Origin of the sequence: Methylomonas sp. AM2-LC, assembly GCF_039904985.1 — a bacterium.
In the GTDB taxonomy this organism is placed as follows: Bacteria; Pseudomonadota; Gammaproteobacteria; order Methylococcales; family Methylomonadaceae; genus Methylomonas.
Window position 1 is genome coordinate 1 of record NZ_CP157007.1, and the last position, 115,343, is coordinate 115,343.

General features: G+C 43.6%; 101 protein-coding genes and 8 pseudogenes. 45 read left to right on the forward strand and 64 right to left on the reverse strand.

Annotated elements, in window-relative coordinates:
- The 3 genes from ABH008_RS23920 to ABH008_RS23930 form a co-directional block, all read left to right on the forward strand.
- Positions 1–1,173, forward strand: a 1,173-nt coding sequence (locus ABH008_RS23920) for a ParB/RepB/Spo0J family partition protein (protein WP_347990320.1), incomplete at its 5' end; no start/stop codon positions are given.
- A gap of 4 nt (positions 1,174–1,177) precedes the next feature.
- On the forward strand, positions 1,178–1,528 hold the full coding sequence (locus ABH008_RS23925) for a KfrB domain-containing protein (protein ID WP_347990321.1): 351 nt from the start codon (positions 1,178–1,180) through the stop codon (positions 1,526–1,528).
- Between the two features lie 156 nt (positions 1,529–1,684).
- The gene (locus tag ABH008_RS23930) at positions 1,685–3,157 is read left to right on the forward strand and encodes an IncP plasmid survival protein KfrC family protein (RefSeq protein WP_347990322.1); all 1,473 of its coding nucleotides are present in this window, start codon (positions 1,685–1,687) and stop codon (positions 3,155–3,157) included.
- A gap of 154 nt (positions 3,158–3,311) precedes the next feature.
- Here the strand turns inward: ABH008_RS23930 and ABH008_RS23935 are convergent, their stop codons facing one another.
- From ABH008_RS23935 to ABH008_RS23945, 3 genes are read right to left on the reverse strand one after another with little or no spacing between them, the layout of a single operon-like run.
- Positions 3,312–3,752, reverse strand: a complete 441-nt coding sequence (locus ABH008_RS23935; protein WP_347990323.1) for a conjugal transfer protein TraM — start codon at positions 3,750–3,752, stop codon at positions 3,312–3,314.
- A 3-nt stretch (positions 3,753–3,755) separates the two neighbouring features.
- Positions 3,756–4,478: a conjugal transfer protein TraL gene (locus ABH008_RS23940; protein ID WP_347990324.1), complete on the reverse strand. Its 723-nt coding sequence runs from the start codon at positions 4,476–4,478 to the stop codon at positions 3,756–3,758.
- Positions 4,478–4,843, reverse strand: a complete 366-nt coding sequence (locus ABH008_RS23945; protein ID WP_347990325.1) for a TraK family protein — start codon at positions 4,841–4,843, stop codon at positions 4,478–4,480. The genes ABH008_RS23940 and ABH008_RS23945 overlap by 1 nt, the downstream gene beginning before the upstream one ends.
- A 321-nt stretch (positions 4,844–5,164) precedes the next feature.
- Here ABH008_RS23945 and traJ point away from each other — a divergent pair, with 321 nt between their 5' ends.
- The 14 genes from traJ (at position 5,165) to ABH008_RS24015 (ending at position 25,969) form a co-directional block, all read left to right on the forward strand.
- Positions 5,165–5,548 carry a conjugal transfer transcriptional regulator TraJ gene (gene traJ, locus ABH008_RS23950; RefSeq protein WP_347990326.1) on the forward strand — a complete coding sequence of 128 codons (384 nt, stop codon included), beginning with the start codon at positions 5,165–5,167 and terminating at the stop codon, positions 5,546–5,548.
- A 35-nt stretch (positions 5,549–5,583) separates the two neighbouring features.
- Positions 5,584–7,764, forward strand: coding sequence for a TraI/MobA(P) family conjugative relaxase (gene traI / locus ABH008_RS23955; RefSeq protein WP_347990327.1), 2,181 nt, complete (start codon positions 5,584–5,586; stop codon positions 7,762–7,764).
- Positions 7,761–9,665, forward strand: coding sequence for a type IV secretory system conjugative DNA transfer family protein (locus ABH008_RS23960; RefSeq protein WP_347990328.1), 1,905 nt, complete (start codon positions 7,761–7,763; stop codon positions 9,663–9,665). The genes traI and ABH008_RS23960 overlap by 4 nt, the downstream gene beginning before the upstream one ends.
- Positions 9,662–10,183 (forward strand): conjugative transfer signal peptidase TraF, encoded by a 522-nt coding sequence (gene traF, locus ABH008_RS23965; protein WP_347990329.1) that lies wholly within the window; start codon positions 9,662–9,664, stop codon positions 10,181–10,183. The genes ABH008_RS23960 and traF overlap by 4 nt, the downstream gene beginning before the upstream one ends.
- A 9-nt stretch (positions 10,184–10,192) precedes the next feature.
- The gene (locus ABH008_RS23970; RefSeq protein ID WP_347990330.1) at positions 10,193–12,397 is read left to right on the forward strand and encodes a DNA topoisomerase 3; all 2,205 of its coding nucleotides are present in this window, start codon (positions 10,193–10,195) and stop codon (positions 12,395–12,397) included.
- Positions 12,390–12,608: a conjugal transfer protein TraD gene (locus ABH008_RS23975; RefSeq protein ID WP_347990331.1), complete on the forward strand. Its 219-nt coding sequence runs from the start codon at positions 12,390–12,392 to the stop codon at positions 12,606–12,608. Before ABH008_RS23970 ends, ABH008_RS23975 begins: the two co-directional genes overlap by 8 nt.
- Before the next feature lie 3 nt (positions 12,609–12,611).
- Positions 12,612–21,476, forward strand: coding sequence for a strawberry notch-like NTP hydrolase domain-containing protein (locus ABH008_RS23980; RefSeq protein WP_347990332.1), 8,865 nt, complete (start codon positions 12,612–12,614; stop codon positions 21,474–21,476).
- A gap of 165 nt (positions 21,477–21,641) precedes the next feature.
- Positions 21,642–21,842, forward strand: coding sequence for a hypothetical protein (locus ABH008_RS23985; protein WP_347990333.1), 201 nt, complete (start codon positions 21,642–21,644; stop codon positions 21,840–21,842).
- A gap of 351 nt (positions 21,843–22,193) precedes the next feature.
- Positions 22,194–22,985 (forward strand): hypothetical protein, encoded by a 792-nt coding sequence (locus tag ABH008_RS23990; protein ID WP_347990334.1) that lies wholly within the window; start codon positions 22,194–22,196, stop codon positions 22,983–22,985.
- A gap of 89 nt (positions 22,986–23,074) precedes the next feature.
- Complete coding sequence (locus ABH008_RS23995) at positions 23,075–24,031, forward strand: site-specific integrase (RefSeq protein WP_347990335.1); 957 nt, start codon at positions 23,075–23,077, stop codon at positions 24,029–24,031.
- Positions 24,032–24,161: 130 nt separating this feature from the next.
- Positions 24,162–24,398: a WGR domain-containing protein gene (locus ABH008_RS24000; protein ID WP_347990336.1), complete on the forward strand. Its 237-nt coding sequence runs from the start codon at positions 24,162–24,164 to the stop codon at positions 24,396–24,398.
- Between the two features lie 14 nt (positions 24,399–24,412).
- Positions 24,413–24,769, forward strand: coding sequence for a hypothetical protein (locus ABH008_RS24005; RefSeq protein ID WP_347990337.1), 357 nt, complete (start codon positions 24,413–24,415; stop codon positions 24,767–24,769).
- A 458-nt stretch (positions 24,770–25,227) separates the two neighbouring features.
- Complete coding sequence (locus ABH008_RS24010) at positions 25,228–25,407, forward strand: hypothetical protein (protein WP_347990338.1); 180 nt, start codon at positions 25,228–25,230, stop codon at positions 25,405–25,407.
- A 1-nt stretch (position 25,408) separates the two neighbouring features.
- Positions 25,409–25,969, forward strand: coding sequence for a BrnT family toxin (locus ABH008_RS24015; protein WP_347990339.1), 561 nt, complete (start codon positions 25,409–25,411; stop codon positions 25,967–25,969).
- On the opposite strand, the gene ABH008_RS24020 is transcribed toward ABH008_RS24015, so the two are convergent.
- From ABH008_RS24020 to ABH008_RS24070, 11 genes and pseudogenes are all read right to left on the reverse strand, one after another.
- Positions 25,945–29,841 carry a type IV secretory system conjugative DNA transfer family protein gene (locus ABH008_RS24020; RefSeq protein ID WP_347990340.1) on the reverse strand — a complete coding sequence of 1,299 codons (3,897 nt, stop codon included), beginning with the start codon at positions 29,839–29,841 and terminating at the stop codon, positions 25,945–25,947. The two genes, ABH008_RS24015 and ABH008_RS24020, sit on opposite strands and share 25 nt — an antisense overlap.
- Positions 29,842–30,690, reverse strand: coding sequence for an SH3 domain-containing protein (locus ABH008_RS24025; protein WP_347990341.1), 849 nt, complete (start codon positions 30,688–30,690; stop codon positions 29,842–29,844).
- Positions 30,691–32,700: 2,010 nt separating this feature from the next.
- A pseudogene (locus ABH008_RS24030) lies at positions 32,701–32,937 on the reverse strand (ClpX C4-type zinc finger protein); the annotation flags it as partial.
- A 439-nt stretch (positions 32,938–33,376) separates the two neighbouring features.
- A pseudogene (locus ABH008_RS24035) lies at positions 33,377–33,811 on the reverse strand (Clp protease N-terminal domain-containing protein); the annotation flags it as partial.
- Between the two features lie 184 nt (positions 33,812–33,995).
- The gene (locus ABH008_RS24040) at positions 33,996–34,802 is read right to left on the reverse strand and encodes a Tim44-like domain-containing protein (protein WP_347990342.1); all 807 of its coding nucleotides are present in this window, start codon (positions 34,800–34,802) and stop codon (positions 33,996–33,998) included.
- A 257-nt stretch (positions 34,803–35,059) separates the two neighbouring features.
- Positions 35,060–35,758 (reverse strand): hypothetical protein, encoded by a 699-nt coding sequence (locus tag ABH008_RS24045; RefSeq protein WP_347990343.1) that lies wholly within the window; start codon positions 35,756–35,758, stop codon positions 35,060–35,062.
- 60 nt (positions 35,759–35,818) lie between these two features.
- Positions 35,819–36,841, reverse strand: coding sequence for a tetratricopeptide repeat protein (locus ABH008_RS24050; RefSeq protein ID WP_347990344.1), 1,023 nt, complete (start codon positions 36,839–36,841; stop codon positions 35,819–35,821).
- A 1-nt stretch (position 36,842) separates the two neighbouring features.
- On the reverse strand, positions 36,843–37,643 hold the full coding sequence (locus ABH008_RS24055; protein ID WP_347990345.1) for a PP2C family serine/threonine-protein phosphatase: 801 nt from the start codon (positions 37,641–37,643) through the stop codon (positions 36,843–36,845).
- A complete protein-coding gene (locus tag ABH008_RS24060) occupies positions 37,637–38,347 on the reverse strand; it encodes a hypothetical protein (RefSeq protein WP_347990346.1) in 711 nt (236 codons plus the stop codon). The genes ABH008_RS24055 and ABH008_RS24060 overlap by 7 nt, the downstream gene beginning before the upstream one ends.
- 79 nt (positions 38,348–38,426) lie before the next feature.
- Positions 38,427–39,746, reverse strand: a complete 1,320-nt coding sequence (locus tag ABH008_RS24065) for a protein kinase (RefSeq protein WP_347990347.1) — start codon at positions 39,744–39,746, stop codon at positions 38,427–38,429.
- 1,108 nt (positions 39,747–40,854) lie between these two features.
- Positions 40,855–41,406, reverse strand: coding sequence for a DUF6399 domain-containing protein (locus tag ABH008_RS24070; RefSeq protein WP_347990348.1), 552 nt, complete (start codon positions 41,404–41,406; stop codon positions 40,855–40,857).
- A 282-nt stretch (positions 41,407–41,688) separates the two neighbouring features.
- Between ABH008_RS24070 and ABH008_RS24075 the strand changes: the two genes are divergently transcribed.
- Positions 41,689–41,991 (forward strand): DUF1232 domain-containing protein, encoded by a 303-nt coding sequence (locus ABH008_RS24075; protein ID WP_347990349.1) that lies wholly within the window; start codon positions 41,689–41,691, stop codon positions 41,989–41,991.
- Between the two features lie 604 nt (positions 41,992–42,595).
- Here the strand turns inward: ABH008_RS24075 and ABH008_RS24080 are convergent.
- The gene (locus ABH008_RS24080; protein WP_347990350.1) at positions 42,596–43,342 is read right to left on the reverse strand and encodes a SprT-like domain-containing protein; all 747 of its coding nucleotides are present in this window, start codon (positions 43,340–43,342) and stop codon (positions 42,596–42,598) included.
- 221 nt (positions 43,343–43,563) lie between these two features.
- Between ABH008_RS24080 and ABH008_RS24085 the strand changes: the two genes are divergently transcribed.
- Positions 43,564–44,154 carry a recombinase family protein gene (locus ABH008_RS24085; RefSeq protein ID WP_347990351.1) on the forward strand — a complete coding sequence of 197 codons (591 nt, stop codon included), beginning with the start codon at positions 43,564–43,566 and terminating at the stop codon, positions 44,152–44,154.
- Positions 44,155–44,824: 670 nt separating this feature from the next.
- Positions 44,825–45,766: a DNA-binding protein gene (locus ABH008_RS24090; RefSeq protein ID WP_347990352.1), complete on the forward strand. Its 942-nt coding sequence runs from the start codon at positions 44,825–44,827 to the stop codon at positions 45,764–45,766.
- A 178-nt stretch (positions 45,767–45,944) separates the two neighbouring features.
- Here ABH008_RS24090 and ABH008_RS24095 read toward each other — a convergent pair whose 3' ends face one another.
- From ABH008_RS24095 to ABH008_RS24105, 3 genes are all read right to left on the reverse strand, one after another.
- Positions 45,945–46,544, reverse strand: a complete 600-nt coding sequence (locus ABH008_RS24095; protein WP_347990353.1) for a hypothetical protein — start codon at positions 46,542–46,544, stop codon at positions 45,945–45,947.
- A complete protein-coding gene (locus ABH008_RS24100) occupies positions 46,545–46,721 on the reverse strand; it encodes a hypothetical protein (protein WP_347990354.1) in 177 nt (58 codons plus the stop codon).
- Between the two features lie 698 nt (positions 46,722–47,419).
- Positions 47,420–47,956, reverse strand: coding sequence for a hypothetical protein (locus ABH008_RS24105; RefSeq protein ID WP_347990355.1), 537 nt, complete (start codon positions 47,954–47,956; stop codon positions 47,420–47,422).
- A gap of 569 nt (positions 47,957–48,525) precedes the next feature.
- On the opposite strand from ABH008_RS24105, the pseudogene ABH008_RS24110 reads away from it, so the two are divergent.
- Positions 48,526–49,332, forward strand: a pseudogene (locus tag ABH008_RS24110) (Tn3 family transposase); the annotation flags it as partial.
- Positions 49,333–49,537: 205 nt separating this feature from the next.
- On the forward strand, positions 49,538–49,834 hold the full coding sequence (locus ABH008_RS24115; RefSeq protein WP_347990356.1) for a hypothetical protein: 297 nt from the start codon (positions 49,538–49,540) through the stop codon (positions 49,832–49,834).
- A gap of 871 nt (positions 49,835–50,705) precedes the next feature.
- Here the strand turns inward: ABH008_RS24115 and ABH008_RS24120 are convergent.
- The 3 genes from ABH008_RS24120 to ABH008_RS24130 form a co-directional block, all read right to left on the reverse strand.
- Positions 50,706–51,338, reverse strand: a complete 633-nt coding sequence (locus ABH008_RS24120; RefSeq protein ID WP_347990357.1) for a LysE family translocator — start codon at positions 51,336–51,338, stop codon at positions 50,706–50,708.
- Between the two features lie 45 nt (positions 51,339–51,383).
- Positions 51,384–51,911, reverse strand: a complete 528-nt coding sequence (locus tag ABH008_RS24125; RefSeq protein ID WP_347990358.1) for a GNAT family N-acetyltransferase — start codon at positions 51,909–51,911, stop codon at positions 51,384–51,386.
- Positions 51,912–51,991: 80 nt separating this feature from the next.
- Positions 51,992–52,570: a recombinase family protein gene (locus tag ABH008_RS24130; RefSeq protein WP_347990359.1), complete on the reverse strand. Its 579-nt coding sequence runs from the start codon at positions 52,568–52,570 to the stop codon at positions 51,992–51,994.
- Positions 52,571–52,841: 271 nt separating this feature from the next.
- On the opposite strand from ABH008_RS24130, the gene ABH008_RS24135 reads away from it, so the two are divergent.
- A complete protein-coding gene (locus tag ABH008_RS24135; RefSeq protein WP_347990360.1) occupies positions 52,842–55,901 on the forward strand; it encodes a Tn3 family transposase in 3,060 nt (1,019 codons plus the stop codon).
- Between the two features lie 550 nt (positions 55,902–56,451).
- On the opposite strand, the gene ABH008_RS24140 is transcribed toward ABH008_RS24135, so the two are convergent.
- The 12 genes from ABH008_RS24140 to ABH008_RS24195 are packed head-to-tail and all read right to left on the reverse strand — an operon-like array spanning position 56,452 to position 67,700.
- Positions 56,452–56,955 carry an OmpA family protein gene (locus ABH008_RS24140; protein ID WP_347990361.1) on the reverse strand — a complete coding sequence of 168 codons (504 nt, stop codon included), beginning with the start codon at positions 56,953–56,955 and terminating at the stop codon, positions 56,452–56,454.
- 23 nt (positions 56,956–56,978) lie between these two features.
- The gene (locus tag ABH008_RS24145) at positions 56,979–57,641 is read right to left on the reverse strand and encodes a TraX family protein (RefSeq protein WP_347990362.1); all 663 of its coding nucleotides are present in this window, start codon (positions 57,639–57,641) and stop codon (positions 56,979–56,981) included.
- A gap of 16 nt (positions 57,642–57,657) precedes the next feature.
- Positions 57,658–58,242, reverse strand: coding sequence for a muramidase (locus tag ABH008_RS24150; RefSeq protein ID WP_347990363.1), 585 nt, complete (start codon positions 58,240–58,242; stop codon positions 57,658–57,660).
- Positions 58,243–58,263: 21 nt separating this feature from the next.
- Complete coding sequence (locus ABH008_RS24155; RefSeq protein WP_347990364.1) at positions 58,264–58,557, reverse strand: TrbM/KikA/MpfK family conjugal transfer protein; 294 nt, start codon at positions 58,555–58,557, stop codon at positions 58,264–58,266.
- 17 nt (positions 58,558–58,574) lie between these two features.
- On the reverse strand, positions 58,575–60,089 hold the full coding sequence (trbL, locus tag ABH008_RS24160; RefSeq protein WP_347990365.1) for a P-type conjugative transfer protein TrbL: 1,515 nt from the start codon (positions 60,087–60,089) through the stop codon (positions 58,575–58,577).
- A gap of 6 nt (positions 60,090–60,095) precedes the next feature.
- Positions 60,096–60,350: an entry exclusion lipoprotein TrbK gene (gene trbK, locus ABH008_RS24165; protein WP_347990366.1), complete on the reverse strand. Its 255-nt coding sequence runs from the start codon at positions 60,348–60,350 to the stop codon at positions 60,096–60,098.
- 10 nt (positions 60,351–60,360) lie between these two features.
- Positions 60,361–61,146, reverse strand: a complete 786-nt coding sequence (gene trbJ, locus ABH008_RS24170; RefSeq protein WP_347990367.1) for a P-type conjugative transfer protein TrbJ — start codon at positions 61,144–61,146, stop codon at positions 60,361–60,363.
- Between the two features lie 28 nt (positions 61,147–61,174).
- Positions 61,175–62,605: a TrbI/VirB10 family protein gene (locus tag ABH008_RS24175; RefSeq protein ID WP_347990368.1), complete on the reverse strand. Its 1,431-nt coding sequence runs from the start codon at positions 62,603–62,605 to the stop codon at positions 61,175–61,177.
- Between the two features lie 3 nt (positions 62,606–62,608).
- Positions 62,609–63,049, reverse strand: coding sequence for a hypothetical protein (locus ABH008_RS24180; RefSeq protein ID WP_347990369.1), 441 nt, complete (start codon positions 63,047–63,049; stop codon positions 62,609–62,611).
- Between the two features lie 2 nt (positions 63,050–63,051).
- Positions 63,052–63,951, reverse strand: coding sequence for a P-type conjugative transfer protein TrbG (gene trbG, locus ABH008_RS24185; RefSeq protein ID WP_347990370.1), 900 nt, complete (start codon positions 63,949–63,951; stop codon positions 63,052–63,054).
- Between the two features lie 25 nt (positions 63,952–63,976).
- The gene (locus ABH008_RS24190; RefSeq protein WP_347990371.1) at positions 63,977–64,717 is read right to left on the reverse strand and encodes a VirB8/TrbF family protein; all 741 of its coding nucleotides are present in this window, start codon (positions 64,715–64,717) and stop codon (positions 63,977–63,979) included.
- Positions 64,707–67,700, reverse strand: a complete 2,994-nt coding sequence (locus tag ABH008_RS24195) for a VirB4 family type IV secretion/conjugal transfer ATPase (RefSeq protein ID WP_347990372.1) — start codon at positions 67,698–67,700, stop codon at positions 64,707–64,709. Before ABH008_RS24195 ends, ABH008_RS24190 begins: the two co-directional genes overlap by 11 nt.
- A gap of 170 nt (positions 67,701–67,870) precedes the next feature.
- Here ABH008_RS24195 and ABH008_RS24200 point away from each other — a divergent pair, with 170 nt between their 5' ends.
- From ABH008_RS24200 to ABH008_RS24210, 3 genes and pseudogenes are all read left to right on the forward strand, one after another.
- A complete protein-coding gene (locus ABH008_RS24200) occupies positions 67,871–68,116 on the forward strand; it encodes a type II toxin-antitoxin system prevent-host-death family antitoxin (protein ID WP_347990373.1) in 246 nt (81 codons plus the stop codon).
- Entirely contained in the window at positions 68,113–68,499 is a 387-nt protein-coding gene (locus tag ABH008_RS24205) for a type II toxin-antitoxin system VapC family toxin (RefSeq protein WP_347990374.1), read from the forward strand. The genes ABH008_RS24200 and ABH008_RS24205 overlap by 4 nt, the downstream gene beginning before the upstream one ends.
- A gap of 3 nt (positions 68,500–68,502) precedes the next feature.
- Positions 68,503–69,441, forward strand: a pseudogene (locus ABH008_RS24210) (DUF4158 domain-containing protein); the annotation flags it as partial.
- Positions 69,442–69,734: 293 nt separating this feature from the next.
- On the opposite strand, the gene ABH008_RS24215 reads toward ABH008_RS24210, so the two are convergent.
- The 3 genes from ABH008_RS24215 to ABH008_RS24225 all read right to left on the reverse strand — a co-directional run bounded on the left by ABH008_RS24215 (position 69,735) and on the right by ABH008_RS24225 (position 71,599).
- Positions 69,735–70,367, reverse strand: a complete 633-nt coding sequence (locus ABH008_RS24215) for a LysE family translocator (protein ID WP_347990357.1) — start codon at positions 70,365–70,367, stop codon at positions 69,735–69,737.
- 45 nt (positions 70,368–70,412) lie between these two features.
- On the reverse strand, positions 70,413–70,940 hold the full coding sequence (locus tag ABH008_RS24220; RefSeq protein WP_347990358.1) for a GNAT family N-acetyltransferase: 528 nt from the start codon (positions 70,938–70,940) through the stop codon (positions 70,413–70,415).
- 80 nt (positions 70,941–71,020) lie between these two features.
- The gene (locus ABH008_RS24225; RefSeq protein ID WP_347990359.1) at positions 71,021–71,599 is read right to left on the reverse strand and encodes a recombinase family protein; all 579 of its coding nucleotides are present in this window, start codon (positions 71,597–71,599) and stop codon (positions 71,021–71,023) included.
- 271 nt (positions 71,600–71,870) lie between these two features.
- Here ABH008_RS24225 and ABH008_RS24230 point away from each other — a divergent pair, with 271 nt between their 5' ends.
- A complete protein-coding gene (locus ABH008_RS24230) occupies positions 71,871–74,930 on the forward strand; it encodes a Tn3 family transposase (RefSeq protein ID WP_347990360.1) in 3,060 nt (1,019 codons plus the stop codon).
- Between the two features lie 96 nt (positions 74,931–75,026).
- Here ABH008_RS24230 and ABH008_RS24235 read toward each other — a convergent pair whose 3' ends face one another.
- Positions 75,027–75,371, reverse strand: a complete 345-nt coding sequence (locus ABH008_RS24235) for a hypothetical protein (RefSeq protein ID WP_347990138.1) — start codon at positions 75,369–75,371, stop codon at positions 75,027–75,029.
- On the reverse strand, positions 75,368–76,231 hold the full coding sequence (locus ABH008_RS24240) for an RHS repeat-associated core domain-containing protein (protein ID WP_347990396.1): 864 nt from the start codon (positions 76,229–76,231) through the stop codon (positions 75,368–75,370). The genes ABH008_RS24235 and ABH008_RS24240 overlap by 4 nt, the downstream gene beginning before the upstream one ends.
- A 475-nt stretch (positions 76,232–76,706) precedes the next feature.
- Here ABH008_RS24240 and ABH008_RS24245 point away from each other — a divergent pair.
- From ABH008_RS24245 to ABH008_RS24255, 3 genes and pseudogenes are all read left to right on the forward strand, one after another.
- A pseudogene (locus ABH008_RS24245) lies at positions 76,707–77,165 on the forward strand (Tn3 family transposase); the annotation flags it as partial.
- Between the two features lie 236 nt (positions 77,166–77,401).
- The gene (locus ABH008_RS24250) at positions 77,402–78,370 is read left to right on the forward strand and encodes a DNA-binding protein (RefSeq protein WP_347990375.1); all 969 of its coding nucleotides are present in this window, start codon (positions 77,402–77,404) and stop codon (positions 78,368–78,370) included.
- Between the two features lie 27 nt (positions 78,371–78,397).
- On the forward strand, positions 78,398–79,558 hold the full coding sequence (locus ABH008_RS24255; RefSeq protein ID WP_347990376.1) for an IS30 family transposase: 1,161 nt from the start codon (positions 78,398–78,400) through the stop codon (positions 79,556–79,558).
- Positions 79,559–79,904: 346 nt separating this feature from the next.
- Here the strand turns inward: ABH008_RS24255 and ABH008_RS24260 are convergent, their stop codons facing one another.
- The 5 genes from ABH008_RS24260 to ABH008_RS24280 form a co-directional block, all read right to left on the reverse strand.
- Positions 79,905–80,228 (reverse strand): toxin-antitoxin system HicB family antitoxin, encoded by a 324-nt coding sequence (locus ABH008_RS24260; protein WP_347990377.1) that lies wholly within the window; start codon positions 80,226–80,228, stop codon positions 79,905–79,907.
- Positions 80,218–80,475 carry a hypothetical protein gene (locus tag ABH008_RS24265; RefSeq protein WP_347990378.1) on the reverse strand — a complete coding sequence of 86 codons (258 nt, stop codon included), beginning with the start codon at positions 80,473–80,475 and terminating at the stop codon, positions 80,218–80,220. Before ABH008_RS24265 ends, ABH008_RS24260 begins: the two co-directional genes overlap by 11 nt.
- A 447-nt stretch (positions 80,476–80,922) precedes the next feature.
- Positions 80,923–82,017, reverse strand: a complete 1,095-nt coding sequence (locus ABH008_RS24270; protein ID WP_347990379.1) for a replication protein — start codon at positions 82,015–82,017, stop codon at positions 80,923–80,925.
- Positions 82,018–82,069: 52 nt separating this feature from the next.
- Positions 82,070–82,330 (reverse strand): hypothetical protein, encoded by a 261-nt coding sequence (locus ABH008_RS24275; RefSeq protein WP_347990380.1) that lies wholly within the window; start codon positions 82,328–82,330, stop codon positions 82,070–82,072.
- 36 nt (positions 82,331–82,366) lie between these two features.
- A complete protein-coding gene (locus ABH008_RS24280) occupies positions 82,367–82,987 on the reverse strand; it encodes a ParA family protein (RefSeq protein ID WP_347990381.1) in 621 nt (206 codons plus the stop codon).
- Positions 82,988–83,324: 337 nt separating this feature from the next.
- Here ABH008_RS24280 and ABH008_RS24285 point away from each other — a divergent pair, with 337 nt between their 5' ends.
- Together ABH008_RS24285 and ABH008_RS24290 are read left to right on the forward strand one after the other, a co-directional pair.
- On the forward strand, positions 83,325–83,921 hold the full coding sequence (locus ABH008_RS24285; protein ID WP_347990382.1) for a DUF6088 family protein: 597 nt from the start codon (positions 83,325–83,327) through the stop codon (positions 83,919–83,921).
- Between the two features lie 108 nt (positions 83,922–84,029).
- Positions 84,030–84,332 (forward strand): hypothetical protein, encoded by a 303-nt coding sequence (locus tag ABH008_RS24290; protein ID WP_347990383.1) that lies wholly within the window; start codon positions 84,030–84,032, stop codon positions 84,330–84,332.
- 323 nt (positions 84,333–84,655) lie between these two features.
- On the opposite strand, the gene ABH008_RS24295 is transcribed toward ABH008_RS24290, so the two are convergent.
- From ABH008_RS24295 to ABH008_RS24310, 4 genes are all read right to left on the reverse strand, one after another.
- Positions 84,656–84,931 (reverse strand): type II toxin-antitoxin system RelE/ParE family toxin, encoded by a 276-nt coding sequence (locus tag ABH008_RS24295; RefSeq protein WP_347990384.1) that lies wholly within the window; start codon positions 84,929–84,931, stop codon positions 84,656–84,658.
- Entirely contained in the window at positions 84,931–85,392 is a 462-nt protein-coding gene (locus tag ABH008_RS24300; RefSeq protein WP_347990385.1) for a hypothetical protein, read from the reverse strand. The genes ABH008_RS24295 and ABH008_RS24300 overlap by 1 nt, the downstream gene beginning before the upstream one ends.
- A 210-nt stretch (positions 85,393–85,602) precedes the next feature.
- Positions 85,603–86,610, reverse strand: a complete 1,008-nt coding sequence (locus tag ABH008_RS24305; protein ID WP_347990386.1) for a hypothetical protein — start codon at positions 86,608–86,610, stop codon at positions 85,603–85,605.
- 279 nt (positions 86,611–86,889) lie between these two features.
- On the reverse strand, positions 86,890–87,858 hold the full coding sequence (locus tag ABH008_RS24310; RefSeq protein WP_347990387.1) for a recombinase family protein: 969 nt from the start codon (positions 87,856–87,858) through the stop codon (positions 86,890–86,892).
- A 170-nt stretch (positions 87,859–88,028) separates the two neighbouring features.
- Between ABH008_RS24310 and ABH008_RS24315 the strand changes: the two genes are divergently transcribed.
- The 3 genes and pseudogenes from ABH008_RS24315 to ABH008_RS24325 form a co-directional block, all read left to right on the forward strand.
- Complete coding sequence (locus ABH008_RS24315; RefSeq protein ID WP_347990373.1) at positions 88,029–88,274, forward strand: type II toxin-antitoxin system prevent-host-death family antitoxin; 246 nt, start codon at positions 88,029–88,031, stop codon at positions 88,272–88,274.
- Positions 88,271–88,657 carry a type II toxin-antitoxin system VapC family toxin gene (locus ABH008_RS24320; RefSeq protein ID WP_347990374.1) on the forward strand — a complete coding sequence of 129 codons (387 nt, stop codon included), beginning with the start codon at positions 88,271–88,273 and terminating at the stop codon, positions 88,655–88,657. The genes ABH008_RS24315 and ABH008_RS24320 overlap by 4 nt, the downstream gene beginning before the upstream one ends.
- Positions 88,658–88,660: 3 nt before the next feature.
- Positions 88,661–89,599: pseudogene (locus tag ABH008_RS24325) on the forward strand (DUF4158 domain-containing protein); the annotation flags it as partial.
- 293 nt (positions 89,600–89,892) lie between these two features.
- Here the strand turns inward: ABH008_RS24325 and ABH008_RS24330 are convergent.
- The 3 genes from ABH008_RS24330 to ABH008_RS24340 all read right to left on the reverse strand — a co-directional run bounded on the left by ABH008_RS24330 (position 89,893) and on the right by ABH008_RS24340 (position 91,757).
- Positions 89,893–90,525 (reverse strand): LysE family translocator, encoded by a 633-nt coding sequence (locus tag ABH008_RS24330; protein WP_347990357.1) that lies wholly within the window; start codon positions 90,523–90,525, stop codon positions 89,893–89,895.
- Positions 90,526–90,570: 45 nt separating this feature from the next.
- Positions 90,571–91,098 carry a GNAT family N-acetyltransferase gene (locus ABH008_RS24335; protein WP_347990358.1) on the reverse strand — a complete coding sequence of 176 codons (528 nt, stop codon included), beginning with the start codon at positions 91,096–91,098 and terminating at the stop codon, positions 90,571–90,573.
- 80 nt (positions 91,099–91,178) lie between these two features.
- Positions 91,179–91,757 (reverse strand): recombinase family protein, encoded by a 579-nt coding sequence (locus ABH008_RS24340; RefSeq protein ID WP_347990359.1) that lies wholly within the window; start codon positions 91,755–91,757, stop codon positions 91,179–91,181.
- Between the two features lie 271 nt (positions 91,758–92,028).
- Here ABH008_RS24340 and ABH008_RS24345 point away from each other — a divergent pair, with 271 nt between their 5' ends.
- Positions 92,029–95,088 (forward strand): Tn3 family transposase, encoded by a 3,060-nt coding sequence (locus tag ABH008_RS24345; protein WP_347990360.1) that lies wholly within the window; start codon positions 92,029–92,031, stop codon positions 95,086–95,088.
- Between the two features lie 96 nt (positions 95,089–95,184).
- Here the strand turns inward: ABH008_RS24345 and ABH008_RS24350 are convergent, their stop codons facing one another.
- Positions 95,185–95,529, reverse strand: coding sequence for a hypothetical protein (locus tag ABH008_RS24350; RefSeq protein WP_347990138.1), 345 nt, complete (start codon positions 95,527–95,529; stop codon positions 95,185–95,187).
- Positions 95,526–96,389 carry an RHS repeat-associated core domain-containing protein gene (locus ABH008_RS24355; protein WP_347990396.1) on the reverse strand — a complete coding sequence of 288 codons (864 nt, stop codon included), beginning with the start codon at positions 96,387–96,389 and terminating at the stop codon, positions 95,526–95,528. Before ABH008_RS24355 ends, ABH008_RS24350 begins: the two co-directional genes overlap by 4 nt.
- A gap of 475 nt (positions 96,390–96,864) precedes the next feature.
- Here ABH008_RS24355 and ABH008_RS24360 point away from each other — a divergent pair.
- The 3 genes and pseudogenes from ABH008_RS24360 to ABH008_RS24370 all read left to right on the forward strand — a co-directional run.
- A pseudogene (locus tag ABH008_RS24360) lies at positions 96,865–97,323 on the forward strand (Tn3 family transposase); the annotation flags it as partial.
- Between the two features lie 236 nt (positions 97,324–97,559).
- Positions 97,560–98,528, forward strand: coding sequence for a DNA-binding protein (locus tag ABH008_RS24365; protein ID WP_347990375.1), 969 nt, complete (start codon positions 97,560–97,562; stop codon positions 98,526–98,528).
- Between the two features lie 27 nt (positions 98,529–98,555).
- Complete coding sequence (locus ABH008_RS24370; RefSeq protein ID WP_347990376.1) at positions 98,556–99,716, forward strand: IS30 family transposase; 1,161 nt, start codon at positions 98,556–98,558, stop codon at positions 99,714–99,716.
- Between the two features lie 346 nt (positions 99,717–100,062).
- Here ABH008_RS24370 and ABH008_RS24375 read toward each other — a convergent pair whose 3' ends face one another.
- From ABH008_RS24375 to ABH008_RS24395, 5 genes are all read right to left on the reverse strand, one after another.
- Positions 100,063–100,386 carry a toxin-antitoxin system HicB family antitoxin gene (locus ABH008_RS24375; protein WP_347990377.1) on the reverse strand — a complete coding sequence of 108 codons (324 nt, stop codon included), beginning with the start codon at positions 100,384–100,386 and terminating at the stop codon, positions 100,063–100,065.
- Complete coding sequence (locus ABH008_RS24380; protein ID WP_347990378.1) at positions 100,376–100,633, reverse strand: hypothetical protein; 258 nt, start codon at positions 100,631–100,633, stop codon at positions 100,376–100,378. Before ABH008_RS24380 ends, ABH008_RS24375 begins: the two co-directional genes overlap by 11 nt.
- 447 nt (positions 100,634–101,080) lie before the next feature.
- A complete protein-coding gene (locus ABH008_RS24385; protein WP_347990379.1) occupies positions 101,081–102,175 on the reverse strand; it encodes a replication protein in 1,095 nt (364 codons plus the stop codon).
- Between the two features lie 52 nt (positions 102,176–102,227).
- Complete coding sequence (locus ABH008_RS24390; RefSeq protein ID WP_347990380.1) at positions 102,228–102,488, reverse strand: hypothetical protein; 261 nt, start codon at positions 102,486–102,488, stop codon at positions 102,228–102,230.
- A 36-nt stretch (positions 102,489–102,524) separates the two neighbouring features.
- The gene (locus ABH008_RS24395; protein ID WP_347990381.1) at positions 102,525–103,145 is read right to left on the reverse strand and encodes a ParA family protein; all 621 of its coding nucleotides are present in this window, start codon (positions 103,143–103,145) and stop codon (positions 102,525–102,527) included.
- Positions 103,146–103,482: 337 nt separating this feature from the next.
- Between ABH008_RS24395 and ABH008_RS24400 the strand changes: the two genes are divergently transcribed.
- Both ABH008_RS24400 and ABH008_RS24405 read left to right on the forward strand, forming a co-directional pair.
- Positions 103,483–104,079 carry a DUF6088 family protein gene (locus ABH008_RS24400; protein ID WP_347990382.1) on the forward strand — a complete coding sequence of 199 codons (597 nt, stop codon included), beginning with the start codon at positions 103,483–103,485 and terminating at the stop codon, positions 104,077–104,079.
- Between the two features lie 108 nt (positions 104,080–104,187).
- Positions 104,188–104,490 (forward strand): hypothetical protein, encoded by a 303-nt coding sequence (locus tag ABH008_RS24405; protein WP_347990383.1) that lies wholly within the window; start codon positions 104,188–104,190, stop codon positions 104,488–104,490.
- A 323-nt stretch (positions 104,491–104,813) separates the two neighbouring features.
- Here the strand turns inward: ABH008_RS24405 and ABH008_RS24410 are convergent, their stop codons facing one another.
- The 4 genes from ABH008_RS24410 to ABH008_RS24425 form a co-directional block, all read right to left on the reverse strand.
- Positions 104,814–105,089 (reverse strand): type II toxin-antitoxin system RelE/ParE family toxin, encoded by a 276-nt coding sequence (locus ABH008_RS24410; protein ID WP_347990384.1) that lies wholly within the window; start codon positions 105,087–105,089, stop codon positions 104,814–104,816.
- On the reverse strand, positions 105,089–105,550 hold the full coding sequence (locus ABH008_RS24415; RefSeq protein ID WP_347990385.1) for a hypothetical protein: 462 nt from the start codon (positions 105,548–105,550) through the stop codon (positions 105,089–105,091). Before ABH008_RS24415 ends, ABH008_RS24410 begins: the two co-directional genes overlap by 1 nt.
- 210 nt (positions 105,551–105,760) lie before the next feature.
- The gene (locus ABH008_RS24420; RefSeq protein ID WP_347990386.1) at positions 105,761–106,768 is read right to left on the reverse strand and encodes a hypothetical protein; all 1,008 of its coding nucleotides are present in this window, start codon (positions 106,766–106,768) and stop codon (positions 105,761–105,763) included.
- Between the two features lie 279 nt (positions 106,769–107,047).
- Positions 107,048–108,016 carry a recombinase family protein gene (locus ABH008_RS24425; RefSeq protein ID WP_347990387.1) on the reverse strand — a complete coding sequence of 323 codons (969 nt, stop codon included), beginning with the start codon at positions 108,014–108,016 and terminating at the stop codon, positions 107,048–107,050.
- A 170-nt stretch (positions 108,017–108,186) separates the two neighbouring features.
- Between ABH008_RS24425 and ABH008_RS24430 the strand changes: the two genes are divergently transcribed.
- From ABH008_RS24430 to ABH008_RS24440, 3 genes and pseudogenes are all read left to right on the forward strand, one after another.
- Entirely contained in the window at positions 108,187–108,432 is a 246-nt protein-coding gene (locus tag ABH008_RS24430; protein ID WP_347990373.1) for a type II toxin-antitoxin system prevent-host-death family antitoxin, read from the forward strand.
- Positions 108,429–108,815, forward strand: coding sequence for a type II toxin-antitoxin system VapC family toxin (locus tag ABH008_RS24435; RefSeq protein ID WP_347990374.1), 387 nt, complete (start codon positions 108,429–108,431; stop codon positions 108,813–108,815). The genes ABH008_RS24430 and ABH008_RS24435 overlap by 4 nt, the downstream gene beginning before the upstream one ends.
- A gap of 3 nt (positions 108,816–108,818) precedes the next feature.
- A pseudogene (locus ABH008_RS24440) lies at positions 108,819–109,757 on the forward strand (DUF4158 domain-containing protein); the annotation flags it as partial.
- Between the two features lie 293 nt (positions 109,758–110,050).
- On the opposite strand, the gene ABH008_RS24445 reads toward ABH008_RS24440, so the two are convergent.
- The 3 genes from ABH008_RS24445 to ABH008_RS24455 all read right to left on the reverse strand — a co-directional run bounded on the left by ABH008_RS24445 (position 110,051) and on the right by ABH008_RS24455 (position 111,915).
- Complete coding sequence (locus ABH008_RS24445) at positions 110,051–110,683, reverse strand: LysE family translocator (RefSeq protein WP_347990357.1); 633 nt, start codon at positions 110,681–110,683, stop codon at positions 110,051–110,053.
- Between the two features lie 45 nt (positions 110,684–110,728).
- Positions 110,729–111,256: a GNAT family N-acetyltransferase gene (locus tag ABH008_RS24450; protein WP_347990358.1), complete on the reverse strand. Its 528-nt coding sequence runs from the start codon at positions 111,254–111,256 to the stop codon at positions 110,729–110,731.
- 80 nt (positions 111,257–111,336) lie between these two features.
- Positions 111,337–111,915: a recombinase family protein gene (locus tag ABH008_RS24455; protein WP_347990359.1), complete on the reverse strand. Its 579-nt coding sequence runs from the start codon at positions 111,913–111,915 to the stop codon at positions 111,337–111,339.
- 271 nt (positions 111,916–112,186) lie between these two features.
- Between ABH008_RS24455 and ABH008_RS24460 the strand changes: the two genes are divergently transcribed.
- Entirely contained in the window at positions 112,187–115,246 is a 3,060-nt protein-coding gene (locus ABH008_RS24460; RefSeq protein WP_347990360.1) for a Tn3 family transposase, read from the forward strand.
- Positions 115,247–115,343 lie beyond the last annotated feature (97 nt).

Here is a 115,343-nt window from a genome sequence, read left to right on the forward strand (position 1 = left end):
ATGGCCGCTAAAGCAAAAAAAACAGAAAATAGTATCTCTTCTAGCCTGGGCCTTGAAGGGCTGGATGATCTATCTGAACTTTTTAAATCATCGACTACGCTAAATAACGGTGAAGCGTTAGAAATCGATATAAATCTAATCGATGAAGACCCTGATCAACCACGTACTGCATCTAATATTGGATTTTCAGATGAAAGCTTATCTGACCTGGCTAAAACAATAACCGATCACGGTGTAATACAACCCATTGCCCTTAGAGATAATCCGGACGTTTCTGGCCGGTACATTATTATCTTTGGAGCTAGACGTTATCGAGCGTCAAAAATAGCTAATAAAACCACTATACCCGCATTCATAAAAAATAATTTAAAACGGACTGTTCAAATTATTGAAAATTTACAGCGCGAAGACCTTTCTACTCGCGAAACCCTAGAGTCAATTAGGGCGCTGCTGAATGAAGGTTTAACAAAAAGCCAGATTTCAAGAGAAATAGGCAAATCGCCTTCATACGTGACCCACTATGTAGCCTTATTAGACCTGCCGGAAACCATTAAAACCGCTTTCGACAGCAACAGGGTCACAGATGTGAAGTTAATAGGTGAGTTGGTCAAAGCATTCAATGCAAGTGCTGAAGAAACGATTAAATGGATGGGCGATCAAAGTCAAGAAATCACTCGCGGCACTGTCAAACATTTGCGCGACTTTTTGGATATTAAAAAGCGGCAGGAAGAAGATGAAGACATTCTCAATCGGATTGTAGGCGATGATGCGAATGATAACGATAATATTGGCAGTTTGCCATTACCAATTTTAACATCTGATCTTGCGCAAACCTCTGATACTTACCAGAAAGGACATGATCCTGTTCAGACTAATGACATCGAGAAGATCATATCACCACCGTCTTTTGAACAGACCGCTGAGCATCACAATAGCGATGATTCAGTCGTGCTGCCACCACAAAAGCCTGTAAAATCGGAAGAAAATCATACTGACTCAGAAAAATTTAAGAAAGCCATTGTGATAGTTGAGCATGATGGGCGCCCTGCCCGCTTGGTGTTGGATAAAAGACCGACTTTCCTGGATGGCGCTTGGTTAAAATTTGAAGATGACGGCCATCTTTTCGAGGCACCGATATCGTCTGTACAACTGGTAAGGCTAATAGAGGGTTAATCAAATGAAAAAGCGCCTTTTGGTGATGAACGGAAGTCGCATTGTCGAAACCGAACAAGGCGATGGGAAATGGAAAACCGATAGTGTTGCAAAAGCTAATGGCGTTAAACCTGGTATTTACAATATCTCTTTAGCTAGTCAAGCCGATAAAACCAAGGAATATACAGGGGTTATTTTGCATTCCGATAAAGTCAGTGTATACCAACAAGTCGGAAAGAACAGTTATGTCTCACATAATCGTGATGATTTTGCCAAAGTGCCGGATGTAGGTCAGTTAAAAACTATTAGTTACGATTCTAAAGATAAGGCCGTTGTTACTGAGGCTGCGACCGTCAAATTGGGTTTATCACGTTAGTCACACTATCTGTAACTAATGGGCTACTTTTAATCACCCGCTGGTCACTATTGACCAGCATAGACTTACTGACTATACAGGCCAGATTTGTTTAATAATGACCAGATTTAAGGCTAACACCGCCCTCATACCGGGTGCTTTAAAAGGATCTTTACAATGGCTATCGAAGAAATTAAACGCAGAGGCTTTACTTCACCTGATCACCTATCAGTAGAAGAACAGGCGATTGCATCGGTTCTTACCGATCCTGAAAAGCACATTAAAGAGTACATACAGGACGAACGATCATTCAATGGCCGTTATGTTTGTTCCGATTTGTTCAAGGAGACTTTTGATACCTATCGGGCTGACAAGGATTCTCGGAACCGATATAACAATGCTGTTCATAATGCGGCATCGGTGCTTGCTGCTGAGCAGTTCCGACGAACCTTAGCTGATAATTCTGTGCCGGAAATGGATACCGCTATTTTCATTACCGGCAGTCCGGGTGCAGGTAAAACTTCGACAATATTATCAAGTAGTGATTTGCCAGCCCATATTCGAGTGGTATTTGAGGGCCAATTATCGAACCCGCAGACCACGAATGAAAAGGTACAGCAAGCCATTGATGCTGGTTTAAAGGTCGATATTGTTGTCGTGCATCCAACCCCAGAGAATGCACTTGATAACACCTTGAGCCGGTATTATCGAGAGGGCCGTGGGGCTGGCATCAATGTCATGGCAAGCATTCAAGGCGGCTTGCCCGATTCCTTGGAAATGGTGCTCGAACGATTTGGCGAAACTGTATCATTAACTGTCTTCGACCGTAGAGATAAAAATAAAACCATAGAACTATCGGGTTGGGATAACCTCCCCTTATTAAGATCAGAAGGTAATTATGAACAAATCAAGTCCAGACTTAAATCAACCCTCGACAAATATCGAGATCAAGGAGTCATTGACGAAAACGCCTATAGACAAGCCAATGGAGAGCCGCCCCTCAGTAAAGACACGCGTGTGGTTCGGCAACCTGGTGGACAACTTGAACAAAATGCAAACAGACGAGGCTTACCGCGAGGAAATAGCCAAGAAAATTTTTTAGTTGGATCAAGAAGCGGAGCCGTTGAAGATGATCTAGTTGATACCGCGCAAGAAGTCGAGCGAGAACAACAGGCTTTGCTAGAAACGACTACTCCGTCTACTGACCAATCCTATCAAGAGGCTTTAAGCGTCTACGTACAGGCTAAACATGATCAAGTGGAGAGGATCGAAGATCAGATTGAAAACCTCATTGATCGACAGCAATCAAGATTACAGCAGTCGCAAGCAAATCAGCCGGGTATTTTCTCAATGCCTGGTGCAAAACGCGCATGGCAAACACAACAGTCCAAGCAGCAAGCCAGATTACAAACATTGCATACTCGGTTAGAAACAGTCAGGGAAATTGCCAACGATATGGGCGTACATGCTCCAAGAGTTGAGGAATTGGCAGCTCGAAAGTTGAGAGCACAAGAGCCAGGTCTTGCCGCCGAATGGGATGAAACACAAGTGGCGAGACGGCAGCACGATGCAATGATGAGGATGAAAGAGAAACAAGCCAAGCAACTATCACAAAGCGGAGGGTTGTCTTTGAGTTTGTCTAAGCCGTAATTCCTGTTTGTCATGACATAACAAATTTTGGCGGCCAAAAACATTTTGATTTTAGGTCTGATCAACATCTAAGCAGACCTATATTATATTGTCCTGCCCTACCCTACCCTACCCTGCAGTATAGCTATCCGTAACTATGCTGGATATTCGTTCGTTAGTGGTGAATACTTAGCCAAATTACGACCGATGCACCAACAATTGTAATACTCGCCGCTAAAATGTTCAGGACGCTAATGCGGTATGCATCACGTAAAGAGTAATTCAGTCGATTAATCGATATATCTACTTCGGATTTCAATTTAGCCAGATATTGATTCGTGGCTGTCTGCATCAGTTGTTCCATAGATTGTTTACTAGCGTTCAATGATGCCGTTAATACCTTTTCCGCCTTATCATTCGCATCAAGCCCCCAGCGTTGTGATATGGCTTCCAGTTCCGATTTAAAGGACTCCAGCATTTCTTCTTGTGCTTTCTGGCTATCTTGCATCAACCGTTGATTGATTGTATGTAATATCATTATGGGATCATCGCGGCCAACGGCGACACCATGTTTAGCCGCGACTTCCTTTATCAGCTCATCAAGATCTGTGCTCATTTTTTATAATACCGCCGCATTAGTTAATAGGTCGAACAGTTGTGTTTTGGCGATTTTTAAGCGCTGCCTTGTCATAATGGTTGATGCGGTGTTTCCAATGGCTTCGTCGAATGTCTGACGCGCTTGTAACATATCTGCAATGTCTCTACCGAAAGTTTCCTCTTTCCATGAAGGAATTTTGACAATGGCTGATACCCTGTTTTTGTTATTGACATAGACTTTCATTTGCTCGAAACTTTTTCCTTCGTGTTCGATTACGCCCCAATAAGGGTTTAACCAAACCACTATTTCATTCGTAGAGAAACTATTAACAATAGTCGCGAATCCATTAATCGTGTCATTCATTGCTTGACTGCCCGTTATTACGGTATGCACAAGAAGATTATGGCCTAAATCCTTTAACAAAGCCGGTACGTTATTGCTGATCAGATAATGCGATAACGGTACGAATGAGCTGGCCCCATTATCTATTATGACATCTTCAGTAGCTGGTGCAATTAACTCAACTAGGGCATCAAAATTCCGCGAATTAATTTCGTCACCATCCATGATTTGAAGCCTTATGGCATTTAGGGATTTAAAACCGTTAAATGTAGCGTTAACCGGATCAGTATCGATGCATAGCGGTTGTTGTTCTTTGCTTTGTTTGTATTGAGCAAGCACTGATGCGATGAATGATTTACCTACCCCGCCTTTGCCTTGCAGAATGATGTGAATTTTAGCCATTAGTATAAATCCTCTATGTTTGGTACTGGGTTATGTTTGAAGCTTGGTAGCTCAAATGATTGTTCTACTTTAGTTTCGGTTTTCACCTCATCTACTTTTTTTACATGAATAGCTGGCTTATCTTTTTTCTGCTTATGAGATTGGAGATTATTGACATGCAAACGGAATGTTTCATAAGAGAACGTAATGTGGCCTTCCTTATGGAGTGTTTCCCAAATATGTTTAGCTGTACATCCTTCTGCTAAAGCTTCCTCAACTTCTTCGACCACGTTCAGAAATTGAGTACGGTTCTTTGATCGAACACTTTGTCCTTTCTTTTCCTTTAGGTGCTGTTGCACCCGTTCTGATAGTTTAAGTCGTTTCATCTGGTTTTCATTTATGTTTATAGGCTGTTTATTCCATGTTTAATGACTGGTTTAGTCAGTGTTTATCTAATATTTTTCAATATTTTACAGATTTTACACTGAATAGAATATAAAACAATATATTAAATTATTTTAAAACTGGTTTAAAAAATGATATTCTCTGGAGTAATCCCGGTAAAAAACGGGGCAAGATGTGTGAAGTGCTAGCACCTGCGAAGCAGGTACTATCATTTCACTCCCACTTATTCGCGCTACGCACTCAACGGGGTATCTTGCTCTGCGAGGCCAACCGGCTACCGCCAGTGATGTTCAGAGGGGAAAATGAAAGAAGATAAACCGAAAGAAAATAAACCAACTCGTAAGGGAAGTACCCCTATAGTTGTCCGAGTCAATCCCGACGAAAAAGCGGCTATTGAAGAGTTTGCGAGACTATGCGGACGAAGCACATCTGGGTTTCTGCGAATGCTTGGACTGGGCTATTTGCCAAAAAGCATTGTTGATAATGAGCGTGTTGAAGAATTAGCGAAGATCAACGGCGATCTTGGCCGTTTAGGTGGCTTGTTGAAGCTTTGGTTGACTAACGATGCAAGAACGGCCCAATTCGGAGAAATTACCATTCGGGCAGCATTAGCTCGAATAGAAGATACCCAAGACAAAATGGTTGAAGTGATGAAAGCAGTGGTTCTGCCCAGGTCGGTAAAGTAAATGTTTTTGGCGGCTCAAAAGAATTGGGTGATTTTGTGATTGCAAAACATGTTGCCATGAAGTCCATTATGAAAAGCGATTTTGTTAGTTTGATCGATTATATAACCGACGAACAAGAAAAATACGAACGGGTAGGTCAGGTAGCTGTAACGAACTGTCAATCTGACAGGCTTGATGCGGCGGTACTGGAAATCGTTAATACTCAGAGCCGGAACACCCGTGCTGAGTCTGACAAAACCTTTCATCTGATTGTCAGTTTTCCTGCCGGTGAACAACCAGAGGATGCGGTTTTAAAACAGATCGAAGCAAAAATCAGTGAGGGCCTTGGTTTTAACGATCACCAGCGGATTAGCGTTGTCCATAATGACACCGATAATCTGCACATACACATCGCTATTAACAAGATTCATCCAACCCGGCTCACTATTCACGACCCTTATTACAGTCACAAAGTGCTGGGACAACTGTGCGGAAAGTTGGAACAGGAATATGGTCTTACTCAGGTCAATCATACTGCTAAAAAGGTGCGTAGTGAAAACCGTGCCGATGATATGGAACATCATGCCGGTGTAGAAAGTTTGTTAGGATGGATTAAGCGCGAATGTCTTGATCAGTTACAGGGCGCTGCATCATGGATGGAAATGCACCAGGTCATGAAAGATCACGGGCTTGAGTTAAAGGAACGTGGTAATGGGCTGGTGATTGTTAACCAAGATGGTTTGATGGTTAAGGCCAGTTCTATTTCTCGTGATCTATCAAAGGGAAAACTTGAAGACAGATTGGGTGTTTTCGCATCGTCCACATCCTCTGATAGACAAGCAAGTGCCGATAGTCCACAAAAGAAATACGAAGCCCGTCCCATTAGGATACGTATCGATACCACATTGCTTTTTGCCCAATATAAAAACGAACAGCAGGGCGTTAGTGCTAATCGCACCACGGCTTGGAAAGTTGCTCGCGATCATAAAAGCAAACTGATTGAAGACGCCAAACGGTCGGCGAAGTTGAAACGTGCGGCAACTCAATTATTAGGGCAGTCGCGGCATGAAAAAAAACTGTTGTACTCTTTAGCAAGTAAAGGTGTGAAGGATGAAATCGCTCGTATAAATGAACAGTACCGGCGAGATCGAGAAAGGATATTTATCAAATATCAGCCTCAACAATGGGCCGACTGGTTGCGGCGCAAGGCAAGCGAAGGCGACAAAAATGCGCTGGATGCGCTACGTGCCAGAGAGGTATCGCAGAAACTAAAAGGTAATACGGTTGCCGCCGACGATGGACATCAACGTAACAGGTCGAGAATCAATATCAACCGGGACAGTATTACGAAAAAGGGAACAATTATCTACAAAGTAGGTGGGTCCGCGATTCGTGATGATGGAAATAAGTTAAGGGTGTCCAGGGACGCAACCAAGGACGGTTTAGATACTGCCTTACGCATGGCGATGGAACGTTACGGGAATCGGATCACGGTTAACGGTACTACTGAATTCAAGGCAAAAATCATTCATGCGGCGGTAGCCGCTAATTTACCCATCACCTTTGCTGATGACACCTTAGAACGTCATCGGCAGGCATTAATGGCGAAACGTAATCAACAACTGGAGAAATCAAATGACAGAGGACGAAGAGCTGGAGGCATCGTTAGCGATGCTGGATCAGACGGAGCCGGAAGACACAACGCATCCTCAACAAATGCAGGCGGGCATTCAGGCGTCAACAGGTACGGAAAGCCCAACGTTGGTCGCCCTGGAAGCGCACCGCCGCCCGGCCTCATCGACCATTTGCGAAATATGTCCAATGTCCATGTGGCAAGCAACGGAATTGGAAGTGAGGTGTTATTGCCGGGTAATGTTTCAGTTCACATGGAGCAGCAAGGGCAAGCCCAGTCAACTGATGCTTTGCGATGGAATATCACTGGGGCAGGATTAGAGGCCGCAAACAAATATATTAAAGAAATAGAGAAAAAACGCCTATCAGGATTCGATATATTGAGGAATACGTTATATAATGAAGATCAGGCGGGAGAAGTGTCTTTTTCAGGAATCAGGAAGATCGATGGACAGGCAATGGCTCTTCTGCAGCGAAACAATGAAATTTTTGTAATGCCTCTTGATGAAGCGGGAGAACGCAAGCTAAAACGCTTAGCTATTGGTGATCAAGTCACTATTGCTAAGAATGGTGTGATTAAAACGTCAAAAGGACGTAGTCGATGAAAGATACCTTTAATAATGCGGTAGGGCCACAGGCTCGAATAGTAAAGAAGAAACCTGGCGCTATATTTTCTGCGTTGAGTGCGGTTTCAATTGTAGGTGGACTGCAATCGGCCACGCAATATTTTGCGTATGAATTCGGCTATCAGCCTGTGCTTGGCGCTAACTTGCACCATATCTATACGCCTTGGTCTATCGTGCATTGGGCGGACAAGTGGCTGGTTCAATATCAAGATAGTTTTATGAGAGCCGGAAGCATTGGCGTGACTGTTTCGGGCGTTAGCTTGCTGGGTTTAGTCGTGGTGCAGATGATTAGGGCTAATTCGTCTAAATCGAATATCTATCTTCATGGATCTGCTCGATGGGCGAATATAGCGGATATTCAGGCTGCTGGATTATTGCCACGACCAAGGACGCTTTGGCAAAAGATCACCGGCAAGGGTAGTATTACAAGTACGGGTGTTTATGTCGGTGCCTGGCTGGATAAACACGGCACGCAACACTATTTGCGGCACAATGGCCCTGAGCATGTTTTGTGTTACGCACCTACGCGTTCAGGGAAAGGCGTAGGTCTAGTATTGCCTACATTACTTTCATGGACACCAAGTTGTGTCATCACGGACTTGAAAGGCGAGCTATGGGCGTTGACATCAGGTTGGCGGCAGAAACATGCGAAAAATCAAGTCATTCGGTTCGAACCTGCGGCGTTGAATGGTTCTATTTGTTGGAATCCTCTTGATGAAATTCGCATTGATACTGAGTACGAAGTCGGTGATGTTCAGAATTTAGCAACACTGATTGTCGATCCGGACGGAAAGGGATTAGAAAGTCATTGGCAGAAAACCGCACAGGCGTTACTTGTCGGGGTAATTCTACATGCGCTTTTCAAAGCGAAGATAGAGGGTACACCGGCTACATTGCCAGCCGTTGATGCAATGCTGGCCGATCCAGACAGAGGCGTGGCCGAATTGTGGATGGAAATGGTGACATATCCCCATGTCGATGGACACAACCATTCGGTTGTGGGTTCTGCTGCACGAGATATGATGGACCGGCCCGACGAAGAGGCCGGTTCTGTACTGTCAACAGCCAAATCGTATCTTTCGCTTTATCGCGATCCAGTTGTTGGCCGTAACGTAGGACACTCTGAATTTAAGATCAAGGATTTGATGAATTACGATGATCCAGTCAGCTTGTACATCGTCACACAACCAAACGATAAAGCCAGGTTAAGGCCACTGGTGCGCGTGATGGTTAACATGATCGTGAGATTGCTGGCCGATAAAATGGAGTTCGTAAACGGCCAACCCAAAGCGAATTACAAACATCGTTTGTTAATGATGCTTGATGAGTTCCCGAGCTTAGGACGGCTTGATATTTTACAAGAGTCGTTAGCGTTCGTGGCCGGGTATGGCATTAAGTGCTACATAATTTGCCAAGATATAAACCAGCTCAAAAGCCGAGAAACCGGCTATGGTTCAGATGAACAGATCACTTCCAACTGTCATGTTCAGAATGCCTATCCACCGAACCGTGTAGAAACAGCAGATCATTTATCAAAGCTGACAGGACAAACAACTATATCAAAGGAGCAAATAACGACATCAGGCCGCAGAACTTCGGCCTTGATGAGTCAAGTATCTAGGACGATACAGGAAGTACAACGTCCACTTTTAACATCTGACGAATGCTTAAGGATGCCAGGGCCGAAAAAGGACGACGATGGATTGATCGTGGAGGCCGGGGATATGGTTGTCTATATGGCCGGTTATCCGGCGATATACGGAGTTCAGCCGTTGTACTTTAAAGACACCGTTTTTAGTGCGCGGGCCGCTATACCGGCTGCTGCTCGTAGTGACATATTACGGACTCGAATCGGAGAGGGGGAGGGCGTAAAAATATGAGACGTTTATCCATTGTTACCTTTGTAGGTGGCGTGGCGATCCTTTTATTTGGATTCAGTGCTTATGCCATAGGTATTCGAGTGAACACTTCCAACAGCATTGCACCGGGTATTTATCTGGTCGTAGACCGGCCAGTTGAGAAGGGTGCTTATGTGATTTTATGCCCACCGGCAAGCGCCTTGTTCGATGAAGCCAAGAAGCGCGGCTATTTTGGGGCGGGTTTTTGTCCTGGTGACTACGAATATTTAATGAAAAAGATTTTGGCGGCCAAAAACGATAAGGTCGTAATCACCGATGATGGTGTCCATGTAAATGGGGAGTTACTCCCATTTAGTGCGCCTTTAAACTCAGACAAATACGGTCGTCCGTTACCTGTTCTTCGCACTGTCTATGAATTAGGCGATTCTGATTTATTGCTTATGACTGATGTTAGTGCTAAATCGTTTGATAGTCGCTATTTTGGCTTAATCAATCGTTCTCAAATCATGGACGTTATACGTCCAGTTTTTACTTGGTAGGAGATTGTCGTGGAGCTTTATATTGCGGAAAAACCGGACTTGGCTAAAGCTATCGTAGAGGGCTTGGGTGGCGGTAGTCGAAAGGATGGGTATTACGATTGTGGTGGACAATATGTAACCTGGTGTTATGGACACATGCTGCAATTGTTAGACCCGGAGGATTACGATCAACGGTACGCTAAATGGAATATGAACGACTTGCCCATCTCGCACATTCCCTGGAAAAAGAAACCCTCCTCAGATAAAAAAGCCCAATTAAAAATCATTACAGACCTTTTGAAGCAAGCGGATAGCGTTGTTCACGCTGGTGATCCAGACGACGAAGGGCAGTTATTAGTCGATGAAATCCTTATGTACGCCGCTTGTCGTTTGCCAGTTAAGCGGCTACTCATTAATGATAATAACGTTACGATTGTTAAAAGGTCGTTGGCGAACATGCGCGATAACAAGGAGTTTGCCGGTCTTTCCGCTGCGGCAGAAGCGCGTAGTGTTGGCGATCAACTTTACGGGTATAACATGACCCGCGCATATACACTTGCAGCCGGTAAAGTCGGCTATCAGGGTGTGCTCAGCGTTGGCCGGGTACAGACTCCGATAGTCGGGCTTGTCGTGCGCAGAGATCGAGAAAACGAAGCTCATAAAACTAGCTATTACTACAATGTGACCGGACAATTTGCTATTGGCGAATTGTCTTTTCCGGCACGATACCAGATTGTCGAAGGCGATCCTGTTGACGAAAAGGGCCGTCTCACTGATCAAGTTCATGCCCAAGGCATTGTTAATGCAGTAAAGGGGGAGGGGGCTAAAATCATCAGCGCCGAAACAAAAAAGAAAGAGCAACATCCGCCGTTACCCTATAACTTGCTCAAACTTCAAACTGATGCTTCTCGTAAGTTCGGGTTCAAACCAGACAGAACCAAGGAGATAACCCAAACACTGAGGGATAAGCACAAGTTAATCACTTACAACCGTTCTGACTGCGAGTATTTATCAGATGAACAGCATGGCGATGCGCCTACGGTTTTGGCAGCAATTTCTCAAACTGCCCCTTCATTGTCTTTGGCGGCTCAAAAGGCCAACCACGGCATAAAGAGCCGTGCGTTTAATTCTGCAAAAGTTTCGGCTCACCACGGCATCATTCCTACAGAGGCTACGGCGGATTTTAAAAACCTGTCAGATGGTGAGCAGAAAATCTACATGTTGATTGCCAGGGCGTATATAGCGCAGTTTTGGCCTAAACATTTATATGATCAGACGGATATTAGCGTTGAAGTGGCAAAGCATCGTTTCGCCGTTCGTTCTAATATCACAACGGCTGCCGGTTGGCGTGTACTCTATAAAAACGATTCGGGTAACGAAGATTTAGAAGGTGACGAAACCGATCTTGCTCTTGATATACGCAGCTTGAGGGCAGGGCAGGAGGGTACTTGTACCGATGCGGCAGCCGATCAAATGGAAACTAAACCAAGGCCGCTTTATACGATGGCCACACTACTATCTGATCTCACTCGTGTTGCGCAGTATGTCCGCGATGACCGTCTACGTAAGCTGCTCATGGAGAAAGACAAAGGTAAGGAAGGGGAACACGGCGGCATCGGTACGCCTGCTACGCGAGATACCATCATTGCAACGTTATTTGAGCGTGGGTATTTAGTAGAGAAGGGCAAAAACATCGTCAGCACCCCTACGGCCAGAGAATTTTATGACACGCTGCCGGATCAAGCCAAGTACCCGGACATGACCGCCTTATGGCACGAACAGCAAAGGTCTATTCAGAAAGGCGAGTTAGATGCTAATGCCTTTGTCAATGAGTTGATGGTGTATATCGGCAGCGAGATTGCAACCGTCAAGGCGAATGGCATTGGCATCAAAATTGATACCCACAAGTGTCCTGATTGCGGTAATGCCATTCGTCGAATCAAGAAAAAAGAAGGTAAAGAATTCTTTTGGGGTTGCACCGGCTTTGCGGATGGTTGCAAGTACGCTTGTGAAGATAAAGCCGGTAAGCCAGTACCGAAACAAGCCCAACAAGTTTCAGAACTTCACAAGTGTATGACTTGCAGCAGAGGGCTGACAAGAAGACCGGGCAAAAAAAAGGGTACGTTTTGGTGGGGCTGTAGCGGCTTTCCAGAGTGTAAGCAGACTTATTTCGATAACAAGGGCAAACCGGATTACAGCATAAACAATAAAGTTAAGGAGAATGTTCATGAGTGAAAACAATACTGATTTTGATGTACCTACTTTCGACCAAGCCGAGATTGCCGAGTCGGTTTTTAAAGAAAAACTACTCGATGCGCAAACGCCCGGTTTTGAGGTTGAGTTTGATCCTGCTGAAGCGGAACAAGCCGGTGCTTTTGAAGAAGATGCTTTAAGTGAGGCGGATGCAAAGGAAAGCGTTATTGACCTTGAAATCAATGGTGGATAGTTTATGGCGAAAAAACCCATTCTTAACTCAGGTCAGCTTGATTTATTCGATGACTGGCTAATTGTCGAGCCACCGGCTGTAAAGCCGGTAGTTCAGATAAAGGATTCGCTAGAAGTATCCAGTGACGACATGCGTCATTTATTGGCGTTGCGATTGGCGCAACGTTTGGGTACAACTGGCGAAATTACATCAAAAAGTTTAACTGAAGAGGCTAATCGCGCTTTTGGCGGTACACAAGCCGATGGCACGTACTCATCTAAGGATGCTTACGATGCTTTAGAGGCGGCGTTTAATATTCATTTATTGGGGACTGAAGATGCTCACTGGACTGAGCATAATGCGGATGCGGCCAAGAATAAAGTGATTGATTTAACGAATTGGATTCAACAACTGCCCACTCAAACCCGGCGTGATGATGAAATGGAAGAATTTCAGCAGTTTTCGACACCACCCGCTTTGTCATTCGTTGCTAACTGGGTTGCCAATGTTAAAAAAGATGAGGTGATGGTCGAACCGTCTGCCGGTACCGGTGATTTGGCTATTTGGGCAAAAATTGCCGGGGCTAATTTGGTGCTGAATGAATTGTCGCCACGTCGGCATGCCTTATTGTCCTCACTGTTTCCGCAGGCCAAGATATACAAAGAAAATGCGGAGCAGTTGGACAACGTATTGCCGTTTGATATTAAGCCCACTGTCATTGTCATGAATCCGCCTTTTTCATCAACCGCTGGACGCGTACAAGGACAGAGGGATTCGATGAACGGTGCCAGGCACATTGAGCAAGCGTTAAAACGGTTAGAGGATAATGGCCGTTTAGTCGCCATTGTTGGCAATGGCATGGCCGCTGATCGTCCAGCATTTGCCCAGTGGTGGAAAGATATTGAAAAAAAATACAACGTTCGTGCCAATGTCGGCATATCCGGTAAGGAGTATGCGAAGTATGGTACGACTTTTGATAATCAAATTTTAGTTATCGATAAAACAGGTGCTACAACGCAGCCGGTTTTGACCGGAAAAGTCGAGTCAGTAGCTGATTTACCAACATTATTGGAGGGCATCAGAAATGATCGTCAGCAAATTCAATCAACATCCATTAAACCAACAAGCATCGTTAATACTCAGTCTAAACAACATACCGTACAACCCGGCAACCGATCTAGCGGCCTTGGTGCTGGTGAGAGCGGCACTGGAACAGAATCTATTGGACACGGGAGCGATTCAGGAACCGTTACTACTGATAGCCAAATTGGCAGTACAACCACAAGTGGCGATGGCGTTAATGACGGAATCGGAACCGGGAATGGCATTCGAGTTAGACCTGTCGGAGACGTTGGAGGCAGCGGCGGCGGAGATACTGGAGGAAATAGTGGCATCACTAAAAGCAACGATGCCACCCGTACTGCTATAACGTCCAAAGTTGAAGAAGATCATTTATTTGATGTGCTTGAAACAACGTTGGTCGTTGATCCCAAAGCGGCAAAGGAATTTTCTCATGCAACGGGCGTTATCTTGGGTACCGCCAATCAAAATGCAGAAGCCATTAAACAGTGGCGAAAAGAACAAAGGAATCTAAAACCAGAGCATAGAATGGATGTGCTTGGGTTTATACCGGATGATTTACAACGGTTGCATAGAGTAGGGCAATATGCAAAACCGCCAACCCTTTCATTAACGAAAGATACCAGAATTAGCAGTTCAGACAGTATTGTGATAGAGGCAAAAAGCGGTGAAGTTGCGGAATTCACTGATTCTGTTTTTTCTAACTACACACCGCAACGCTTATCTATTCCGGGCGCAAAGCAACATCCTGGGAAATTGGTACAAAGTGCTGCAATGTCAGCGGTGGAACCACCCGCACCGACTTATTCGCCGAAATTGCCGATAAATGTCATTGATAACGGTTTGCTGTCCATTGCACAACTCGAATCCGTTGTTTATGCCGGACAAGCGCATTCTGAAAAACTGCCGAGCGGATCAAGAAAAGGGTTTTTCATTGGTGATGGCACAGGTGTTGGCAAGGGTCGTGAAATTTCTGGCATTATTCTCGATAACATGATGCAAGGCCGCAATAAAGCGGTATGGGTTAGTTTTAACGAGGGACTTGTTGAAGATGCAAAAAGGGATTTTGCCGGGGTTGGCGGCGATCCTAAAAAGATATTCTTTCAAGGTAAAACTAAGGCCAGCGGTGAAATCACCCAAAAAGACGGGATTCTGTTTACTACCTATTCAACACTTCGCGGCGGTGAAAAAAAACAGGCTACCGATTTAGGTCAAATAGGCGGGAAAACCCGTGCTCAACAAATCATAGATTGGCTGGGTGAGGATTTTGATGGCGTCATAGCTTTTGATGAAGCTCATTCGATGGGTAATGCGATTGCTGTTAAAGGCAATCGTGGTGTTAAAAAACCCTCGCAGCAAGCCATTGCCGGTATCAATTTGCAAAAGGCATTGCCTGATGCGCGTGTGATTTATGTATCAGCTACCGGTGCTACTGAAATCAGTAATTTGTCTTATGCAGATCGGCTTGGCTTATGGGGCGAAGGTACTCCGTTTGCCGACACCAATACATTTATCAGTAATGTGTCTAAGGGCGGCCTTGCGTCGATGGAGCTTATTAGTCGCGATATGAAGGCAATGGGTATGTATATAGCGCGGTCATTGTCTTATGACGGCGTTAGCTATGAACGTCTTGATCATGAGCTAACTGATTTACAAGAAGATATTTACAACGAATTGGCCGGGGCGTGGCAAGTCGTATTAGAAAATGTCGATCAAGCGCTGGAAATCACACAGGCCGGTAAAAATGGTAATGGCAAAAGCGCGGCTATGTCGCAATTTTGGGGCGCTCACCAAAGGTTCTTTAATCAGATTATTACGGCGATGCAAACGCCAACCGTCATTGACGATATTCGCAGCCAGATCGAGGTCGGTAATGTTGCCGTCATTCAGTTGGTTAATACCAACGAGGCGACGCAAGAACGTATTATTGCCGATGCGACCGCTAATGATTTGGCGCTAGAAGATTTGGACTTTACGCCTAGACAGATGTTAATGGATTATGTGCGCAACGGTTTTCCGGTAGCCGCTTACGAAGAGTCCGTAGACAGTAACGGCAATAAAACCTATCTGCCTGTCAAAGATTCGGAAGGTAATCCCGTTTTTGATCGTGAAGCAGTCGCGCTACGCGATAAACTGTTAGAGACGTTGCAACAAATTCGGGTAACTGAAAATCCATTAGATTCCATTATTAATGCTTTTGGTTCCGACAGAGTGGCGGAAGTCACAGGCAGAAGTCGTCGTTTCGTTCAGACTCGCGACGAAGAGGGCGGTTACAAAGTTGTTGAAGAAAAACGCGGTAAAAACTCATCACGGCATGATGCCGAAGCATTCCAGGCCAACAAAAAAGACATTCTGATTTTTTCCGGGGCGGGTGGCACGGGCTACAGCTTTCATGCCGATAATACGGCTGAGAATCAACGCCGCCGTATTCACTACATTCTGCAACCCGGTTGGCAAGCGCATGCGGCGGTACAAGGATTTGGTCGTACACACAGAACGAATCAAGCCAATGAACCACATTATGTATTGCCAACAACGAATCTTAAGGCACAAAAGCGTTTTGTGTCGTCAATTGCCCGTCGATTAGATCAACTTGGGGCGCTCACTCGCGGCCAGCGCGAAGCAACAAGCCAGGGCATGTTTACAGCTTCAGATAATCTTGAAAGTCAGTATGCTGCTACCGCCTTAAAAAACTTCTTCAGTGATCTTTATCGTGGCAAAACCGATTTGTCGTTTCATGATGTAACAAAACAAATGGGCTTGAATCTGCTAGATGAAAATGCATCACTGAGTGAAAGCAAAATTCCGGCAATTCCGCAGTTTTTGAACAGGCTATTATCGCTAAAGACCGATATGCAAAATGTGGTTTTCGGTGAGTTTGAAAAGCGATTGGTTGAGGCCGTGGAGTATGCAAAGCAGCGTGGTATGTTTGACCAAGGCCTGCAAACCATGAAAGCCATGAGCATCATAAAAACCCGTGAGGACGTTGCATACGAGGATAAAAATACAGGGGCGCAAACGCGTTACGTCGAGCTTGCTGTTGCTAACGAGGTCAAATATACCGAGTGGGAAGAAGCAAAGAAAATGTCGAAAATGAACCGCAAAGAGGGTGATTTGGCGGGTTGGTACGTTTTTGAAATTGGCAAGAACAAAGGCGATGTTTTTTATCTATCTGATATTGGTCAACGCTTGGATTCTGAGGGCAAAGAGGTGCATCGTGGTGTCGTTCATACCATCAGAAGCAATGCTTATCGATATATCGATAATGCCGATATTATCAGTCGCGGCTATGACTATCGAACTGTTAGTGCCAATGGTGTTAGCACTTCTCAAAAGGTTAATCTGACAAGGGCGATTGATGAAGCTGAGGCGGAAAAACTTTGGAAAGAGCAGGTTGACAGTGCGCCGAAAACCGAAACTAAAACCGAACGTATGCTTGTGGGTGTCATTCTCCCGATCTGGGATCGAGTGGAAGGTTCTGAATTCATCCAGCGTTTACAAACAGATGATGGCGAAGTGCTATTAGGTAGGATGCTTGGGCCAAAGTCTGCCGAGAAAACATTAAAGAATCTTGGGCTTGATTCCAGTCTTGCCAATATGTCGTCCAGTGATTTGTTTGAATCCATCAAAAATGGCAACAAGGCCATTCTTTCGAACGGTTGGGAAATATCGACGGCCAAGGTTAACCACGAGGATCGTATCGAAGTTAAGGGGCGTACTTCATTTACGTCCGCCGAAAAGCGTGTGTTACAAGAGCAAGGCACATTTTCCGAGCGAATTGCTTGGGTAGAAAGAGTCTTTATCCCTACTGGCGTTAATGGTCTGTCGATATTCGAGCGTATTACGGCATCGAAACCGGTAATCGATCTCATTAGTAAAGATAAGGCAAAGGGACTCGATCAGAATGAAGACGATGATTCTATCGTGCAAGAATCGAATTCATTCACCCCACCAGGGAATATACAGACCACCCATGTTGCTGCTTCAGTTAAATCATTGCCCGATGGCTGGACAGAATCTGAACCGGGCGGATTGGTCACCAATCCTGATCCGATAAGCGGTGGCATTATTGATAGTGAGATTCTTTCTGGAAACTGGTTTGTAATTCCTAACAATGATGCCATAGCGCACATCAATGATCTGGGTTCGCGAAGCGAGGCCATTAAAGCACTACAAAACGCAGTTATTCGTAATCAGCTTGAGAGGCTATCTAATTTAACTGATCAAACTGTTCAAGATAATGCACCAAAACCAGAAGCAGAACCAGATAGCCTTGCTGTTACGCAGGCTAATTTAAGTCACCTTGATAACCAGGGGGTTATTCAAATGGAAACTAAGAAAAAACCGTTTCATGAAACTGTGGCAGAAAAATTGATTGAACAACTTGAGAAGGGAACTGCACCTTGGCAAAAACCTTGGAATCCAGGTGAGTCTAATGCGTTTTTACCCTTTAACCCAACAACTGGCAATCGGTACAAAGGTATCAATTCTATACACCTGATGTCTCAAGATAGAGACGATCAACGCTGGATGACGTACAAGCAGGCCGGAGAACTTGGTGGGCAAGTCAAAAAAGGGGAGAAGGGTACACTTGTTCAATACTGGAAGTTTACTGAAGAGCAAACCAAAAGGGACGATAACGGTAAACCTGTTTTGAATAGTGAAGGTGATCCGATTAAGGTTGTGGTCAAGTTGGAAAGGCCGAAGGTATTCAATGCGGTTGTATTCAATGCTGAACAAATTGACGGATTGCCACCGCTAGAGAAAAAACCCCAAACATGGGACGCCATAGAAAGGGCGGAGCATATTCTGACCGCATCCGGCGCTGATATTCAGCATAATGGAGGGGGTAGGGCTTTTTATCGTCCAAGAACAGATAGTATTCATTTGCCGGATAAAGGGGCGTTTTCATCCGCTGAAAATTACTATGCCACTGCGCTACATGAGCTAGGACATTGGACTGGTCACGAAGATCGCCTAAACCGTGGAAAGGGCAACCCGTTTGGTTCTGAAGCTTACGCCAAGGAGGAATTAAGGGCCGAAATTGCTAGTATGATTTTAGGTGATGAGCTTGGCATTGGTCATGATCCGAGTCAACATGCCGCGTATGTCGGCTCATGGATCAAGGCTTTAAAAGATGATCCAATGGAAATTTTTAGAGCCGCCGCCGATGCAGAGAAAATTCAGAATTATGTATTAGCTTTTGAACGAAAGCAGGTGCAAGAGCAAGAGAATGTGCAAGTTCAACAGCAAAATGCTGAACCTACCACAATATCTACTGTGCTGGACGTCGATATCGATACGGTGTTGAACAATACTAATGAGTATACATTTGACCATTTTCAAGACTTTGAAGGCGATAACCTGGGCGCTGCATTGCGTAAAGAGGGCTTGAATACGGTTGTCGATGTGACTGGCAATAATTCAGATCAGTTCTTTGAAACCGCTATCAAGAATCTTTCGCCTGTGTTCGGAGTTGCGCCTGACGATAATTCGATGAGTAATGCCTATCTTGAACGCAAGGGACTTGCCCAGGCGTTTATGTCTACCGCTGAGCTACTTGTTCAAGAGCAAGCGCAATCTTTAATAAAACCGACCACGAAAATTGAAGAGGGGGTTGCTATGGTGAATAGTGATAATACCGACAATTCGACTAAACAATTGATAGCCAATGTTGTCAGCATAATCGAAACCGTCCAGGACGGCATATCTGAGTGGCGTAGTTCGTTTGCGAGGGATGAGGGTACTAATCACACACAGAAGGCTATTGAATATGCGCGGGAGGGGCGTATAGATAAGGCTATTGAATCATTGTGGAATAATGTCACTCTTGAGGATAGCTATGGCAAGGAAGACCAGTATGATTTTCGTGATGCAGTAACGGCTGTGGAAGTTGAACTGCAATTATGGCAGCAAAATAATGGTGTCGGCCCTGTGATTACGCCAGAAATGTTGAATTCTTTTAATGCTATTCCTTCCGATTTGTCTCAACTTTCATCTGCAACTGTCGAAGATTACGAAAAGGCCGCTGAAATGGCCCGATTCAATGAGGAACAGGTTAAGAATGATCCGAACAGCACGGCGGAGGATATTACTGCCGCCAGGGAAGAAAGGAAAACTGCAGAGCTGGTGGCGACGGTAAATAATGAAGCGTTTCAGCAAACGGTAGCCAAGTTAGATCAAAAGCAAGAAACTGGACAAGGGCAGGGCGGAGAGAAAAACTATATCAATGTTCCATTTAAAGATAAGGACGAGGCCAAGGCACTTGGGGCGGCTTGGGATGGTGCAAAACGCTCTTGGTATGTACCTCCTAATGTTGATCAAGCGCCATTCTCAAAATGGGCGAATCCGCAACCGATTTTGGCGGCCAAAAAGTCTGATGAGCCTACAAGCCAGGAAAGGCAATATCTTGCTGTTCCTTATTCGGAAAGGAAAGAGGCTCGTTCGCTTGGCGCTAAGTGGGATGGCGGTAATAAGGCGTGGTATGTTGGGCCATCGGCGGATATAAGTAAGTTGCAAAAATGGTTGCCGGATAATGTTAAATCCCAGCAAGACCCGGCAATGTCACCAGACGATGAATTTACAGAGGCATTACGTTCTGTGGGGTGTATTGTGAAAGGCGATCATCCTATTATGGATGGAAAGAAGCACAGGATTGAAACGACAGGTGATAAAGCTGGCGAGAAAGCCGGATTTTACTTTGTACATATGGATGGTCATCCTGCCGGATTTATTCAAAACAATAGAACAGGCGAAAAGTTAAAATGGAAGGCGAAAGGATATGCTTTAAGCGAGGGCGATAAAGCGAAGCTACAGGCTGAAAGTGCCACAAAACTACAGGGGCGTCAGGAAGAAGAGAACGCACGGCATCAGGCGGTTGCCGGTGCTGTTCGTCAGTTATTGGCAGTTGCTCCACCGGCTCAGGAGAGCCATCAGTATTTGCAGTCCAAGCAAGCTCGACCAGGCGACTTAACGGTGGTGCCGAATGATGCAGGCGGATTACCGGCTGACTCAATTGTCTTGATTGGTAAGAATTGGAAAGAATCAAAGGAACTGCGAGAGCAATATAAAGATAAACTTGTTTTTACCGCTGGTGATATGCTGGTGGCCGCAAGCGACATAAATGGCGATGTGCAGTCAGTCCAGTCTATTCAATCAAATGGTAGAAAGATGTTTGCTACCGGTGGGCAAAAACAAGGTACGTTTCATGTCGTTGGTGGTGACGGATTGAATGCCATTGCGGATGCACCGGCCATTGTCATCGGCGAAGGATATGCAACTGCTGACACGTTATCGCAATCGCTAGGATATGCGACTGTTGCGGCGTTCGATTCCGGTAATTTACCGGTAGTCGCAAAGCAGTTGCAAGAAAAATTTCCTGATAAGTTGATTGTTATTGCTGGCGATAACGATTTACACCAGGAAATGACAGAAGGAAAAAACCCAGGAAAACAGAAAGCGTTATCTGCTGCTGTGGCTGTTAATGGTGTTGCAATTTTTCCGGTGTTTGCACCAGGGGAGCAATCGTATCCGGCTGGAATTGATAAGATAACACCTGAAATGGCTAGAAATAATGTTATGAGCCAGGAACAGAGTGATGCTATAGCGAAAATGAGGCAGTTCACGGATTTCAACGATTTGGCTACGAAAAGCGATCTAGGTCAAGATGGAGTTGAACGCCAAGTGAGATTATTTGTAGATGATTTGGTAGAGCAGCATCAAGCGCAAGCCCAGCAGCAACAGCTTACTAAGCGCCAGGCTGTAAATGATGATCAGCTACATCAACAACGGAAATCTGTAAAAATTTGATTCCTTACCTACCTACCGTCGAAAGACGGAACTCCTTGCGCCTTGCTTTTACGGGAGGCGTTTTTTTTATAATGTTCAATATATAGGATTAAATGTTTTTTGTTTTGTATTGACAATTCAAGTTTGGTTAATATAATGAATATATGATTATGGAGCTTATAAAAATTGATGAAACAGCAAAATTCTGTCAGAACTGGCTATCTCAAAAACAAAAATGCGGTTAGGCCGGAAGATGTGAAAATGAATGCAATGATACAGCTACGTTGTCGTTCGCGTGATAAAGAAAAATGGCAAGGTTTAGCGACTGCTAAAGGGTTATCTTTATCTGCGTGGATAATAGAAATTCTCAATAATGCTGAAGACTGATTAATTAATTTGGTGGATATTATGACAATAACATTGAAACAGATCAGTAATTCTCGTCTCCGCGTATGCTGTTATCATCTCGCTTGGCATCTGAAAAGTACGTGGCCCGTGCTGATCAAAAACATAAATCCACTTTTATATATAAGTTAGCTGCGAAATTTTCTCTAAATCAGTATCAGGCTACCAAGCAAAGTGAAGAATAATGATTTTTTCCGGTACCGATACGTTTTCGGGGGGTGAAGTCCGTTATAAAGAGAACATCATGGCCGATGACAGGTCTATAGGAGAATCGATGAAGCAACAAAACCCAGCGCGTGTGCCGCCATGTCCGTAACAGCAGAGCATCGGCGCATGGCCGCTCGCATCGATGCGCGAATGAAACAACTGGAGGCGCTGGAACTGCTCGAAGTCGAGATACTTTCCGATATGGCCGATTTCATGCCGGACTTCCAGCATCTGATGCTGAATGCACCCGGCCCGAAGATGGACGCCTTGTGTGCGGAATTTGCCGGATTCTACCGGTTTGCCAAAATCTTAGAGACGCTCGCGGCGGGCATTGCCACGGGAAAAATCAAGGTGCCTGGCGGACGGACCGTCAGCAAAGAACACAAAATCGCCGCCGCGATTGATCAGCGGGTTCGGCAACTGGAAGCCAAAGGCCTGGGTGATGCGGCGCTGTTGGAACATATGGCCGGGCATATCCTCGATTTACAATGGCTATGGAGTACGGTGTCCGATGACAAACTGGCCTTCCTGTGCCGTGAATACCCCGGCCTCTACCGTTACGGAATGCTGATGGAGGCAGCGGCGGAAATCGAAAACCAGAAGGCGAAAACAGCTTACGGTCACTTGCCGGTACTGCCCGACGCTGTCAAACCCACGGTCGCCCACCTGCTCACGGAAGGGGCGACGCTTGAACGCGGCTTGCAAACGATACTCGACGAGCAAGGGCTGCGCGATATGTGGGTCGAGCGGGAAGTCATGGAGGGACATTACGAGCACTGGTTTAAACAATTCGGCGGATTGGCGGACGTTTTGCGAGCCGCCAATGTTCCCCAGGAGTTACAGACCATCATGATGGCTCTTTTTGAACCGATAGCGCAACGCATCCAGCAGCTTCACGGTCAGGTTTTTGCACCCTGAAACGAATGCATCCTCATGAGCAATCGGCGATTTTCTGTTATGCTTTTAGTTCCGATAACGTCCATTCCCGGAACTAAAAACCACCGCACATGACCGACTTGATTCCTCTCAAAAACGGCACCCCGGAACGGCTAGAACTGGCCGAAACCACCCAACACTACATCGACCAGAGTTTGAGCTTCGCCACCCGCAAAGCTTACGCCAGCGACTTTAAAATTTTCAGCGCCTGGTGCGCCGCTCACGCGCGGACCGCATTGCCCGCCGCGCCGGAAACGGTGGCGCTGTTCCTGGCCGATCAGGCGCGGGCCGGTGTCGCCGCCTCGACGCTGACCCGGCGGCTCGCCGCTATCAAATGCGCCCATGAAGCCAAAGGCCTCGATACGCCGACCGCGCATAAAGGCGTGACCGCCGCCTTGAAAGGCATCCGCCGAACCAAAGGCACGGCCCCGGCTAAGAAAAAAGCCGCCACCGCCGACATCGTCAAGGAAATGGTGCGCCGCTGTCCCCACACGCTGGTCGGCCAACGCGACCGGGCGCTGTTGCTCTTGGGCTTTGCCGGCGCGTTCCGCCGCGCGGAACTGGTGGCGCTGACGGTCGCCGATCTGGCGTTCGTGGACGACGGGCTGCGGGTGACGATTCGAAAATCCAAGACCGACCAGGAAGGGGCAGGGCAGGTGATCGCCATCCCCCACGGCAGTGTGCTGTTCTGTCCGGTGGCGGCGCTGAAGCGCTGGCTGGCCGTGGCCGGTATCGAGGCGGGGGCTATTTTCCGGGCTGTGGGGAAGGGGAGCCGGGTCGGGCAGGCGGCCTTGTCCGATAAAAGCGTCGCGAATCGGGTGAAACACTACGCCGGTCAGGTCGGCCTGGAGGCCGCCGATTTCGCCGCCCACAGTTTACGGGCCGGGTTCGTGACCAGCGCCGCCGAGGCCGGGGCGTCGATCTTCAAAATGGCGGAAGTCAGCCGCCACCGCTCCACCGATGTGCTGGCCGGCTACGTGCGCTCGGCCAACCTGTTTAAAGATCATGCCGGGGCGGATTTATTATGATTTGTTTGTGGTGCTATCGAGCGCAATAGAGGGGATTAGATTAACCACTAACCGCTGTACCAGAATATTGGCATTTAAGGGTAAAATAGTGATTATTATCACCCCAAAGCCTATGCCGGTTTAAACCAATATGTGGAATCAAGCTTATTTAGAATGCCGTGATTCATTGCGTAATAAGCAGCGCTTTTATGCCATCCATATTACTCAAACCATTTTTGGGGAATGGGCGGTGATTAAAGAGTGGGGACGCATCGGTTCGCCCGGTACAGTCCGTGAAGAATGGTTTGATGAGGAAAGCCAGGCGATCAATAAGGCGAATTCAATCGTTAAGCGTCGGGTTCAGCGCGGCTACTGTCTTGCGCAGTAATTTAGGCGTTCTATATGGAAAATGATTTCGAAACTGATCCTTTATATGGGTTAGATAAAGCCATTAAAACTAAACTGCTAAAACTGGGCCTATCATCCGTGGATGCGGTTCGCGCTGCGGTCGAGTCCAGCGAATTGCGCGGTGTTACCGGTATCGGCGAACAAGCCCTACGCGATAGTCAATATTGGCTTCAGTTGGTTGATAAAAGGCGGACTCAATCGGATTTTGATCATGTTGACCTGGTTTTATTTGGACTGAGCAGTAGAATTAGATATTGCTTGAAAGCCGAGAATCTATGCACCGTTGAGGCGGTTTTGGCGGCTTATCAGAATAAAAAGACATTCAATCGCATACCGAATATGGGGTTGTAAGCCCTAACCGCCGAAAATTCCGTCCAACCAAAGGTGTTAAGCCTTAACCTATTTTTCGCTTGAAAAACATACAAATTGTTCGTGTCTTATACGGTATTTATGTTTATCAGATTGATAATCTCATAACGACCGTTATTTGATATACAACTATTAACATCGATACATCAATAGGTTATAATTACCTCAATGCTGCTCGGAAATTTCGGCGGTTAGGGCGTAGAACCCCTTACAGGAAAACAAAGAAAAAGAGGTTCAAACTGAACAAACCCAAGATCAGCCAAAAAAGCTGGTCTTTTCAGAAGACCGCAATCAAAGTCAAGACCAAGACATGGATAGGTAATGCTAACCCCGCAACGAGAAGGCGAACACTTTACAGAAGATTAGGTAACTATTGATAATAGTTTACATATTTTTTGAATCGCTATAATCTTTTTGTATAATTATTTAAGGTAGAAGAAATGGACAAAGATAATGACAAGTCTAAAACAGATTGGGAGCGTTTGAAAAACATAACTGATAAAGAAATAGAAGAAGCTGTTCGAGATGACCCAGATGCAGCTCCTATTTTGACTAAGGAAGAGATAAAAAAACGATACAAATTAAATCCACCTAGAATTATAAAGGATGTAAAAAAATAATATGTATCCTGAAGGCTTTCAGTGGGACAATAATAAGAACGAAACAAACATAGAAAAACACGGAATAGACTTTAATGATGCTGCAAAAATATTTGAGAAACCAACATTAGAGGAACTGGATGATAGAAAAGATTACGGCGAGGATAGATATAATACCATAGGACAAATGAATGATGGTACTTGTATAAATGTAACGTACACAGATAGAGACAGCGATATAAGAATAATATCTGCTAGGTGTGCTGATAAAAATGAAAGAGAGGCATATTTTGAAATTGTCAAAGAGCATAACTCAGAAATTCAACCGACACAAACAGAAACAGTAGAAAATAAGGAAATACCTGTTTCGACACAATCCACAGATCAAAACCAAGAGGGAATTACAGAAAAGAAACTTACATTTGCCGAAGATCAAGAGCAAAGTCGCGATCAAGCCGAGGTAGGTAAGCAACAGGCAAAAGAGGGTGTGCCGTCATCTTCAGAGCAAACCCAAGACCAGCCAAAAAAGCTGGTCTTTTCCGAAGACGTTGACAAATCTCAAGACATAGGTAGGGATTTTTGATTATTTGGATTATTTAGATTTTTTCCATAGTTTGAAAAGCGACTATCACTATACCAACTAATTTTTCTACAATCTATTGGATTAAGATTTTCAATAAAAACTAACTGTCTGCTTCCGTGTAATACCATTAATTCATCTGGGTAAGCAAGATGACGCTGAATTAAATCAGTGTTTATAGAGTGTGTATTTGTAGTGCTTTCTGTCTCGGTGGTGCTACTGCCTTCAGTACTGCCACCATTAGTAGTTATGCTACTACTAGTTCCAAAAGCTTTTGATATGCCATTAGCAATAGATGAACCAAAAGACACTTTCTCTATAGTAGTTACACCGCAAAGTTTTGAAAAGTATTCGGCGGATTTCTGGTCTCGACTACCAAAATATTGCAATACACCAGAGTTACCAATAAAAGTTTCCCATCCTTTGCCATAAATGCGTTCAAGTTGTGAAAGGTCTTGTACGATACCCCATATTTGCATACCAAACCCAGCCATAAGCCCATAAGCTTGTTCAACCATAGTTAAACGACCAAGTGCTGGCATTTCATCGAGCATAAATATGATTGGTTTTTCTGGTTTGCTTTCAATATTACGAGCGTTAATGGTAATAGCTTGTTGAATAAGCAATCGCAACCAACGACCAAATGTTTCAAGTCGGTCAGATGGCAATACTAAATATATTGTCATTTTCGATGTTTTTAGTTCTCCAAAATTAAAACTAGAGTTGTTAAGGTTTTTTCTGATCTTAGGGCTATCTAAGAAGTGCGTATGAGCTTGCAGGGCGGCAAGGACACTGGCTCGTAACTTAACATCTTTTGATGCTGTACGCGCCGCCGTACTACTTACAATTGAATTTTTAGATTCAAACATTTTTTCTAGCGTTTTCTTAAACTCATCATTACTGGAAACAATAATATCTCGAACTCTTGCAAGAGTTCGATTAGCTTGTTCATCATCATCCAATGCAACATGCAAAATAATACCCATTAACAAAGCCTTAGCTTCTTCATTCCAAAATGGGTCGGAATTCCCTTCTTGCTGAGTTACGATAGAATCGGCAAGAATCATGGCATTTTCACTAACATCTTCATCATCTGGTGAAAGCCAATCAAGTGGATTGAAGCTTGATATTTCTTTACCAGTAATACCCCAGGGATCAACAATATGTACTTTCTGCCCAAGTCCTTCTGCTCTTCTAGCAGCAGTAATTTTTGCATTCTCGCCTTTGGGGTCAATAACAAGCATTGAACCTTGATAGCTCAAGAGATTAGGTATAATAGCGGAAACGCCTTTACCTGATCTAGTTGGAGCTATTGTTAAAAGGTGCCTGTCGCCGGAATATTTCATTTCTATGTGATTGCCTTCTCCGTAGAAATCGCCTAGGAACAAGCCATTATCGGAGAATTTACCGCTCTTAACTAAATGTTCAAAATCTGCCCATTCTGCTGAACCATATATTGTTGGTCGTTGTTCTTTTTTGCTTTTTCCGAAGATTTTATCCCTAAGATAGTATGCAGTTGTAAAAGCAGATATTAAAAATACTATGAAAGCCTGAACAGGCTCTAAGAAAATAAATGCAGTAATAGCTATTAATGCTAGTAGAAATCTAAATATATACTTCCTGATTCTCTTGCCTTTATCACTAAAGTACGCTCCAACAAGCGCACCAATAATAGCGGCAAGAATTAAATGAGTTATATCTATATTCCCAGGCATTAGTTTCTCCAGATTAGGTAATGATCTATTAAATTGTTGAGTGTTTTGGTTGTTTATTTGTTGGGTAATATTAGGCTGAGCAATAGCTGGTGGTGGTTTTTGTTTCTGATTTGTGTTTTGACCACTATTTATAATTAATCTATTGCCTTGTAATTGATAAATTTCTTTAAGTTTTAGAGATGGACAACAAAGAGCATCAGTATCTTTCATTGCCAATAAATCTGAAAAAACTTTCCCTTCTTTTATTAGTAGAGATTCAACGAATGCTGGCTGGTTATCGGGTACGGGATAAACCCCACCTAGATATTGAGGGATACCATTATTATTGAGATAAAAGGCTATTGTACTGGTTGCATGATTAGCACCTTCTGGCGTAGATGCCACAGAAATTACAGCATCGTCTTGTTTGTCTGCGTTAAGGTCGCCGTAGGCTATTAGTGATATTTCATGTTGTTCATCGCAACTGGTAGCTATGCCGTTATTGAATTGGGCTTTGCAATCATTATTAGGTTTTGAGAAACCATTATTGTTTTTTTCTGGGATGATTGGAAAGAATATGGCGTTTTTTATACTTTGTTCTGTGAGTTTATTAGTAACTTGGTGAGGATTAGTTTCTGCCAGTGCTACTGGGTTGCTACTTACAACGCTCTGTTTATTTTCTTGCTCATTACTGCTTAATTGACCAATAAATTTTCCATCTTTGAATTCGCCGACTTGTTTAATTCCATTATCGTAAGTTAATGTTCCTTGTCCTTCGTGTTTTCCATTTTTAAATTCACCTGTATATGTTAAACCATATACTGAATTATCAGTTCCATGTCCATTATATTTGCCGCTCTTAAATTCTCCAATATACTTACTAGAAAATTTACCATCAATAAAATTAGTCTGTGTGCCTTGACCTTCATATTCATTATTATGAAAATCACCTATATAGGTACTTATTATTTCACCATTTAATAATTCAGTATAAGATCCTTTGCCCTCTTTTTTCATGTCCTTAAACATGCCTTCGTATTTTGAAATACCTGGAAAGGTTAATGTTCCTTGTCCATTTTTTTCATTATTCTTCCATTCACCAACATATTTATCGCCGTGTAGCCCAGTAAGTGTGCCTTGACCTTCTCGTTTGCCGTTCCTGAAGCTCCCCTCGTACTTTGTGCGATTTTGATAAGTTAATGTTCCTTGCCCATTAACACAATCGCCATTACAGCTTTTAGCTTGGTTAAAAATGTGGCTTGCTTGCTCTTCCATTTTAGTAAGAATTACGATACGACTATTATAGGTATTTTCAATACATATAGAATCTTGACATTTATTACGATCTTTTTCTAACCAACTATTTTGATCTTCTTGTAATAGACCATCGTCGTTGTTATTATCAAATAGAATCGCAGTTAAATTTTTGTATTTTTGAGCTAAAATATTGTCAAGTGATGAAAGTTTCTCATTTGAGCAAATTAACTTTTCTACGAGAGTCATTGCTTTTTTACAGTCAAAGCTCATGATAAATAATTCGTCTTTAAAAAACCCAGTTTGTTTCGTACCATCTGGATAAGTTAATGTTCCTTGCCCATTAACACAATTATCAATGCAGTTGGTTGTAATTTGTTTATTGATTTCATGATTTACAATTGTTTTTTTTGTAGTTATATCATGAAAATAATTTTCAATTTTCCTTATCCAAGAACTATTAAAATATTCAGAAATATCTTTATTGTTGTTTTCTTGAATTGATGTTTCTTGACCAATTAACTTATCATTTTTAACAGGAATTGTTTCGGGAGCAGATGTTTTTACCGCCCACCCATCGGCTTTACTAATATTCAGTAATGAACCAAAGACTGAATTATCAAGCGTTTTAATGACAGATACATTTGCGGCTATAGCCTGTGGACATTCTTTATCAAAAACTGGGTTGAGTTTAGGCAAAAATCCGCTCAAGCCACTAGGTTCCAATAAAGCACTATTATCTTTTACCATAATGTTAAGAGTCATCGTAGGCTGACACCAATCTCCCTTTGAGTCAGGTAAAGCGAAGACCTCTACACCAAGTTTTTCAGAAAATGCTAGGCGTTTCGGTGTTGCCACCCCATCGGCGGCAACTGCCCCTGCCATAACTGCCAAAGCAACAAGACAATAAAAAAACAGGTTACGCATTTATAGGACTTCCCATGCACCATCGGCAGCCTTGCACGCCTTCGTTGAACTATTACTATTCTGTCCATCTTTACCGCTAACCTTAACATCCACAACACGGCATGACGCATTAGCGACAACTACCTGCGCTACTGTGTCGGCAGCATCCAAATCGATAGCGCGATCTTTTTCAACGGTGTCCATATTGCTCGCTTTGCGTATGGTTGAGTTATCAGCAGAAACTATTGGAGCTTGCTCTACTTTACCAACAGTTTTGGACGAAATATATCCGATAGTTTTTTTGCCTCGGGCGACAACAATCCAATCCTCGCCAACAACTTTACCAACAGCAGTGAATTTGTCACCTGTTTTTAAACTGGTTACTACCTCGCCATTAGTGCTTGGAGCTGTTCGTACTTTAGCTGCTTTCTTGGCATCCCAAGTTTCTCCTATTAAGTCCAATTTAGGTAAAGGGGCCATTGTTTTATTACGCACCATAGCAATTTTACGCTCCTCTACAACAGGTGCCTTGGGAGTAATAATTGCAGTGTTACCGTTTTCGGGATTGCGCCAAACAACATCTTGACCTGTTGGAGCCGACACTAAAGCATTTGCTGATGCCTGACTAATAGCCTCTTGGTCTTTTTCATCAAGCCATGCCCCTACCTGATTACCGACGAAACCACCAACTGCCGTACCCAAAACAACTGCCACAGCCTTTCCCGCTCCATTGCCGACGAACGAGCCAGCTACGCCACCAAGAACCGCACCAATACCTGTTCCTATTTCTTGCTTGTTCAAGGCAGTGCCGTTAGTGGCACAACCAGAAAGCATGGAGAGAATTAAAAGGAGCGTAATATTTCTTTTCATATTGCCATTGCCAATAGTTTATGGTTATTTTTTACCCAGCCAAATTATATGGTGGGGGCTTGCGGTTCGTTCTATACTCAAGTCAAAAGCATTTTTATGAACAACTTAAATATGTTAATGTCAATTGACAGAATCACCATTACAGCTTTTAGTTTTGTTAATATTGTAGTTTATTATGTCTTCTATTTTATTCATAAGTGAGATACAACTATTATAAGTATTTCAACATATATATAATCTTGACATTTATTACGCACATCTTCTATCGATAATTATTTGTTGCCAGACATAATTAGCTGATGTCAATTGTATCATTGGGTTATTCGATTAGCATACTAATTGCTGGCTACTAGTGTGCCACGAATGCGTGGGTGAGTAGTGTAAAGCTGCTCGAAGTGCAATGCTGCACAAAAGATGAGGGTAGGCCCCTCGGGATCGGCTTGCAGGAGCTGGTTCCAAACCACCTTAAGCTGCATGGGTAAAGAGCCTTTGTGGTGAGCGTTAAGGAAAAGGCGCGACTTGATTGCGTCAGGTGTGGATAGAGGAGACGAGCGCAAGCGAACCATTGATGAGGTGTCGAAAGCAACGAAATGTCGTCAAAACTGGAGACTAGTGGCACTCCAGGATAAGTTCAAGGGGCACCTGTTTACTGCTTGAACGGCGGCCGGCATAGAGATGGCGTGACCTTTATCCGGGCTTTTGTGCGGAACGTGGGAACCTGTCGCCTAGATGTTAAGGGAGAAACACAAGTGGAAGCCCCACAAGTGTGAGAGTACCGAGGCTGGGCACAGGGGCGGATCAGCTCGTAGTAGTGATGAAGTTTCTGTAATGGAAATGGAGCGAAGGGGCTGACATGTCCAAAATAGAGCTTTGGTCAACCAGAAATGGGAGGAACTAAAGATTTACGCAAACTTGGTAATTTGCAAGGGGCATGAAGAGCCGTATGAAGCGAGAGTCTCATGTACGGATCTGTGAGAGCCTGAGGGGGAAGTTCCCTCGGGCGACTCGACCAGCGTAAGCACATTTATACTTTCAGTAAAACAATGATTTAGGCGCTCCATATGGCATGGCAGCATGAAGTTCCGCTTCCTTGATTGCCCCTCTGGCAGCCAGACAAGTGCCGGTACAAGGTGGATGTGACTACGTTCAAGCGTTTAGTGACTTCTTCAACGGTAATTTCTGGGTTGGCCATTATTGCTTTGGCAGCAGCCTGGTCTTGTCACCAAAGTCCCATAGGATTTTACGAAAATCCATTGCCGACAAGGGCTTACGTCAATTATCCACTTCCCAATTTTAGTCATAAAAACTGGTGTTTTTTGGAAAATTAAAAAGGGGCTTCAAAGTCACGCCATCTGTAGTAGGCTGAATATGAGTTTTGAGAAGGTTTCAATCTCCATTATGTCAATGGCTGTTCACGTCAAAACACCTGTAAATAACCTGATTATTTCGGATTTATTATAATCATGCTATTGATATACAGCTTTAAAAAAAATTCTGAGGGTTTGGGTGTACAACCCCAAGTAGGGTGTCACATTCCATTAGCGGATTCTTATATGTTGTTAAATTGTAGCGTTGCTCCCACTGGGCCAACTTGCGGCATTTAAAGTTGCTGAGTCTTATGGGTAATCATGAATCATTTTGTTTAGGTACAGGCTCTTGAATGATATTTAATGCCAAAGCCCAAGACTCCACCGCCCAAAAAGCAAATTCCAGTTGTGTACCGAGATTATCATGCAAACGTTTTGCCAAACTCTCGATTTGCATATCAACCGAAATTAAAGAATTTGGTTTTAATAATTCCTCAGCAACTTTCTGTTCTAATGCGGTGATCAGTAAATTGGTTTCACGAGTATGATGCGATGCTAAATCCTTTAACATTCCGCGGCAACGTTTCGGCTCATTAATAAGCACTCGACCGTATTGTTCAAGAATGAAGCATAACTGGGTGCGAGGATGATTATCTAGCATTCTATTATGCTGATAACAAACTTTGCTAGATGCACCAATATCAACGTAGTTATCCAGCTCTTGTCTGATTTCCTTGGGTTTAGGCAACGCGCTGTTACTGGAAGAGGTTTCGTCTTCCAATAACTCATCCCGAATAATGTCGTTACAGAGCTCTACACACTCATCACACACATAAACCGAAGGACCAGCGATCAGCTTACGAACTTCGTTTTGATTTTTACCGCAAAATGAACAGTAAACCAGTTTAAAGTCGTCCTTACCTTGTTTATCTTTACTCATGGATAGCTACAGGCTCTTGAATGATATTTAATGCCAAAGCCCAAGACTCCACCGCCCAAAAAGCAAATTCCAGTTGTGTACCAAGATTATCATGCAAACGTTTTGCCAAACTCTCGATTTGCATATCAACCGAAATTAAAGAATTTGGTTTTAATAATTCCTCAGCAACTTTCTGTTCTAATGCGGCGATCAGTAAATTGGTTTCACGAGTATGATGCGACGCTAAATCCTTTAACATGCCGCGGCAACGTTTCGGCTCATTAATTAGCACTCGACCGTATTGTTCAATAATGAAGCATAACTGGGTGCGAGGATGATTATCTAGCATTCTATTATGCTGAAAACAAACTTTGCTTGATGCACCAATATCAATGGCTAGTTCAGACCCAGTTTTCAATGTTTGTGATACGCTTATTTCTTCAGCCTCATTATTTTTAATCTGAACTTTGGTTATTCCATGAGCCAAAAAATTAACGACATCCTGTCGTGTGATGTCTTGCTTATTAAGTAAATTCACCGCATGCGACTGATCCTCGCTGAATAAAGCCACAAACAGATTGGCACCGATCACTTCTTTTTTATCGGAGGCCTGAACATGAAACACCGCCCGCTGCAAAACCCTCTGGAAACCCAGGGTCGGCTGAGTTTCGCGTTGGTCGCAATCGGGAATCAAAGAGATGTTTTCATCAATAAACCGCGTCAATTCACCGCGTAATGCGTTTACATTACAGCCGCAAGCGATCAATATCGGGATGGTAGTGACGTTATCAAGTAACGCCAGCAATAAATGTTCTACGGAGACAAATTCATGCCGCTTGGCATGAGCAACCGTAAAAGCCGCATTCAATGTCACTTCAAGCTCTTTACTTAGCATGGCTTACCTCTCTTATTGCTCTTCCATTGCATTCATCAAGAGATGATGCTCACGGGGCTTGATTAAAATATGCACCTAGGTTCCCCGATCACATCTTTAATCTCAAATTTTATTTTTTATAAAAAATTGAGACGACAACTATTCTGACGCAGGGGGGGAACCAATCGGTCAGTCGCTCCGCATTTTATTCTTCAAGTTGTTGAATACCATCCAGAAACCATTTTGTCTGCTGGCTGTGGACGGGTTTAATAAAGTACCAGATTTCCCTGACAGCCTCTTCTCGGCCATCGTTTTCTCGGAGCAGGCTATCGAACAACACGGTAGCTTCCATCTCGGAACCAGCTCCGCGCACTTCTAGCAATTCGGCCTTAAGTTGTAACACTTCGGTTTTATTGGCAGTATTGGTAGCGCGCAGCTGGTTCTGAATTTCCGCAAACACCTTGTCGGTCGTTAAGCCTCGGATAGAAGCCAAGTCGCGGTTGTTCCAAGCTGCTTGTAAATACCGAAACGCTTTTTCGGAGCCGGACAAAAAGCCGTGTTGGTCAAAATCGGCAGGGATGCCGGCGGGATTGATCGATGGCCGTTCACTGCTAGCTTTCTCATATTCTATTTGTTTACATAGCTTTTCAGCCTCACGATAAGTATCTTCAGCCAAATCATTTTGTTTAGGTACAGGCTCTTGAATGATATTTAATGCCAAAGCCCAAGACTCAACCGCCCAAAAAGCAAATTCCAGTTGTGTACCAAGATTATCATGTAAGCGTTTTGCCAAACGCTCGATTTGCATATCGACAGAAATTAATGGATTTGGTTTTAATAATTCCTCAGCAACCTTCTGTTCTAATGCGGTGATCAGTAAATTGGTTTCACGAGTATGATGCGGCGCTAAATCTTTCAACATTCCTCGACAACGTTTCGGCTCATTAATTAGCACTCGACCGTATTGTTCAAGAATAAAGCATAATTGAGCACGGGGATGGGTATCTAGCATTTAATTGTCCATCTGATGAATAAATGATCGCTAAAGTAATATCATCACCATTTCCTAGTTGTGATGCTTCATCAAGCCAGCCTGCCAATTCCTGTTTAACCCAAGCCGCACTTTCGGTGTGAATAAAATCATTTATATCGTTTAAGGCTTAAGTAGTGCAAAATGGTAAATTACTTCCAGTGTGAAAAATTATCCAAATTTCGTTAACTACAGCTTTTCGCCATCTTTACGCAGCTCAGCACCACCAATGATAATTTCTAATCTTGACCTGTTAGTTTTTGATACTCTTCAAATTGTAACATTTTTAATAAATCACGGATTGGCATTTTAAAATATTTATCAGTTCCCACATGTGAAGTAATAAATTTATGATTTACAGGATCAACCAAAATTTCTTTGTCATCTAGCTTACCCTCACGCAATAATTTTAGCAATTTTTGACGTGTAGCTTGTTGTGTTTCTGGGTGAACTCCATCTTCATCTGGATATATAGTGTCAATAATTGACTTTTCAGCTGCTAAAATAGCTTGATGCTGATAACCTTCTAAAGGAAAAGCCTTGTCGTATTCTTTTTGTTCATAGAATTTTTCAGCTTCTCGATAGGCTTCTTCAATCAATTCATTTTGTTTAGGAGTTGTAGGCTGTTGAATGATATTTAACGCCAACGCCCAAGATTCCACCGCCCAAAAAGCAAATTCCAGTTGTGTACCGAGATTATCATGTAAGCGTTTTGCCAAACGCTCGATTTGCATATCAACAGAAATTAATGGATTTTGTTTTAATAATTCCTCAGCAATTTTCTGTTCTAATGCGGTGATCAGTAAATTGGTTTCACGAGTATGGTGCGGCGCTAAATCCTTCAACATTCCTCGACAACGTTTCGGCTCATTAATTAGCACTCGACCGTATTGTTCAAGCATGAAGCATAATTGGGTGCGGGGATGAGTATCTAGCATTTAATTGTCCATCTGTTGAATAAATGACATCTGAAGTACACATAGTCACACAAAAATATTCTATGAACATCCCGCTAAATATTCATCCATTTTTCTTTTGACCTCAGAGTCGTAATGACGTTTTAAAGCAGGCACTGTTGGCGGAACGCCTAATTGTGACTCGATTTCGACTTGCAACTGAGTCAAAAAATGTCGTCTTAGAGACGCGTCTTCTGGGATAGTCAACTTTTTCTTTGCTGGACGAGAGGCTTCAGTTTGACTAACAACAATAAGATTTTCTAATGCTTGTTTTGCAGCGTCAAAACCTTGTTCAGCTGCTTTACGATACCAGTCCAAAGCTTTTTGATTGTCTTGAGTGACACCATAGCCATTTGTATACATTACTCCTAAATTGTATTGTCCCTTAGCATTGCCCTGTTCAGCTGCTTTACGAAACCACTCAACGGCTTTTTGATTGTCTTGAGTGACGCCATAGCCATTGGTATAAACAAATCCTAAACTATTTTGACCATTAGCATCACCTTGCTCAGCAGCTTTACGATACCATTCCACAGCTTTTTGATAGTTCTGAGCAATTCCTTGTCCATCAAGATACATATTTCCTAAATTACATTGTCCCTTCACATCACCTTGTTCAGCAGCTAAGAACAGGATTCCTAAATCGTTTTGTGCATCGATATGTCCGGGTTTGGCAGTTTGTTTCAATTGAGAAATAGATTTCTCATAACGATAAGCATCTTCAGCCATATCATTTTGTTTAAGAAGTGGTTGATGAATAACATTTAAAGCCAGCGCCCAAGATTCCACTGCCCAATAAGCAAACTCCAGTTGTGTGCCGAGATTATCATGTAAGCGTTTTGCCAAACGCTCTATTTGCATATCAACAGAAATTAAGGGATTTGGCTTTAATAATTCATCGGCAATTTTCTGTTCTAATGCGGTGATCAGTAAATTGGTTTCACGGGTATGATGCGGCGCTAAATCCTTTAACATTCCTCGGCAACGTTTTGGCTCATTAATTAGCACTCGACCGTATTGTTCAAGAATGAAGCATAATTGTGCGCGCGGATGCATGTCTAACATTTTATTGTCCATCTGATGAATAAATGATCGCTAAAGTAATATCATCACCACTTCCTAGTTGTGATGCTTCATCAAGCCAGCCAGCTAATTCCTGTTTAACCCAAACTGCACTTTCGGTGTGAATAAAATCATTTATATCGCTTAAGGCTTGATGAAAACCTTCTGAATATTTGAATGAATTCTTATAACCATCACTGACTAAAAAAATAGCTTTTGGTACTGTATTAATCAAAGGCAAAAACGCATAACGAAAATCTTCCCATGCATTGTTGTTACATAAAGATGTTGTGTCGTTACCTAATAAACGCTCATCATAGGGGATAGGACTAATTATGCTATTGTCTTCATTGATAATAGCAATATCACCGTCACCGATTTGCCAATATAAAATGCAATCTTTTAAAATACAAACGACTAATAAAGTAGTACCAAATGGCAAATATTCCGAATTATTAAGCGCAGCTTCTGGATTATCGTTTATGTAGCAATCGACTTTATTATACCAACTGCGGCTAATTGTTTTAGGCAATGCTTCTGTTAAGGTCAGAGTTTGTGATAAGCTTAAATCATGTGAATCAATCAGCACAGTCTTCACGCTTTCAATCGCCACTTGCACAGCAAATTTTGCACCCAGATGGCTATGCGTACAAAGGGCATTACCATGGCCGTCTGCAACGGCAACTATCAACGGTAATTCGCCTTCTACAGGTTGATAATAAGCAACTGCATCCTGATTTGGTAAATTACTACGGATATGACTGGCACCAAGTACGCTTTCGGCTAAAATATGCCAACTCACCATACATCCGCCGCCGAATCGGGATCAGCTATTGGGATTGGGGCAGCAGGTATGGGAACGTTGTTCTCGATTGTTGAGGTAACCTGGCTTGGTGGTGCAGAAGCCGCCTGTAAGACAGCCGTAGATACCCAGCGAATATATGCAACCAAATCTTGTGCATTATTAGCCTGTAAGGGTTGTAGTTCTGGATTACCAATAAATTGTTCCAATACCTCTAACTCGGCATCTTCGCCAATGGCGATACCAATACGAACCGCTTTCTTTCCCCACGGCAATTTCATCAACTCGTTTAGCCCCCCCACAAAATCATCGGTCGGCTCACCATCAGTGATTAACACTAAAACAGGTGGTAAACCACGATCCGTCATTGGCGGCATTTTTAGTTGGTCAGCGACAAGTCGCAGTGCATCACCCATAGCTGTAAGGCCCTCAACATGCAAATCTTGCCATTTAAAGTCATCGACTTTTGTAGGCTCTGCGATATGCCATTGTGCACCATCGGAAAATTTCACCGCTCTTACTAATACTTCAGCATTTACATTTTCAGCCGCTACCGCCTGCATAGCAGGAATAGCTTCACGAATAGCATGATTTAAAGACTGTATCTTACCTTTAGTTTTCATTGAAAGGGAGCAATCCGCTATCCAAATAAAATGCAAAGGACGCGTGGCTAATTCCCCGCCTGGACGTTTTTTTAAAGTGGTCATGTTTATCCTAAATATATCATTGTGAAGTACTAAATCTGAATGATGTAGCGAAAGATTGTATTGGTGCAATTTAGCCGAATTACTTGAGAACTTCTGCCTGCGTTTGACCAAAATTAAGATTGATACCAGATACTAAGGTCACACTTTGCCCCTGGGCTACAGTTTTAACTGTACCTTTTTCAGTGAATGTCCATGTATCAGTACTTAGATTTTTTAAACCCCATACATTCGGGTTTTGTGGATGCTGAACAACTTTAGCAACAGCTGGGCTTAATTCATTTTTACGTGCAGAATATATATGATACGGATACAATTCAGCGCCTTGATTTAAAACAATAGTCATTTCTTGCGTTGAGTGTTTAATTCTAATACGTGGTGGCAATATCAATCGTTGATTACAAGACCAGCAGAGGGGTAACTCTTCTGCCATTTCAACATGCGCTTGATCATAAAAGTTTTCTGCACCACAAACACAGTCAATAACATTGTCTTTTAAGGCTAATAATTTTTGCCGCCATTCACTACCACGTACACGACTGTGTAAGTCATTCAACCCATTTGTAAAAGACTGCATGAACAAGTCCTTAATGAATTGAGGATAAATATCCCAATAGATCAGTGCATTCTCTTGATAACCTTTAACTGGATAATTACTGTTATCATTTGGATCAAAAATAAATAGGGGGTTAAATCCATATAATTTATTCATTGCAGGCAAATCAAAGCATTTAATTGTTGCTTCGCGCTTACCTTCCAAGGGGTGATGAAGAAACAACAGATAGAACAATAATACTGACAAAGAAAAGAGATCAGAGTCACTATTGGGATTAGACTCACTGCGAACAATTTCAGGAGCCATAAATCTTGGCGTGCCAGCTGTGCCTGAAATTTTCGAACCATTGATAGTGACGTTATCATTGTCACAAATTAAAATTGCACCCTTATCAGGATCTATAAAGAAATTTCCAAAAGATATATCCCGATAACATAAGCCTTTAGCATGAAGCTGTAACATACTGTCGGTTAATTCAACAGTTGCTGTTAATAATTGCCGAAAACTTAACTCAATACGGCGTTTAACTAAGTCCGATATATTTTTATAATTGCTTGGGCGTAATGGCATAACATAGCCAAAATTGGTGTCGTCAATTGATGATGCTAATGCCAAAGGCCATAAGAAATTGGCATTGGGTGCGCCAATTTTTAATAAATGTTGCAAAGCTGCATGTTGTTCAGGCTTAGCTTGTTGTGGAAAATACCATTTGAGAGCAACTGCAACACCATTTAAATCCGCCTCATATACTTCACCTTGACCACCAGAACCTAAAAAGGATTTTACGGTACAGTTAGAGCCATTATCTAATTGTACGGTTTGATTGAGTTTAAGTAGTTGATTCATGTTTTGTCCTGTTGATATTCAAATGCAATAATTTAGGTTCTGTTGCGTTAATTTCTTTTGGGATCAAAAGACTATCCACCATCTTTATTCTTTATGCAGGCAATGAATAAAACCATCCTACGACATACAGATTTTGGCTGTCGTCAAAAACCTTAATTTTTGCGCAAACCACAAACCCCGATGCCCCGATAACGGCAACTAGGATCTACTGGTTGGTACCTACTATCGCCTTACGTCCCTTAACCATTCCTTAAAATAATCTGGCATAGGGATATTAGAACCGCTGGTGCGATTTCAAAGCTATTCGCTTAAGCCTGGACACCTTTCATAATCAACGGGTTAAGAGCAACGAGTAGCCTGCCGCTCTTTTTGGGAAAATGATCGCTAGGCTTTGTCCGGGCTTGAGTGGGAAGCCGATTTTAACTATACCTGATGTTGTGGTATAGGCCATTCTGCTAATTGTAGCCGGAATTGGCAGCTTTCTTTACGTTTTTTGTTGGTGTCTATTTAAGTAAGCAATCACCAAGCTCCAAATAAATGCTTTGCACTTCACGTCGCACTACGAAGCAATCCTTATGGTCAACCATACCGTTGTTTGTGGATTGAATGGTGTTTTGTGTAACCACTTGGTCGAGTATTCAATTACAGCGCTGGGTGTTTAAATCAACATAGAGCATAAGTGGGTAGCCGTAACTTGATTTAACAAGAAATAGAAAAATTACGAGGTTTTTGGCTTATGAATTATTATTTGGCATATACATTCCAATAACTGCAACAACTAAAAAATACACAAAAAGATATTTTAAATATTATTCCCTCTAGCTTAGAGTCGTGTTTAAAATAAAACAATTTATAAAAAAGTCCGTCATTTACACAAAGAATTTTATCTAAATCTATCAACAATTCATCTATTTTATTTTCTATAATTTTAATTTCATTTTTTAACTTATCCTTATCTATTGATTTATAATTCTTAATTTCGTTTGATAGTTGAATTTCATTTTCTATAGACCATATATTATTACGAAGCTTATCAATTTCAAATGATATTTTAAAAATAGATTTTCAGGCTTCCAATTTAAGCCGGGACAGTCATCAAAGCAATGGGTTACGAGTAGCCCGTTCTCTTCCTTTTCTTGGCAGCGGAAGTTTCGCCCATTTCATCAACCAACCATGAAAACAGATCAGGAAAATCCCTGCCAAACAAGCGCATTGCCGCAGTTGTTCCGTCAGACCGTTTGAGTCCGTAGTTATGAATCACAGTCAATGCTCGCAAGCGTTTTTCGGTCAAGCCACGACCATTGTGATACATCTGCGACAGATAACCATTGCGCCCCTCAACGGCGGATGAGCTTCGATGAAAGTTCCGCGCTATCCACTCTGCCCACTCCAGCCAACGCTGCAACTCGCTTTCCGGCAAAGTTGCTGTGAATGCATCAGCCTGTAAATGCTGCGCGGCTTCAGGATGTTGATTGCGTAGGGCTTGCGTTTGCTGGTGTCGATAAACGCTGCTTTTAGATCGATTGACTAAAGCGGCTAATTTGCGAACGCTTTGTTTGCCACTTCTCGCAATTTCATCGATAATCAGACGACTCGTTGTTCGTAACTTTTGTGTTGTGTTGTTTTTTTGATCATTAATATATCGTACAAGATACGTCAACGAGATCTAACTTTTGTCCCGGCTTACCGTGGGTAGCCCATTTGAAAAAATATTATTAGGGGGGCAAGCACCTTTTTATCCAAAAAATAAAATTTTACCAGCCGACTAGGCGTTAGCGTACAAATAATGCATAAAAAATCATTGAATATCTTTGTGATATACATCAATGATTTGCAAAAGAGTTCGAGAATTGCGTTTTTTAAAAAAAACAACCATTCGATAAATATCATGTTATTTGTTCGCCAACGCCAACTTATTAACCATTAAAATTAAGAGATTGTAATGCAGAGTTTTTTTCACTTTCTTGAAGTACTTGTCATTGGCGTAGCTGTGCTAATTGGCTTATTTATTGTTTTACTTGCTTTACCAAAAAGCAAACTACGGGACGTCGCATTGGAGGTTTTGGGATATGGTGGAACTGTTCTTTCAGCTGTTGGAGTTCTCTCCCCTGTAGATTTAATACCAGATATTATTCCAGTACTTGGACAACTTGATGATATTGGATACATAGTTTTTGGTTTTGTATCTGCATTGACTGCTTATTTTCAAAGAAAAAGACGATTAAATGAACAGAATAGCGTATAGATGTTTTGTGTCAGCCGATAAATGGTGACCATAAGGGTGCTAAACAACCTTTTGGCTGTTTTCGAAATACCCTATAAAGTTAGACTTACAGCGTTTTTATATTCGATTAAATGCATTAAAAAAATGAATTGCACTTATTTAGTTGAATCTAAGGGTTTTTATAAAAAATTCTATAGCTTACAAAATATATGCCTGAATTGAAAACGCTGTAAGTTATTTTTTCAAAAATAGGAGCTTTTATGAAATGCCCAAAATGTGACAGTGAAGCTACGAAAATAGATCAATGGAATGAGGATGTCCAATAGTAAATGTGAATTATTGATTATTGTAAGCTATGATCTGAATCCGTGGCTTCAATAGTCGTCAACCAAATCAGTTGACGTGTATTTCTGATATTGATTGTATTGTTTAAATTCCGATGTAAAATAGTCAAGTCATTAAATTATATTATTTTTGTTGGCAAATAGTGAGAAAATATACTCAATTAACTTTCTTTGATCAAGGCTTTGACCTATTCTTGTTATAATCGTAATTCTGCGTGATTGCCTATGTTTACGCATTTCGTGTGTAGCCCCCTCAATCTGTAGAGTGCAATCTTCACGCATCACAGATTTTCCGAAAAACGTCCACCGCAAGAGCCGCATTGAATGTTTAGTCCGGGCTTTCCCCAGACGTTAAGATCACAAGGGCAGGTATATTTTGAACGGTTGGTTTTATTGGGTGTTGATTCAGATGCATTGATTCTGATACTGGGTGTTGCTGAATGTACTATTTCAACACCGCTGGAAGCGGCAATCATAATGGCCGCTTCCGGCAAATCAAGATTAAGACCGTAACAATGTTGTCCGCCTTCAATGGCTTTTACGGGCGCAAAGCGGTCATACCACGATATTTTAAAATCATTCGTTAATAACTCTTCACATGCCTGTATAAATTGACCGCCCTCAATTGGATAATCTGCTATGGAATCCCCTGTTTTGTTTCCGTCAGGCTGGCCAGTGCTGGATGGCATTAAGCCGATAGATTCCATTTTTTTGGCCCATTGTGCGTTATGGTATCGACCGCGACCCGAATCGCCAAAGTGATGCTGCCAAAGGTGCGTCATTTCATGGGCGACCGTTTGCATAATTTCTACCAACGGCACTACGGCAAAGTAAGTCGGGTTCATTGCAATTTCATCAATTTTCTGACCGGCCAGGTTTGAAAATCTGTCGGCGCTGAAATAGCCAACACTTGTATTTGAGCGTTGTAACGTAATGAGGCATTCAGGTAGTTCGTTATTAAACAGCCGCCGATTAAACGTGTCATAAGCGAGCTGCAACTCCGCATAAGTTATTGCAGTTGGTTTCATAATGGCTCAATTAAATTGTATTGCACAATGAAATCATTCTAGATCATGTGTTTGTATTGTGCAATACAATATCAATCCTGTCAGTTTGGGCTATACCCCAACCTGATGTCAGGGTAAGCCCCCTTATTCAGTCAGAATAGAGTGTGTTTTTATATTTCTTGACACATGGGGGCAAGGGTTATAGATTTCAACCTGACACATTTTGTATTTTGGGGGTAATCTTGCAGCGTATTGGATATATTAGAGTCAGTTCTTTCGACCAGAACCCGGACAGGCAGCTTGAGCAAGTCGAAGTCAGCAAGGTTTTTACGGATAAGGCATCAGGTAAGGATACGCACCGGCCAGCACTAGAAGCATTATTGGATTACGCCAGGGAGGGTGATACTGTTGTCATTCACAGCATGGATCGCCTAGCGAGAAATTTGGTTGATCTGCGTAGCTTGGTACAGCAATTGACCGGTCGAGGTATAAAGGTCGAGTTCATCAAAGAAAGCCTTGTTTTTACTGGCGAGGATTCGCCAATGGCAACGCTGCTACTATCCGTGATGGGTTCTTTTGCTGAATTCGAGCGGGCCTTGATCAAAGAGCGGCAGCGCGAAGGCATTACGCTTGCCAGGCGGAGAGGAGCTTACCGTGGCCGGAAAAAGGCACTGACAGAAGAGCAAGTAGCGGAGTTACGGCGGCGGGCCGAGGCAAAAGAGCCTAAAGCGGCGCTGGCTCGTGAGTATGGCGTTAGCCGTGAAACGCTATATCAATATTTAAGGCAGGATAATAGTATATGCGATTCGCTGGCCACTGTAAGCACGGATTAAGTCACATTAACGCCATGAATGAAAATCAAGAAACAACCTCTATTATAATTAATATGTTTGTTTATTAGTTCGTTAGTTTATTTGTTATCGACTTTGTTTGTTTTGTTCTGTAGTCATCGACTTAAAGGAGTAGTTGCGACCAGGCAGTCGCAAGGATGCGTGTGATTTTTGACAATAGCAAACAAAATCATGTACGAAAAGCCCGTAACCCATAGCCTCCGTGTGGCGCCCCATTACGACGCCGTTTTACATGCATGATTAAGGTGGTTGAGCGGCAATAATAGTATTTTTCATGATGACTGCAGAAGTCACACAAATCCTTGCGATCACCCGAAACAATCTCTAGTATAATTAATTTGTTCGTTCATTAGTTTGTTTATTTGTTGTTAAATTAGTTTGTTCGTTATTTTATTTTGTGCTATACTATAGTCATCAACTTAAAGGGGGTGCTTATGAGAAGAATAGGTCTTTTGATTGATCGCAATCATAAAGTTTGCCAGATATGGCAAAAAGCAATTGATTCAAAAAATTATGATTTATGCGCTCGTTGCCGTTGTTTGTCTTTTAAGATTTCTTCCGCTGTAAATTCTCTCTCTAAGGTTCTTGATTCCGATATTGGGTGCGCTTAAACAAGCTACCACATAGCCATCAACTTAAAGGAGAAATCCTCATGCAAACCACGACGATACAAACCGGACGCCCTGCAGAATTTGCGCCAGAAGCTATTATCCAGGCCGGTCAAGAACTGCGTGATGCTGGTCGCAATATCACCGGCTTTGCTTTACGCCAGAAGGTTGGCGGTGGCAATCCCAGCCGGCTTAAACAGGTTTGGGATGAGTATCTATCCAGCCAATCGGTGACCAGGGCAGAACCGGTGGCGGAATTGCCTATTGAGGTGGCCGAGGAAGTGGCTATGGTGACTAAAGCACTCACAGAACGCTTATCCATGCTAGCCGTTGAATTAAACGATAAGGCGGTAAAAGCGGCAGAGCGCCGGGTAGGAGAAGTGGTCAGAGCCGCTGGCGATCAACGTGAACAGGCCGAGCGTGAATTAGCTGATGCATCTAGTACCGTCGATGATTTAGAAACCAAACTGAATGAAGTCATAGCCGAATCCGAAGCATTTGAAAAGCGCCTGGCCGATGCCCAGGCAACCAATCAGGCCCAGGCCGTAGAATTGGCGCAATTGCGGGAACGTTTGGTATTAACAGAGCAGACCGCCAAGAGCGCTGGTGAACAACATACCGTCGAACTTGAACGTATCCGAACGGAACTGGCCGAGCAGAAAAAAGCGGTTCAATCTTTGGCCGCTGAACGCGACCAGGTACGCGCAGAACTGGCAACCGTAAAAGCCCAAGCCGTTGCCGCAGAAGAAACCCATCATGCGCAGCGCAAGCGCACCGCTGAAGAAACGCATCGTAATGTGGAACGGCTAACCAAGATCGAAGCCGACAGAGATAACGCACACAAAGAAACGGCCATAGCCCGTGAGGAAGCTGCGAAATTACGTGGACAGCTTGAGGCCACCCAGGCCCAAGCCGCCGAACTCCTGCAGGCGCTTAGCAGTCATCAGCCGGAGAAAACCGCAGGAAACAAGAAAACAACCGATTAAAAATTTTCTCTAACAGATTGGTTGACATTCGAAGTTTCAAAGCATATCATTAGTTTGCAGTTGTAGAATGGGGTAGTTTAGGTTGTGCTTTGATTAAGATAGAAACAGCCTCACCTAGCGTGAAGTTCAATAAATCGGTCTGATTCAATTATTCCACGATCACGATGCTCGACAGAAACTAATTATTCGTTTTTTGCCGGGGAAGAAATATTCCCTTAATACAATCGGGATTGATGATCGACAATTGAATATGGTTGTGCGTTTTAAAGCCTGCCTGTGGGTATAGTTCTTCACCTTCCCAGAAAGCGGCCCTGACAGAATCAAATTTTATATTTTGCTCTCTTTCGGCTAATTCAACAGCATACCGAATTACGGCGCAATCCAGTTCGCGTTTCTTAAAATCGAAGTCATTTTCGCCAAACGCTGTATTAGCAGGAAATTCTTTACCCGCCTCATTCAAGCCAAGAATCAGCTGATCGTAAGCATCTCGAAGGAAATCCAACCATTTCTTATCAAGCAAGTCTAAACAAATCCCAAGATCAATGATTGCGCCAATAACAAAAGGCTTCTTAACGGTAGATTGCTGACGTTGACTGGATTGTTCGGCAAACTGGTAGGCCCGTTCCGGGCTGCTTTCCCAAAAATAAACACCGTGTCCTAGCCAATCATAGCTATTCTGACTATGACGAAGCGTCAGTTCGCCATTTAAAACCTTCTTACCAATTTCTTCATCAAGACCATGAAAGCCTAGAGCATAGGAAGGTTTTGATGAATACAATTATTTTCCCTGCTGACGAGCTTTATCTTTTTTTATCGTTTCAGCTGAAAAAAAACGCTCAACGTAATCGCCATTGGTATCCAGAATATTTGCTTTTATCAAAAGTTTAGCCCGTTCCTCTTTTGTGCGAAAGTTAGCATCGCTACGAACAGCTGTTTCTGCATGAACCATTTGCATTGGCAAACTCCTAAAGCAATTACTAGTATTGAATATCGTTAGAGTAATTTACATATTTCTTTTCATAGTTTAGTCCCTTTTAAGGACGGAATCAACTTCTTTAGATTGCTGGGTGCTAATTTGGATTTATCTTCGGTGCATGCCAGCGTTCCATGTTGAGAATGACCGCTGCACCAAAATAGGTAAGCGATACCCGCCGTTGAAGCAGGTAAAGAAAGCGGACTCCGATTAAACTACAGCTTTAAGACTTAATTGGACTGGATTTGAAGCGCAACGCACGCTGGCATCCAATGTAAGTTTTTAAGCTAAAATTGTGAACATCGAATTTCCGGTTACGACCCAAACCGGCCTCTCGCGTTTCTCTAAACCGGACAGTCAGTCCAATCCAGATTATGCGAACTGGAGGGCTACAAAGCAGTCATTGGCGACCTCACACAATCGGCCATTTCTGCCGTTCGAGGTAACGTTCCAATTTCAATTGTTAAGGCAACCGTTGACCCAGTTGACTTTCCGTTATTCGGCGAGCAAATTGATATTATCACTGCGTCAGTAGGGCCAACAAGCGACACCCAAAAAATTAAACGAATAGCAGCAACCAATTATATTGAAGCTAATTAATAGGGATGAATTTCTGAATCAAGATCCACAGGGGATTGCCAGATTTATAATATTCTGGCTACCCTGGATTTTGTGATGATTTATGCAGTAGCTATTTGCATTGCAGATTGTTTACGACGAACGACCCAGCCTAATAATGGCATGCCTAATAACACCATCGCCCATTCATCAGCTTCTGGTATTGCAGAAATGTTTAAATGATTGTAACCGATCCAATCGTTGCTAACATATGGGTCGATTGTGATGGTCACACTTGGTTCAGTCATAAAATGTGGGTAAATTGGAACCTGCGAAGCGAGATCGAGGTACGAAGGATTACTTGCGAAGCCCTGTAATTGTATACCGTATCCCAACTGGTTTGTTACTACAAAGTTAGTTATATGCGTGATTCCGGTGTATGTACCAAATGCGTCGGTAAAGCTACCTTCCGATACACTGCTAATGACATGTAATGTATTATCGTAGTTGAACGCAATGCGGAACGAATCTGCAGCGCCATCACAATCGGAAGTGCAATCAGATCCTGTTACTATGTAATCAGTGAAGGTATCGGCGTAGCTAAATGCGCTATTAAGTGTTGTGCAAATAAATGCGAAAGTAGGAAGTGTTCTCTTCATAATTAGTATCCCATTGCTTATTTTGTCAGTGATGATAAAAACACTATGCAGCTTATTGGCTGAATTTTGGTTAATAAACTACCCGATTGAGCCAAACCTATCATAATAGGCATCAATATTGGATGTATATACTTAATAATACCTAGGTTAGACACTAATCATAGGTATGGATGATTGTTTACGAACGACCCAACCAATGACAAACCTAATAACATCATTGCCCATTCTTCTGGTACTGGTACTGGTACTGGTGAGACGGCACCATTGACTAAAAAATTAATACCATAGCCATTCCCAGCTCCAGACTCAGTCAAAGCCAAGTTGGGGGACCGTAAGGATTGCACCGTAAATGGGTAATAGTAAACAAACTCAGGTGATTTAGGATTATTTGACGTAAAAATCACCATATTTTGCCAATAATTGGCTTTAGCATACCAAATCTTTCGCTTAAATCACTTATAAAATTCACAAAACGATGTCAAATATGGAAGAATACCCCATCTAGAGGCTAGATACGCATGAGAATAGCCGCTATTGCCCATTTACGGTGCAATCCTTACGGTCACCCTATTGCGCTGTTTTCGCATTTTATTCCCTGCGGTGTCTGGGAAGCCGTGTATATCCTGGATGGACTGACAAAAAACAAGTCGGATATTCAGCCCGACACATTGCATGGCGATACCCAGGCGCAAAGCGCACCGGTTTATGGCTTGGCTTTTTTACTGGGTATCAAACTGATGCCGCGTATTCGCAACTGGAAAGATTTGAAATGGTTCCGACCGACTGCCGACGAAGTGTATAAACACATCGATGACCTGTTTACCAAGGATGCGATAGATTGGGATTTGATCGCCTGTCATTTGCCGGACATGCTGCAAGTAGCGCAATCGATTCGTGCCGGGCGTATTCAACCATCGACCATCTTGCGTAAGCTCGGTACCGCCAGCCGGAAAAACAAACTGTATTTCGCCTTTCGTGAGTTGGGCCGGGTCGTCCGCACCATATTCCTACTGGAATATATCAGCGACGATGCGCTACGTCAGGTCATTCAGGCAGCGCAAAACAAGTGTGAAGGTTTCAACAACTTTGCTCAGTGGGCATATTTCGGATCGGACACCATCGAGGAGAATGTGCGCGAGGATCAGCTGAAGATAATCAAGTACAACCATCTGATTGCCAATCTGATGATTTTCCACAACTGCCATACAATGACGCAGGCATTCAAGGAGCTGGAAGCGGAGGGAATGAAGTTAACGCCAGAATTGGCTGCTGCGTTTAGTCCATATCGGACTCATCACGCCAATCGTTTCGGCACCTACGAACTTCGGGAACGGGATTTGGAACCGATTGACTACGGTGTGACATTTCTGATGTAATGAAATCAGCGATGTTACTCATTTACGAAGGAATCCTTACGGTCCCCCTTTTGATGCCGCTAGAAGCCTCGTAAACCCTAGGGCGTGGGTTTGAACATCAGACATTTTGGCTCATTTTGTCCAATGTTTTTGACTGGTTTTCGCGCTACCAATTTTTAAGGCTATAATTCGGTTATCTTCTAACTACAACGGTATTGAAAAAAATATGAAAACAAATCTTGTAAAAGTATTTTTCGTTTTCTGCATCATAACAATAAGTTTTATTGGTAATATATCTTATGCCGCTGGAAATAATACTTGTTTTGTTTCTGATTTAAATGAGCCAAAAATAAGGGAAAAATGCAATACAGGGGACGTTATACGGTTTCTAAAAAAAAGTTCGATTAATGATGAACTTCTCATGACTGCTGCGATTTGTAATTTTGATAAGTCAATTATTATTGGTGATACATGGATAACATGTGTTATCGCCTCACGCCGCAATTTAATAGAGGTTAAATAATAATCCAATAACATCAGACAAAACGGCAAGGTCTGTCTAATGTTTAACAGCATAAAAAAACCGCATTTCTGCGGTTTTTTTTATCGGTCTCGCCCCCTGCTGTAATCCTGCCCCTCTTTTTCTCGTTCCTGTCTGTTTGCCTCGTTTATAAGTTTAAAACGTTCGGTCGCGGCGGCGATACGTTCGGCGCGGTCTTGCTGTTCTGGTGTTTGCTCTACGCTGTATTCTCTGGTTAATTCTAAATATTTCTCTCTTGCTTTTTCGCTGGCACATCTAGCCGATATTGGGGGACCGTAAGGATTGCACCGTAAATGGGTAATAGTAAACAAACTCAGGTGATTTAGGATTATTTGACGTAAAAATCACCATATTTTGCCAATAATTGGCTTTAGCATACCAAATCTTTCGCTTAAATCACTTATAAAATTCACAAAACGATGTCAAATATGGAAGAATACCCCATCTAGAGGCTAGATACGCATGAGAATAGCCGCTATTGCCCATTTACGGTGCAATCCTTACGGTCACCCGTGTACATTTAAACAAAAGACATTAAGGGGTTAATTAACCAAAAGAACGGTTTGTCCCGCGACACCCCTGGAGCCCTTGGTATTAGCGGCTTTCAGACGAAATATCGATTTCAAATTCGCCACTAAAAATTCTATAGCCTATTGAATATTAATAACTTATTGTGCGTCACAAAATTCATGCTTGCCGATAAAGTTGGCTGACCGAAAGGATTAGGAATAATTAGTAAATGAGTAACGCCAACGTCACGCCAAGGTTCTGAATACAATGCTATTCACACTGTTCGTAATGATGCTATTCCAACCTGATACGAAACAATATCGATGGGATATGGAATGGTATTTTAGTTCTGCTTGCTGACGGCAAGCTTAAATCCCAGGAATACAAACACGCCTCCCGCTGTTCGCGTTAGCCAGGCAAATAAAAGCTTGCGGGGAGATAGGCGCTGATTAAGATGGTCTGCGAACCAAGCGAGGAACAAGCACCAAATTGTGCCAGTAAAATTAAAAATCCCGCCCAGGAAGATAAAGGCCAAGGCTTTGTTTGGCGCTTCATGCTCGATAAACTGTGGAACGAAAGCCAGAAAGAAAATCGCCACTTTTGGGTTGAGAACGTTGGTCAGAAAGCCTTGACGAAAAATACTGCGTAGGGACGCTGGCTGCGAGTTCTTTAGTGCATCTGAACAGGGTGAAGTACTGCGCATCAAGGTAATTCCTATGTATACGAGATACACTGCACCAATCAGCTTAAGCGTGGAGAATGCAGTCGAAGAAGCCGCAAGTAGCGCTGACAAGCCAACAGCGGCGGCAAAAATATGCAGGTAACAGCCCAGGGCTATACCGAGTGCGGCGGCTACGCCGGCAGAACGACCTTGGCCGACACTACGGGCAACAATATACAGCGAGTCTGCGCCAGGTGTGATATTTAGCAATAGACCAGAGATTACAAAAAGTGTTAGATCATGAGTGCCGAGCATAAGTTATAAAGTCAGTCGTTATTTTTAAAAAAATTCCCTTTGAGGCTATGTATTTGCTTCCGCATCAACACTGGCTATATTAAAAACCATACTGTCCATCCCCATAAGGCGCTCTTGATGGCTGAATTGAAATCCGGTTTTTTCCAAAACACGTATTGAAGCCAGATTTTTTGTATGCGTAAACGCCATTAAATATTTCAGCTCTAATATTTGAAAGTAATACCGAATCCAAGCGGATGTTACTTCTGTTGCTATACCTTGGTTCCAGAAGCTTGGCAACAATCTATAGCCTAACTCGAAACTATGACATTCAGGAAAATACATGGGGCCAGAGTCGCCAATCGGTTTCATGGTATTACGATCAAGAATTATCCATTTTGCATATCCATATTGATTTTGGTGCTCAATATAATGCGTTATCCTCAAAATGGTGGACTCCAGATTAATATCTGGGCCATGAGGCGTGAATTTCATGACCTCTGGATCACCAAACCAAGAAAATGACTGTATTGCATCATCCTCGGTAAATGGCCTGAGGATCGTTCGGGCTGTTTGCAATTCTGTTATTTGCATTGAATACACTTCGAATAAGGTTAGATTATATTCCAAGTCTGTTTTGGAACAGTGAACAAAAAGTCACACAGCGAGGAATGTTATGTTTTTCCCGATTCATTTCGTTTTTCTGCAATATGGGAGAAGAATTTCCGCCTCCCCACGCCAGCAATTTCACATACCTCAGCAGCGGTTTTGCCTGAATTTTCATATAAGATTCTGGCATTTTCCAATTTTTCAGGATCAGTCTTAGGTCGCCCCCCGGTTTTACCACGCGCTTTAGCAGATGAACGGCCTGCCGCCGCCCGTTCTGCGCGTAGCTCCCGCTCCATTTGGTGAATGGCACCCATCATCGACAAGAAACAACGACCAGTAGCTGTTGTTGTGTCGATATTTTCTCGCAATGACACCAAGTTAATCTGTCGTTGTTCCAAAACTTTGGCCGTTGTCAGTAAATCCATCAAAGAGCGCGTCATGCGGCTTAATTCACTCACGACCAAAGTATCACCTGGGCGAGCATATTCCAAAAACTGATCCCAGCCAGGTCGATCCATGTGTGAACCGGTCATTTTGTCGGAAAAGATTTTCCCGCAACCGGCTTTCTGTAAAGCATCGATTTGAGAATCCAGATTTTGGCCGATACTGCTGACCCGTGCATAGCCGATTCGATGGAGAGACATATCTGTAGAAGTAGAATGGGTGTACATAGTGCAAAAAGTTAACACATAGTACAGGTAAATGCATTATGATTTTAGCAAAGGTTTTTGCACTAAAAATGAAAGGAATTGCAATCCGAAAGAACCGGTCAACTTAGAGTGCAGAAAGTACACTTTTTGCACTGACTAAAAAGCAGCCCCCATCCATCAGAATTCGAATATCAAGCGACCGAGAAAAACAGTGGTGTGGAAATAACCGTGCCATAACCATCATCCTCATCAAATAGAAACCAGCATGGCTCGACTGACGATTTTAACCCAGGACGAAATCAATGATCTTTACGAAATACCCACGCTGGATGACGACGATCGATCATTTTTATTTGCCCTCGATACCGACGACATAGCCGTGCTCGATAGCTTTGAAAACAACACTACCTGTAAAGTGGATTACATCCTACAGCTTGGTTATTACCGGGCTGTCAATTACTTCTTCCTATTCAGCTTCCAAAAAGTTAAAGCGGATGCGGCGTTCATCATGCGGCTTTATTTTCCAGATGAGCCATTTCCCAAAAAGCAGGTGTCTAAAAATCATCACTACCGGAACCGCTACGAGGTGATGAATAAATTCGGCCTGAAAGATGTCGATACAGATTTTCAAAGCCAATTACTCAAAGAAGCAAAAGCGCTTGTCAAACGACACGCACTATCGCGGTTCGTGTTGGAAGGCTTGTTGAGCTATTGCCAACAACAAAATGTCATCCGGCCAGCTTATTCAAGTTTACAGGATATTGTGACTACCGCGCTTCAAGAGGAAAGAAACTGGCTGGTCAATAAACTTTACACCGATGCCGATAAAGAACTGCGTGCGGAATTGGATAAGCTGTTAACGAACGACGAACTGTTTTATAACCTCACCTTGCTAAAAAAGGATCAGAAGAATTTCAGCACCACTGAAATTAAAAATAGCGTCGCCAAACAACAGCTTGTCATCGGCATTTACCAAAAATCTCAGACCCTGATGCCTAAGCTGGGACTCTCAGAACAGAATATTATCTACTATGCAAATCTGGCGGAATTTTACACCATCCAGAAACTCAAGCGGTTAACCGATAAAAATCTGGTACGGCTGTACCTGCTTTGTTACGCTCATCGCCGGTTTCTTAAAATCAATGACCATCTGGTATCCAGCTTGATACAGAAGATGACAAAATATACCGATGACGCCAACGACTATCAACGTTCAGAAATAGAGTTGATTGAAAACGTCGATTCCAAGCTTAGGCAGCAGGCATGTAAGGTGCTGGCCATCAATATCGATAGCGGTATTCCCGATGAACAAGTCAGGGCCAAAGCCTTTGAAGTGGTTCCAGAAGCCGATTATAAACAATTTCTAGATGAATTTAAAAAGCCCAATCTAGACAGGGACTTCTATCGTTGGCAATACTATGGGCAACAGGCATTAACCATAAAAAGGAACCTGCGGCCAATTTTCAAAGTCCTGGACTTTTCTTGCACGAACGCTGGGCTAACAGAAGCCATTGTGTTTTTAAGGCGGCACCTGAGCAGCGGACTATCATTTCGGGATTATGCCTATGAAGACATCCCCATGAACTTTTTTCCTCAATCGCTGAAAAAATACCTCACCTATAAAGTGCTGGTCGATGATAAGAAGGTCAAAAAAGTGGATGGCGACCGCTATGAATGCATGGTTTATAGCCAGCTAAAACAGGGCATTGCCAATACCAGCGTGTTTATTAAAGACAGTAATTGCTATCGTACCCTGGACGATGAACTGATCGACATTGAATATTGGGCGCAACATAAAGATGAAATATTAAAGCAGCTCAACATGCCTTTATTGTCAATGAACATCGAAGACTTATTAAGTAAACTCGAAGCCAGCCTGAAAGAGAAATATGCGCGAGTGAACCAAAACATTAAAAACGGTGAAAACTCTAGCCTAAAAATTCATCGCAATAAGCAAGGCGAGCTGGTTAACTGGACTTTGCCTTATACCCGTCTTGATGACGGGATTAACAATCCATTCTATGAAAAGCTCTTGGTCTCAAGCATCGGCGATATTCTTAAGTTTTCGGCAGAGGCTACCGGTTTTCTAAAGTCTTTTTCACATCTTCAGCCAAAATACGCGAAGTCACACCCCGACCCTGAAGTTATTCATGCCTGTGTTATCGCCAATGCAACGGGGGTTGAAGCGAAGAAAATGAAGGCGATCAGCGATGTAAAAGAGCAAGATCTGGATCGGGTTAGTAAAAGCTATATTCGCTTTCAAACCCTATGCGCCGCCAATGATGTGATTATGAACCATACCGCCAAGCTGCCCATTTTTGGCGAGTATAATTTAGCTGACTACGGTGTTCACGCCAGTGTTGACGGTCAAAAATTGGCAACGAAATACCATACGATCAAATCCAGGTACGGAAAAAAATATTTTGGCCTTCTGAAAGGCGTGGTCTTATTGGGACTCATCGGCAATCATCTCCCCTTGCGTCTGAAAGTCATCGGTGCAAACCAGCACGAAAGTCACTTCTTACTGGATATTGTCGAAAGTAATACATCAGATGTTGAAATTACGGCGGTATCCGGCGATATGCACAGTATCAATCGCGTTAACTTTGCCTTAATGTATATGTTTGGCTATCGATTTATGCCTCGCTTTACTCAGCTATCTGATAAATCAGATCAAAAATTGGTGAGTTTCGATGAGATCGACAAGTACGCAAAACACCTTATTAAGCCCAGCAAAAAGGTCAATAAATCGCTCATTATTAAGGAATGGGATAAAATTTTGAGAATTCTAGCCTCTCTGGCAATCAAAAAGACCACGCAAAGCCATATTGTGAGTAAATTATCGTCTTGTAAAAAGATCGATTCGACCTTAAAAGCCTTGATTGCCTTTGATGAAATCATTATGACCGATTATTTGCTGGATTATATCGATAGCAAGGAAATCCGCGAAGTGGTGCAAGGCTCATTGAACCGTGGCGAATCCTACCACCAGTTAAGCTCCACTATTTCCAAAGTCAGCGGCGGCAGGATGCTTAATGGAAAAACTGAAATTGAACTCGACATTAATGCCGAATCCATCAGGCTCATTGCCAACGCGGTGATTTTTTATAATGCGACCATTCTATCGGCGCTTTATCAGCACTATCTAACGATTGATCCGGAAAAGGCGAAAGAAATAGTAAGATTTTCACCTGTTGCCTGGCAGCATATCAACTTCATTGGCAAGTATGAATTTTACAATCGAGAACATATTGTTAATATTCAAGAGGTTATCAAGAAACTTATTGGCGAATTTGAAATCGATATTTCGGCTGCAAGCCGCTAATACCGAGGGCTCCAGGGGTATCGCGGGACAAACCGTTCTTTTGGTTAAATAACCCCATTAAAGTCCCATAGGATATTACGGAAAGCCACTGCCGACAAGGCTTAGCGTCAATTATTCACTTCCCGATTTTAGCTATGAAAAACAGGTAATTTTTGGAAAATTAAAAAGTAGTTTAAATTAATCTTCTTAAGATGTCTGTTTTGAATATGGCATTTTTGTCTTCGCTGACGCTACAACAAAAACCGTATGCCCTTACAAGCTCGCTATTCGCTTGGTCGTTCCGACTTGGTGGCTATTGCCACCCACTTTCCAGTCCACCTTGCCCGCTCAATAAGGGCAGTTATGTCGGGTTGTTACGCTTCACTTCTCAACCGGACATAACACCCCTTAGCCGCTGGGGCTTAACCCTAAACCACGCAAAGCTGTCGCTATGCTTTTTTAAACCTTTCAGAACTTTTCAACACTAAGGGTTTGAAGTCCAACGAAAACGTACGATAGTGGCTAACTTAATTCCATTTTCAGTAAAAGCCATTAGGTGTAGCTTAGCCATTTAGTTTGTGGCGAAAGGTGCGACGTACACGAGTTCAATTTCTACACGCTGATTTTCTAATCTCCCTCCTGGCGTTGAATTATCGGCCACGAAATCTCCAGGGGCATAGTTGATGGATACCTTTAGTGGCGATACACCGTGATCTATTAGGTATTTTCTTGCCGACATCGCTCTTGAAAGTCCTAGCGATTCGTCTTTCCGGCCTGCGGCTATTGTGCTTGTTCGGCCCCGTACCGTGATAAGTGCGGCTTCTGCTGCATTTACAAGTTCTTGTTCATCACTGTAACTAGGCCGGAACACACGACCATTGTTTTGGAACTGAACCGTTACCGTCTTAGAGCTAGGTGTATTAAAGTTTAAAGGAGCGCTCGATACTGTCGGGTAATAAGGCTTAGGACTAATATCAGCCGCAAAAATCGGTTCTGCATGATAGGGAGCTTCTGCGTTGGCAATGGTGATAAGCGGCAAAAATGCAACGAATAGTAATAGGCGTTTTTTGCACATAGTCGTGGTACTCCTGATTGTTATTAGTTAATAACGGCTTTGGCGATCCAAAGCACTGATAGATGAAGCGGGTAATATATGTAAAAGATCATTTTTAAACGTGGCACGTTTAGAGATATGAAGCAGGCCGATAGCGCTACCGGCAAAGCCGCTAATGCCCAATGATTACCGTTGATAATTCGCATTGCTGTCAGCGCTGCTATTAAAATGATGATTGAGAGCATGTTTGCTTTTCTGCAGTATGACCAGGCGGCTATTCCAATAGTTATACCTGGCCACCAAAATTCAACGGATGAACCACCGATAATGAACACAAAGATTGCAATGATGTAACTGCCGATTGTGCCTCGATCTAGCAAGTAAATCGTGGCTGTCATGACTAGCAAGGCGAACATAATATTAAGTGGCCACCAACCTGTTATCAGCCCTCCTAATCCAATAAATGCGGGTGTGGCGATTAGACCGAACAGCATCAGACGTTTCATTGTCCGAATATAACCGCCCTTTTCCATTACGCCAGGTCGTGCCAAGTTGTAAGCCAATACAAATGCGAATAGCGGCATAGTTAAACGACCGCATTCAAAAATAAAGGGTAGTTTCTCTGCGAACAGGTATTTATTTACATGATCTAATGTCATAAGTACCAGTGCTAACCATTTCACGGCTTCGATAGCGCCATCTGACACAATCAAGCGAGGCAGACTATTCTGTATCGGCTTTGGCGACGATTTTGCGAGGTACATACGTTGTATTGATTGTTGCTGTGTATGTTGGTTTGGACTTTGTAGTTGTTACGTTCGCCGTAACCGGTTTTGATATCGCTAGTTCCGAGATTGCGGCATTAATCTTTGTTTGATCGCCGGACATTAACAAGTCCAACCTATCCGCCCATTTATTAGCCCGAAGCATCAAATCCGCTCTATATATGGCGTTAAAATAATGCGTTCTTGAGTGATAGTTAGCTGCTCTTGTCCATATGTCGCCTGAATCATTCGCTATGTGGCCATGCAGCCGCCATGCGGCTAGATCGTAAGCGTAGCAACCTTCGGCTGCTACATCTTCCGCCGTGATGCCATACTGAGCTGTCAGCGTTTTTAAGTAGGCGGTGTTAAATTGCATTGCCCCAACGTCATGGGTTCCGTTGGCGTTGCGAACCCACTGCCCCGGTTTACCGGCTTCTTTTTCGGCAACGGCGATTACGATATTTGCAGGTACATCGTAGTGAACGGCGGCGGCTATCGAGCACACTATTCGCTCATGAATTTGTGGAGGCATATCAATTGGCATAAGGCATGACCCCCGTGTTAACTAAGGCACTTCGCCGAATACGGCAATGATGTTGTCGATTTGACCACCAACACCGCCACCGCAACCATTTAGAAAAGCTCTACGCGCGATAGCTGTTGACACCGGATCGAAGCCCCACCAATTCCAAACCTGAATACTAAAAAACTCAGAGGTGGAACTGGCGCACTGTCCGGCGTTCCCTCCCCCTGCAATCATGCCGAACATACACAGCACCGCGCTGCACGGATTTGCTGCGGCTTTGGTTGTTGGAGTTAATATCATTACCAGTGCAAGGGCAATCGCTCTAATTTTCATAACGTGGCTCCTTTGAATTAAACTTGTTCTGAACGATTAACGAAAGCCGCTACTTCTGCGGCGGGATCATGCGAGTTATCTCCGCTGAGGCTGTTGTCACTGAACGATGGCATGTCATTTCTTATGGCTGTTGCAACTTGACCGGGTAAGGTTTGATCAATGCGGTTTTGCATGCTGTCTTTGAAGTTCTGAAACTTCTCCTTCGCAACTTGCCCTACCCCACTGGCGAGATTAGATACTGTACCGGCTGTTATCTTGGCTGCATTGCCGATTTCACTACCGCTACTATCACCGCCTCTTCCGCCGCCTGATGTTGTCGATGAGCTACCACCGCCACTTCCTCCATTGCTAGATGAACTACTACCGCCTGAACTACTGCTAAGCCCCATTGCTTTACCTAATGGCGTTGATTCAGGGCTTGTGGCCGTTTGTTGAGATGATGAAGATGAACCACCATCGCCACTATTAAAATCAGGCGAACCGCCGCTAGACTCGCTCGATCCTCCACCAGAAACATCGGCTGATGCTTTTTTGAATGCAGCCGTTAATGCTTGCGCTCCGCCTACGGCGTTGGCTCCGGCTGCCGCCATAGCTGCGCCGCCTGCTGCTAGCATTGAACCGGCTACGGCGGAGGCGGCCATAGCGGCACCGGCTCCAAAGCCATTCCCTATTGCACCTGCACCGCCGCCCATTGCAACTCCTCCAAGCATTGGAGGGACTTTATTTGTTAACACTAAGAGCACAACAGCAACAATCAACATAACACCCATTTCCTTAAGGTTCATGTTCGACGACATGCTTGTGTAATAGGTATTGACGAACGTTTTCCCGATGCCAACCAGCAAGATCATGGTCATAGTTTGTATGGCAATGCTCAACACAGTTTTGAAATAAGCGATTGCCATATCTGATGTCCACCTCGACCCCCCAAAACCAAGGTAAAACACTCCGGCATAGGCCAATATCCACCCACTAATTAGGAGCAACAGCATATTTATGGCTATCAGTGCCATGCATACAAGGATGATGCCACTGATGGTTACACCGACAGCACTATCTAACGGGGCCCACACAGTGGTTTTATCAATCACAGTAAAGAATATGCTGAATCCAATATCAACAATTCCTGATGGAGACAATGCAGATGGAAAACCCGATGCAGTGCTGCCTACGGATTCCATAGAATGAATGATACCTATTGCCATCGTCGGACCATTGGATAGTAGCCACCAGAAAAAGCCTGTAAACATGATGAACTTGATAAATTCCCCATAGAACTCTGCTATATCTGCTTTTCGCAAGACCATCATGCCCGCAGTCCAGACCATCGAAATGGTGGCAAGTGACCAGAACAAAAACGTGGCTCGTGCTTTAATTGTTGCTGCCCACGCACTTGCGGCGGCGGAATAATTATTTAATACAGTATCTAACATTCCGGTACTAGTGATTGCAGCATGAGCATCAACTGCGTGAATCACAGACAATAAGAACAACAGGCATAAAAATGTTCTTTTGAAAGGAGTTGTTCTCATATGAAATTACCGCCATTCAATCTTCGGACTTGCCTTGAAACTTCCACGTCTGATGCACAGCCCAGCGAAATCCTCCCTTATCTTTTTATCCTCGATCTTTACAATATTACCGTCCTGGCAATTTTCATCATTAACCTCAGGCATGACTGTTAAGTTTGGCTTAGGTATGTTTGTGTTAGTGGCTTCATCATTTGAGCAACCATTAATCAAGGAAACCAGTAAAGTTGCCAGAATGTAGTATTTAAATTTATTGTTAATCATGCTTTTACTCCTATTGCCATAAAACGACTGGGCTGGCTACGAATGTGCCAGTCCTGATTTGTACTGCAGCGGCTGCTTGCTGCGCTTCCTGATCGGCCAGCGCTTGTTGCCTTGTGACTAAGGCGTTTTGTTGGGCAATAAGAAGTGCGCGAATTTGCAAAAGCTGGTTAGATTGCGCACTGGCCAATTGATTCGCTGCTGTTATAGCTTGCATCTGTCCAGTTGCATTTTGGGACGACGCTTGTAGTGTCGCAAGATTATTAGCATCATTTTGCAGAAGGGTTTGTTGTTGTGCCAGACCTTGGATAGATGCATCGTTTGCGCTCTTTTGCGCTACTGATCCATTCAGTTTACTTTGTGCAAGTTGCAGCCATTGTTGAGTTGTACAGCCGCCAGAAGTAATGCATGGAGAGTTGGCATACGACTGCATGTTCTGGAATTTTGATAAATAGGTATTGAGATTCCCGAACTGGTTTTCCATTTGGCTAATTGAATTGATGGAACCCAGTAGTCTTTGAACTGTTGTACCCGCCTGATCCCATTGAAATGTAGGAAGCTGAGCGGTGTTTTGTATCATATTTTGATATTGATTTAATTGCGTAGAATACTGCTGCAACTGGGTTGAGTATTGATCTAACTGTTTTAACGTTTGCGCGACCTGTTCCACGGCGGTAATACTATCTTGCGCTACATTAGCTCCATCAATAACCGGGATACCGGCGTGTACCGATGTTAACTCGCAAAAAACCATGATTAGAATTGCTACTATTTTGGCGGCCAAAATTGGTCTTTTCATTTCTCGTTCTCCGTGGCGTTAATAAATGTTAATAATCAAATGATTGATAGGGTTTAGTCATTGTTAAGTCTTTTGTAATAATCAAGTTGAATCTGAAGCCCGGTCTTATTTCAAGCGTTGGCGCAATATTCAGATTTTTTTGAATCATCATAGCTGTCGTGTGGCCCAGTTGTTGCCCAAGAGCCTGACTCATTACATTACTAGCGTTTGGCGCATAAACACCGGAGGTTGTGGCCGAACCTTGATTTTGACTCATTGCCACGCCTGCCGTTATTGCAGACATGATTAGCGCAGATCCAAATATGCGAAGATAATGATGGTCAACCAGGTCATTAAAGCCCGCATAACCGGCCCCATCCGCCCCAGGCATAGCGCCAATATCCATTGCCTTGCCATCAGGAAATACGATACGTTGCCATGCCACTAAAACACGGGCTTGCCCGTAAGCCACTTGACTCGAATATGCACCGACAAGTCGAGCGCCCTGCGGAATTAGCAGGTATTTGCCGGTCGCCGTATCATAAACATTTTGTGCAACCTGGGCCATTATCTGACCTGGCAGTTCTGAATTGATGCCTGATATTAAAGTGCCTGGTATTACGAACCCGGCTCTTAATTCATAAGGGGAACTTGGGGCTTCAAGTTCTGATTCAATTTTCCAGCGGTCATGATGTCCCGATTTGTCGAATTGAGAAAAATCGTTGTTACTACTCGGACTAGATGTGTTATTACTCCCTGCAGATGTGCCGGTTCTAATGAGTTGTGGAGAGCTATCTCCACCAAACCCACTACTACTCAAACCGCTAGAGCCTCCGCCATTCATCGACTGTTGTATCTTGGCTAACTTATTTTGATACACAACGGTCGGATCAATATTTGACTGCTGTTGCGATGCAGGTTGAATGATTCCGTCATCGCCATTGCTTTGCGCTGTTGCCATTGCCGGTGGTGATCCAGAGCTACGCGGGGATTGTATTTTGACGGCAGTCTTGGCTTTAATCGCTTCATTTAACAACTGCAATTTCATTTGCCGTATTCTGGTGGCATCATCGTTCTGTTGTTGTGGTCTTGCCCCAAGCTGATTAGGTGGTGTTGGTGGAGCTGTTAGGTTTTCTGCGCGAGCAAGCGTAAAAGCAGGGGTGGGTTGTGTTTGCGTTGTAGACAGCGCAGGTACTTCTAATGGTTTTGTTTTTTCGGCGATTAGGCCATCACCTTGATCGCCCGCTATTTGGTTGGCGAACATACTAGCGTTACCGCCTTTATCTTTGCTGGCTTCTTCAGGCCGATTTTGCTGATCAGCGCGATCCGCTGCCACCATCATCATGACGATGAGAAAAACAAGAACCGCTACACCAATGATGTACAACGGTACGTTGTTTACTCGACGAACGCCGGAGGTTACGGAATTTGGCGATACATCGGGGTTCATTAGGTCTTCGTGTGCTGCGTTTGTAGTCATAATTTAGTTCTCCAATCTCGCCCAGGAACCGGCGGGTACAATGCTGTCATCTTGCTCTATATAGGCTCGTGTCAACGTATAGGCTCCTACAAGGAGCTTAATGCGATATAGTTCCTGATATGGATCAATGATGTACCGCAGGCTAGTGCCAGTCTGAATATCGACCGGTTGCTTCTTGCTGAATTCTTGTACTGCATAACCGTGATTACGCAGAGTCGAAATAAGCTCTTGCCCAAAGTTATCATTGGGTAATATGGGTTGACCTATGTTGAATTGGGTACTGGCTGGCGGGTAAAGCGCTTCTAATTTAGTCACCGCGTCGTCTACCAGTTTGGCGTTCAACCCATAAGGGGTATTCTTCGCGGCCATGAGATTTCCGTACTTAGGCGTTGCGCACCCTGCCGCCATGCTGATGGCGATTATCAGTACAATCAGGCGAATCATAACTACTTTCCTTTTTGAATGGTGACTGAATCTTGATCACCGCCAACCCCAGCGATCAGGACTGCTCTGTTGAAAATGCTATCAACGATATATCTGTCACCCTGAACGCGGTAGTTCACGATTTCATTTTCATCGTCAGTGAATACCCCACCCTCTTTGCGAACTATGAGTAAAGTGGGGGCTTCCGTCTGTGACATTGTTGTCGGCATTTGAATAATGGTTTTTTGCCCGTCGTTGTATACTCTGACCGGCTTCCAACCCACATCACTGTCACTTGTGATTTCATAATCGAAATTCAAATCTCCCAAGTATTCTCCAGTTTTTGGAATGGTTTTTACTTCGCGATCCTTTGTTTCGCGGTTTTTGAATGCTTCCCACTTGGCCAGGGAATCCTCTGGGTATGTGAACGCTACTTTTGGCATGTACTGAGTCCGATGCGACCGAAGTTGTAAATGGTATGCGCGAAGATTCGTAAAAACGTCTAGTGACGTTTCTAAGCCAACATCCATAGGTTTTATAACTAGATGCTGTACCTCGTTAGCGCCGCTACCAGTAATGGCCGGATCAATAGTCCATCGTGCTGTATCGCCCAAGTGAATAGAATTGACTAATTCGCCTGGTTGTAATGCCACATCGCATACTTGCAGAACGGCACACACAATACTTGGTTGTTGTACACCATAGACGAATTGGATAGTGCCGTTGGCTCCTGCTGAGGGTGGAATGCCTATTGCGCTGGTTGCTTTCCATTTTTGAGCAATGGCCATCGCCGACTTCTCTTGTTTGGTCAACTTTGGATTATCTTTTGAGAAATACAGGTCGGCCATGTCATCAGCGTTTGCCACCGTTGTCATTGAACCCGTAACAATCAAAATTGATGTAATCAATGTTTTCAGTTTCATAATTTTGTGCCTCCGTTTTTTTAAACTATTGTGGTTGCGTTGACCAAGAATAATCACGGACAAACAGCCCTATCGGGTTTTGATGCAATTGCTCTTCATTGGTGTTTGGTTTTAGCTCAATAATGTAAACAGTTATCAACGCCCTCATGCGCACTGGCTTGTTCTTTACTGCGCCTTGTCTATCTCGAGTTGTTTCCACCCAATCGACTTGCCAAGTCTCTGGTGTTTGTGGCAAAGCTGAAGAAATTTCCACATTCACCATTTCGGTCTGCGCTCTTTTAAAAGGACTCGATTCATCAGAACCATTCAGCCATTCGTTCATTTTTTGTGTGGCCGGATCTTGTTGTCCTAAAAGTGCGTATACGCCAAACACCATTTTTCTTTGCAATGCAGAGTCCGGCGTTACCGTTCTGGCTTGTGTGATAAATGAGGCAACAGAGGCCCTTACTACTCGTTGATCAACGGGTTTTGCTTTATCGGCGCGGGCTACGGCGATGGTTTGACCAAGCTTGTCTACTTCGATGACGTAAGGAACGTATTTGCTTTGGCTGCCGATATGTATCATCCCGCCAATGCCGCCCAAGGCGATCAATAACGATAAAACACCGAATATTTGCCACATTTGCCGAGAGGCTACGACACCACGGGTATGATCGTTCCATGTGCGCCGTGCGGCTAGATAGGGGTTTTCATTCTCACCATTTCGGCGCCCACCAGCTATCAGTTCGTTAAATTTGCGTGGGTCTTTATTTTTGTTAAATAGCATATTGGTTCTCCATGTAATCGTGAATATTCAACCCTTTCAACGCTAACCATTCATCCGGCCATTGCTCGCCATGTTTGGCTACCAAGTTTTTTATTGTCGCCACCGATTCCTTATCCGATGCTCCGACGAAAGCTAAGGCCATTGGCCCTAAAGCGAGATCGTAAAGGCGACGACCTGAAGCCGAGACGTAGTAATACTGGCGTTTTGGTATTGCAGTGGCTAGTATTTCGATTTGGCGAGTGTTAAGCCCCATGCGTCGATACAATGCCGATGTGTCTTCATCCCTGGCGTAAATGTTTGGTAAGAAAATCTTGGTTGCAGTTGACTCGACAATGACATCCAGGATGCCTGAGTTAGCCGCATCAGAAAGGCTTTGGGTTGCCATGAGTACCAGGCAGTTAGCTTTACGCAAGACTTTTAGCCATTCTCGAATTTTCGCGCGAAAGGCAGGATGGCCGAGCATCAACCAGGCTTCATCGAGAATAATGGCGGCGGGTTGCCCATGCAGTGCTCTTTCAATACGCCGAAATAGGTATAAGAGAACCGGTAATGCATATTTATCGCCAAGGTTCATCAGTTCCTCTATCTCGAAAACGGTGAAATCAGAGAGTGATAGCCCGTCTTGTTCGGCGTCAAGCAAATGGCCCATCGATCCGTCCACCGTATATTGTTTGATTGCGTCTCGAATCGATTCATCCTGAATAGTCAATGAAAACTCTGAAAGCGTTCTACCGCCGCTGCTGTGCATATTCTGAATTGCATTGCCAATTTCATTGCGTTGCTGTGGTGTCGTATTGATTTTATTTAACGCCAGAATGGTATCGATCCAATCCATCGCCCACGCACGGTCGCTCTTGGTTTCCAGGAACTGTAACGGGCAAAATGCCAATGTTTCGTCATCGGCGGCAACGGTAAAATGTTTGCCGCTCTCCCCTTTTGTCTTGGCGTTTATTCCTGCTGCAAGCGGATACATAGACATGCCTTTGTCAAAGGCAAAAATCGACATCCCTTTATATCGGCGCAATTGTGCAGCGATAAGGCATAAATGCGTTGATTTACCGGCACCCGTTGGCCCGAACATAAAGCTATGGCCTATATCGCTAACATGTAAATTCAATCGGAATGGTGTAGCGCCTTGCGTCACGCAATGCATTAATGCCGGTGCATGTGGCGGGTAAAAGGGACAAGGTGTTTCAAGTTCGCCCGTCCATATGGTGCTCGTAGGCAGCAAATCTGCGAGATTCATAGTGTTTAATAACGGTCTGCGGACATTTTCAACGCCATGCCCCGGCAAACTACCTAGAAAAGCATCCATTGTGTTAACGGTTTCGACTCTTGCTGCAAAACCAAGCCGGTTGATTGCTTTTTCTACTTGACGTGCGGAAGCCTCCAATTTGTTTCTGTCTTCATCCATTAAAACGACAACACTGGTGTAATATCCTTGGGCGATCATGCCGGAGTTGACTTCGGCAATGGCCGCTTGAGCGTCTGCTACCATCATTACGGCATCTTCATCGACTGGCCCAGTGTTGGTGTTGAACATCTGATCGAAAATACCGCGTATTTTCTGACGCCATTTTTTTCTGAATTCGTCTAAGTGTTTAATTGCTTCTTGTGAATCGAGAAAAATAAACCGGCTTGACCAGCGATAAGTAATGGGTAATTCGGCCAATGCCGTCAGAACGCCAGGTGTAGATTCAAGAGGGAAACCCTCAATCGCAACAACTTGTATAAATTTATGGCCAAGTTTCGGCACAACACCCGACCAGAGTTCTTGACCGCCTAAGTATCCATCAAGATACATGGGGTTTGAAGGCAATTGCATAGGGTGATTTTCACCTGTGATGCAAAATTGCAACCAGCTCAAGAAATCGTCATAGGTCGATATTGAGTCATTTTCGTTGGTTATTTTGTTACCCTTCAAACGTGTTAATGTCATCGCCGAAGATAAACGAGACTCAATGTTGGCACATTCACGTTGAAAATGAGTCACCAAGTTTTTTGTCTGCGTTTTTTTATCTAGCGTTTTGGCTTCGTCGTCGAACATCAGCTCGATAAACTTTTGTTGTGCCAGTAGTGGAGGGAAGTATGTTGCTGTTAAAACAAAATATCCTTCATACATGGTACTTAGTCGCTCAAACAGTCGTCTTCTTTCTTCGTCAATCGATGCGGTTATCGCATCTGGGAAGCTGGATAGCCCTAATGCCGAATAGGTCGGTGCTGGTCGCCGGACTGCATCAACATGGATCATCCATCCATTCCCAAGCCCTGATAATGCTTGATTGATTCGGAATGAAACGGCTTCTCGCTGTTGATCCGTACTACTGGCGTTATCGTCGCCTTTGTAAGTCCAACTTGCCATAAACGAGCCATTTTTACCGACGACAACACCATCTTCAATAACAGCGGCATAGTTTAATAAGTCCGCTACGCTGGCGTCTTTTGAACGATGTTTCACTAACTTGCGTTCTTTGTCGGCGTCAATGATCAGGCTAACTAGTAGTGCAAGTAGAATAGCTTGTGCTTTTTCAATACCTTGCTTTTGCCGTTCCCGGCGCTGTTCATAGTCACGCCTGGCAATAGCGGCCAACATATCCAAAAGCATGTCGTTGATAGCGCCAAACATCCGCGCATCAAACTCGTTTTGTATCGGCGATAGATGTTGCCAAGTAGTTGGCACATTCACCGCTACAACACGAACCTCACGTTTTCGGATAATGCCTTTTAAATTTTCCCATTCGGTGCTGGCCAAGCGTGAAAGCCGATCAATGTCTTCCACAAGCAAAATATCGCTTGGTCGACTATCTGCCAATAGCCGGAATAACTCTGGACGCTTTAAATGAGCGCCGGATTCGTTTTCAGCATAATAATTACAAATGACCACACCATGTTCGTGCGCAAAGCGATCAAGAGAACCACGTGCACGTTGGGCGTTTTGCTCGTTGGTAGAGGTTCGAAGATAAGCGCGGATAAAATGGGTCATTGGTACTATTAAGGTTGTTTAATCGAACCGGTCTGATTAGAGTTATAGTTTCATCTTATATAGTACCATTTGCCACTAGTTCGATTAAGGGTTACCTTATTCGAACTAGAAAAGGGTATCGAACCGTGATAAACTAAACCATATAAACTAAGTCTATTCAGGTTGTCATCATGCAGACATATAATATTCATGACGCTAAAACCCAACTATCCCGTCTGGTAGAGCAAGCCGCCAAGGGTGAACCGTTTGTCATCGCCAAGGCTGGCAAGCCGATGGTTAAAGTGATGGCGCTTAATGCGCCGGAGCCTTCTCAAATCAAGCGGTTCGGTTTTATGGCTGGACAAATCCATGTACCGGATGATTTTGACCGGATGGGCGAAGAAGAAATCGTACAGCTATTTGAGGATGGCGCATGAAGCTGCTATTGGACACCCATCTGCTGCTATGGGCGGCGGAAGGTTTTGAGTATTTGCCACCGGATGCCCAGGCGCTGATGAGCGCCCCTGAAAACGAGCTGTTCTTCAGCGTCGCCAGTTTGTGGGAAATCGTTATCAAATGCGGCTTAGGCCGCAAAGACTTCCAGGTTGATCCGCGCTTGTTACGGCGGGGGCTACTGGACAATGGCTACAATGAACTGCCGATCCTCAGCGAGCATGCGGTCACCATCGGCACCTTGCCACCCATCCATAAAGACCCTTTTGATCGGCTGCTTGTCGCCCAGGCCATTGTCGAAGGTATCACGCTACTGACGTCCGATGCCTATGTGGCTGAATACCCAGGTCCAGTGCAACACGTCTAATGAATGGCAGCAAAAAATAAGCTGCTGACCGTACTATCGGAAGCCGAGCAGTATGCTCTATATGGCCTGCCAGATTTTGATGATGCTCAGCGGCTGGAGTATCTGGCACTTTCGGAAAACGAACTGATGCTTGCGACCAGCCGCCCCGGTCTTCATGCCCAGGTTTATTGCATTTTGCAAATCGGTTATTTCAAGGCAAAGCACAGCTTTTTCCGCTTTGACTGGAACGAAGTCGAGGACGATTGCGCCTTTGTATTGAGCCGTTATTTCATCGGCGATGCATTTGAAAGGAAGCCGATAACCAACCATGAGCATTACACTCAGCGCGGGCGTATTGCCGAGTTGTTCGGCTATCGGTTGTGGACTTCCGACTTTCTGCCGCAGCTAGCGCGTCAGGCCGAGTCTATTGTGCGGCGTGACGTCTCGCCGGGATTTGTAGCCGTCGAGCTGCTCGTCTGGCTTAACGGCCACAAAATCATTCGGCCAGGCTACACTACGCTGCAAGAGTTGATCAGCGAAACGCTTTCCTCCGAACGCCGACGGCTTGGCGGACTACTTGCAGAAATACTGGATGACGCGACCAAAGCCACGCTGACCCAGCTCCTGGTGCGTGATGATACCCTGTCTCAATTAGCGGCGCTAAAGCAGGATGCCAAGAATTTCGGCTGGCGTCAGATGATCCGCGAACGCGAGAAGCGCACCCTGCTGGAACCACTGCACAGGATTGCAAAAGCCTTGCTGCCCAAGTTGGGCGTTTCCCAGCAGAACTTGCTCTACTATGCGAGTTTGGCCAATTTTTATACCGTTCACGACTTGCGAAACCTCAAGCCGGAGCAGACCTATCTCTACTTGTTGTGCTATGCCTGGCAACGCTACCGCCAGTTTACCGATAATCTGGTCGATGCGATGGCTTTCCACATGGGGTTAATTAACCAAAAGAACGGTTTGTCCCGCGACACCCCTGGAGCCCTTGGTATTAGCGGCTTTCAGACGAAATATCGATTTCAAATTCGCCACTAAAAATTCTATAGCCTATTGAATATTAATAACTTATTGTGCGTCACAAAATTCATGCTTGCCGATAAAGTTGGCTGACCGAAAGGATTAGGAATAATTAGTAAATGAGTAACGCCAACGTCACGCCAAGGTTCTGAATACAATGCTATTCACACTGTTCGTAATGATGCTATTCCAACCTGATACGAAACAATATCGATGGGATATGGAATGGTATTTTAGTTCTGCTTGCTGACGGCAAGCTTAAATCCCAGGAATACAAACACGCCTCCCGCTGTTCGCGTTAGCCAGGCAAATAAAAGCTTGCGGGGAGATAGGCGCTGATTAAGATGGTCTGCGAACCAAGCGAGGAACAAGCACCAAATTGTGCCAGTAAAATTAAAAATCCCGCCCAGGAAGATAAAGGCCAAGGCTTTGTTTGGCGCTTCATGCTCGATAAACTGTGGAACGAAAGCCAGAAAGAAAATCGCCACTTTTGGGTTGAGAACGTTGGTCAGAAAGCCTTGACGAAAAATACTGCGTAGGGACGCTGGCTGCGAGTTCTTTAGTGCATCTGAACAGGGTGAAGTACTGCGCATCAAGGTAATTCCTATGTATACGAGATACACTGCACCAATCAGCTTAAGCGTGGAGAATGCAGTCGAAGAAGCCGCAAGTAGCGCTGACAAGCCAACAGCGGCGGCAAAAATATGCAGGTAACAGCCCAGGGCTATACCGAGTGCGGCGGCTACGCCGGCAGAACGACCTTGGCCGACACTACGGGCAACAATATACAGCGAGTCTGCGCCAGGTGTGATATTTAGCAATAGACCAGAGATTACAAAAAGTGTTAGATCATGAGTGCCGAGCATAAGTTATAAAGTCAGTCGTTATTTTTAAAAAAATTCCCTTTGAGGCTATGTATTTGCTTCCGCATCAACACTGGCTATATTAAAAACCATACTGTCCATCCCCATAAGGCGCTCTTGATGGCTGAATTGAAATCCGGTTTTTTCCAAAACACGTATTGAAGCCAGATTTTTTGTATGCGTAAACGCCATTAAATATTTCAGCTCTAATATTTGAAAGTAATACCGAATCCAAGCGGATGTTACTTCTGTTGCTATACCTTGGTTCCAGAAGCTTGGCAACAATCTATAGCCTAACTCGAAACTATGACATTCAGGAAAATACATGGGGCCAGAGTCGCCAATCGGTTTCATGGTATTACGATCAAGAATTATCCATTTTGCATATCCATATTGATTTTGGTGCTCAATATAATGCGTTATCCTCAAAATGGTGGACTCCAGATTAATATCTGGGCCATGAGGCGTGAATTTCATGACCTCTGGATCACCAAACCAAGAAAATGACTGTATTGCATCATCCTCGGTAAATGGCCTGAGGATCGTTCGGGCTGTTTGCAATTCTGTTATTTGCATTGAATACACTTCGAATAAGGTTAGATTATATTCCAAGTCTGTTTTGGAACAGTGAACAAAAAGTCACACAGCGAGGAATGTTATGTTTTTCCCGATTCATTTCGTTTTTCTGCAATATGGGAGAAGAATTTCCGCCTCCCCACGCCAGCAATTTCACATACCTCAGCAGCGGTTTTGCCTGAATTTTCATATAAGATTCTGGCATTTTCCAATTTTTCAGGATCAGTCTTAGGTCGCCCCCCGGTTTTACCACGCGCTTTAGCAGATGAACGGCCTGCCGCCGCCCGTTCTGCGCGTAGCTCCCGCTCCATTTGGTGAATGGCACCCATCATCGACAAGAAACAACGACCAGTAGCTGTTGTTGTGTCGATATTTTCTCGCAATGACACCAAGTTAATCTGTCGTTGTTCCAAAACTTTGGCCGTTGTCAGTAAATCCATCAAAGAGCGCGTCATGCGGCTTAATTCACTCACGACCAAAGTATCACCTGGGCGAGCATATTCCAAAAACTGATCCCAGCCAGGTCGATCCATGTGTGAACCGGTCATTTTGTCGGAAAAGATTTTCCCGCAACCGGCTTTCTGTAAAGCATCGATTTGAGAATCCAGATTTTGGCCGATACTGCTGACCCGTGCATAGCCGATTCGATGGAGAGACATATCTGTAGAAGTAGAATGGGTGTACATAGTGCAAAAAGTTAACACATAGTACAGGTAAATGCATTATGATTTTAGCAAAGGTTTTTGCACTAAAAATGAAAGGAATTGCAATCCGAAAGAACCGGTCAACTTAGAGTGCAGAAAGTACACTTTTTGCACTGACTAAAAAGCAGCCCCCATCCATCAGAATTCGAATATCAAGCGACCGAGAAAAACAGTGGTGTGGAAATAACCGTGCCATAACCATCATCCTCATCAAATAGAAACCAGCATGGCTCGACTGACGATTTTAACCCAGGACGAAATCAATGATCTTTACGAAATACCCACGCTGGATGACGACGATCGATCATTTTTATTTGCCCTCGATACCGACGACATAGCCGTGCTCGATAGCTTTGAAAACAACACTACCTGTAAAGTGGATTACATCCTACAGCTTGGTTATTACCGGGCTGTCAATTACTTCTTCCTATTCAGCTTCCAAAAAGTTAAAGCGGATGCGGCGTTCATCATGCGGCTTTATTTTCCAGATGAGCCATTTCCCAAAAAGCAGGTGTCTAAAAATCATCACTACCGGAACCGCTACGAGGTGATGAATAAATTCGGCCTGAAAGATGTCGATACAGATTTTCAAAGCCAATTACTCAAAGAAGCAAAAGCGCTTGTCAAACGACACGCACTATCGCGGTTCGTGTTGGAAGGCTTGTTGAGCTATTGCCAACAACAAAATGTCATCCGGCCAGCTTATTCAAGTTTACAGGATATTGTGACTACCGCGCTTCAAGAGGAAAGAAACTGGCTGGTCAATAAACTTTACACCGATGCCGATAAAGAACTGCGTGCGGAATTGGATAAGCTGTTAACGAACGACGAACTGTTTTATAACCTCACCTTGCTAAAAAAGGATCAGAAGAATTTCAGCACCACTGAAATTAAAAATAGCGTCGCCAAACAACAGCTTGTCATCGGCATTTACCAAAAATCTCAGACCCTGATGCCTAAGCTGGGACTCTCAGAACAGAATATTATCTACTATGCAAATCTGGCGGAATTTTACACCATCCAGAAACTCAAGCGGTTAACCGATAAAAATCTGGTACGGCTGTACCTGCTTTGTTACGCTCATCGCCGGTTTCTTAAAATCAATGACCATCTGGTATCCAGCTTGATACAGAAGATGACAAAATATACCGATGACGCCAACGACTATCAACGTTCAGAAATAGAGTTGATTGAAAACGTCGATTCCAAGCTTAGGCAGCAGGCATGTAAGGTGCTGGCCATCAATATCGATAGCGGTATTCCCGATGAACAAGTCAGGGCCAAAGCCTTTGAAGTGGTTCCAGAAGCCGATTATAAACAATTTCTAGATGAATTTAAAAAGCCCAATCTAGACAGGGACTTCTATCGTTGGCAATACTATGGGCAACAGGCATTAACCATAAAAAGGAACCTGCGGCCAATTTTCAAAGTCCTGGACTTTTCTTGCACGAACGCTGGGCTAACAGAAGCCATTGTGTTTTTAAGGCGGCACCTGAGCAGCGGACTATCATTTCGGGATTATGCCTATGAAGACATCCCCATGAACTTTTTTCCTCAATCGCTGAAAAAATACCTCACCTATAAAGTGCTGGTCGATGATAAGAAGGTCAAAAAAGTGGATGGCGACCGCTATGAATGCATGGTTTATAGCCAGCTAAAACAGGGCATTGCCAATACCAGCGTGTTTATTAAAGACAGTAATTGCTATCGTACCCTGGACGATGAACTGATCGACATTGAATATTGGGCGCAACATAAAGATGAAATATTAAAGCAGCTCAACATGCCTTTATTGTCAATGAACATCGAAGACTTATTAAGTAAACTCGAAGCCAGCCTGAAAGAGAAATATGCGCGAGTGAACCAAAACATTAAAAACGGTGAAAACTCTAGCCTAAAAATTCATCGCAATAAGCAAGGCGAGCTGGTTAACTGGACTTTGCCTTATACCCGTCTTGATGACGGGATTAACAATCCATTCTATGAAAAGCTCTTGGTCTCAAGCATCGGCGATATTCTTAAGTTTTCGGCAGAGGCTACCGGTTTTCTAAAGTCTTTTTCACATCTTCAGCCAAAATACGCGAAGTCACACCCCGACCCTGAAGTTATTCATGCCTGTGTTATCGCCAATGCAACGGGGGTTGAAGCGAAGAAAATGAAGGCGATCAGCGATGTAAAAGAGCAAGATCTGGATCGGGTTAGTAAAAGCTATATTCGCTTTCAAACCCTATGCGCCGCCAATGATGTGATTATGAACCATACCGCCAAGCTGCCCATTTTTGGCGAGTATAATTTAGCTGACTACGGTGTTCACGCCAGTGTTGACGGTCAAAAATTGGCAACGAAATACCATACGATCAAATCCAGGTACGGAAAAAAATATTTTGGCCTTCTGAAAGGCGTGGTCTTATTGGGACTCATCGGCAATCATCTCCCCTTGCGTCTGAAAGTCATCGGTGCAAACCAGCACGAAAGTCACTTCTTACTGGATATTGTCGAAAGTAATACATCAGATGTTGAAATTACGGCGGTATCCGGCGATATGCACAGTATCAATCGCGTTAACTTTGCCTTAATGTATATGTTTGGCTATCGATTTATGCCTCGCTTTACTCAGCTATCTGATAAATCAGATCAAAAATTGGTGAGTTTCGATGAGATCGACAAGTACGCAAAACACCTTATTAAGCCCAGCAAAAAGGTCAATAAATCGCTCATTATTAAGGAATGGGATAAAATTTTGAGAATTCTAGCCTCTCTGGCAATCAAAAAGACCACGCAAAGCCATATTGTGAGTAAATTATCGTCTTGTAAAAAGATCGATTCGACCTTAAAAGCCTTGATTGCCTTTGATGAAATCATTATGACCGATTATTTGCTGGATTATATCGATAGCAAGGAAATCCGCGAAGTGGTGCAAGGCTCATTGAACCGTGGCGAATCCTACCACCAGTTAAGCTCCACTATTTCCAAAGTCAGCGGCGGCAGGATGCTTAATGGAAAAACTGAAATTGAACTCGACATTAATGCCGAATCCATCAGGCTCATTGCCAACGCGGTGATTTTTTATAATGCGACCATTCTATCGGCGCTTTATCAGCACTATCTAACGATTGATCCGGAAAAGGCGAAAGAAATAGTAAGATTTTCACCTGTTGCCTGGCAGCATATCAACTTCATTGGCAAGTATGAATTTTACAATCGAGAACATATTGTTAATATTCAAGAGGTTATCAAGAAACTTATTGGCGAATTTGAAATCGATATTTCGGCTGCAAGCCGCTAATACCGAGGGCTCCAGGGGTATCGCGGGACAAACCGTTCTTTTGGTTAAATAACCCCATTAACCGGATTATTCAAACAATAAGCATAAAAGTTAGAACTACACACAATCTAATGACCGCCAAAAGCTTAAAATAGAATCAAAAGTAATGACTAATGTCACTCCTAAAACAATGAGCATTTTAAACGAAAAAGATGTATTTGATTTCAATAAACTATATTTTTGCATTATATTAATGGCAAATAAAATAACCATTGAAACTATCCATGATATAAAAAAATATTTTAGAGATAATAGTCCAATCGCCGCACCACCCCCAGCGGCAGTTTGACCACTTTTACTTTTACACAGTAATTCATCAACCTCAAGAAACATTATTGCATACAAAATACCGAATAATGAACTGATAATCAAATAACGAATAAAGGAAATTAAATACTTCATTTTGAATAAACAGATCTTATTTGATTTGTATTTGATTTATTTGGATAAATAACAAAACCTCCATCAGCCGCCGCACTATCTTCTTCATCAGATAGGGATAAACTACCTGATGATTGTGTGGGTAAAGGCAATGTAAGAGAATATCCGTAGTTTATGGCTTCTTGATCTCTAGGATCATCAAAAGTGTCATTTGACTTCAAAGCATATGCCTGAGCGCCAATTATTGCTGTTGTTTGTGATAAACCTAAAGAATTAACACCTGCTGCCCAAATTACATTACCAACATAGTCATTTAATTCGGCTTGGTCATTTAAAAAATAAACTGCATTATTAGGCAAGTATTGTTTTGTATCCCATGGGCCACCAGTTACAGACTGTTGTGCAATTTCGTCAAAACTAGCATCGCCAGTCGCACCATTTAGCCTATTATTTAGAATATAATTAACGCCACCGTTTATGTATGAATTAGTTTGGTTAACATTGAAAACAGTATTAAAACTATTACCTTGCTGAACTACCATATTATAAACACCAACTCCCATTGAGGCAGTATTACCATTTGAATCAGATACCTGATAATTAACTCCTGCTAATGGCGAGTTCGTAATTGTAGGATTGTTTGAACCTGCCGTGTAAGTAACATCAACAAAACCAGTTGGATCATTCCCATTAACCGGATTATTATTGGCATAGGTATAAAAATTAACCCCTGCTCCAAACCCCTTACGGTCTTCACTAATAAACCGCCCAGTGATAGGATCATAATACCTGTCTCGATAATAATAAAACCCCGTTTCTGTATCCTGCTCACGTCCAGTATATTTCAACAGGTTGTTACTACTACCGGAGGCGTTGGATATGGTTCCAAAAGAGGGTGTTAATAAACAAAAGGCTCTAAAGTTTCATAGGCTTTATAAGTAATCGCAAATGTGGGGCACATGGACAAACTAATGAGACCACATTGGCCTATATACTGGGTTTGCGTTGCTCTATGGGCTTCTACGTTGGTCTATATTTAACATAAATCCTTTATTCTTGGAACGAAAAAGTCTAATTGTTTATACCGCCTAAAAATTTCATGGACAGAACGGCCTAATTTTGAGAAGTCGAAAACTTGCTGAAAGCCTTGCTGGATAAGGCATTTAGAAAATTTGTATGGAACTTTAGAGCCTTTTGTTTATTAGCACCCAAATATAGACCAACGTAGAAGCCCATAGAGCAACGCAAACCCAGTATATAGGCCAATGTGGTCTCATTAGTTTGTCCATGTGCCCCACATTTGCGATTACTTATAAAGCCTATGAAACTTTAGAGCCTTTTGTTTATTAACACCCATTATGTACCTACACGCAATCAAACCCAACCCGTAGCGCGGTCTTCGAGTTCGATAAGCTAATCCGCAGCATTTACACATTGCGATATTTGCGCGACCCACAAATCGAGCGCAACTCGCATCGTTCGCAAAACCGGATCGAATCTTATCACCAACTGCGAGCAGCAATCGCGCAGGTTGGCGGCAAGAAGGAACTCACTGGCAGGACGGATCTGGATATTGAGGTCAGTAACGAATGTGGGCGGCTAATCGCAAATGCGATCATTTATTATAATTCCGCTATCCTGTCACGGATACTCGACAAATATGAAGCATCCCCCAAACTGAAGATTTTGGCACTCATCAAGAAAGTCTCGCCTGCGGCCTGGCGGAATATTCATTTTAATGGCCATTATGCCTTCAGAGATAGCGGGCAGAACATAGACCTTGATGCGATTGTGGCTAAATTGGAGCTGGAATAATGGGGCTGTAACAGCTGAAAACGATTCGTCGGAATTTTCGGCGGTTTGGGCTTACACCCCCAAAGTCGGCCATTTTCGTGAGCTTTACAAATAAAGGTCATTTGTCACGAGGCTTAAGCGATAAAAATAAGAAATAATAAGTTAGTTTGTTTATTACTTTGTTTGTTAATAAATTAGTTTGTTTATTATTTTATTATGTGCTATACTGAACCCATCAACTTAAAGGAGAAATCCTCATGCAAGCCACCACGATACAAACTGGCCGCCCTGCCGAATTTGCGCCGGAAGCCATCATCCAAGCCGGTCAAGAGCTGCGAGACGCTGGCCGCAATATCACGGGTTTTGCTTTACGCCAGAAAGTGGGTGGTGGTAATCCCGGTCGTCTTAAGCAGGTTTGGGATGAGCATCTGGCCAGCCAGTCTGTCACCAGAGCGGAACCGGTGGCTGAATTGCCTATTGAGGTGGCCGAGGAAGTGGCTATGGTCACTAAAACACTCACAGAACGCCTTTCCATGCTGGCTGTTGAATTGAACGACAAGGCGGTCAAAGCAGCAGAGCGCCGGGTAGGAGAAGTAGTCAGAGCCGCTGGCGATCAACGCGAACAGGCCGAACGTGAATTAGCGGATGCATCCAGCACGGTCGATGATTTGGAAACCAAACTGAATGAAGTCAGAGCGGAATCCGAAGTCTTTGAAAAACACTTGGCCGATGCTCAGGCAACTAGTCAGGCCCAAGCTGTAGAACTGGCGCAATTGCGCGAGCGTCTGGCGTTAACCGAACAAACCGCCAAGAGCGCCGGCGAACAACATGCTATCGAACTAGAAAGAATCCGGACGGAACTGGCCGAGCAGAAAAAAGCCGTTCAATCCTTAGCCGCTGAGCGAGACCAGGAACGCGCAGAACTGGCGACCGTAAAAGCCCAAGCCGCTGCCGCAGAAGAAACGCACCAAGAACAACGCAAGCGCACTGCTGAAGAAACTCATCGTGTTGCCGAGAAATTAACGAAGATTGAGGCGGATAGAGACAACGCACACAAACAAGCGGTCACAGCCCGCGAGGAAGCGGCTCAATTACGCGGACAACTTGAGGCCACGAAAGCCCAAGCCGCAGAACTCCTACAGGCGCTTAGCAGCCATCAGCCGGCGAAAACCACTGGAGCAAAGAAAACAACGGTGAGTTCAACTGGTCATTGCAACACTATCTGATTTAATATTATTAACAGAGGTGAATCAATGGCACAGAAAGGTCGACCCGGTTTATCCGCAGCTCAAAAGGTTGAGTTGTGGCAAAGATGGAAATTAGGACAATCACTCAGTGAGATAGGTCGTGCCCTTGGTAAGCATGCTGGATCCGTGCATACTGTTTTATCCGCTCATGGTGGAATTATTCCTGCAACTCGCTCAAGATCGGCTAGGTCACTGAGTCTAGTTGAGCGCGAAGAAATATCGCGAGGACTGGCGGCTGGTGAATCAATGCGACAGATTGCATCAAAACTAGCAAGATCACCCTCTACTATCTGCCGTGAAATTGCCCGTAATGGTAATAAAGATCAATATCGAGCAATCGAAGCTGATTCAAAAGCATGGGATCAAGCACAGCGACCTAAGCCCTGTCGACTGGCTACACATTCTCAACTACAAATCATGGTGGCAACTAAACTCGGTTTCGATTGGTCTCCTGAGCAAATTGCTGGCTGGCTTAAACATAAATATCCAAACGATATCAATATGCATGTCTCACATGAAACAATCTATAAAAGCCTGTATATTCAAGCACGCGGCGTTTTGAAAAAGGAATTAATCGGACATCTACGATCGAAACGAATGATGCGGCAAGGTAAGGCATCAACAACTGAAGGCCAGCCAAGAGGGCAAATTATTGATGCGGTATCGATAAAAGATCGACCTGCAGAGGTTGAGGATCGTGCAATACCTGGGCATTGGGAAGGTGATCTGATTACGGGGTCTAAAAACAGCCATATTGCTACTCTAGTTGAACGTCGGTCACGATTTGTGTTGCTGGTTCAAGTTGATGGCAAAGATACGACGAATGTTGTGAATGCATTAATTCGTCAGGTACAGCAACTTCCTTCCGGCTTAATGGCTTCGTTGACATGGGATCGTGGTACTGAATTAGCTCAACATAAAAGATTTACTGTAGCCACCGATGTGGCAATGTATTTTTGCGATCCAAGAAGCCCTTGGCAGCGAGGAACCAATGAAAATACAAACCGATTATTAAGACAATATTTTCCCAAAGGGACCGATTTAAGCGGTTATAGTCAGCAAGACCTAGATGAGATTGCTTTAAAGCTTAATACGAGACCTAGAAAAACACTGGGCTACATGATGCCTGGTGATAAACTAAACGAATGCGTTGCAATGACCAGTTGAACTCACCACACCTAACTAAAAATCTCTTAGTCTTTAAAACCTGCCGTTTGTTGGGCTACTCGGCGGGTTTCCATGCCCGACAGCTACGCACCGCTGGTTGAGTAAGGATTTCATTGGGGCCGCCCTGCCCTATTCCTTCCTGGCGTAAAACAAAAAGCTTTGATTGAAGGGAATTGCCTTGTCGGTGCTGTTATGTGATTAGGAATTGATGCCTTACTAAAAATATTAAAAAAGGTAAATCATCTGTTTATTTGGTATAATTGCCATGGATGGCAATTACGGGAAGGAATTGGTTTTTCAATTTTAGTAATTGCCTGATCATGCACATCTTTCGTTTTTTCAAATTTTACCCGGCTAACTTGGCACTGGCTAAGCGATTCAGGCTAATACCTTGCTCTGCCGCTTGCATCGCTAAAGTGCGATGTACTTCTGATGGGATACGGACTCTAAATTCACCGCTGTAGTGTTTTTCTGATAGCGGTTCTGGAATAACTTCACCATTGCTTTGCATATCTTTGATGACTTCGGCAATGAGCTGTCTGATACCTGTCAAGGCTTCTTCAGGCGTAGTCGCCAACCAGGACAAGGAAGGTAGTTCGACACAGAGACCGACATGTTCATTATCTTCTGGAGACCAGGTAACTCGATAGGTGTAATGTTCAATGTTCATTTGGATTCCCCTTTAACTTGTCGATGGCTAACAGTATCTGTTTGACCTGATAAGCTTTGGCTTTACCTTTGTCGTTCTGAATGTTCACACGCGGATCGCCAGGCCAAGGTGTTTTGAATATGGTATGGCTTGTGCCTGATTGACGCGGTTTTCCAAAAAATTCTTCACAAATTTTATGCAAGTCTGAGAACCGAACATTGTTGGGTTCCCGTCGCATTTGATCAAGGATTTTTTTGGAAGTAGGCATCGTTATACGGTATCAATAGTGACACCATTTTGTCAATTGATCTTTGTGTTTAATCGTAGTTATTCACAGGCGTAGCATGATTAAATAAAGGTTAAATAAAGATTAAAAGAATAAGAGCAAAAAAATGTCATTATTTCAATTCATTTACAATGACTTAATGAAACAACCCGTCAGCTATAACTACCACTTGTTGATGAAATTAGGCTAAAAAGTGGCTTCTATCTTCCTATTCCAGGCCTCAAAAAACCGACCCGTCAGCTATAACTACCGGTTTTTTTACGACCCGTCAGCTATAACTACCGGTTTTTTTACGACCCGTCAGCTATAACTACCGAAATTGAGGCTAGGCTATAGGTCTATTTGATGTGAAAAAGCTTCCTGTCACCTATAACTACCGCAACCTGTCACCTATAACTACCGTAAAACGCCTTGACCCGTCACCTATAACTACCGCTTCTTGGTCGGGAGGTTTTTTCCCACAATGATTTCTTTGCTTTTCTCACTTAAAGACTGTCGTTTATTGGCTGCTTTGATTTCTGTAATGAATTCCCGCGAGGCAGTCAGTGTGTAAATTACATCTTCTAGCTTGGCACGTTCGCCGCGTATCTCGTTTTTTTGAGTGGTACTTAATACCCCACTAGCTTTGAGCTCGTCAAGGGCGTCATCAAGTGCTGCAACTGCTTGACGTTGCAGCTTATAGCCTTCCAGCAAAGCACTATCACGTTTGATTGTGCTGAAACGCATATCGAACGAAGTGATTAAGCTTGCAAATGTAAACTTGAGAGAAAGCTGTTTGTGTAGCCAGCGGGCGAGCTGGGTTCGATGTCCCATCATTTGTGCATAGTTGAATTGACGATAGGTCACCGCATCAATTGCCTGTGTTACTAGGGGGTGAAATTGCACAATCCATTTTGCATCTGGATCGTCATCAAGCTTACTTCTGGATACCGCTGACAATCCGGAAAAATATGGATTGATTGAGAACCCCTCTCCGTTTTTGTCGTCTGTCGTGGCAATTTCAATCGAGCTTCTGGCGAGGATTCGTAGACTTAAAACGATTTGTTGATAGGATCGTGTATGGCCTCGTTTTTTTAATTCTTCTCGCAACATATGTAGCGAGAAGACCACCCCACTACGGTAATTTGGTTTATCGAAATACCCATAATTCTGTTCAGCAGCGATTTTGCGCAAAGCATCTTCGATTAGTTCTTCATTTGCACTTGGATAATAACCTGTGACAGTACTGTCCTTGTTCTGTATCCAAGCGGGTTGAATGATAGCCTCTAATTCGCGACCACGATAGTTGAATGGGACGCTCAGCAACTGTGTGAACGTTCCAGCCTTACGCATCTTGTCCATTGCCTGACGTGATACAGAATAACGCGGCACACTATCCCAAAGATCGAAGGTATTGGACAGTCGGTCACGTTCGTTCTCGGTGTTGCAGAGAAACGATTGGAACAAGTCAAGTTGTTGCCCACCGAAATCTGATTTTGTGGGGGGAATAACCACGTCGTCCTTTTTAGGTTTTGCCTTTGCCATGTCGTAACCTTTGCTTGATTTCCGTTACTTTTTAACTCGACTCAGTGATTTATCAAACATCTTTGCTTAGATAAGCATCCAGAGCCTCAACAAAAATTTCTTGGCTACTTTTGTCTGCGATTAGTCCAGCTTGTTTTAGTTTGTGAAATCTTTCTTTGTCTAGTTTTACCGTCAGTGCCTTGTAATAGCCTGCTTCTGTCTTCTTGATGGGGGAAACTGGTGATAAGTGTTCGGTATCTGTTTCTGTTACAGTTGGAACTGCTGCGCCCTTTCTGGCGACAAGGCCAGAACTTAAAGTTGCTGTTTTAGCCATTTGCATAAATCCTCAAATATAGATTAAGCTAAATATCTACTTACGTAGTTTCTTAAATACGTATTTCCATAACTCTTTAATTTCGCCTGCTGATCGACTTCCCGGATCAATTTCTTGCACAGTGCGCCCATCAATCATTGAGGCCGCGAAATCAGTACGTTGATAAATAGTGACCGGTGCTACGGTACCGTGCTGGGAAAGGGCGATTGCAGCTTCACCTGTAATCCGAGCGCGCGCAGCTGCACCATTGATAACAAATATCATTGGCTTATTGGCCGACTCAACCATTTCGACAGTAGAACCAACGGCACGTAAATCGTGTGGACTTGGCCTAGTTGGAATTAATACGAGGTCTGCAACTGCAATGACCATCTTGATAGTTGTAGTCACTGCCGGCGGAGTATCAATAATTGCCAGCTTAACACCGCATCTTTCAAGCTCGCGTAAATGCTCATTTAAATTAGCAATGCTAACGCTAGCAAAAATAGGGGTTTCTGCTGAACGCTCATTCCACCAACTCGCAAGTGAGCCTTGGGGGTCGGTATCAATCAGAGCAACAGGGCCATTTTTGTTCTGTTCGGCGAATACAGACAAATGGCCTGCCAAAGTAGTTTTTCCGACGCCACCCTTTTGACTGGCTATTACCAATGTGCGCATAAGCGTATCCAAGTATTAACGCATTAAAGTAGATTTGTATTTAACTATATACATAGTACCATAAATACGTATTTATTTAAATAGTGATGTACGCACCTTCAATACCCCATAATGCATTGGTCGCTAGCCATGACTGGCAAGCTTAACAGACCTTTATTCGCATACTATATAAATACGCATAAAGCTATATACGTATTTACTGATTTGTGTGGTTCAAGTTTATCTGACATCGATTTTTCCCGTATCTCATCCTAATGCAAAGTAATATGCATGTTTTTTAGACTAAATAAATGACATTCAATCCAGGTTGCTCTATAGTAGGAGCGGAGGAGGGGGCATGCCTAAAGTCAACGAACTACAAGAACATCTTCAACCGGGGCAAGTTTATCGGCGGGCCGATCTGGCCAAATGGTCAAATGCCGTTGACCGCCATTTACAGCAACTGGTCAGCAAAGGGATTATCCAGAAGCTTGCGGGGGGCGTTTACTACTGTCCCAAGAAAACGGCTTTTGGTGATATACCGCCAGAAGACGAAACGCTGATCCGCGCTTTCCTTAAAGACGACCATTTCTATATGGCATCCTTAAATGCCTATAACTCCCTGGGCGTAGGCACCACGCAGCTTTATAACGAGAAGCTGGTTTATAACCATAAGCGGGATGGCAGATATACACTGAACGGCCGGCACTTCTATTTTTTGAAAAGACCGCGCTTTCCGGAGAAAAGCAGTCAGGAATTCTTGTTAGTGGATCTTATCAATAATCTTCACTTCCTGGCGGAGGATAAAGAAAGCGTTCTTAACAGCGTCGCCGAAAAAGTACGCAGCATGGATAAGCCCAAACTGATGAAAACTGTTCAAGAGTATGCAGGGGCGAGAACGAAGAGTTTTTTTGAAAAACTATTTCATGCTGAAGAAATGAAACATGCCGTCTAAAATGTATCTCCAGGGGTATCGTGGAACAAACCGTTTTTTGGTTTAATAACCCCTAATTCTTTTAGTAAATTTTTAAAATTAAAACATTTTTAAACGAACTTAATTAATATGAATGATTTTGCAACTAAAATTCTTGCCCTTGATGATATTGGTTTGAGAAAGTTATTGCAGCAACTTGATGTTGCCCTTGAGCTAAACGAAAACGATATAAACGGACCAGAACAAAACTTTGTAGGACAATTACGAGCTACTTCTAATCTTGCAATTGCAAAACTGATTCTCTTACGCGCTTTAAATAGTGATTTCATATCAATTCAAGAAAACGAGTTAACCGCGTCTAATAACACTATTCGTAATGTTCTGGAAAACGACCCGACTGTAAAGTTTCTAACTCAAACATCCTATCATTAGACCAATGGCAATTAATAAGGCTCTCCCAGCTTAGGGTGAGTTTAACAAACAACACCAAAGTCTCATAGGATAGCTTAGAAGGGGTTCTTACACAGAACCCCATATTGCCGCAAAAACGCCATGCACAAAGCCTGATTGGCAAAACTCATATCCATGACCGCAGCCGGATGGCCTTCGGCCAGCAGTCGGATACTGCGACCGGTGCCGTATCGGTTAAGGACTGATTAATCAGGGGTCCTGTGGAAGAACCCCCAAAAGTGTTCGTTCTGCGTAAGCCTTATCGGCTGTGGCTTTCCGTAAACTTTTGTGTCGTTTGTGTATACTCACCTAGTTACCGGAAATTTTCGCTTCGCGTGTTTCACCCGCAAAATCTCGACTGTTTCACTACAAACCCGGTAAATCACGATGTAGTTAGGGTGAGTTACCAGTATGCGCGTGTTTTTTGTTCGTTTTTTCCCTAGACTGGGATTTATATCGAGAAGCGCCGCTTTCTCGATCAGCATTTCGCCTAATTCAATCGCCGCCATTGGCTTGTCCTTGGCAATGTAATCGATGATGCCCTGCAAGTCCTCTTCGGCCTTCGGCTTCCATACCGGCACTAATTGGCTCCTTGCCTATTCGCCTGTTCGAGCAGCTCGGCTTTTCGTATTTGCCAGTTAGCCACGATCTGGTCATGCGGTATGCTTGGCCGTGGATCGTCGATAGCCTCCTGTATTTCTTTTTCCAGCCAATCGCTATAGGCGGCGGCTTGGTGCGCGGCCCGCATCCGTTCGGACGCATCCTGTCTGCGCTTGCTATGGATGGCGGCGGCGCTGTAGTTACTGGCGTCGATGCCGTCAATCTTAACAATCTGTAACTCTTCGCGTAGGTACTGCATACAGCTATCCAAACTGCTCCAAGTACGCGGCTTGTCGGTGCGCTGCGTACCCAGCGGGGTTTCTTTCATCCCGATTTTGAGCATGACGCACCAGCCACCGGGCTGGCCGACGATGGCCGCGCCGCGAATGGCGGCGGCGTCAACCAGACGCCGAGCGTTCGGGGTGTCGATAGTGACCGTCATAAAATCCTCGCATTGATGATGAAAACGCAATAAGTCTAATTATGATAAATAATAGAAAAAAATACAACTTTGGCTAGCTAATTCCGCAAGATATTTAACATATCACCCGTTGTGCGCACTGTTGCGAGCGTCAGAACGAACACTTTTGGGGGTTCTTCCACAGGACCCCAATAAATGCCATTTGCCGAATTGCTTTTTCGAAAAAAAAATTTACTTCGGTAGTGCGGATTCAATGCCAAAGGCATTTATCATTTGTTGTTCAAATACTAACGGCTCCAGAGCGATAACATTTCGATAATTTTCCAAATTAGTATAGTGATCTTCAAAATGAGTAAATATGGAATCCACTATATTTGCAAAATTCTGCTCAAAGTTTTTAGATTGAACGTCCAATTTATATTCATTGCTAATTGGTAAATCAATAGGATTGGCTGCTGAACCATATAGCCCAGTAATAACACAGCAACCATGAATGGCCGCTTCTCTGGGTAAACGGTCTTTGCCGGGATGATGGCCGAAATCGATATAGATTTTAGAGCTAAGAAAAATTTCGGCTAATTCTTCACGGTTATATCCCTGTAATGGTTTGAATAGCAAGTTGGGAAAGGTGCTTTTGAGTTTTTCAGTAATTTTGGCACCTTTGTTAGGATTAAACAAAATGATATTTTGTCTTTGAGTGTTAACAATTTTTTCAGACAGATCCTTTAAGTAACCAGGATCGGTATAAACAGGAATCGGATCGGATAAAGGAAAAGATTGAATTTGCCGATCAAGTAAGAATTGGTTTGCATAATCGCTTTGTGCAAAATGCAGCAAATGTTTTAAGGCTCTAATGCCGCGTAAGGGTCTTTTACCCTTTATTAAATTTTTAAAATATCTGAAGTGATCTCTAAAAGGGTTGCCGTAGCGGATACAAGTATAATTATTAACTGACATCCACCAAATTGCCGCTTGTGCCTGTTTTACATGTAAGGCAAGTGTTGTCATTATTTCCGGAAAAATAATTAACTCATGCTGGAAATCCTGATAGTTTGCAACCGTAATTTTGTATTTTTGATAGGGTTTTGGGGTTTCATGAAGCTTGTTAAATGGATGGTATACGATTGCCGCATTTTGCCCTAATCTGTTTAAGTCAAACACCAATTGATGAATAGCTTCCGGGCCGGCTGTGATTGCATTTGCCGGGCAGATAATCAGTATGCGATTAAATTTAGACATAAACTTTGGATGGTGATGACGCATTAAAATGTCGCCAAATTAATATTAAACCAAAAATAATACAACATGATCAGGTAAACCCTGAACTTGATACATACAATTGCATTATTCCTGAATCCGTGTTCAGGCTCGCACAATAACGCATAAGCCAATGATAAATAAGGTATAATACAGACTTTCTGTGTTCACCCGTTTTTGATTATGGCACGTTTTAAGCTAAAAGAATCCAAGAAGGGGTGTAAGCCGGAACCCCAGAAAATTTTGTCACACAGAATAAACCTATTTCCAGCCGCCGTCACATTCATCCCAATAACGGCCTGTTGATTCTTCTTGGAGTGACAGGTCGATTATTTCGCAATTGCGAAAATCAGCTATTTGATAAATCTCATCCAGAATTTCGTCGATTTGTTCTTTCAGATCAGCATCGTCGGCAAACTGCATCATAATCCGAGTTTCGGTATCATTCAGCTTCTGCCCTTGGTAATTGGTCAAAAGCATCCATGCGATTTTCTCTCGTACTGCTTTTTTACCGCGAGTAAATTTGCTGCCGTTCTCAACAAGAACCCAAAGAATGATTGCAACGGATTTGTTCGCTTCGACTTCTGGATCGGCGCATTGTGTGCTTACTGCCAGTGACGTATGCTTGATTGCGCTGCTTATCGTACTGCGACTGCATTTAATAGTTTTCTGTACAACATTCCATGAACTACCGCTTGCCAGCAATCGGTTAATGGCATTGTAACGCTCTAAGTCAACCATGCGCCCACGGTATTTTCCGGCAGCTTGTGCTTTTTCAATACCTTGCTTTTGCCGTTCCCGGCGCTGTTCATAGTCACGCCTGGCAATAGCGGCCAACATATCCAAAAGCATGTCGTTGATAGCGCCAAACATCCGCGCATCAAACTCGTTTTGTATCGGCGATAGATGTTGCCAAGTAGTTGGCACATTCACCGCTACAACACGAACCTCACGTTTTCGGATAATGCCTTTTAAATTTTCCCATTCGGTGCTGGCCAAGCGTGAAAGCCGATCAATGTCTTCCACAAGCAAAATATCGCTTGGTCGACTATCTGCCAATAGCCGGAATAACTCTGGACGCTTTAAATGAGCGCCGGATTCGTTTTCAGCATAATAATTACAAATGACCACACCATGTTCGTGCGCAAAGCGATCAAGAGAACCACGTGCACGTTGGGCGTTTTGCTCGTTGGTAGAGGTTCGAAGATAAGCGCGGATAAAATGGGTCATTGGTACTATTAAGGTTGTTTAATCGAACCGGTCTGATTAGAGTTATAGTTTCATCTTATATAGTACCATTTGCCACTAGTTCGATTAAGGGTTACCTTATTCGAACTAGAAAAGGGTATCGAACCGTGATAAACTAAACCATATAAACTAAGTCTATTCAGGTTGTCATCATGCAGACATATAATATTCATGACGCTAAAACCCAACTATCCCGTCTGGTAGAGCAAGCCGCCAAGGGTGAACCGTTTGTCATCGCCAAGGCTGGCAAGCCGATGGTTAAAGTGATGGCGCTTAATGCGCCGGAGCCTTCTCAAATCAAGCGGTTCGGTTTTATGGCTGGACAAATCCATGTACCGGATGATTTTGACCGGATGGGCGAAGAAGAAATCGTACAGCTATTTGAGGATGGCGCATGAAGCTGCTATTGGACACCCATCTGCTGCTATGGGCGGCGGAAGGTTTTGAGTATTTGCCACCGGATGCCCAGGCGCTGATGAGCGCCCCTGAAAACGAGCTGTTCTTCAGCGTCGCCAGTTTGTGGGAAATCGTTATCAAATGCGGCTTAGGCCGCAAAGACTTCCAGGTTGATCCGCGCTTGTTACGGCGGGGGCTACTGGACAATGGCTACAATGAACTGCCGATCCTCAGCGAGCATGCGGTCACCATCGGCACCTTGCCACCCATCCATAAAGACCCTTTTGATCGGCTGCTTGTCGCCCAGGCCATTGTCGAAGGTATCACGCTACTGACGTCCGATGCCTATGTGGCTGAATACCCAGGTCCAGTGCAACACGTCTAATGAATGGCAGCAAAAAATAAGCTGCTGACCGTACTATCGGAAGCCGAGCAGTATGCTCTATATGGCCTGCCAGATTTTGATGATGCTCAGCGGCTGGAGTATCTGGCACTTTCGGAAAACGAACTGATGCTTGCGACCAGCCGCCCCGGTCTTCATGCCCAGGTTTATTGCATTTTGCAAATCGGTTATTTCAAGGCAAAGCACAGCTTTTTCCGCTTTGACTGGAACGAAGTCGAGGACGATTGCGCCTTTGTATTGAGCCGTTATTTCATCGGCGATGCATTTGAAAGGAAGCCGATAACCAACCATGAGCATTACACTCAGCGCGGGCGTATTGCCGAGTTGTTCGGCTATCGGTTGTGGACTTCCGACTTTCTGCCGCAGCTAGCGCGTCAGGCCGAGTCTATTGTGCGGCGTGACGTCTCGCCGGGATTTGTAGCCGTCGAGCTGCTCGTCTGGCTTAACGGCCACAAAATCATTCGGCCAGGCTACACTACGCTGCAAGAGTTGATCAGCGAAACGCTTTCCTCCGAACGCCGACGGCTTGGCGGACTACTTGCAGAAATACTGGATGACGCGACCAAAGCCACGCTGACCCAGCTCCTGGTGCGTGATGATACCCTGTCTCAATTAGCGGCGCTAAAGCAGGATGCCAAGAATTTCGGCTGGCGTCAGATGATCCGCGAACGCGAGAAGCGCACCCTGCTGGAACCACTGCACAGGATTGCAAAAGCCTTGCTGCCCAAGTTGGGCGTTTCCCAGCAGAACTTGCTCTACTATGCGAGTTTGGCCAATTTTTATACCGTTCACGACTTGCGAAACCTCAAGCCGGAGCAGACCTATCTCTACTTGTTGTGCTATGCCTGGCAACGCTACCGCCAGTTTACCGATAATCTGGTCGATGCGATGGCTTTCCACATGGGGTTAATTAACCAAAAGAACGGTTTGTCCCGCGACACCCCTGGAGCCCTTGGTATTAGCGGCTTTCAGACGAAATATCGATTTCAAATTCGCCACTAAAAATTCTATAGCCTATTGAATATTAATAACTTATTGTGCGTCACAAAATTCATGCTTGCCGATAAAGTTGGCTGACCGAAAGGATTAGGAATAATTAGTAAATGAGTAACGCCAACGTCACGCCAAGGTTCTGAATACAATGCTATTCACACTGTTCGTAATGATGCTATTCCAACCTGATACGAAACAATATCGATGGGATATGGAATGGTATTTTAGTTCTGCTTGCTGACGGCAAGCTTAAATCCCAGGAATACAAACACGCCTCCCGCTGTTCGCGTTAGCCAGGCAAATAAAAGCTTGCGGGGAGATAGGCGCTGATTAAGATGGTCTGCGAACCAAGCGAGGAACAAGCACCAAATTGTGCCAGTAAAATTAAAAATCCCGCCCAGGAAGATAAAGGCCAAGGCTTTGTTTGGCGCTTCATGCTCGATAAACTGTGGAACGAAAGCCAGAAAGAAAATCGCCACTTTTGGGTTGAGAACGTTGGTCAGAAAGCCTTGACGAAAAATACTGCGTAGGGACGCTGGCTGCGAGTTCTTTAGTGCATCTGAACAGGGTGAAGTACTGCGCATCAAGGTAATTCCTATGTATACGAGATACACTGCACCAATCAGCTTAAGCGTGGAGAATGCAGTCGAAGAAGCCGCAAGTAGCGCTGACAAGCCAACAGCGGCGGCAAAAATATGCAGGTAACAGCCCAGGGCTATACCGAGTGCGGCGGCTACGCCGGCAGAACGACCTTGGCCGACACTACGGGCAACAATATACAGCGAGTCTGCGCCAGGTGTGATATTTAGCAATAGACCAGAGATTACAAAAAGTGTTAGATCATGAGTGCCGAGCATAAGTTATAAAGTCAGTCGTTATTTTTAAAAAAATTCCCTTTGAGGCTATGTATTTGCTTCCGCATCAACACTGGCTATATTAAAAACCATACTGTCCATCCCCATAAGGCGCTCTTGATGGCTGAATTGAAATCCGGTTTTTTCCAAAACACGTATTGAAGCCAGATTTTTTGTATGCGTAAACGCCATTAAATATTTCAGCTCTAATATTTGAAAGTAATACCGAATCCAAGCGGATGTTACTTCTGTTGCTATACCTTGGTTCCAGAAGCTTGGCAACAATCTATAGCCTAACTCGAAACTATGACATTCAGGAAAATACATGGGGCCAGAGTCGCCAATCGGTTTCATGGTATTACGATCAAGAATTATCCATTTTGCATATCCATATTGATTTTGGTGCTCAATATAATGCGTTATCCTCAAAATGGTGGACTCCAGATTAATATCTGGGCCATGAGGCGTGAATTTCATGACCTCTGGATCACCAAACCAAGAAAATGACTGTATTGCATCATCCTCGGTAAATGGCCTGAGGATCGTTCGGGCTGTTTGCAATTCTGTTATTTGCATTGAATACACTTCGAATAAGGTTAGATTATATTCCAAGTCTGTTTTGGAACAGTGAACAAAAAGTCACACAGCGAGGAATGTTATGTTTTTCCCGATTCATTTCGTTTTTCTGCAATATGGGAGAAGAATTTCCGCCTCCCCACGCCAGCAATTTCACATACCTCAGCAGCGGTTTTGCCTGAATTTTCATATAAGATTCTGGCATTTTCCAATTTTTCAGGATCAGTCTTAGGTCGCCCCCCGGTTTTACCACGCGCTTTAGCAGATGAACGGCCTGCCGCCGCCCGTTCTGCGCGTAGCTCCCGCTCCATTTGGTGAATGGCACCCATCATCGACAAGAAACAACGACCAGTAGCTGTTGTTGTGTCGATATTTTCTCGCAATGACACCAAGTTAATCTGTCGTTGTTCCAAAACTTTGGCCGTTGTCAGTAAATCCATCAAAGAGCGCGTCATGCGGCTTAATTCACTCACGACCAAAGTATCACCTGGGCGAGCATATTCCAAAAACTGATCCCAGCCAGGTCGATCCATGTGTGAACCGGTCATTTTGTCGGAAAAGATTTTCCCGCAACCGGCTTTCTGTAAAGCATCGATTTGAGAATCCAGATTTTGGCCGATACTGCTGACCCGTGCATAGCCGATTCGATGGAGAGACATATCTGTAGAAGTAGAATGGGTGTACATAGTGCAAAAAGTTAACACATAGTACAGGTAAATGCATTATGATTTTAGCAAAGGTTTTTGCACTAAAAATGAAAGGAATTGCAATCCGAAAGAACCGGTCAACTTAGAGTGCAGAAAGTACACTTTTTGCACTGACTAAAAAGCAGCCCCCATCCATCAGAATTCGAATATCAAGCGACCGAGAAAAACAGTGGTGTGGAAATAACCGTGCCATAACCATCATCCTCATCAAATAGAAACCAGCATGGCTCGACTGACGATTTTAACCCAGGACGAAATCAATGATCTTTACGAAATACCCACGCTGGATGACGACGATCGATCATTTTTATTTGCCCTCGATACCGACGACATAGCCGTGCTCGATAGCTTTGAAAACAACACTACCTGTAAAGTGGATTACATCCTACAGCTTGGTTATTACCGGGCTGTCAATTACTTCTTCCTATTCAGCTTCCAAAAAGTTAAAGCGGATGCGGCGTTCATCATGCGGCTTTATTTTCCAGATGAGCCATTTCCCAAAAAGCAGGTGTCTAAAAATCATCACTACCGGAACCGCTACGAGGTGATGAATAAATTCGGCCTGAAAGATGTCGATACAGATTTTCAAAGCCAATTACTCAAAGAAGCAAAAGCGCTTGTCAAACGACACGCACTATCGCGGTTCGTGTTGGAAGGCTTGTTGAGCTATTGCCAACAACAAAATGTCATCCGGCCAGCTTATTCAAGTTTACAGGATATTGTGACTACCGCGCTTCAAGAGGAAAGAAACTGGCTGGTCAATAAACTTTACACCGATGCCGATAAAGAACTGCGTGCGGAATTGGATAAGCTGTTAACGAACGACGAACTGTTTTATAACCTCACCTTGCTAAAAAAGGATCAGAAGAATTTCAGCACCACTGAAATTAAAAATAGCGTCGCCAAACAACAGCTTGTCATCGGCATTTACCAAAAATCTCAGACCCTGATGCCTAAGCTGGGACTCTCAGAACAGAATATTATCTACTATGCAAATCTGGCGGAATTTTACACCATCCAGAAACTCAAGCGGTTAACCGATAAAAATCTGGTACGGCTGTACCTGCTTTGTTACGCTCATCGCCGGTTTCTTAAAATCAATGACCATCTGGTATCCAGCTTGATACAGAAGATGACAAAATATACCGATGACGCCAACGACTATCAACGTTCAGAAATAGAGTTGATTGAAAACGTCGATTCCAAGCTTAGGCAGCAGGCATGTAAGGTGCTGGCCATCAATATCGATAGCGGTATTCCCGATGAACAAGTCAGGGCCAAAGCCTTTGAAGTGGTTCCAGAAGCCGATTATAAACAATTTCTAGATGAATTTAAAAAGCCCAATCTAGACAGGGACTTCTATCGTTGGCAATACTATGGGCAACAGGCATTAACCATAAAAAGGAACCTGCGGCCAATTTTCAAAGTCCTGGACTTTTCTTGCACGAACGCTGGGCTAACAGAAGCCATTGTGTTTTTAAGGCGGCACCTGAGCAGCGGACTATCATTTCGGGATTATGCCTATGAAGACATCCCCATGAACTTTTTTCCTCAATCGCTGAAAAAATACCTCACCTATAAAGTGCTGGTCGATGATAAGAAGGTCAAAAAAGTGGATGGCGACCGCTATGAATGCATGGTTTATAGCCAGCTAAAACAGGGCATTGCCAATACCAGCGTGTTTATTAAAGACAGTAATTGCTATCGTACCCTGGACGATGAACTGATCGACATTGAATATTGGGCGCAACATAAAGATGAAATATTAAAGCAGCTCAACATGCCTTTATTGTCAATGAACATCGAAGACTTATTAAGTAAACTCGAAGCCAGCCTGAAAGAGAAATATGCGCGAGTGAACCAAAACATTAAAAACGGTGAAAACTCTAGCCTAAAAATTCATCGCAATAAGCAAGGCGAGCTGGTTAACTGGACTTTGCCTTATACCCGTCTTGATGACGGGATTAACAATCCATTCTATGAAAAGCTCTTGGTCTCAAGCATCGGCGATATTCTTAAGTTTTCGGCAGAGGCTACCGGTTTTCTAAAGTCTTTTTCACATCTTCAGCCAAAATACGCGAAGTCACACCCCGACCCTGAAGTTATTCATGCCTGTGTTATCGCCAATGCAACGGGGGTTGAAGCGAAGAAAATGAAGGCGATCAGCGATGTAAAAGAGCAAGATCTGGATCGGGTTAGTAAAAGCTATATTCGCTTTCAAACCCTATGCGCCGCCAATGATGTGATTATGAACCATACCGCCAAGCTGCCCATTTTTGGCGAGTATAATTTAGCTGACTACGGTGTTCACGCCAGTGTTGACGGTCAAAAATTGGCAACGAAATACCATACGATCAAATCCAGGTACGGAAAAAAATATTTTGGCCTTCTGAAAGGCGTGGTCTTATTGGGACTCATCGGCAATCATCTCCCCTTGCGTCTGAAAGTCATCGGTGCAAACCAGCACGAAAGTCACTTCTTACTGGATATTGTCGAAAGTAATACATCAGATGTTGAAATTACGGCGGTATCCGGCGATATGCACAGTATCAATCGCGTTAACTTTGCCTTAATGTATATGTTTGGCTATCGATTTATGCCTCGCTTTACTCAGCTATCTGATAAATCAGATCAAAAATTGGTGAGTTTCGATGAGATCGACAAGTACGCAAAACACCTTATTAAGCCCAGCAAAAAGGTCAATAAATCGCTCATTATTAAGGAATGGGATAAAATTTTGAGAATTCTAGCCTCTCTGGCAATCAAAAAGACCACGCAAAGCCATATTGTGAGTAAATTATCGTCTTGTAAAAAGATCGATTCGACCTTAAAAGCCTTGATTGCCTTTGATGAAATCATTATGACCGATTATTTGCTGGATTATATCGATAGCAAGGAAATCCGCGAAGTGGTGCAAGGCTCATTGAACCGTGGCGAATCCTACCACCAGTTAAGCTCCACTATTTCCAAAGTCAGCGGCGGCAGGATGCTTAATGGAAAAACTGAAATTGAACTCGACATTAATGCCGAATCCATCAGGCTCATTGCCAACGCGGTGATTTTTTATAATGCGACCATTCTATCGGCGCTTTATCAGCACTATCTAACGATTGATCCGGAAAAGGCGAAAGAAATAGTAAGATTTTCACCTGTTGCCTGGCAGCATATCAACTTCATTGGCAAGTATGAATTTTACAATCGAGAACATATTGTTAATATTCAAGAGGTTATCAAGAAACTTATTGGCGAATTTGAAATCGATATTTCGGCTGCAAGCCGCTAATACCGAGGGCTCCAGGGGTATCGCGGGACAAACCGTTCTTTTGGTTAAATAACCCCATTAACCGGATTATTCAAACAATAAGCATAAAAGTTAGAACTACACACAATCTAATGACCGCCAAAAGCTTAAAATAGAATCAAAAGTAATGACTAATGTCACTCCTAAAACAATGAGCATTTTAAACGAAAAAGATGTATTTGATTTCAATAAACTATATTTTTGCATTATATTAATGGCAAATAAAATAACCATTGAAACTATCCATGATATAAAAAAATATTTTAGAGATAATAGTCCAATCGCCGCACCACCCCCAGCGGCAGTTTGACCACTTTTACTTTTACACAGTAATTCATCAACCTCAAGAAACATTATTGCATACAAAATACCGAATAATGAACTGATAATCAAATAACGAATAAAGGAAATTAAATACTTCATTTTGAATAAACAGATCTTATTTGATTTGTATTTGATTTATTTGGATAAATAACAAAACCTCCATCAGCCGCCGCACTATCTTCTTCATCAGATAGGGATAAACTACCTGATGATTGTGTGGGTAAAGGCAATGTAAGAGAATATCCGTAGTTTATGGCTTCTTGATCTCTAGGATCATCAAAAGTGTCATTTGACTTCAAAGCATATGCCTGAGCGCCAATTATTGCTGTTGTTTGTGATAAACCTAAAGAATTAACACCTGCTGCCCAAATTACATTACCAACATAGTCATTTAATTCGGCTTGGTCATTTAAAAAATAAACTGCATTATTAGGCAAGTATTGTTTTGTATCCCATGGGCCACCAGTTACAGACTGTTGTGCAATTTCGTCAAAACTAGCATCGCCAGTCGCACCATTTAGCCTATTATTTAGAATATAATTAACGCCACCGTTTATGTATGAATTAGTTTGGTTAACATTGAAAACAGTATTAAAACTATTACCTTGCTGAACTACCATATTATAAACACCAACTCCCATTGAGGCAGTATTACCATTTGAATCAGATACCTGATAATTAACTCCTGCTAATGGCGAGTTCGTAATTGTAGGATTGTTTGAACCTGCCGTGTAAGTAACATCAACAAAACCAGTTGGATCATTCCCATTAACCGGATTATTATTGGCATAGGTATAAAAATTAACCCCTGCTCCAAACCCCTTACGGTCTTCACTAATAAACCGCCCAGTGATAGGATCATAATACCTGTCTCGATAATAATAAAACCCCGTTTCTGTATCCTGCTCACGTCCAGTATATTTCAACAGGTTGTTACTACTACCGGAGGCGTTGGATATGGTTCCAAAAGAGGGTGTTAATAAACAAAAGGCTCTAAAGTTTCATAGGCTTTATAAGTAATCGCAAATGTGGGGCACATGGACAAACTAATGAGACCACATTGGCCTATATACTGGGTTTGCGTTGCTCTATGGGCTTCTACGTTGGTCTATATTTAACATAAATCCTTTATTCTTGGAACGAAAAAGTCTAATTGTTTATACCGCCTAAAAATTTCATGGACAGAACGGCCTAATTTTGAGAAGTCGAAAACTTGCTGAAAGCCTTGCTGGATAAGGCATTTAGAAAATTTGTATGGAACTTTAGAGCCTTTTGTTTATTAGCACCCAAATATAGACCAACGTAGAAGCCCATAGAGCAACGCAAACCCAGTATATAGGCCAATGTGGTCTCATTAGTTTGTCCATGTGCCCCACATTTGCGATTACTTATAAAGCCTATGAAACTTTAGAGCCTTTTGTTTATTAACACCCATTATGTACCTACACGCAATCAAACCCAACCCGTAGCGCGGTCTTCGAGTTCGATAAGCTAATCCGCAGCATTTACACATTGCGATATTTGCGCGACCCACAAATCGAGCGCAACTCGCATCGTTCGCAAAACCGGATCGAATCTTATCACCAACTGCGAGCAGCAATCGCGCAGGTTGGCGGCAAGAAGGAACTCACTGGCAGGACGGATCTGGATATTGAGGTCAGTAACGAATGTGGGCGGCTAATCGCAAATGCGATCATTTATTATAATTCCGCTATCCTGTCACGGATACTCGACAAATATGAAGCATCCCCCAAACTGAAGATTTTGGCACTCATCAAGAAAGTCTCGCCTGCGGCCTGGCGGAATATTCATTTTAATGGCCATTATGCCTTCAGAGATAGCGGGCAGAACATAGACCTTGATGCGATTGTGGCTAAATTGGAGCTGGAATAATGGGGCTGTAACAGCTGAAAACGATTCGTCGGAATTTTCGGCGGTTTGGGCTTACACCCCCAAAGTCGGCCATTTTCGTGAGCTTTACAAATAAAGGTCATTTGTCACGAGGCTTAAGCGATAAAAATAAGAAATAATAAGTTAGTTTGTTTATTACTTTGTTTGTTAATAAATTAGTTTGTTTATTATTTTATTATGTGCTATACTGAACCCATCAACTTAAAGGAGAAATCCTCATGCAAGCCACCACGATACAAACTGGCCGCCCTGCCGAATTTGCGCCGGAAGCCATCATCCAAGCCGGTCAAGAGCTGCGAGACGCTGGCCGCAATATCACGGGTTTTGCTTTACGCCAGAAAGTGGGTGGTGGTAATCCCGGTCGTCTTAAGCAGGTTTGGGATGAGCATCTGGCCAGCCAGTCTGTCACCAGAGCGGAACCGGTGGCTGAATTGCCTATTGAGGTGGCCGAGGAAGTGGCTATGGTCACTAAAACACTCACAGAACGCCTTTCCATGCTGGCTGTTGAATTGAACGACAAGGCGGTCAAAGCAGCAGAGCGCCGGGTAGGAGAAGTAGTCAGAGCCGCTGGCGATCAACGCGAACAGGCCGAACGTGAATTAGCGGATGCATCCAGCACGGTCGATGATTTGGAAACCAAACTGAATGAAGTCAGAGCGGAATCCGAAGTCTTTGAAAAACACTTGGCCGATGCTCAGGCAACTAGTCAGGCCCAAGCTGTAGAACTGGCGCAATTGCGCGAGCGTCTGGCGTTAACCGAACAAACCGCCAAGAGCGCCGGCGAACAACATGCTATCGAACTAGAAAGAATCCGGACGGAACTGGCCGAGCAGAAAAAAGCCGTTCAATCCTTAGCCGCTGAGCGAGACCAGGAACGCGCAGAACTGGCGACCGTAAAAGCCCAAGCCGCTGCCGCAGAAGAAACGCACCAAGAACAACGCAAGCGCACTGCTGAAGAAACTCATCGTGTTGCCGAGAAATTAACGAAGATTGAGGCGGATAGAGACAACGCACACAAACAAGCGGTCACAGCCCGCGAGGAAGCGGCTCAATTACGCGGACAACTTGAGGCCACGAAAGCCCAAGCCGCAGAACTCCTACAGGCGCTTAGCAGCCATCAGCCGGCGAAAACCACTGGAGCAAAGAAAACAACGGTGAGTTCAACTGGTCATTGCAACACTATCTGATTTAATATTATTAACAGAGGTGAATCAATGGCACAGAAAGGTCGACCCGGTTTATCCGCAGCTCAAAAGGTTGAGTTGTGGCAAAGATGGAAATTAGGACAATCACTCAGTGAGATAGGTCGTGCCCTTGGTAAGCATGCTGGATCCGTGCATACTGTTTTATCCGCTCATGGTGGAATTATTCCTGCAACTCGCTCAAGATCGGCTAGGTCACTGAGTCTAGTTGAGCGCGAAGAAATATCGCGAGGACTGGCGGCTGGTGAATCAATGCGACAGATTGCATCAAAACTAGCAAGATCACCCTCTACTATCTGCCGTGAAATTGCCCGTAATGGTAATAAAGATCAATATCGAGCAATCGAAGCTGATTCAAAAGCATGGGATCAAGCACAGCGACCTAAGCCCTGTCGACTGGCTACACATTCTCAACTACAAATCATGGTGGCAACTAAACTCGGTTTCGATTGGTCTCCTGAGCAAATTGCTGGCTGGCTTAAACATAAATATCCAAACGATATCAATATGCATGTCTCACATGAAACAATCTATAAAAGCCTGTATATTCAAGCACGCGGCGTTTTGAAAAAGGAATTAATCGGACATCTACGATCGAAACGAATGATGCGGCAAGGTAAGGCATCAACAACTGAAGGCCAGCCAAGAGGGCAAATTATTGATGCGGTATCGATAAAAGATCGACCTGCAGAGGTTGAGGATCGTGCAATACCTGGGCATTGGGAAGGTGATCTGATTACGGGGTCTAAAAACAGCCATATTGCTACTCTAGTTGAACGTCGGTCACGATTTGTGTTGCTGGTTCAAGTTGATGGCAAAGATACGACGAATGTTGTGAATGCATTAATTCGTCAGGTACAGCAACTTCCTTCCGGCTTAATGGCTTCGTTGACATGGGATCGTGGTACTGAATTAGCTCAACATAAAAGATTTACTGTAGCCACCGATGTGGCAATGTATTTTTGCGATCCAAGAAGCCCTTGGCAGCGAGGAACCAATGAAAATACAAACCGATTATTAAGACAATATTTTCCCAAAGGGACCGATTTAAGCGGTTATAGTCAGCAAGACCTAGATGAGATTGCTTTAAAGCTTAATACGAGACCTAGAAAAACACTGGGCTACATGATGCCTGGTGATAAACTAAACGAATGCGTTGCAATGACCAGTTGAACTCACCACACCTAACTAAAAATCTCTTAGTCTTTAAAACCTGCCGTTTGTTGGGCTACTCGGCGGGTTTCCATGCCCGACAGCTACGCACCGCTGGTTGAGTAAGGATTTCATTGGGGCCGCCCTGCCCTATTCCTTCCTGGCGTAAAACAAAAAGCTTTGATTGAAGGGAATTGCCTTGTCGGTGCTGTTATGTGATTAGGAATTGATGCCTTACTAAAAATATTAAAAAAGGTAAATCATCTGTTTATTTGGTATAATTGCCATGGATGGCAATTACGGGAAGGAATTGGTTTTTCAATTTTAGTAATTGCCTGATCATGCACATCTTTCGTTTTTTCAAATTTTACCCGGCTAACTTGGCACTGGCTAAGCGATTCAGGCTAATACCTTGCTCTGCCGCTTGCATCGCTAAAGTGCGATGTACTTCTGATGGGATACGGACTCTAAATTCACCGCTGTAGTGTTTTTCTGATAGCGGTTCTGGAATAACTTCACCATTGCTTTGCATATCTTTGATGACTTCGGCAATGAGCTGTCTGATACCTGTCAAGGCTTCTTCAGGCGTAGTCGCCAACCAGGACAAGGAAGGTAGTTCGACACAGAGACCGACATGTTCATTATCTTCTGGAGACCAGGTAACTCGATAGGTGTAATGTTCAATGTTCATTTGGATTCCCCTTTAACTTGTCGATGGCTAACAGTATCTGTTTGACCTGATAAGCTTTGGCTTTACCTTTGTCGTTCTGAATGTTCACACGCGGATCGCCAGGCCAAGGTGTTTTGAATATGGTATGGCTTGTGCCTGATTGACGCGGTTTTCCAAAAAATTCTTCACAAATTTTATGCAAGTCTGAGAACCGAACATTGTTGGGTTCCCGTCGCATTTGATCAAGGATTTTTTTGGAAGTAGGCATCGTTATACGGTATCAATAGTGACACCATTTTGTCAATTGATCTTTGTGTTTAATCGTAGTTATTCACAGGCGTAGCATGATTAAATAAAGGTTAAATAAAGATTAAAAGAATAAGAGCAAAAAAATGTCATTATTTCAATTCATTTACAATGACTTAATGAAACAACCCGTCAGCTATAACTACCACTTGTTGATGAAATTAGGCTAAAAAGTGGCTTCTATCTTCCTATTCCAGGCCTCAAAAAACCGACCCGTCAGCTATAACTACCGGTTTTTTTACGACCCGTCAGCTATAACTACCGGTTTTTTTACGACCCGTCAGCTATAACTACCGAAATTGAGGCTAGGCTATAGGTCTATTTGATGTGAAAAAGCTTCCTGTCACCTATAACTACCGCAACCTGTCACCTATAACTACCGTAAAACGCCTTGACCCGTCACCTATAACTACCGCTTCTTGGTCGGGAGGTTTTTTCCCACAATGATTTCTTTGCTTTTCTCACTTAAAGACTGTCGTTTATTGGCTGCTTTGATTTCTGTAATGAATTCCCGCGAGGCAGTCAGTGTGTAAATTACATCTTCTAGCTTGGCACGTTCGCCGCGTATCTCGTTTTTTTGAGTGGTACTTAATACCCCACTAGCTTTGAGCTCGTCAAGGGCGTCATCAAGTGCTGCAACTGCTTGACGTTGCAGCTTATAGCCTTCCAGCAAAGCACTATCACGTTTGATTGTGCTGAAACGCATATCGAACGAAGTGATTAAGCTTGCAAATGTAAACTTGAGAGAAAGCTGTTTGTGTAGCCAGCGGGCGAGCTGGGTTCGATGTCCCATCATTTGTGCATAGTTGAATTGACGATAGGTCACCGCATCAATTGCCTGTGTTACTAGGGGGTGAAATTGCACAATCCATTTTGCATCTGGATCGTCATCAAGCTTACTTCTGGATACCGCTGACAATCCGGAAAAATATGGATTGATTGAGAACCCCTCTCCGTTTTTGTCGTCTGTCGTGGCAATTTCAATCGAGCTTCTGGCGAGGATTCGTAGACTTAAAACGATTTGTTGATAGGATCGTGTATGGCCTCGTTTTTTTAATTCTTCTCGCAACATATGTAGCGAGAAGACCACCCCACTACGGTAATTTGGTTTATCGAAATACCCATAATTCTGTTCAGCAGCGATTTTGCGCAAAGCATCTTCGATTAGTTCTTCATTTGCACTTGGATAATAACCTGTGACAGTACTGTCCTTGTTCTGTATCCAAGCGGGTTGAATGATAGCCTCTAATTCGCGACCACGATAGTTGAATGGGACGCTCAGCAACTGTGTGAACGTTCCAGCCTTACGCATCTTGTCCATTGCCTGACGTGATACAGAATAACGCGGCACACTATCCCAAAGATCGAAGGTATTGGACAGTCGGTCACGTTCGTTCTCGGTGTTGCAGAGAAACGATTGGAACAAGTCAAGTTGTTGCCCACCGAAATCTGATTTTGTGGGGGGAATAACCACGTCGTCCTTTTTAGGTTTTGCCTTTGCCATGTCGTAACCTTTGCTTGATTTCCGTTACTTTTTAACTCGACTCAGTGATTTATCAAACATCTTTGCTTAGATAAGCATCCAGAGCCTCAACAAAAATTTCTTGGCTACTTTTGTCTGCGATTAGTCCAGCTTGTTTTAGTTTGTGAAATCTTTCTTTGTCTAGTTTTACCGTCAGTGCCTTGTAATAGCCTGCTTCTGTCTTCTTGATGGGGGAAACTGGTGATAAGTGTTCGGTATCTGTTTCTGTTACAGTTGGAACTGCTGCGCCCTTTCTGGCGACAAGGCCAGAACTTAAAGTTGCTGTTTTAGCCATTTGCATAAATCCTCAAATATAGATTAAGCTAAATATCTACTTACGTAGTTTCTTAAATACGTATTTCCATAACTCTTTAATTTCGCCTGCTGATCGACTTCCCGGATCAATTTCTTGCACAGTGCGCCCATCAATCATTGAGGCCGCGAAATCAGTACGTTGATAAATAGTGACCGGTGCTACGGTACCGTGCTGGGAAAGGGCGATTGCAGCTTCACCTGTAATCCGAGCGCGCGCAGCTGCACCATTGATAACAAATATCATTGGCTTATTGGCCGACTCAACCATTTCGACAGTAGAACCAACGGCACGTAAATCGTGTGGACTTGGCCTAGTTGGAATTAATACGAGGTCTGCAACTGCAATGACCATCTTGATAGTTGTAGTCACTGCCGGCGGAGTATCAATAATTGCCAGCTTAACACCGCATCTTTCAAGCTCGCGTAAATGCTCATTTAAATTAGCAATGCTAACGCTAGCAAAAATAGGGGTTTCTGCTGAACGCTCATTCCACCAACTCGCAAGTGAGCCTTGGGGGTCGGTATCAATCAGAGCAACAGGGCCATTTTTGTTCTGTTCGGCGAATACAGACAAATGGCCTGCCAAAGTAGTTTTTCCGACGCCACCCTTTTGACTGGCTATTACCAATGTGCGCATAAGCGTATCCAAGTATTAACGCATTAAAGTAGATTTGTATTTAACTATATACATAGTACCATAAATACGTATTTATTTAAATAGTGATGTACGCACCTTCAATACCCCATAATGCATTGGTCGCTAGCCATGACTGGCAAGCTTAACAGACCTTTATTCGCATACTATATAAATACGCATAAAGCTATATACGTATTTACTGATTTGTGTGGTTCAAGTTTATCTGACATCGATTTTTCCCGTATCTCATCCTAATGCAAAGTAATATGCATGTTTTTTAGACTAAATAAATGACATTCAATCCAGGTTGCTCTATAGTAGGAGCGGAGGAGGGGGCATGCCTAAAGTCAACGAACTACAAGAACATCTTCAACCGGGGCAAGTTTATCGGCGGGCCGATCTGGCCAAATGGTCAAATGCCGTTGACCGCCATTTACAGCAACTGGTCAGCAAAGGGATTATCCAGAAGCTTGCGGGGGGCGTTTACTACTGTCCCAAGAAAACGGCTTTTGGTGATATACCGCCAGAAGACGAAACGCTGATCCGCGCTTTCCTTAAAGACGACCATTTCTATATGGCATCCTTAAATGCCTATAACTCCCTGGGCGTAGGCACCACGCAGCTTTATAACGAGAAGCTGGTTTATAACCATAAGCGGGATGGCAGATATACACTGAACGGCCGGCACTTCTATTTTTTGAAAAGACCGCGCTTTCCGGAGAAAAGCAGTCAGGAATTCTTGTTAGTGGATCTTATCAATAATCTTCACTTCCTGGCGGAGGATAAAGAAAGCGTTCTTAACAGCGTCGCCGAAAAAGTACGCAGCATGGATAAGCCCAAACTGATGAAAACTGTTCAAGAGTATGCAGGGGCGAGAACGAAGAGTTTTTTTGAAAAACTATTTCATGCTGAAGAAATGAAACATGCCGTCTAAAATGTATCTCCAGGGGTATCGTGGAACAAACCGTTTTTTGGTTTAATAACCCCTAATTCTTTTAGTAAATTTTTAAAATTAAAACATTTTTAAACGAACTTAATTAATATGAATGATTTTGCAACTAAAATTCTTGCCCTTGATGATATTGGTTTGAGAAAGTTATTGCAGCAACTTGATGTTGCCCTTGAGCTAAACGAAAACGATATAAACGGACCAGAACAAAACTTTGTAGGACAATTACGAGCTACTTCTAATCTTGCAATTGCAAAACTGATTCTCTTACGCGCTTTAAATAGTGATTTCATATCAATTCAAGAAAACGAGTTAACCGCGTCTAATAACACTATTCGTAATGTTCTGGAAAACGACCCGACTGTAAAGTTTCTAACTCAAACATCCTATCATTAGACCAATGGCAATTAATAAGGCTCTCCCAGCTTAGGGTGAGTTTAACAAACAACACCAAAGTCTCATAGGATAGCTTAGAAGGGGTTCTTACACAGAACCCCATATTGCCGCAAAAACGCCATGCACAAAGCCTGATTGGCAAAACTCATATCCATGACCGCAGCCGGATGGCCTTCGGCCAGCAGTCGGATACTGCGACCGGTGCCGTATCGGTTAAGGACTGATTAATCAGGGGTCCTGTGGAAGAACCCCCAAAAGTGTTCGTTCTGCGTAAGCCTTATCGGCTGTGGCTTTCCGTAAACTTTTGTGTCGTTTGTGTATACTCACCTAGTTACCGGAAATTTTCGCTTCGCGTGTTTCACCCGCAAAATCTCGACTGTTTCACTACAAACCCGGTAAATCACGATGTAGTTAGGGTGAGTTACCAGTATGCGCGTGTTTTTTGTTCGTTTTTTCCCTAGACTGGGATTTATATCGAGAAGCGCCGCTTTCTCGATCAGCATTTCGCCTAATTCAATCGCCGCCATTGGCTTGTCCTTGGCAATGTAATCGATGATGCCCTGCAAGTCCTCTTCGGCCTTCGGCTTCCATACCGGCACTAATTGGCTCCTTGCCTATTCGCCTGTTCGAGCAGCTCGGCTTTTCGTATTTGCCAGTTAGCCACGATCTGGTCATGCGGTATGCTTGGCCGTGGATCGTCGATAGCCTCCTGTATTTCTTTTTCCAGCCAATCGCTATAGGCGGCGGCTTGGTGCGCGGCCCGCATCCGTTCGGACGCATCCTGTCTGCGCTTGCTATGGATGGCGGCGGCGCTGTAGTTACTGGCGTCGATGCCGTCAATCTTAACAATCTGTAACTCTTCGCGTAGGTACTGCATACAGCTATCCAAACTGCTCCAAGTACGCGGCTTGTCGGTGCGCTGCGTACCCAGCGGGGTTTCTTTCATCCCGATTTTGAGCATGACGCACCAGCCACCGGGCTGGCCGACGATGGCCGCGCCGCGAATGGCGGCGGCGTCAACCAGACGCCGAGCGTTCGGGGTGTCGATAGTGACCGTCATAAAATCCTCGCATTGATGATGAAAACGCAATAAGTCTAATTATGATAAATAATAGAAAAAAATACAACTTTGGCTAGCTAATTCCGCAAGATATTTAACATATCACCCGTTGTGCGCACTGTTGCGAGCGTCAGAACGAACACTTTTGGGGGTTCTTCCACAGGACCCCAATAAATGCCATTTGCCGAATTGCTTTTTCGAAAAAAAAATTTACTTCGGTAGTGCGGATTCAATGCCAAAGGCATTTATCATTTGTTGTTCAAATACTAACGGCTCCAGAGCGATAACATTTCGATAATTTTCCAAATTAGTATAGTGATCTTCAAAATGAGTAAATATGGAATCCACTATATTTGCAAAATTCTGCTCAAAGTTTTTAGATTGAACGTCCAATTTATATTCATTGCTAATTGGTAAATCAATAGGATTGGCTGCTGAACCATATAGCCCAGTAATAACACAGCAACCATGAATGGCCGCTTCTCTGGGTAAACGGTCTTTGCCGGGATGATGGCCGAAATCGATATAGATTTTAGAGCTAAGAAAAATTTCGGCTAATTCTTCACGGTTATATCCCTGTAATGGTTTGAATAGCAAGTTGGGAAAGGTGCTTTTGAGTTTTTCAGTAATTTTGGCACCTTTGTTAGGATTAAACAAAATGATATTTTGTCTTTGAGTGTTAACAATTTTTTCAGACAGATCCTTTAAGTAACCAGGATCGGTATAAACAGGAATCGGATCGGATAAAGGAAAAGATTGAATTTGCCGATCAAGTAAGAATTGGTTTGCATAATCGCTTTGTGCAAAATGCAGCAAATGTTTTAAGGCTCTAATGCCGCGTAAGGGTCTTTTACCCTTTATTAAATTTTTAAAATATCTGAAGTGATCTCTAAAAGGGTTGCCGTAGCGGATACAAGTATAATTATTAACTGACATCCACCAAATTGCCGCTTGTGCCTGTTTTACATGTAAGGCAAGTGTTGTCATTATTTCCGGAAAAATAATTAACTCATGCTGGAAATCCTGATAGTTTGCAACCGTAATTTTGTATTTTTGATAGGGTTTTGGGGTTTCATGAAGCTTGTTAAATGGATGGTATACGATTGCCGCATTTTGCCCTAATCTGTTTAAGTCAAACACCAATTGATGAATAGCTTCCGGGCCGGCTGTGATTGCATTTGCCGGGCAGATAATCAGTATGCGATTAAATTTAGACATAAACTTTGGATGGTGATGACGCATTAAAATGTCGCCAAATTAATATTAAACCAAAAATAATACAACATGATCAGGTAAACCCTGAACTTGATACATACAATTGCATTATTCCTGAATCCGTGTTCAGGCTCGCACAATAACGCATAAGCCAATGATAAATAAGGTATAATACAGACTTTCTGTGTTCACCCGTTTTTGATTATGGCACGTTTTAAGCTAAAAGAATCCAAGAAGGGGTGTAAGCCGGAACCCCAGAAAATTTTGTCACACAGAATAAACCTATTTCCAGCCGCCGTCACATTCATCCCAATAACGGCCTGTTGATTCTTCTTGGAGTGACAGGTCGATTATTTCGCAATTGCGAAAATCAGCTATTTGATAAATCTCATCCAGAATTTCGTCGATTTGTTCTTTCAGATCAGCATCGTCGGCAAACTGCATCATAATCCGAGTTTCGGTATCATTCAGCTTCTGCCCTTGGTAATTGGTCAAAAGCATCCATGCGATTTTCTCTCGTACTGCTTTTTTACCGCGAGTAAATTTGCTGCCGTTCTCAACAAGAACCCAAAGAATGATTGCAACGGATTTGTTCGCTTCGACTTCTGGATCGGCGCATTGTGTGCTTACTGCCAGTGACGTATGCTTGATTGCGCTGCTTATCGTACTGCGACTGCATTTAATAGTTTTCTGTACAACATTCCATGAACTACCGCTTGCCAGCAATCGGTTAATGGCATTGTAACGCTCTAAGTCAACCATGCGCCCACGGTATTTTCCGGCAGCTTGTGCTTTTTCAATACCTTGCTTTTGCCGTTCCCGGCGCTGTTCATAGTCACGCCTGGCAATAGCGGCCAACATATCCAAAAGCATGTCGTTGATAGCGCCAAACATCCGCGCATCAAACTCGTTTTGTATCGGCGATAGATGTTGCCAAGTAGTTGGCACATTCACCGCTACAACACGAACCTCACGTTTTCGGATAATGCCTTTTAAATTTTCCCATTCGGTGCTGGCCAAGCGTGAAAGCCGATCAATGTCTTCCACAAGCAAAATATCGCTTGGTCGACTATCTGCCAATAGCCGGAATAACTCTGGACGCTTTAAATGAGCGCCGGATTCGTTTTCAGCATAATAATTACAAATGACCACACCATGTTCGTGCGCAAAGCGATCAAGAGAACCACGTGCACGTTGGGCGTTTTGCTCGTTGGTAGAGGTTCGAAGATAAGCGCGGATAAAATGGGTCATTGGTACTATTAAGGTTGTTTAATCGAACCGGTCTGATTAGAGTTATAGTTTCATCTTATATAGTACCATTTGCCACTAGTTCGATTAAGGGTTACCTTATTCGAACTAGAAAAGGGTATCGAACCGTGATAAACTAAACCATATAAACTAAGTCTATTCAGGTTGTCATCATGCAGACATATAATATTCATGACGCTAAAACCCAACTATCCCGTCTGGTAGAGCAAGCCGCCAAGGGTGAACCGTTTGTCATCGCCAAGGCTGGCAAGCCGATGGTTAAAGTGATGGCGCTTAATGCGCCGGAGCCTTCTCAAATCAAGCGGTTCGGTTTTATGGCTGGACAAATCCATGTACCGGATGATTTTGACCGGATGGGCGAAGAAGAAATCGTACAGCTATTTGAGGATGGCGCATGAAGCTGCTATTGGACACCCATCTGCTGCTATGGGCGGCGGAAGGTTTTGAGTATTTGCCACCGGATGCCCAGGCGCTGATGAGCGCCCCTGAAAACGAGCTGTTCTTCAGCGTCGCCAGTTTGTGGGAAATCGTTATCAAATGCGGCTTAGGCCGCAAAGACTTCCAGGTTGATCCGCGCTTGTTACGGCGGGGGCTACTGGACAATGGCTACAATGAACTGCCGATCCTCAGCGAGCATGCGGTCACCATCGGCACCTTGCCACCCATCCATAAAGACCCTTTTGATCGGCTGCTTGTCGCCCAGGCCATTGTCGAAGGTATCACGCTACTGACGTCCGATGCCTATGTGGCTGAATACCCAGGTCCAGTGCAACACGTCTAATGAATGGCAGCAAAAAATAAGCTGCTGACCGTACTATCGGAAGCCGAGCAGTATGCTCTATATGGCCTGCCAGATTTTGATGATGCTCAGCGGCTGGAGTATCTGGCACTTTCGGAAAACGAACTGATGCTTGCGACCAGCCGCCCCGGTCTTCATGCCCAGGTTTATTGCATTTTGCAAATCGGTTATTTCAAGGCAAAGCACAGCTTTTTCCGCTTTGACTGGAACGAAGTCGAGGACGATTGCGCCTTTGTATTGAGCCGTTATTTCATCGGCGATGCATTTGAAAGGAAGCCGATAACCAACCATGAGCATTACACTCAGCGCGGGCGTATTGCCGAGTTGTTCGGCTATCGGTTGTGGACTTCCGACTTTCTGCCGCAGCTAGCGCGTCAGGCCGAGTCTATTGTGCGGCGTGACGTCTCGCCGGGATTTGTAGCCGTCGAGCTGCTCGTCTGGCTTAACGGCCACAAAATCATTCGGCCAGGCTACACTACGCTGCAAGAGTTGATCAGCGAAACGCTTTCCTCCGAACGCCGACGGCTTGGCGGACTACTTGCAGAAATACTGGATGACGCGACCAAAGCCACGCTGACCCAGCTCCTGGTGCGTGATGATACCCTGTCTCAATTAGCGGCGCTAAAGCAGGATGCCAAGAATTTCGGCTGGCGTCAGATGATCCGCGAACGCGAGAAGCGCACCCTGCTGGAACCACTGCACAGGATTGCAAAAGCCTTGCTGCCCAAGTTGGGCGTTTCCCAGCAGAACTTGCTCTACTATGCGAGTTTGGCCAATTTTTATACCGTTCACGACTTGCGAAACCTCAAGCCGGAGCAGACCTATCTCTACTTGTTGTGCTATGCCTGGCAACGCTACCGCCAGTTTACCGATAATCTGGTCGATGCGATGGCTTTCCACATGGGGTTAATTAACCAAAAGAACGGTTTGTCCCGCGACACCCCTGGAGCCCTTGGTATTAGCGGCTTTCAGACGAAATATCGATTTCAAATTCGCCACTAAAAATTCTATAGCCTATTGAATATTAATAACTTATTGTGCGTCACAAAATTCATGCTTGCCGATAAAGTTGGCTGACCGAAAGGATTAGGAATAATTAGTAAATGAGTAACGCCAACGTCACGCCAAGGTTCTGAATACAATGCTATTCACACTGTTCGTAATGATGCTATTCCAACCTGATACGAAACAATATCGATGGGATATGGAATGGTATTTTAGTTCTGCTTGCTGACGGCAAGCTTAAATCCCAGGAATACAAACACGCCTCCCGCTGTTCGCGTTAGCCAGGCAAATAAAAGCTTGCGGGGAGATAGGCGCTGATTAAGATGGTCTGCGAACCAAGCGAGGAACAAGCACCAAATTGTGCCAGTAAAATTAAAAATCCCGCCCAGGAAGATAAAGGCCAAGGCTTTGTTTGGCGCTTCATGCTCGATAAACTGTGGAACGAAAGCCAGAAAGAAAATCGCCACTTTTGGGTTGAGAACGTTGGTCAGAAAGCCTTGACGAAAAATACTGCGTAGGGACGCTGGCTGCGAGTTCTTTAGTGCATCTGAACAGGGTGAAGTACTGCGCATCAAGGTAATTCCTATGTATACGAGATACACTGCACCAATCAGCTTAAGCGTGGAGAATGCAGTCGAAGAAGCCGCAAGTAGCGCTGACAAGCCAACAGCGGCGGCAAAAATATGCAGGTAACAGCCCAGGGCTATACCGAGTGCGGCGGCTACGCCGGCAGAACGACCTTGGCCGACACTACGGGCAACAATATACAGCGAGTCTGCGCCAGGTGTGATATTTAGCAATAGACCAGAGATTACAAAAAGTGTTAGATCATGAGTGCCGAGCATAAGTTATAAAGTCAGTCGTTATTTTTAAAAAAATTCCCTTTGAGGCTATGTATTTGCTTCCGCATCAACACTGGCTATATTAAAAACCATACTGTCCATCCCCATAAGGCGCTCTTGATGGCTGAATTGAAATCCGGTTTTTTCCAAAACACGTATTGAAGCCAGATTTTTTGTATGCGTAAACGCCATTAAATATTTCAGCTCTAATATTTGAAAGTAATACCGAATCCAAGCGGATGTTACTTCTGTTGCTATACCTTGGTTCCAGAAGCTTGGCAACAATCTATAGCCTAACTCGAAACTATGACATTCAGGAAAATACATGGGGCCAGAGTCGCCAATCGGTTTCATGGTATTACGATCAAGAATTATCCATTTTGCATATCCATATTGATTTTGGTGCTCAATATAATGCGTTATCCTCAAAATGGTGGACTCCAGATTAATATCTGGGCCATGAGGCGTGAATTTCATGACCTCTGGATCACCAAACCAAGAAAATGACTGTATTGCATCATCCTCGGTAAATGGCCTGAGGATCGTTCGGGCTGTTTGCAATTCTGTTATTTGCATTGAATACACTTCGAATAAGGTTAGATTATATTCCAAGTCTGTTTTGGAACAGTGAACAAAAAGTCACACAGCGAGGAATGTTATGTTTTTCCCGATTCATTTCGTTTTTCTGCAATATGGGAGAAGAATTTCCGCCTCCCCACGCCAGCAATTTCACATACCTCAGCAGCGGTTTTGCCTGAATTTTCATATAAGATTCTGGCATTTTCCAATTTTTCAGGATCAGTCTTAGGTCGCCCCCCGGTTTTACCACGCGCTTTAGCAGATGAACGGCCTGCCGCCGCCCGTTCTGCGCGTAGCTCCCGCTCCATTTGGTGAATGGCACCCATCATCGACAAGAAACAACGACCAGTAGCTGTTGTTGTGTCGATATTTTCTCGCAATGACACCAAGTTAATCTGTCGTTGTTCCAAAACTTTGGCCGTTGTCAGTAAATCCATCAAAGAGCGCGTCATGCGGCTTAATTCACTCACGACCAAAGTATCACCTGGGCGAGCATATTCCAAAAACTGATCCCAGCCAGGTCGATCCATGTGTGAACCGGTCATTTTGTCGGAAAAGATTTTCCCGCAACCGGCTTTCTGTAAAGCATCGATTTGAGAATCCAGATTTTGGCCGATACTGCTGACCCGTGCATAGCCGATTCGATGGAGAGACATATCTGTAGAAGTAGAATGGGTGTACATAGTGCAAAAAGTTAACACATAGTACAGGTAAATGCATTATGATTTTAGCAAAGGTTTTTGCACTAAAAATGAAAGGAATTGCAATCCGAAAGAACCGGTCAACTTAGAGTGCAGAAAGTACACTTTTTGCACTGACTAAAAAGCAGCCCCCATCCATCAGAATTCGAATATCAAGCGACCGAGAAAAACAGTGGTGTGGAAATAACCGTGCCATAACCATCATCCTCATCAAATAGAAACCAGCATGGCTCGACTGACGATTTTAACCCAGGACGAAATCAATGATCTTTACGAAATACCCACGCTGGATGACGACGATCGATCATTTTTATTTGCCCTCGATACCGACGACATAGCCGTGCTCGATAGCTTTGAAAACAACACTACCTGTAAAGTGGATTACATCCTACAGCTTGGTTATTACCGGGCTGTCAATTACTTCTTCCTATTCAGCTTCCAAAAAGTTAAAGCGGATGCGGCGTTCATCATGCGGCTTTATTTTCCAGATGAGCCATTTCCCAAAAAGCAGGTGTCTAAAAATCATCACTACCGGAACCGCTACGAGGTGATGAATAAATTCGGCCTGAAAGATGTCGATACAGATTTTCAAAGCCAATTACTCAAAGAAGCAAAAGCGCTTGTCAAACGACACGCACTATCGCGGTTCGTGTTGGAAGGCTTGTTGAGCTATTGCCAACAACAAAATGTCATCCGGCCAGCTTATTCAAGTTTACAGGATATTGTGACTACCGCGCTTCAAGAGGAAAGAAACTGGCTGGTCAATAAACTTTACACCGATGCCGATAAAGAACTGCGTGCGGAATTGGATAAGCTGTTAACGAACGACGAACTGTTTTATAACCTCACCTTGCTAAAAAAGGATCAGAAGAATTTCAGCACCACTGAAATTAAAAATAGCGTCGCCAAACAACAGCTTGTCATCGGCATTTACCAAAAATCTCAGACCCTGATGCCTAAGCTGGGACTCTCAGAACAGAATATTATCTACTATGCAAATCTGGCGGAATTTTACACCATCCAGAAACTCAAGCGGTTAACCGATAAAAATCTGGTACGGCTGTACCTGCTTTGTTACGCTCATCGCCGGTTTCTTAAAATCAATGACCATCTGGTATCCAGCTTGATACAGAAGATGACAAAATATACCGATGACGCCAACGACTATCAACGTTCAGAAATAGAGTTGATTGAAAACGTCGATTCCAAGCTTAGGCAGCAGGCATGTAAGGTGCTGGCCATCAATATCGATAGCGGTATTCCCGATGAACAAGTCAGGGCCAAAGCCTTTGAAGTGGTTCCAGAAGCCGATTATAAACAATTTCTAGATGAATTTAAAAAGCCCAATCTAGACAGGGACTTCTATCGTTGGCAATACTATGGGCAACAGGCATTAACCATAAAAAGGAACCTGCGGCCAATTTTCAAAGTCCTGGACTTTTCTTGCACGAACGCTGGGCTAACAGAAGCCATTGTGTTTTTAAGGCGGCACCTGAGCAGCGGACTATCATTTCGGGATTATGCCTATGAAGACATCCCCATGAACTTTTTTCCTCAATCGCTGAAAAAATACCTCACCTATAAAGTGCTGGTCGATGATAAGAAGGTCAAAAAAGTGGATGGCGACCGCTATGAATGCATGGTTTATAGCCAGCTAAAACAGGGCATTGCCAATACCAGCGTGTTTATTAAAGACAGTAATTGCTATCGTACCCTGGACGATGAACTGATCGACATTGAATATTGGGCGCAACATAAAGATGAAATATTAAAGCAGCTCAACATGCCTTTATTGTCAATGAACATCGAAGACTTATTAAGTAAACTCGAAGCCAGCCTGAAAGAGAAATATGCGCGAGTGAACCAAAACATTAAAAACGGTGAAAACTCTAGCCTAAAAATTCATCGCAATAAGCAAGGCGAGCTGGTTAACTGGACTTTGCCTTATACCCGTCTTGATGACGGGATTAACAATCCATTCTATGAAAAGCTCTTGGTCTCAAGCATCGGCGATATTCTTAAGTTTTCGGCAGAGGCTACCGGTTTTCTAAAGTCTTTTTCACATCTTCAGCCAAAATACGCGAAGTCACACCCCGACCCTGAAGTTATTCATGCCTGTGTTATCGCCAATGCAACGGGGGTTGAAGCGAAGAAAATGAAGGCGATCAGCGATGTAAAAGAGCAAGATCTGGATCGGGTTAGTAAAAGCTATATTCGCTTTCAAACCCTATGCGCCGCCAATGATGTGATTATGAACCATACCGCCAAGCTGCCCATTTTTGGCGAGTATAATTTAGCTGACTACGGTGTTCACGCCAGTGTTGACGGTCAAAAATTGGCAACGAAATACCATACGATCAAATCCAGGTACGGAAAAAAATATTTTGGCCTTCTGAAAGGCGTGGTCTTATTGGGACTCATCGGCAATCATCTCCCCTTGCGTCTGAAAGTCATCGGTGCAAACCAGCACGAAAGTCACTTCTTACTGGATATTGTCGAAAGTAATACATCAGATGTTGAAATTACGGCGGTATCCGGCGATATGCACAGTATCAATCGCGTTAACTTTGCCTTAATGTATATGTTTGGCTATCGATTTATGCCTCGCTTTACTCAGCTATCTGATAAATCAGATCAAAAATTGGTGAGTTTCGATGAGATCGACAAGTACGCAAAACACCTTATTAAGCCCAGCAAAAAGGTCAATAAATCGCTCATTATTAAGGAATGGGATAAAATTTTGAGAATTCTAGCCTCTCTGGCAATCAAAAAGACCACGCAAAGCCATATTGTGAGTAAATTATCGTCTTGTAAAAAGATCGATTCGACCTTAAAAGCCTTGATTGCCTTTGATGAAATCATTATGACCGATTATTTGCTGGATTATATCGATAGCAAGGAAATCCGCGAAGTGGTGCAAGGCTCATTGAACCGTGGCGAATCCTACCACCAGTTAAGCTCCACTATTTCCAAAGTCAGCGGCGGCAGGATGCTTAATGGAAAAACTGAAATTGAACTCGACATTAATGCCGAATCCATCAGGCTCATTGCCAACGCGGTGATTTTTTATAATGCGACCATTCTATCGGCGCTTTATCAGCACTATCTAACGATTGATCCGGAAAAGGCGAAAGAAATAGTAAGATTTTCACCTGTTGCCTGGCAGCATATCAACTTCATTGGCAAGTATGAATTTTACAATCGAGAACATATTGTTAATATTCAAGAGGTTATCAAGAAACTTATTGGCGAATTTGAAATCGATATTTCGGCTGCAAGCCGCTAATACCGAGGGCTCCAGGGGTATCGCGGGACAAACCGTTCTTTTGGTTAAATAACCCCATTAAAGTCCCATAGGATATTACGGAAAGCCACTGCCGACA

Bases quoted from the DNA above. Each gene is read 5' to 3' on its own strand.
- ABH008_RS23925 (WP_347990321.1), top strand. From the start codon at position 1,178: ATGAAAAAGCGCCTTTTGGTGATGAACGGAAGTCGCATTGTCGAAACC.
- ABH008_RS23930 (WP_347990322.1), top strand. From the start codon at position 1,685: ATGGCTATCGAAGAAATTAAACGCAGAGGCTTTACTTCACCTGATCAC.
- ABH008_RS23935 (WP_347990323.1), bottom strand. From the start codon at position 3,752: ATGAGCACAGATCTTGATGAGCTGATAAAGGAAGTCGCGGCTAAACAT.
- ABH008_RS23940 (WP_347990324.1), bottom strand. From the start codon at position 4,478: ATGGCTAAAATTCACATCATTCTGCAAGGCAAAGGCGGGGTAGGTAAA.
- ABH008_RS23945 (WP_347990325.1), bottom strand. From the start codon at position 4,843: ATGAAACGACTTAAACTATCAGAACGGGTGCAACAGCACCTAAAGGAA.
- traJ (WP_347990326.1), top strand. From the start codon at position 5,165: ATGAAAGAAGATAAACCGAAAGAAAATAAACCAACTCGTAAGGGAAGT.
- ABH008_RS23960 (WP_347990328.1), top strand. From the start codon at position 7,761: ATGAAAGATACCTTTAATAATGCGGTAGGGCCACAGGCTCGAATAGTA.
- traF (WP_347990329.1), top strand. From the start codon at position 9,662: ATGAGACGTTTATCCATTGTTACCTTTGTAGGTGGCGTGGCGATCCTT.
- ABH008_RS23975 (WP_347990331.1), top strand. From the start codon at position 12,390: ATGAGTGAAAACAATACTGATTTTGATGTACCTACTTTCGACCAAGCC.
- ABH008_RS23980 (WP_347990332.1), top strand. From the start codon at position 12,612: ATGGCGAAAAAACCCATTCTTAACTCAGGTCAGCTTGATTTATTCGAT.
- ABH008_RS23990 (WP_347990334.1), top strand. From the start codon at position 22,194: ATGGCCGCTCGCATCGATGCGCGAATGAAACAACTGGAGGCGCTGGAA.
- ABH008_RS23995 (WP_347990335.1), top strand. From the start codon at position 23,075: ATGACCGACTTGATTCCTCTCAAAAACGGCACCCCGGAACGGCTAGAA.
- ABH008_RS24000 (WP_347990336.1), top strand. From the start codon at position 24,162: ATGTGGAATCAAGCTTATTTAGAATGCCGTGATTCATTGCGTAATAAG.
- ABH008_RS24005 (WP_347990337.1), top strand. From the start codon at position 24,413: ATGGAAAATGATTTCGAAACTGATCCTTTATATGGGTTAGATAAAGCC.
- ABH008_RS24010 (WP_347990338.1), top strand. From the start codon at position 25,228: ATGGACAAAGATAATGACAAGTCTAAAACAGATTGGGAGCGTTTGAAA.
- ABH008_RS24015 (WP_347990339.1), top strand. From the start codon at position 25,409: ATGTATCCTGAAGGCTTTCAGTGGGACAATAATAAGAACGAAACAAAC.
- ABH008_RS24020 (WP_347990340.1), bottom strand. From the start codon at position 29,841: ATGCGTAACCTGTTTTTTTATTGTCTTGTTGCTTTGGCAGTTATGGCA.
- ABH008_RS24025 (WP_347990341.1), bottom strand. From the start codon at position 30,690: ATGAAAAGAAATATTACGCTCCTTTTAATTCTCTCCATGCTTTCTGGT.
- ABH008_RS24040 (WP_347990342.1), bottom strand. From the start codon at position 34,802: ATGCTAGATACCCATCCCCGTGCTCAATTATGCTTTATTCTTGAACAA.
- ABH008_RS24045 (WP_347990343.1), bottom strand. From the start codon at position 35,758: ATGCTAGATACTCATCCCCGCACCCAATTATGCTTCATGCTTGAACAA.
- ABH008_RS24050 (WP_347990344.1), bottom strand. From the start codon at position 36,841: ATGTTAGACATGCATCCGCGCGCACAATTATGCTTCATTCTTGAACAA.
- ABH008_RS24055 (WP_347990345.1), bottom strand. From the start codon at position 37,643: ATGGTGAGTTGGCATATTTTAGCCGAAAGCGTACTTGGTGCCAGTCAT.
- ABH008_RS24060 (WP_347990346.1), bottom strand. From the start codon at position 38,347: ATGACCACTTTAAAAAAACGTCCAGGCGGGGAATTAGCCACGCGTCCT.
- ABH008_RS24065 (WP_347990347.1), bottom strand. From the start codon at position 39,746: ATGAATCAACTACTTAAACTCAATCAAACCGTACAATTAGATAATGGC.
- ABH008_RS24075 (WP_347990349.1), top strand. From the start codon at position 41,689: ATGCAGAGTTTTTTTCACTTTCTTGAAGTACTTGTCATTGGCGTAGCT.
- ABH008_RS24080 (WP_347990350.1), bottom strand. From the start codon at position 43,342: ATGAAACCAACTGCAATAACTTATGCGGAGTTGCAGCTCGCTTATGAC.
- ABH008_RS24090 (WP_347990352.1), top strand. From the start codon at position 44,825: ATGCAAACCACGACGATACAAACCGGACGCCCTGCAGAATTTGCGCCA.
- ABH008_RS24100 (WP_347990354.1), bottom strand. From the start codon at position 46,721: ATGCAAATGGTTCATGCAGAAACAGCTGTTCGTAGCGATGCTAACTTT.
- ABH008_RS24105 (WP_347990355.1), bottom strand. From the start codon at position 47,956: ATGAAGAGAACACTTCCTACTTTCGCATTTATTTGCACAACACTTAAT.
- ABH008_RS24115 (WP_347990356.1), top strand. From the start codon at position 49,538: ATGAAAACAAATCTTGTAAAAGTATTTTTCGTTTTCTGCATCATAACA.
- ABH008_RS24120 (WP_347990357.1), bottom strand. From the start codon at position 51,338: ATGCTCGGCACTCATGATCTAACACTTTTTGTAATCTCTGGTCTATTG.
- ABH008_RS24125 (WP_347990358.1), bottom strand. From the start codon at position 51,911: ATGCAAATAACAGAATTGCAAACAGCCCGAACGATCCTCAGGCCATTT.
- ABH008_RS24130 (WP_347990359.1), bottom strand. From the start codon at position 52,570: ATGTCTCTCCATCGAATCGGCTATGCACGGGTCAGCAGTATCGGCCAA.
- ABH008_RS24135 (WP_347990360.1), top strand. From the start codon at position 52,842: ATGGCTCGACTGACGATTTTAACCCAGGACGAAATCAATGATCTTTAC.
- ABH008_RS24140 (WP_347990361.1), bottom strand. From the start codon at position 56,955: ATGTGCAAAAAACGCCTATTACTATTCGTTGCATTTTTGCCGCTTATC.
- ABH008_RS24150 (WP_347990363.1), bottom strand. From the start codon at position 58,242: ATGCCAATTGATATGCCTCCACAAATTCATGAGCGAATAGTGTGCTCG.
- ABH008_RS24155 (WP_347990364.1), bottom strand. From the start codon at position 58,557: ATGAAAATTAGAGCGATTGCCCTTGCACTGGTAATGATATTAACTCCA.
- trbL (WP_347990365.1), bottom strand. From the start codon at position 60,089: ATGAGAACAACTCCTTTCAAAAGAACATTTTTATGCCTGTTGTTCTTA.
- trbK (WP_347990366.1), bottom strand. From the start codon at position 60,350: ATGATTAACAATAAATTTAAATACTACATTCTGGCAACTTTACTGGTT.
- trbJ (WP_347990367.1), bottom strand. From the start codon at position 61,146: ATGAAAAGACCAATTTTGGCCGCCAAAATAGTAGCAATTCTAATCATG.
- ABH008_RS24175 (WP_347990368.1), bottom strand. From the start codon at position 62,605: ATGACTACAAACGCAGCACACGAAGACCTAATGAACCCCGATGTATCG.
- ABH008_RS24180 (WP_347990369.1), bottom strand. From the start codon at position 63,049: ATGATTCGCCTGATTGTACTGATAATCGCCATCAGCATGGCGGCAGGG.
- trbG (WP_347990370.1), bottom strand. From the start codon at position 63,951: ATGAAACTGAAAACATTGATTACATCAATTTTGATTGTTACGGGTTCA.
- ABH008_RS24190 (WP_347990371.1), bottom strand. From the start codon at position 64,717: ATGCTATTTAACAAAAATAAAGACCCACGCAAATTTAACGAACTGATA.
- ABH008_RS24195 (WP_347990372.1), bottom strand. From the start codon at position 67,700: ATGACCCATTTTATCCGCGCTTATCTTCGAACCTCTACCAACGAGCAA.
- ABH008_RS24200 (WP_347990373.1), top strand. From the start codon at position 67,871: ATGCAGACATATAATATTCATGACGCTAAAACCCAACTATCCCGTCTG.
- ABH008_RS24205 (WP_347990374.1), top strand. From the start codon at position 68,113: ATGAAGCTGCTATTGGACACCCATCTGCTGCTATGGGCGGCGGAAGGT.
- ABH008_RS24215 (WP_347990357.1), bottom strand. From the start codon at position 70,367: ATGCTCGGCACTCATGATCTAACACTTTTTGTAATCTCTGGTCTATTG.
- ABH008_RS24220 (WP_347990358.1), bottom strand. From the start codon at position 70,940: ATGCAAATAACAGAATTGCAAACAGCCCGAACGATCCTCAGGCCATTT.
- ABH008_RS24225 (WP_347990359.1), bottom strand. From the start codon at position 71,599: ATGTCTCTCCATCGAATCGGCTATGCACGGGTCAGCAGTATCGGCCAA.
- ABH008_RS24230 (WP_347990360.1), top strand. From the start codon at position 71,871: ATGGCTCGACTGACGATTTTAACCCAGGACGAAATCAATGATCTTTAC.
- ABH008_RS24235 (WP_347990138.1), bottom strand. From the start codon at position 75,371: ATGAAGTATTTAATTTCCTTTATTCGTTATTTGATTATCAGTTCATTA.
- ABH008_RS24250 (WP_347990375.1), top strand. From the start codon at position 77,402: ATGCAAGCCACCACGATACAAACTGGCCGCCCTGCCGAATTTGCGCCG.
- ABH008_RS24255 (WP_347990376.1), top strand. From the start codon at position 78,398: ATGGCACAGAAAGGTCGACCCGGTTTATCCGCAGCTCAAAAGGTTGAG.
- ABH008_RS24260 (WP_347990377.1), bottom strand. From the start codon at position 80,228: ATGAACATTGAACATTACACCTATCGAGTTACCTGGTCTCCAGAAGAT.
- ABH008_RS24265 (WP_347990378.1), bottom strand. From the start codon at position 80,475: ATGCCTACTTCCAAAAAAATCCTTGATCAAATGCGACGGGAACCCAAC.
- ABH008_RS24270 (WP_347990379.1), bottom strand. From the start codon at position 82,017: ATGGCAAAGGCAAAACCTAAAAAGGACGACGTGGTTATTCCCCCCACA.
- ABH008_RS24275 (WP_347990380.1), bottom strand. From the start codon at position 82,330: ATGGCTAAAACAGCAACTTTAAGTTCTGGCCTTGTCGCCAGAAAGGGC.
- ABH008_RS24280 (WP_347990381.1), bottom strand. From the start codon at position 82,987: ATGCGCACATTGGTAATAGCCAGTCAAAAGGGTGGCGTCGGAAAAACT.
- ABH008_RS24285 (WP_347990382.1), top strand. From the start codon at position 83,325: ATGCCTAAAGTCAACGAACTACAAGAACATCTTCAACCGGGGCAAGTT.
- ABH008_RS24290 (WP_347990383.1), top strand. From the start codon at position 84,030: ATGAATGATTTTGCAACTAAAATTCTTGCCCTTGATGATATTGGTTTG.
- ABH008_RS24300 (WP_347990385.1), bottom strand. From the start codon at position 85,392: ATGACGGTCACTATCGACACCCCGAACGCTCGGCGTCTGGTTGACGCC.
- ABH008_RS24305 (WP_347990386.1), bottom strand. From the start codon at position 86,610: ATGTCTAAATTTAATCGCATACTGATTATCTGCCCGGCAAATGCAATC.
- ABH008_RS24310 (WP_347990387.1), bottom strand. From the start codon at position 87,858: ATGACCCATTTTATCCGCGCTTATCTTCGAACCTCTACCAACGAGCAA.
- ABH008_RS24315 (WP_347990373.1), top strand. From the start codon at position 88,029: ATGCAGACATATAATATTCATGACGCTAAAACCCAACTATCCCGTCTG.
- ABH008_RS24320 (WP_347990374.1), top strand. From the start codon at position 88,271: ATGAAGCTGCTATTGGACACCCATCTGCTGCTATGGGCGGCGGAAGGT.
- ABH008_RS24330 (WP_347990357.1), bottom strand. From the start codon at position 90,525: ATGCTCGGCACTCATGATCTAACACTTTTTGTAATCTCTGGTCTATTG.
- ABH008_RS24335 (WP_347990358.1), bottom strand. From the start codon at position 91,098: ATGCAAATAACAGAATTGCAAACAGCCCGAACGATCCTCAGGCCATTT.
- ABH008_RS24340 (WP_347990359.1), bottom strand. From the start codon at position 91,757: ATGTCTCTCCATCGAATCGGCTATGCACGGGTCAGCAGTATCGGCCAA.
- ABH008_RS24345 (WP_347990360.1), top strand. From the start codon at position 92,029: ATGGCTCGACTGACGATTTTAACCCAGGACGAAATCAATGATCTTTAC.
- ABH008_RS24350 (WP_347990138.1), bottom strand. From the start codon at position 95,529: ATGAAGTATTTAATTTCCTTTATTCGTTATTTGATTATCAGTTCATTA.
- ABH008_RS24365 (WP_347990375.1), top strand. From the start codon at position 97,560: ATGCAAGCCACCACGATACAAACTGGCCGCCCTGCCGAATTTGCGCCG.
- ABH008_RS24370 (WP_347990376.1), top strand. From the start codon at position 98,556: ATGGCACAGAAAGGTCGACCCGGTTTATCCGCAGCTCAAAAGGTTGAG.
- ABH008_RS24375 (WP_347990377.1), bottom strand. From the start codon at position 100,386: ATGAACATTGAACATTACACCTATCGAGTTACCTGGTCTCCAGAAGAT.
- ABH008_RS24380 (WP_347990378.1), bottom strand. From the start codon at position 100,633: ATGCCTACTTCCAAAAAAATCCTTGATCAAATGCGACGGGAACCCAAC.
- ABH008_RS24385 (WP_347990379.1), bottom strand. From the start codon at position 102,175: ATGGCAAAGGCAAAACCTAAAAAGGACGACGTGGTTATTCCCCCCACA.
- ABH008_RS24390 (WP_347990380.1), bottom strand. From the start codon at position 102,488: ATGGCTAAAACAGCAACTTTAAGTTCTGGCCTTGTCGCCAGAAAGGGC.
- ABH008_RS24395 (WP_347990381.1), bottom strand. From the start codon at position 103,145: ATGCGCACATTGGTAATAGCCAGTCAAAAGGGTGGCGTCGGAAAAACT.
- ABH008_RS24400 (WP_347990382.1), top strand. From the start codon at position 103,483: ATGCCTAAAGTCAACGAACTACAAGAACATCTTCAACCGGGGCAAGTT.
- ABH008_RS24405 (WP_347990383.1), top strand. From the start codon at position 104,188: ATGAATGATTTTGCAACTAAAATTCTTGCCCTTGATGATATTGGTTTG.
- ABH008_RS24415 (WP_347990385.1), bottom strand. From the start codon at position 105,550: ATGACGGTCACTATCGACACCCCGAACGCTCGGCGTCTGGTTGACGCC.
- ABH008_RS24420 (WP_347990386.1), bottom strand. From the start codon at position 106,768: ATGTCTAAATTTAATCGCATACTGATTATCTGCCCGGCAAATGCAATC.
- ABH008_RS24425 (WP_347990387.1), bottom strand. From the start codon at position 108,016: ATGACCCATTTTATCCGCGCTTATCTTCGAACCTCTACCAACGAGCAA.
- ABH008_RS24430 (WP_347990373.1), top strand. From the start codon at position 108,187: ATGCAGACATATAATATTCATGACGCTAAAACCCAACTATCCCGTCTG.
- ABH008_RS24435 (WP_347990374.1), top strand. From the start codon at position 108,429: ATGAAGCTGCTATTGGACACCCATCTGCTGCTATGGGCGGCGGAAGGT.
- ABH008_RS24445 (WP_347990357.1), bottom strand. From the start codon at position 110,683: ATGCTCGGCACTCATGATCTAACACTTTTTGTAATCTCTGGTCTATTG.
- ABH008_RS24450 (WP_347990358.1), bottom strand. From the start codon at position 111,256: ATGCAAATAACAGAATTGCAAACAGCCCGAACGATCCTCAGGCCATTT.
- ABH008_RS24455 (WP_347990359.1), bottom strand. From the start codon at position 111,915: ATGTCTCTCCATCGAATCGGCTATGCACGGGTCAGCAGTATCGGCCAA.
- ABH008_RS24460 (WP_347990360.1), top strand. From the start codon at position 112,187: ATGGCTCGACTGACGATTTTAACCCAGGACGAAATCAATGATCTTTAC.